Annotated in this window: 100 protein-coding genes, 2 tRNA genes, 1 other RNA gene and 1 pseudogene (2 of these 104 running past the window's edge); 48 read left to right on the top strand and 56 right to left on the bottom strand. The window is 70.2% G+C overall.

Annotated features, from left to right (window positions below; all coding sequences use genetic code 11):
• From F0Q34_RS07635 to F0Q34_RS07625, 3 genes are all read left to right on the top strand, one after another.
• A protein-coding gene (locus F0Q34_RS07635; RefSeq protein ID WP_149811567.1) for a Bug family tripartite tricarboxylate transporter substrate binding protein crosses the window boundary here: on the top strand, positions 1-260 show its 3' end. Its footprint begins 721 nt before the window's first position; only the last 260 of its 981 coding nucleotides appear in the window; the start codon falls outside the window, past its left edge; the stop codon is at positions 258-260.
• A 243-nt stretch (positions 261-503) separates the two neighbouring features.
• Positions 504-1,634 carry a peptide chain release factor 2 gene (prfB, locus tag F0Q34_RS07630; protein WP_149811566.1) on the top strand — a complete coding sequence of 377 codons (1,131 nt, stop codon included), beginning with the start codon at positions 504-506 and terminating at the stop codon, positions 1,632-1,634.
• A 116-nt stretch (positions 1,635-1,750) separates the two neighbouring features.
• Positions 1,751-2,326, top strand: coding sequence for a DUF1643 domain-containing protein (locus tag F0Q34_RS07625; RefSeq protein WP_149811565.1), 576 nt, complete (start codon positions 1,751-1,753; stop codon positions 2,324-2,326).
• 240 nt (positions 2,327-2,566) lie between these two features.
• Here the strand turns inward: F0Q34_RS07625 and F0Q34_RS07620 are convergent, their stop codons facing one another.
• The 19 genes from F0Q34_RS07620 to F0Q34_RS07530 form a co-directional block, all read right to left on the bottom strand.
• Positions 2,567-3,361 (bottom strand): amino acid ABC transporter ATP-binding protein, encoded by a 795-nt coding sequence (locus F0Q34_RS07620; protein ID WP_149811564.1) that lies wholly within the window; start codon positions 3,359-3,361, stop codon positions 2,567-2,569.
• Positions 3,362-3,401: 40 nt separating this feature from the next.
• Positions 3,402-4,556, bottom strand: a complete 1,155-nt coding sequence (locus F0Q34_RS07615; RefSeq protein WP_149811563.1) for an amino acid ABC transporter permease — start codon at positions 4,554-4,556, stop codon at positions 3,402-3,404.
• Positions 4,557-4,633: 77 nt separating this feature from the next.
• Positions 4,634-5,833 (bottom strand): amino acid ABC transporter permease, encoded by a 1,200-nt coding sequence (locus F0Q34_RS07610; RefSeq protein WP_149811562.1) that lies wholly within the window; start codon positions 5,831-5,833, stop codon positions 4,634-4,636.
• An 87-nt stretch (positions 5,834-5,920) separates the two neighbouring features.
• On the bottom strand, positions 5,921-6,961 hold the full coding sequence (locus F0Q34_RS07605; RefSeq protein WP_456316237.1) for an amino acid ABC transporter substrate-binding protein: 1,041 nt from the start codon (positions 6,959-6,961) through the stop codon (positions 5,921-5,923).
• Positions 6,962-7,367: 406 nt separating this feature from the next.
• A complete protein-coding gene (rpsO, locus tag F0Q34_RS07600; RefSeq protein ID WP_149811560.1) occupies positions 7,368-7,640 on the bottom strand; it encodes a 30S ribosomal protein S15 in 273 nt (90 codons plus the stop codon).
• Between the two features lie 14 nt (positions 7,641-7,654).
• Positions 7,655-8,644, bottom strand: coding sequence for a tRNA pseudouridine(55) synthase TruB (gene truB, locus F0Q34_RS07595; RefSeq protein ID WP_149811559.1), 990 nt, complete (start codon positions 8,642-8,644; stop codon positions 7,655-7,657).
• 444 nt (positions 8,645-9,088) lie between these two features.
• Positions 9,089-9,481: an acyl-CoA thioesterase gene (locus F0Q34_RS07590; protein ID WP_241665378.1), complete on the bottom strand. Its 393-nt coding sequence runs from the start codon at positions 9,479-9,481 to the stop codon at positions 9,089-9,091.
• Positions 9,478-9,918, bottom strand: coding sequence for a 30S ribosome-binding factor RbfA (rbfA, locus tag F0Q34_RS07585; RefSeq protein ID WP_149811558.1), 441 nt, complete (start codon positions 9,916-9,918; stop codon positions 9,478-9,480). The genes F0Q34_RS07590 and rbfA overlap by 4 nt, the downstream gene beginning before the upstream one ends.
• A gap of 172 nt (positions 9,919-10,090) precedes the next feature.
• Entirely contained in the window at positions 10,091-12,856 is a 2,766-nt protein-coding gene (gene infB, locus F0Q34_RS07580) for a translation initiation factor IF-2 (protein ID WP_149811557.1), read from the bottom strand.
• 60 nt (positions 12,857-12,916) lie between these two features.
• Positions 12,917-13,606 carry an RNA-binding protein gene (locus F0Q34_RS07575; protein WP_149811556.1) on the bottom strand — a complete coding sequence of 230 codons (690 nt, stop codon included), beginning with the start codon at positions 13,604-13,606 and terminating at the stop codon, positions 12,917-12,919.
• On the bottom strand, positions 13,551-15,119 hold the full coding sequence (nusA, locus tag F0Q34_RS07570) for a transcription termination factor NusA (protein WP_149811555.1): 1,569 nt from the start codon (positions 15,117-15,119) through the stop codon (positions 13,551-13,553). Before nusA ends, F0Q34_RS07575 begins: the two co-directional genes overlap by 56 nt.
• Before the next feature lie 5 nt (positions 15,120-15,124).
• Positions 15,125-15,781, bottom strand: coding sequence for a ribosome maturation factor RimP (gene rimP, locus F0Q34_RS07565; RefSeq protein ID WP_149811793.1), 657 nt, complete (start codon positions 15,779-15,781; stop codon positions 15,125-15,127).
• Positions 15,782-15,819: 38 nt separating this feature from the next.
• Entirely contained in the window at positions 15,820-16,299 is a 480-nt protein-coding gene (locus F0Q34_RS07560) for a hypothetical protein (protein WP_149811554.1), read from the bottom strand.
• A gap of 117 nt (positions 16,300-16,416) precedes the next feature.
• Complete coding sequence (gene trmB, locus F0Q34_RS07555; protein ID WP_149811553.1) at positions 16,417-17,109, bottom strand: tRNA (guanine(46)-N(7))-methyltransferase TrmB; 693 nt, start codon at positions 17,107-17,109, stop codon at positions 16,417-16,419.
• 157 nt (positions 17,110-17,266) lie between these two features.
• A complete protein-coding gene (gene metK, locus F0Q34_RS07550) occupies positions 17,267-18,454 on the bottom strand; it encodes a methionine adenosyltransferase (protein ID WP_149811552.1) in 1,188 nt (395 codons plus the stop codon).
• Positions 18,455-18,663: 209 nt separating this feature from the next.
• Positions 18,664-19,404, bottom strand: coding sequence for a 4-hydroxy-tetrahydrodipicolinate reductase (gene dapB / locus F0Q34_RS07545; protein WP_149811551.1), 741 nt, complete (start codon positions 19,402-19,404; stop codon positions 18,664-18,666).
• Positions 19,405-19,558: 154 nt separating this feature from the next.
• The gene (gene dnaJ / locus F0Q34_RS07540) at positions 19,559-20,716 is read right to left on the bottom strand and encodes a molecular chaperone DnaJ (RefSeq protein WP_149811550.1); all 1,158 of its coding nucleotides are present in this window, start codon (positions 20,714-20,716) and stop codon (positions 19,559-19,561) included.
• Positions 20,717-20,808: 92 nt separating this feature from the next.
• Positions 20,809-22,737 (bottom strand): molecular chaperone DnaK, encoded by a 1,929-nt coding sequence (dnaK, locus tag F0Q34_RS07535; RefSeq protein ID WP_149811549.1) that lies wholly within the window; start codon positions 22,735-22,737, stop codon positions 20,809-20,811.
• A gap of 196 nt (positions 22,738-22,933) precedes the next feature.
• Positions 22,934-23,536 (bottom strand): nucleotide exchange factor GrpE, encoded by a 603-nt coding sequence (locus F0Q34_RS07530; RefSeq protein WP_370751131.1) that lies wholly within the window; start codon positions 23,534-23,536, stop codon positions 22,934-22,936.
• Between the two features lie 157 nt (positions 23,537-23,693).
• On the opposite strand from F0Q34_RS07530, the gene hemH reads away from it, so the two are divergent.
• The 5 genes from hemH (at position 23,694) to F0Q34_RS07505 (ending at position 28,539) form a co-directional block, all read left to right on the top strand.
• Positions 23,694-24,803: a ferrochelatase gene (hemH, locus tag F0Q34_RS07525; RefSeq protein WP_149811547.1), complete on the top strand. Its 1,110-nt coding sequence runs from the start codon at positions 23,694-23,696 to the stop codon at positions 24,801-24,803.
• A complete protein-coding gene (locus tag F0Q34_RS07520) occupies positions 24,800-25,507 on the top strand; it encodes an HAD family hydrolase (protein ID WP_149811546.1) in 708 nt (235 codons plus the stop codon). The genes hemH and F0Q34_RS07520 overlap by 4 nt, the downstream gene beginning before the upstream one ends.
• Positions 25,504-25,956, top strand: coding sequence for a protoporphyrinogen oxidase HemJ (gene hemJ, locus F0Q34_RS07515; protein WP_149811545.1), 453 nt, complete (start codon positions 25,504-25,506; stop codon positions 25,954-25,956). Before F0Q34_RS07520 ends, hemJ begins: the two co-directional genes overlap by 4 nt.
• 378 nt (positions 25,957-26,334) lie before the next feature.
• Complete coding sequence (gene rho, locus F0Q34_RS07510; protein ID WP_149811544.1) at positions 26,335-27,609, top strand: transcription termination factor Rho; 1,275 nt, start codon at positions 26,335-26,337, stop codon at positions 27,607-27,609.
• Between the two features lie 168 nt (positions 27,610-27,777).
• Positions 27,778-28,539 carry a GNAT family N-acetyltransferase gene (locus F0Q34_RS07505; RefSeq protein WP_149811543.1) on the top strand — a complete coding sequence of 254 codons (762 nt, stop codon included), beginning with the start codon at positions 27,778-27,780 and terminating at the stop codon, positions 28,537-28,539.
• Positions 28,540-28,604: 65 nt separating this feature from the next.
• On the opposite strand, the gene F0Q34_RS07500 is transcribed toward F0Q34_RS07505, so the two are convergent.
• Both F0Q34_RS07500 and F0Q34_RS07495 read right to left on the bottom strand, forming a co-directional pair.
• Positions 28,605-29,582 (bottom strand): quinone oxidoreductase family protein, encoded by a 978-nt coding sequence (locus F0Q34_RS07500; RefSeq protein ID WP_149811542.1) that lies wholly within the window; start codon positions 29,580-29,582, stop codon positions 28,605-28,607.
• On the bottom strand, positions 29,579-30,049 hold the full coding sequence (locus F0Q34_RS07495; protein WP_149811541.1) for a methylated-DNA--[protein]-cysteine S-methyltransferase: 471 nt from the start codon (positions 30,047-30,049) through the stop codon (positions 29,579-29,581). The genes F0Q34_RS07500 and F0Q34_RS07495 overlap by 4 nt, the downstream gene beginning before the upstream one ends.
• Positions 30,050-30,179: 130 nt before the next feature.
• On the opposite strand from F0Q34_RS07495, the gene F0Q34_RS07490 reads away from it, so the two are divergent.
• The 6 genes from F0Q34_RS07490 to F0Q34_RS07465 are packed head-to-tail and all read left to right on the top strand — an operon-like array spanning position 30,180 to position 36,072.
• Entirely contained in the window at positions 30,180-30,575 is a 396-nt protein-coding gene (locus F0Q34_RS07490; RefSeq protein ID WP_456316236.1) for a (2Fe-2S) ferredoxin domain-containing protein, read from the top strand.
• A 5-nt stretch (positions 30,576-30,580) separates the two neighbouring features.
• A complete protein-coding gene (gene mnmE, locus F0Q34_RS07485) occupies positions 30,581-31,891 on the top strand; it encodes a tRNA uridine-5-carboxymethylaminomethyl(34) synthesis GTPase MnmE (RefSeq protein ID WP_149811540.1) in 1,311 nt (436 codons plus the stop codon).
• A 24-nt stretch (positions 31,892-31,915) separates the two neighbouring features.
• Complete coding sequence (gene mnmG / locus F0Q34_RS07480; protein WP_149811539.1) at positions 31,916-33,787, top strand: tRNA uridine-5-carboxymethylaminomethyl(34) synthesis enzyme MnmG; 1,872 nt, start codon at positions 31,916-31,918, stop codon at positions 33,785-33,787.
• On the top strand, positions 33,784-34,410 hold the full coding sequence (gene rsmG, locus F0Q34_RS07475) for a 16S rRNA (guanine(527)-N(7))-methyltransferase RsmG (RefSeq protein ID WP_149811538.1): 627 nt from the start codon (positions 33,784-33,786) through the stop codon (positions 34,408-34,410). The genes mnmG and rsmG overlap by 4 nt, the downstream gene beginning before the upstream one ends.
• Complete coding sequence (locus tag F0Q34_RS07470; protein ID WP_456316238.1) at positions 34,406-35,218, top strand: ParA family protein; 813 nt, start codon at positions 34,406-34,408, stop codon at positions 35,216-35,218. Before rsmG ends, F0Q34_RS07470 begins: the two co-directional genes overlap by 5 nt.
• The gene (locus tag F0Q34_RS07465; RefSeq protein ID WP_149811536.1) at positions 35,215-36,072 is read left to right on the top strand and encodes a ParB/RepB/Spo0J family partition protein; all 858 of its coding nucleotides are present in this window, start codon (positions 35,215-35,217) and stop codon (positions 36,070-36,072) included. The genes F0Q34_RS07470 and F0Q34_RS07465 overlap by 4 nt, the downstream gene beginning before the upstream one ends.
• Positions 36,073-36,088: 16 nt before the next feature.
• Here F0Q34_RS07465 and F0Q34_RS07460 read toward each other — a convergent pair whose 3' ends face one another.
• From F0Q34_RS07460 to F0Q34_RS07435, 6 genes are all read right to left on the bottom strand, one after another.
• Complete coding sequence (locus tag F0Q34_RS07460; RefSeq protein WP_241665376.1) at positions 36,089-37,363, bottom strand: alpha-hydroxy acid oxidase; 1,275 nt, start codon at positions 37,361-37,363, stop codon at positions 36,089-36,091.
• Positions 37,364-37,617: 254 nt separating this feature from the next.
• Entirely contained in the window at positions 37,618-38,655 is a 1,038-nt protein-coding gene (gene holA / locus F0Q34_RS07455; RefSeq protein WP_149811535.1) for a DNA polymerase III subunit delta, read from the bottom strand.
• A gap of 7 nt (positions 38,656-38,662) precedes the next feature.
• Positions 38,663-39,235 carry an LPS assembly lipoprotein LptE gene (gene lptE / locus F0Q34_RS07450; RefSeq protein WP_161600794.1) on the bottom strand — a complete coding sequence of 191 codons (573 nt, stop codon included), beginning with the start codon at positions 39,233-39,235 and terminating at the stop codon, positions 38,663-38,665.
• A complete protein-coding gene (gene leuS, locus F0Q34_RS07445; RefSeq protein ID WP_149811533.1) occupies positions 39,228-41,807 on the bottom strand; it encodes a leucine--tRNA ligase in 2,580 nt (859 codons plus the stop codon). Before leuS ends, lptE begins: the two co-directional genes overlap by 8 nt.
• 122 nt (positions 41,808-41,929) lie before the next feature.
• Positions 41,930-42,442, bottom strand: a complete 513-nt coding sequence (locus F0Q34_RS07440; RefSeq protein WP_149811532.1) for a DUF3576 domain-containing protein — start codon at positions 42,440-42,442, stop codon at positions 41,930-41,932.
• 100 nt (positions 42,443-42,542) lie between these two features.
• Positions 42,543-43,781, bottom strand: a complete 1,239-nt coding sequence (locus F0Q34_RS07435) for a porin (RefSeq protein WP_149811531.1) — start codon at positions 43,779-43,781, stop codon at positions 42,543-42,545.
• A gap of 246 nt (positions 43,782-44,027) precedes the next feature.
• Between F0Q34_RS07435 and F0Q34_RS07430 the strand changes: the two genes are divergently transcribed.
• Positions 44,028-44,699 carry a YggS family pyridoxal phosphate-dependent enzyme gene (locus F0Q34_RS07430; protein ID WP_149811530.1) on the top strand — a complete coding sequence of 224 codons (672 nt, stop codon included), beginning with the start codon at positions 44,028-44,030 and terminating at the stop codon, positions 44,697-44,699.
• A gap of 29 nt (positions 44,700-44,728) precedes the next feature.
• On the opposite strand, the gene F0Q34_RS07425 is transcribed toward F0Q34_RS07430, so the two are convergent.
• Together F0Q34_RS07425 and F0Q34_RS07420 are read right to left on the bottom strand one after the other, a co-directional pair.
• Positions 44,729-45,619, bottom strand: coding sequence for an alpha/beta hydrolase (locus tag F0Q34_RS07425; protein WP_149811529.1), 891 nt, complete (start codon positions 45,617-45,619; stop codon positions 44,729-44,731).
• 46 nt (positions 45,620-45,665) lie between these two features.
• Positions 45,666-47,288 (bottom strand): ABC transporter substrate-binding protein, encoded by a 1,623-nt coding sequence (locus F0Q34_RS07420; protein ID WP_174242003.1) that lies wholly within the window; start codon positions 47,286-47,288, stop codon positions 45,666-45,668.
• A 215-nt stretch (positions 47,289-47,503) separates the two neighbouring features.
• Here F0Q34_RS07420 and F0Q34_RS07415 point away from each other — a divergent pair, with 215 nt between their 5' ends.
• Together F0Q34_RS07415 and F0Q34_RS07410 are read left to right on the top strand one after the other, a co-directional pair.
• Entirely contained in the window at positions 47,504-48,484 is a 981-nt protein-coding gene (locus F0Q34_RS07415) for a Bug family tripartite tricarboxylate transporter substrate binding protein (protein WP_161600793.1), read from the top strand.
• 67 nt (positions 48,485-48,551) lie between these two features.
• Positions 48,552-49,373 (top strand): nitroreductase family protein, encoded by an 822-nt coding sequence (locus F0Q34_RS07410; protein ID WP_149811526.1) that lies wholly within the window; start codon positions 48,552-48,554, stop codon positions 49,371-49,373.
• A 43-nt stretch (positions 49,374-49,416) separates the two neighbouring features.
• Here the strand turns inward: F0Q34_RS07410 and F0Q34_RS07405 are convergent, their stop codons facing one another.
• Positions 49,417-50,139 (bottom strand): haloacid dehalogenase type II, encoded by a 723-nt coding sequence (locus F0Q34_RS07405; RefSeq protein ID WP_149811525.1) that lies wholly within the window; start codon positions 50,137-50,139, stop codon positions 49,417-49,419.
• Between the two features lie 151 nt (positions 50,140-50,290).
• Here F0Q34_RS07405 and pepN point away from each other — a divergent pair, with 151 nt between their 5' ends.
• The 5 genes from pepN to F0Q34_RS07380 all read left to right on the top strand — a co-directional run bounded on the left by pepN (position 50,291) and on the right by F0Q34_RS07380 (position 57,073).
• Complete coding sequence (gene pepN, locus F0Q34_RS07400; RefSeq protein ID WP_149811524.1) at positions 50,291-52,915, top strand: aminopeptidase N; 2,625 nt, start codon at positions 50,291-50,293, stop codon at positions 52,913-52,915.
• A 9-nt stretch (positions 52,916-52,924) separates the two neighbouring features.
• Positions 52,925-53,602: a winged helix-turn-helix domain-containing protein gene (locus F0Q34_RS07395; protein ID WP_149811523.1), complete on the top strand. Its 678-nt coding sequence runs from the start codon at positions 52,925-52,927 to the stop codon at positions 53,600-53,602.
• Positions 53,602-54,939 carry a sensor histidine kinase gene (locus F0Q34_RS07390; protein ID WP_149811522.1) on the top strand — a complete coding sequence of 446 codons (1,338 nt, stop codon included), beginning with the start codon at positions 53,602-53,604 and terminating at the stop codon, positions 54,937-54,939. The genes F0Q34_RS07395 and F0Q34_RS07390 overlap by 1 nt, the downstream gene beginning before the upstream one ends.
• A 44-nt stretch (positions 54,940-54,983) precedes the next feature.
• Positions 54,984-55,487 (top strand): AAA family ATPase, encoded by a 504-nt coding sequence (locus F0Q34_RS07385; protein WP_149811521.1) that lies wholly within the window; start codon positions 54,984-54,986, stop codon positions 55,485-55,487.
• Positions 55,488-55,588: 101 nt separating this feature from the next.
• Positions 55,589-57,073, top strand: coding sequence for a DegQ family serine endoprotease (locus tag F0Q34_RS07380; RefSeq protein ID WP_149811520.1), 1,485 nt, complete (start codon positions 55,589-55,591; stop codon positions 57,071-57,073).
• 59 nt (positions 57,074-57,132) lie between these two features.
• Here F0Q34_RS07380 and F0Q34_RS07375 read toward each other — a convergent pair whose 3' ends face one another.
• From F0Q34_RS07375 to F0Q34_RS07350, 6 genes are all read right to left on the bottom strand, one after another.
• Positions 57,133-58,422 (bottom strand): capsule biosynthesis protein, encoded by a 1,290-nt coding sequence (locus F0Q34_RS07375; RefSeq protein ID WP_149811519.1) that lies wholly within the window; start codon positions 58,420-58,422, stop codon positions 57,133-57,135.
• 37 nt (positions 58,423-58,459) lie between these two features.
• Positions 58,460-59,602, bottom strand: a complete 1,143-nt coding sequence (locus F0Q34_RS07370) for a GNAT family N-acetyltransferase (protein ID WP_149811518.1) — start codon at positions 59,600-59,602, stop codon at positions 58,460-58,462.
• Between the two features lie 37 nt (positions 59,603-59,639).
• On the bottom strand, positions 59,640-60,956 hold the full coding sequence (locus tag F0Q34_RS07365; protein ID WP_149811517.1) for an aminotransferase class I/II-fold pyridoxal phosphate-dependent enzyme: 1,317 nt from the start codon (positions 60,954-60,956) through the stop codon (positions 59,640-59,642).
• Positions 60,953-68,329: a type I polyketide synthase gene (locus F0Q34_RS07360; RefSeq protein ID WP_149811516.1), complete on the bottom strand. Its 7,377-nt coding sequence runs from the start codon at positions 68,327-68,329 to the stop codon at positions 60,953-60,955. Before F0Q34_RS07360 ends, F0Q34_RS07365 begins: the two co-directional genes overlap by 4 nt.
• Positions 68,330-68,431: 102 nt before the next feature.
• A complete protein-coding gene (locus F0Q34_RS07355) occupies positions 68,432-69,772 on the bottom strand; it encodes a glycosyltransferase family 4 protein (RefSeq protein ID WP_149811515.1) in 1,341 nt (446 codons plus the stop codon).
• A 244-nt stretch (positions 69,773-70,016) separates the two neighbouring features.
• Positions 70,017-71,039, bottom strand: coding sequence for a C-terminal binding protein (locus F0Q34_RS07350; protein ID WP_149811514.1), 1,023 nt, complete (start codon positions 71,037-71,039; stop codon positions 70,017-70,019).
• A gap of 112 nt (positions 71,040-71,151) precedes the next feature.
• On the opposite strand from F0Q34_RS07350, the gene F0Q34_RS07345 reads away from it, so the two are divergent.
• Positions 71,152-71,901, top strand: coding sequence for an SDR family NAD(P)-dependent oxidoreductase (locus F0Q34_RS07345; protein ID WP_149811513.1), 750 nt, complete (start codon positions 71,152-71,154; stop codon positions 71,899-71,901).
• Positions 71,902-71,917: 16 nt separating this feature from the next.
• Here the strand turns inward: F0Q34_RS07345 and F0Q34_RS07340 are convergent, their stop codons facing one another.
• Positions 71,918-72,223 carry a hypothetical protein gene (locus F0Q34_RS07340; RefSeq protein WP_149811512.1) on the bottom strand — a complete coding sequence of 102 codons (306 nt, stop codon included), beginning with the start codon at positions 72,221-72,223 and terminating at the stop codon, positions 71,918-71,920.
• A 151-nt stretch (positions 72,224-72,374) separates the two neighbouring features.
• Between F0Q34_RS07340 and fdhD the strand changes: the two genes are divergently transcribed.
• The 10 genes and pseudogenes from fdhD (at position 72,375) to F0Q34_RS07290 (ending at position 83,749) form a co-directional block, all read left to right on the top strand.
• Positions 72,375-73,232, top strand: a complete 858-nt coding sequence (gene fdhD, locus F0Q34_RS07335) for a formate dehydrogenase accessory sulfurtransferase FdhD (RefSeq protein ID WP_149811511.1) — start codon at positions 72,375-72,377, stop codon at positions 73,230-73,232.
• Positions 73,233-73,357: 125 nt separating this feature from the next.
• Positions 73,358-76,447: a formate dehydrogenase-N subunit alpha gene (fdnG, locus tag F0Q34_RS07330; RefSeq protein ID WP_149811510.1), complete on the top strand. Its 3,090-nt coding sequence runs from the start codon at positions 73,358-73,360 to the stop codon at positions 76,445-76,447.
• Positions 76,444-77,436 carry a formate dehydrogenase subunit beta gene (fdxH, locus tag F0Q34_RS07325; protein WP_149811509.1) on the top strand — a complete coding sequence of 331 codons (993 nt, stop codon included), beginning with the start codon at positions 76,444-76,446 and terminating at the stop codon, positions 77,434-77,436. The genes fdnG and fdxH overlap by 4 nt, the downstream gene beginning before the upstream one ends.
• Positions 77,436-78,116, top strand: coding sequence for a formate dehydrogenase subunit gamma (locus F0Q34_RS07320; RefSeq protein ID WP_149811508.1), 681 nt, complete (start codon positions 77,436-77,438; stop codon positions 78,114-78,116). The genes fdxH and F0Q34_RS07320 overlap by 1 nt, the downstream gene beginning before the upstream one ends.
• A 77-nt stretch (positions 78,117-78,193) precedes the next feature.
• The gene (gene fdhE / locus F0Q34_RS07315) at positions 78,194-79,135 is read left to right on the top strand and encodes a formate dehydrogenase accessory protein FdhE (RefSeq protein ID WP_149811507.1); all 942 of its coding nucleotides are present in this window, start codon (positions 78,194-78,196) and stop codon (positions 79,133-79,135) included.
• A gap of 4 nt (positions 79,136-79,139) precedes the next feature.
• Positions 79,140-80,537: an L-seryl-tRNA(Sec) selenium transferase gene (selA, locus tag F0Q34_RS07310; protein WP_206667967.1), complete on the top strand. Its 1,398-nt coding sequence runs from the start codon at positions 79,140-79,142 to the stop codon at positions 80,535-80,537.
• Entirely contained in the window at positions 80,524-81,309 is a 786-nt protein-coding gene (locus F0Q34_RS07305; protein WP_149811506.1) for a tetratricopeptide repeat protein, read from the top strand. Before selA ends, F0Q34_RS07305 begins: the two co-directional genes overlap by 14 nt.
• Positions 81,306-83,177, top strand: a pseudogene (gene selB, locus F0Q34_RS07300) (selenocysteine-specific translation elongation factor); the annotation flags it as partial. The gene F0Q34_RS07305 and the pseudogene selB, both read left to right, overlap by 4 nt.
• A 69-nt stretch (positions 83,178-83,246) precedes the next feature.
• Positions 83,247-83,342 (top strand) — tRNA-Sec (locus F0Q34_RS07295).
• Between the two features lie 26 nt (positions 83,343-83,368).
• The gene (locus F0Q34_RS07290) at positions 83,369-83,749 is read left to right on the top strand and encodes a hypothetical protein (RefSeq protein ID WP_149811505.1); all 381 of its coding nucleotides are present in this window, start codon (positions 83,369-83,371) and stop codon (positions 83,747-83,749) included.
• 43 nt (positions 83,750-83,792) lie between these two features.
• On the opposite strand, the gene F0Q34_RS22145 is transcribed toward F0Q34_RS07290, so the two are convergent.
• The 4 genes from F0Q34_RS22145 to F0Q34_RS07270 form a co-directional block, all read right to left on the bottom strand.
• Entirely contained in the window at positions 83,793-84,146 is a 354-nt protein-coding gene (locus F0Q34_RS22145; RefSeq protein ID WP_206667966.1) for a hypothetical protein, read from the bottom strand.
• Positions 84,147-84,192: 46 nt separating this feature from the next.
• On the bottom strand, positions 84,193-85,260 hold the full coding sequence (gene selD / locus F0Q34_RS07280) for a selenide, water dikinase SelD (protein WP_149811504.1): 1,068 nt from the start codon (positions 85,258-85,260) through the stop codon (positions 84,193-84,195).
• Between the two features lie 96 nt (positions 85,261-85,356).
• Entirely contained in the window at positions 85,357-87,240 is a 1,884-nt protein-coding gene (locus tag F0Q34_RS07275) for a DNA/RNA non-specific endonuclease (RefSeq protein ID WP_149811503.1), read from the bottom strand.
• A gap of 63 nt (positions 87,241-87,303) precedes the next feature.
• A complete protein-coding gene (locus F0Q34_RS07270; RefSeq protein ID WP_149811502.1) occupies positions 87,304-87,744 on the bottom strand; it encodes a MarR family winged helix-turn-helix transcriptional regulator in 441 nt (146 codons plus the stop codon).
• Between the two features lie 74 nt (positions 87,745-87,818).
• Here F0Q34_RS07270 and F0Q34_RS07265 point away from each other — a divergent pair, with 74 nt between their 5' ends.
• Positions 87,819-88,562: a DUF899 domain-containing protein gene (locus F0Q34_RS07265; protein WP_149811501.1), complete on the top strand. Its 744-nt coding sequence runs from the start codon at positions 87,819-87,821 to the stop codon at positions 88,560-88,562.
• Between the two features lie 19 nt (positions 88,563-88,581).
• Positions 88,582-89,052 carry a DUF1579 domain-containing protein gene (locus F0Q34_RS07260; protein ID WP_149811500.1) on the top strand — a complete coding sequence of 157 codons (471 nt, stop codon included), beginning with the start codon at positions 88,582-88,584 and terminating at the stop codon, positions 89,050-89,052.
• Between the two features lie 74 nt (positions 89,053-89,126).
• Here the strand turns inward: F0Q34_RS07260 and F0Q34_RS07255 are convergent, their stop codons facing one another.
• Positions 89,127-89,366 (bottom strand): PsiF family protein, encoded by a 240-nt coding sequence (locus F0Q34_RS07255; protein ID WP_206667965.1) that lies wholly within the window; start codon positions 89,364-89,366, stop codon positions 89,127-89,129.
• A gap of 215 nt (positions 89,367-89,581) precedes the next feature.
• Positions 89,582-89,657, bottom strand: a tRNA-Ala gene (locus F0Q34_RS07250).
• 150 nt (positions 89,658-89,807) lie between these two features.
• Between F0Q34_RS07250 and F0Q34_RS07245 the strand changes: the two genes are divergently transcribed.
• The 3 genes from F0Q34_RS07245 (at position 89,808) to F0Q34_RS07235 (ending at position 92,663) form a co-directional block, all read left to right on the top strand.
• A complete protein-coding gene (locus F0Q34_RS07245) occupies positions 89,808-90,569 on the top strand; it encodes a CoA transferase subunit A (protein ID WP_149811498.1) in 762 nt (253 codons plus the stop codon).
• 14 nt (positions 90,570-90,583) lie between these two features.
• Positions 90,584-91,234 (top strand): CoA transferase subunit B, encoded by a 651-nt coding sequence (locus F0Q34_RS07240; protein WP_149811497.1) that lies wholly within the window; start codon positions 90,584-90,586, stop codon positions 91,232-91,234.
• 217 nt (positions 91,235-91,451) lie between these two features.
• Positions 91,452-92,663 (top strand): MFS transporter, encoded by a 1,212-nt coding sequence (locus F0Q34_RS07235; protein WP_149811496.1) that lies wholly within the window; start codon positions 91,452-91,454, stop codon positions 92,661-92,663.
• Positions 92,664-92,685: 22 nt separating this feature from the next.
• Here the strand turns inward: F0Q34_RS07235 and F0Q34_RS07230 are convergent, their stop codons facing one another.
• Positions 92,686-93,405: a pyridoxamine 5'-phosphate oxidase family protein gene (locus F0Q34_RS07230; RefSeq protein WP_149811495.1), complete on the bottom strand. Its 720-nt coding sequence runs from the start codon at positions 93,403-93,405 to the stop codon at positions 92,686-92,688.
• A 74-nt stretch (positions 93,406-93,479) separates the two neighbouring features.
• On the opposite strand from F0Q34_RS07230, the gene pdxR reads away from it, so the two are divergent.
• Positions 93,480-94,952 (top strand): MocR-like pyridoxine biosynthesis transcription factor PdxR, encoded by a 1,473-nt coding sequence (gene pdxR, locus F0Q34_RS07225; protein WP_149811494.1) that lies wholly within the window; start codon positions 93,480-93,482, stop codon positions 94,950-94,952.
• 6 nt (positions 94,953-94,958) lie between these two features.
• Here pdxR and F0Q34_RS07220 read toward each other — a convergent pair whose 3' ends face one another.
• The 8 genes from F0Q34_RS07220 to sppA all read right to left on the bottom strand — a co-directional run bounded on the left by F0Q34_RS07220 (position 94,959) and on the right by sppA (position 100,664).
• Positions 94,959-95,420 (bottom strand): hypothetical protein, encoded by a 462-nt coding sequence (locus tag F0Q34_RS07220; protein WP_149811493.1) that lies wholly within the window; start codon positions 95,418-95,420, stop codon positions 94,959-94,961.
• 71 nt (positions 95,421-95,491) lie between these two features.
• The gene (locus tag F0Q34_RS07215) at positions 95,492-96,304 is read right to left on the bottom strand and encodes an undecaprenyl-diphosphate phosphatase (RefSeq protein WP_456316235.1); all 813 of its coding nucleotides are present in this window, start codon (positions 96,302-96,304) and stop codon (positions 95,492-95,494) included.
• A 130-nt stretch (positions 96,305-96,434) separates the two neighbouring features.
• Positions 96,435-97,526, bottom strand: a complete 1,092-nt coding sequence (locus tag F0Q34_RS07210; RefSeq protein ID WP_149811492.1) for a TRAP transporter substrate-binding protein — start codon at positions 97,524-97,526, stop codon at positions 96,435-96,437.
• A 113-nt stretch (positions 97,527-97,639) separates the two neighbouring features.
• Positions 97,640-98,293: a phosphoribosylanthranilate isomerase gene (locus F0Q34_RS07205; protein WP_149811491.1), complete on the bottom strand. Its 654-nt coding sequence runs from the start codon at positions 98,291-98,293 to the stop codon at positions 97,640-97,642.
• On the bottom strand, positions 98,290-99,030 hold the full coding sequence (gene pyrF, locus F0Q34_RS07200; protein ID WP_149811490.1) for an orotidine-5'-phosphate decarboxylase: 741 nt from the start codon (positions 99,028-99,030) through the stop codon (positions 98,290-98,292). Before pyrF ends, F0Q34_RS07205 begins: the two co-directional genes overlap by 4 nt.
• Positions 99,031-99,032: 2 nt before the next feature.
• A complete protein-coding gene (locus F0Q34_RS07195; protein WP_149811489.1) occupies positions 99,033-99,383 on the bottom strand; it encodes a lipopolysaccharide assembly protein LapA domain-containing protein in 351 nt (116 codons plus the stop codon).
• Positions 99,380-99,700, bottom strand: a complete 321-nt coding sequence (gene ihfB, locus F0Q34_RS07190; protein ID WP_149811488.1) for an integration host factor subunit beta — start codon at positions 99,698-99,700, stop codon at positions 99,380-99,382. The genes F0Q34_RS07195 and ihfB overlap by 4 nt, the downstream gene beginning before the upstream one ends.
• A gap of 37 nt (positions 99,701-99,737) precedes the next feature.
• Positions 99,738-100,664, bottom strand: a complete 927-nt coding sequence (gene sppA / locus F0Q34_RS07185) for a signal peptide peptidase SppA (RefSeq protein WP_149811487.1) — start codon at positions 100,662-100,664, stop codon at positions 99,738-99,740.
• 110 nt (positions 100,665-100,774) lie between these two features.
• Here sppA and hslV point away from each other — a divergent pair, with 110 nt between their 5' ends.
• The gene (gene hslV, locus F0Q34_RS07180; protein ID WP_149811486.1) at positions 100,775-101,329 is read left to right on the top strand and encodes an ATP-dependent protease subunit HslV; all 555 of its coding nucleotides are present in this window, start codon (positions 100,775-100,777) and stop codon (positions 101,327-101,329) included.
• A gap of 64 nt (positions 101,330-101,393) precedes the next feature.
• On the opposite strand, the gene F0Q34_RS07175 is transcribed toward hslV, so the two are convergent.
• Positions 101,394-102,986, bottom strand: coding sequence for an ABC transporter substrate-binding protein (locus F0Q34_RS07175; protein WP_149811485.1), 1,593 nt, complete (start codon positions 102,984-102,986; stop codon positions 101,394-101,396).
• Positions 102,987-103,142: 156 nt separating this feature from the next.
• On the opposite strand from F0Q34_RS07175, the gene hslU reads away from it, so the two are divergent.
• The 3 genes from hslU to F0Q34_RS22295 all read left to right on the top strand — a co-directional run bounded on the left by hslU (position 103,143) and on the right by F0Q34_RS22295 (position 107,219).
• Positions 103,143-104,465, top strand: a complete 1,323-nt coding sequence (gene hslU / locus F0Q34_RS07170) for an ATP-dependent protease ATPase subunit HslU (RefSeq protein ID WP_149811484.1) — start codon at positions 103,143-103,145, stop codon at positions 104,463-104,465.
• A 17-nt stretch (positions 104,466-104,482) separates the two neighbouring features.
• Positions 104,483-105,316, top strand: coding sequence for an EcsC family protein (locus F0Q34_RS07165; protein WP_149811483.1), 834 nt, complete (start codon positions 104,483-104,485; stop codon positions 105,314-105,316).
• Between the two features lie 127 nt (positions 105,317-105,443).
• The gene (locus F0Q34_RS22295; RefSeq protein ID WP_161600792.1) at positions 105,444-107,219 is read left to right on the top strand and encodes a glycerophosphodiester phosphodiesterase family protein; all 1,776 of its coding nucleotides are present in this window, start codon (positions 105,444-105,446) and stop codon (positions 107,217-107,219) included.
• Positions 107,220-107,374: 155 nt separating this feature from the next.
• Here the strand turns inward: F0Q34_RS22295 and F0Q34_RS07155 are convergent, their stop codons facing one another.
• Together F0Q34_RS07155 and nudC are read right to left on the bottom strand one after the other, a co-directional pair.
• Positions 107,375-107,677 carry a phosphoribosylamine--glycine ligase gene (locus tag F0Q34_RS07155; RefSeq protein ID WP_149811481.1) on the bottom strand — a complete coding sequence of 101 codons (303 nt, stop codon included), beginning with the start codon at positions 107,675-107,677 and terminating at the stop codon, positions 107,375-107,377.
• Positions 107,674-108,600 (bottom strand): NAD(+) diphosphatase, encoded by a 927-nt coding sequence (nudC, locus tag F0Q34_RS07150; protein WP_149811480.1) that lies wholly within the window; start codon positions 108,598-108,600, stop codon positions 107,674-107,676. The genes F0Q34_RS07155 and nudC overlap by 4 nt, the downstream gene beginning before the upstream one ends.
• A gap of 102 nt (positions 108,601-108,702) precedes the next feature.
• On the opposite strand from nudC, the gene ffs reads away from it, so the two are divergent.
• The 5 genes from ffs (at position 108,703) to F0Q34_RS07125 (ending at position 112,065) form a co-directional block, all read left to right on the top strand.
• Positions 108,703-108,800, top strand: an RNA gene (gene ffs / locus F0Q34_RS07145) — signal recognition particle sRNA small type.
• A 49-nt stretch (positions 108,801-108,849) separates the two neighbouring features.
• The gene (locus F0Q34_RS07140) at positions 108,850-110,733 is read left to right on the top strand and encodes a DNA polymerase III subunit gamma/tau (protein WP_149811479.1); all 1,884 of its coding nucleotides are present in this window, start codon (positions 108,850-108,852) and stop codon (positions 110,731-110,733) included.
• Positions 110,730-111,080 carry a YbaB/EbfC family nucleoid-associated protein gene (locus tag F0Q34_RS07135; RefSeq protein ID WP_149811478.1) on the top strand — a complete coding sequence of 117 codons (351 nt, stop codon included), beginning with the start codon at positions 110,730-110,732 and terminating at the stop codon, positions 111,078-111,080. The genes F0Q34_RS07140 and F0Q34_RS07135 overlap by 4 nt, the downstream gene beginning before the upstream one ends.
• A 13-nt stretch (positions 111,081-111,093) precedes the next feature.
• The gene (gene recR, locus F0Q34_RS07130; RefSeq protein WP_277755264.1) at positions 111,094-111,705 is read left to right on the top strand and encodes a recombination mediator RecR; all 612 of its coding nucleotides are present in this window, start codon (positions 111,094-111,096) and stop codon (positions 111,703-111,705) included.
• Between the two features lie 57 nt (positions 111,706-111,762).
• A complete protein-coding gene (locus tag F0Q34_RS07125; RefSeq protein ID WP_149811477.1) occupies positions 111,763-112,065 on the top strand; it encodes an alkylphosphonate utilization protein in 303 nt (100 codons plus the stop codon).
• Between the two features lie 33 nt (positions 112,066-112,098).
• Here F0Q34_RS07125 and F0Q34_RS07120 read toward each other — a convergent pair whose 3' ends face one another.
• Positions 112,099-112,309, bottom strand: the 3' portion of a protein-coding gene (locus F0Q34_RS07120) for a DUF2093 domain-containing protein (RefSeq protein WP_149811476.1). 11 nt of this gene lie beyond the right edge of the window; the window shows 211 of its 222 coding nt (coding positions 12-222); its start codon lies beyond the right edge, outside the window; it ends in the stop codon at positions 112,099-112,101.

The following is a 112,309-nucleotide window of genomic DNA, read 5'->3' as shown; positions in this document are numbered from 1 at the left end:
GGGAGCTCGGCATCGGCAATGCCGTGGCCTTTGGCTGGCAGGCGATGCACGCCCCCGCCGGCACGCCCCCCGCCATCATCGGGCGGCTGAACCAGGAGGTGCGCGCCGCCATCGCCTCGGATGCGATGCAGGACCGCATGCGGAGCCTCGGCATCGAAAGCGCCGCCTGGTCGCCGGAGGAACTCAACAGCTTCGTTGCCGCCGAGAACAGGTCGTGGCGGCCACTGATCCGCGAATTGGGCATCCGGCTGGACAGCTAGAAGCGGCTCCGGCGGGGCCGTGGTGACGGGCGGCGCCGCGGGATCGGCCGCCTGCCCTGCTGCCGGCCCTGGACTCGGTGGCCGGGAGACGGCTATCCCCCCGGAACCCTGCCCCTGCCGCCCTGGCGAGGCCCTGCGCTCAACCTCTTGCGGCGGTGGCGCGTTGGCCGCAGATCCGGTGGCTGCGGCGATGGGCCTCGTGGGGGCCCGCTGAGTGGCCCATGGTGATGGAAAGAGTGCGACATGCGAGCTGATGCCGAGGCCCTGCGCGGCCAGATCGAGGATTCCATCGCCCTGCTGCGCCGCCACCTCGACTGGGACGTGGCGGTGCGCCGCCTGGACGAGGTGAATGCCCGCTCCGAGGACCCGACGCTGTGGGAAAAGCCGGACGAGGCCCAGGCGGTGATGCGCGAGCGCACCCGCCTCGCCGACCAGATCGAGGGCGTGCGCGCGCTGGAGCGCAATGTCCGCGACGCGCTGGAACTGGTGGAGATGGGCGAGGGCGAGGGTGACGAGGCCACTGTCAACGCCGCCATGGCCGACCTGAAGGCCTTCGCCGCCGAGGCCAAGCGCCGCGAGATCGAGAGCCTGCTTTCGGGCGAGGCCGACATGCGCGACTGCTTCATCGAGGTGAATGCCGGCGCCGGCGGCACCGAGGCGCAGGACTGGGCGCAGATGCTGCTGCGCATGTACACGCGCTGGGCGGAGAAGCGCGGCTACAAGGTGCAACTCACCGAGGAATCCGAGGGCGAGCAGGCCGGCATCAAGTCGGCCACCATCCAGGTTTCCGGCCCCAACGCCTATGGCTGGCTGAAGACCGAGAGCGGCGTGCACCGGCTGGTGCGCATCTCCCCCTTCGACGCGGCGGCGCGGCGCCAGACCTCCTTCGCCAGCGTCTACGTGTTCCCGGTGATCGACGACAAGATCGAGATCGAGATCAACCCGGCCGATCTGCGCACCGACACCTTCCGGGCCTCGGGCGCGGGCGGCCAGCACGTCAACAAGACCGAATCGGGCGTGCGCTTCACCCATATCCCGACCGGCATCGTCGCCGCCTCCACCCAGGACCGCTCCCAGCACCGCAACCGCGTCATCGCCATGGATATGCTGAAGGCGCGCTTGTACGAGCTGGAACTGCGCAAGCGCGAGGAAGTCACCGCCGCCACCGAGGCCGGCAAGACCGATATCGGCTGGGGCCACCAAATCCGCTCCTATGTGCTAGCCCCCTACCAGCTGGTGAAGGACCTGCGCACCAATGTCGAGAAGGGCAACCCGGACGCGGTGCTGGATGGCGAGCTGGACGAGTTCATGGCCGCGGCGCTGGCCACCCGCGTCGGCGCGCACCGTTCCGAGGCCAGCGCCAGCGCCCGCTGACGCCTGATCGGCCCGGTGGCCCACCGGAGAGACGGGATGCTGTTCCTTGAATCCCGTGGACAGCAGGGGGAGGCGGGGGTGCTCGCCCCCTGCCCTGACCTTGCTGGAGCATTTCCATGGCCGACCTGTTTCCCGAAACGCTGCGCCCGCAGGACCGCCACGACCCGGGCGGCAAGGTGCGGCTGGCGGTGTCGGGCGAGGTGGTCAGCCGTGCCGTCTTTTCGGAGGATGGCCGCTACCGCACCTTTCTGGAACGGCGCTGGGACGGGAAGCCCTTCGGTTCGCCGGGTTTTGTGGCCTGGATCATGATGAACCCCTCCACCGCTGATGAGCGGGTGGACGATCCCACCGTGCGCCGCGCCCGCGACTTCACCCGGCGCTGGGGCTTCGGCGCCATGGTGGTGTTGAACAGCTTCGCCCTGCGCGCCACCCGCCCCGCCATGCTGCTGGAAGCGGAGGACCCGGTCGGTCCCGGCAATGACGAGGCGATCCGCGAATGGTCCCGCCAGGCGGAGCGGGTGATCGTTGCTTGGGGCCTGCCGCCCCGCCCCTTGCGCTGGCGCGGAGCGGCCCTGGCGGCCTTGTTGCGGGAAGCGGGGGTAAAGCCCCTGGCGCTGAAGGTGACCGCCTCCGGGGAGCCGGGCCACCCGCTCTATATCGCGGGCGATACTCTGCCGGTCCCCTGGGGCTGAGACATCGGCAGAAGGCTGGGGAAATGAATTCTCCCAGACCCCTTCTTTTTCTTTGTCAGTTTACGGGCGCGTCTGCGGCGGCGCCCTTTCTGCGGGTTCAGCCCGTGCTGCCCATTGGATTTTAGGCTTCGCCAAGTGGCAACCCTGTCACCTGTTCTGCCCCGAGCCCCAACGGACAGAAAGAAGATGAGGGTGGTCTGGAGGGAGAATTCTTTCTCCCTCCAGCGCTTTTCTGGCGGTTCAGTGGCCGCGCAGGATCTGGCTCAGGAAGGTCTTGAGCCGTTCGGTCTTGGGGTCGTTGAAGAGCTGTTCCGGCACGCCCGATTCGACGATCTCGCCCCGGTCCATGAACACCACGCGGTCGGCGACCTGGCGGGCGAAGCCCATCTCGTGGGTCACGCAGATCATGGTCATGCCGGTGTCGGCCAGCATCACCATGGTGTCCAGCACCTCCTTGATCATCTCGGGATCAAGGGCCGAGGTTGGCTCGTCGAACAGCATGATCTTGGGCTTCATGCACAGCGCCCGGGCGATGGCCACGCGCTGCTGCTGCCCGCCCGAAAGCTGGCCGGGATATTTGTTCGCCTGCTCCGGGATCTTGACCCGGGTCAGGTATTCCATGGCCAGCGCCTCCGCCTCCTTCTTCGGCATCCGGCGGACCCAGATGGGCGCCAGGGTGCAGTTCTCCAGGATGGTGAGGTGCGGGAACAGGTTGAAGCTCTGGAACACCATGCCGACCTCGCGGCGGATGGCGTCGAGCGAGCGCAGGTCGTCGGTCAGCTCGATGTTGTCGACGACGATGCGGCCTTCCTGGTGCTGCTCCAGCCGGTTGATGCAGCGGATCATGGTGGACTTGCCGGAGCCCGAGGGGCCGCAGACCACCACGCGCTCCCCCTGCGCGACGGACAGGTTGATGTCGCGCAGCACGTGCAGGGCGCCGTACCACTTGTTCACCTTGTCCATCAGGATGGCCGGCGGGCCGTCCGTCCGGGCGGCGGAGGAGAGGTGGGCGGCCGTGTCCATCGTGGCGCTCATGGGAAGGGTCCTTCGCGGCGGTTGGCGGGGTGGCGGGGCATCAGCGGACGCGGTGGCGGTTCAGTTCCGCCTCCAGCCCCTGGCTGTAGCGGGACATGGCGAAGCAGAAGATGAAGTAGATCAGCCCGATGGTGACGTAGATCTCGATGCCGAAGCCTTGCCAGGCCGGCTCGATGATGGCGGTCTTGCCGGCGGTCAGCAGGTCGAAGATGCCGATGATCAGTACCAGCGAGGTGTCCTTGAACATGCCGATGAAGGTGTTCACCAGCGGCGGGATCACCAGGCGCAGCGCCTGCGGCAGGATGATGAAGCCGGTCTTCTGCCAATAGGACAGGCCGAGCGCGTCGGCCGCCTCGTACTGGCCGCGCGGCAGGGCCTGCAGGCCGCCGCGCACCACCTCCGCCAGATAGGCGGCGGCGAACAGGATGATGGCCACCTGGGCGCGCAGCAGCTTGTCGATGTTGATGCCTTCCGGAAGGAAGAGCGGAAACATCACGCTGGCCATGAACAACAGCGAGATCAGCGGCACGCCGCGGATCAGCTCGACATACAGCACGCAAAGGGCCTTGATCGCCGGCAGCCTGGAGCGCCGGCCGAGCGCCACCAGGATCGACAGCGGAAAGGCCAGGGCGATGCCGAAGGTGGCCAGGATCAGGGTGATGACCAGCCCGCCCCAGCGCTCCTGCGGGACATAGGACAGGCCGAACACGCCGCCCCACATCAGCACGCCGATCAGGGTCAGCGTGCCGATCCAGATATAGGCCAGCTCCTTGCGCCAGAAGCGGCGCATGGCCGAGACGATGTACAGGCCGATGAACAGCAGCACGCACAGCGCCGGGCGCCAGTGCTCCTCATACGGATAGGTGCCGAACAGCATGAAGCGGTGCTTCTCGGTCACCACCGCCCAGCAGGCGCCTGCGCCGTTCAGGGCGCGGCAGGCCTGGGTTTGCGCCTGGCCATTGACCACGGGCACCGACCAGATGGCGTTGACGAAGGCCCAGTCGACGAAGCCCATCGCCCAGCGCACGATCAGGTAGATCAGCGCCAGCGTGACGGCGGTGGACAGCCAGGAGGAGAACAGGTTGGCGCGGGCCCAGGCGACCGGGCCGACCGCCAGCAAGGGGGGGCGGCGCGGCCCGATGGCGCTTTCCTGGGCCGGGCGCGGGACGGTGGCTTCGGCTGCGGTGTCAGACATGGCTGGACCCTCCCTGGGCGCGCGGCGCCTGGCGGGAAATCGGGATGCGTCGTTGAGGGCGATGGCGGCTCATGGTCCTACCGCTCCACCAGCGCGATGCGGGCATTGTACCAGTTCATGAACAGGCTGATCGACAGGCTGATGCACAGGTAGACCGCCATGATGATGGCGATGCCCTCGATCGCCTGGCCGGTCTGGTTCAGCGTGGTGTTGGAGATCGAGACGATGTCCTGGTAGCCGATGGCCACCGCGAGCGACGAGTTCTTGGTCAGGTTCAGGTACTGGCTGGTCATCGGCGGGATGATGACGCGCAGCGCCTGCGGCAACACGATCTGGCGCATGATGCGCCCGCGTTGCAGGCCGAGCGCCTCGGCCGCTTCCCACTGGCCCTGGGGCACGGACTGGATGCCGGCGCGCACGATCTCGGCGATGAAGCCGGCGGTGTAGGTCACGAGGCCGAGCAGCAGCGCGAAATATTCCGGGGTAACGGTCAGGCCGCCCTGGAAGTTGAAGCCGCGCAGCGCCGGGATGTCGCCCTGCCAGGGGGCGCCCAGGGCCGCCCAGATCAACAGCGGCAGGCCGAGGATCAGCCCCAGCCCCACCGGCCACACCTTGCGCGGCTGGCCGTCCGTCATCCGCTTGGCGCGGGCAGAACGGGCGTAAAGAAAGGTGGCCACGATGCCCGCCACCAGCCCGAGCAGGGCGAAGCTGTGCGCATCCTGCCACTGGACCCAGGGCAGCTTCAGGCCGCGATTCGACAGGAACACGCCGGTCATCGGGTTCAGCGACTGCCGCGGCGCCGGCAGGCCCTGCAGGATGACGTACCAGAACAACAGCTGCAGCAGCAGCGGCAGGTCGCGGATCACCTCGATATAGGTCGCGGCGAGGCGCGACAGCAGCCAGTTCTTCGACAGCCGGGCAATGCCGATCAGCGTCCCGAGGATCGTGGCCAGGATGATGCCCACCACCGCCACCTTCAGCGTGTTCAGCACGCCGACCAGCAGGGCACGGGAATAGGTGTTGGTGGGGTTGTAGTCGATGAGGCTCTCACCGATCGGCAACCCGGCCTCCCGGTTCAGGAATCCCCAGCCGGTGGCGATGCGGCGCACTTCCAGGTTGTGGGCGGTGTTGCTCACCAGCCACCAGATGATGCCGCCGACAAGGCCGACCACCAGCAGCTGCCACACGATGCCGCGCAGCCTTTCGTCGGTCCAGGACAGTCGAATCCCTTTTTTCGGTGGCGCGCGCAGCAGCCTGGGGTCGGCGGTGTCGGACATTGGTGGGGCCCCGTTTTCTTTGTTCGCGAGTGTCGGGCGGGGCCCCGGCAGGGGCCCCGCCCGGATCAGGAGGCGGGTCTTCCGGGCTTAACGGAAGGGCTGGGCGTATTGCTGGCCGCCCTGGCTCCATTGCGCGTTCGGGCCGCGCTGGATGCCAAGGGCCTTCAGGTTCCGGTCGAACACCTCGCCATAATTGCCGATCACCTTGATGACGCGAACGGCCCACTGGTTGTCAACGCCGAGCATGGCGCCAAGGCCGCCATTCTTGCCCAGCATGCGCTGCACCTCCGGGCGGGTGTCGGTGGCCGCGACTTCCTCCACATTGGCGGAATTGATGCCGAACTCCTCGGCGGCCACCAGCAGGTAGTGGGTCCAGCGAACCAGATCGGACCAGCGCTGGTCGCCATGGCGCACGGCCGGGCCGAGCGGCTCCTTGGAGATCACTTCCGGCAGGATGACGTGCTCGGCCGCCTGGGGCTGCACGGAGCGGGTGGCGGCCAGGCCCGAGATATCGGTGGTGTAGGCGTCGCAGCGGCCGGCGACATAGGCGGAAACCAGCTCCTCCAGCCGCTCGATCACCACCGGGGTGAACTTGATGTTGTTGGCGCGGGCCCAGTCGGTCAGGTTCTGCTCGGTGGTGGTGCCGGGCTGCACGCAGACGGTGGCGCCATCCAGCTCCTTGGCGGATTTCACGCCCAGGCTGCTCTTCACCATGAAGCCCTGGCCGTCATAGAAGTTGACCGCCGGGAAATCGAAGCCGAGCGAGGTGTCGCGGGACAGCGTGGCCGTGGTGTTGCGGGCCATGACGTCCACCTCGCCGGATTGCAGCGCGGTGAAGCGGTTCTGCGCCGTGGTCGGGACGTAGCGGATCTTGCTGTCGTCGTTGAACAGGGCAACGGCCAGGGCGCGGCAGTAATCCACGTCGAAGCCGGCCCAGCGGCCCTGGCTGTCGGGTTGGGCAAAGCCGGCGAGGCCGGTATTCACGCCACAGCTCAGTGTGCCGCGGGATTTCACGGCTTCCATCGTTGCCGCACCGGAAGCGGGTGCGGGTTGTTGCGCCATTGCCGGCACCGCCACGACGCTGGCCAGGACGGCCGCGCCGAGGGTGCGGAGAGTAGCAAGCCGCATAGGCCTCATCGAACTTTCTCCCAATCCTTGTTCAGGCCCCTGCCCCGCCCATTTTTGCGACGCCTGAGCTTTGGCGGCGCTGCATGCCTGTCATGGCATGGGCGCCTATCTGCCCGTTAGCTTTGCCTAGAGCCTGACGCAATCACCGTTACTGAGCGTCCGCCGAGTCGCAAAGCTGGGCCCGAACATTCCAGCAATCCTTGTGCCAGGTTTATTCAGGCAGGGACGGGCGCATGAACAGGGGAGACTTGCCCGATTTGAGGCCGGAACAATGTCCGAACGGTCGAAATGGCGCATAGCCTTGCCGTCAGAATAAGCAGGCAGGCTGTCCAGAAAACGTGATCAGGGCAAAAAAAAGCGCCGGCTCCCGCAAGGGAACCGGCGCGAATCCTGGGGTCCGGGCCGCTTAGCGGCGCAGGCCGAGGCGCTCGATCAGGCTCTGGTAGCGGGCCTGGTTCTTGCGCTTCACATAGTCCAGCAGGCCACGGCGCTGGCCGACCAGCACCAGCAGGCCACGGCGGCTGTGGAAGTCTTTCGGATGCGCCTTCAGGTGCTCGGTGAGGGAGGAGATCCGCTCGGACAGCAGGGCGACCTGCACTTCCGGGCTGCCCGTGTCACCTTCCTTGGTGGCGTATTCCTTGATGAGCTCCGCGCGGCGCTCAGCGGTAATCGTCGACATCGGCACTTTGCCTTTCAGTTCGCCACGTCATCCCCGATGGGATCAACGGGCAGGAGGGTCTTTTCGCCCGGGCCGAGCCACCGCTCCGGCTTGGCTAAGCCGGATTCCAGGCGCACGAGTCCCTTCAGGCGCTCCCCCGCCATGGCCCGCGCAAGGCCCCCTTCGGGGTTGGCGTCCACGGGAATCCGTCCCATCAGCTCAACCAGGGAAATGGTCTGGCCAAAGGAAAGGCGCGCGATCTCCGCTTCCGTGAGGGCCAGAGCCGGGATGTCGGCCAGCGCGGTCGTCACGGGGAGCAGAAGATCCGGGGAAGGAGGCGGTGTATCCTCCGAAGGCACCAGCTTGTCCAGCGGAATCGCCTCCCCTTCCAGGAAGGGGCCGACCCGCATCCGCCGCAGCACCGCGATGTGGCCGACGCTGCCGGCCGCCCTTGCGATGTCCCGCGCCAGGGAGCGCATATAGACGCCCTTGCCGGACTGCACGGTGAACACCGCCGTGTCGGCATCGGGGCGGGATTCCAGCTCGAACTTGTCCACCCGGGCCGGGCGCGCCGCCATTTCCGGGATCTGCCCGTCCCGCGCCAGGTCATAGGCGCGCACGCCGTTGATCTTCAGGGCGGAGAAGATCGGCGGCACCTGCATGATGTCGCCGATGAAGGCGGGCAGGGCGGCGCGGATCTGCTCGTCCGTGGGCCGGGCATCGCTGGTTTCGATCACCTGGCCCTCGGCATCGTCGGTGTCGCGCGCCTCGCCGAACTTCAGCGTGAAGCGGTAGGTCTTGGTGCCGTCCATGACATACGGCACCATCTTGGTGGCGGCGCCGAAAGCGATGGGCAGCACGCCGGTGGCCAGCGGGTCCAGCGTTCCGCCATGCCCGACCTTCTGCGCGTTGAAGGCCCGCTTGAGCTTGTTCACCACATCGGTCGAGCCGATGCCCGAGGGCTTGTCGACGATCAGCCAGCCATCCAGCGGACGGCCCTTCGGTTTGCGGTTCGGGCGGGGCATGGATCTCTCAGTTGCTGCGCTGTCCGCGGGAAGGGCTCACCTCCTCGCATCCTGTCGCCAGGAAGCAAGGCTTCCCAGGCTCTCCGTCAGCGGAGGGGCGCTCCATAGAGCCCAGAACAGGCGGGCGCAAACTGAAAAAAGAACATCGCGGGAGTGCGGGAGAAGGGAGCCGTGGTGAACCCTTCGGGAACTGGAGGGAGAAAGAATTCTCCCTCCACGCCACCCTCATCTTTTTTCTGCCAGCTGGGCTCGAAGCATAACAGGAGACGGGGCTGCTATCTTGGCGAAGCCAGGTTTCTAAAGGGCCACGAGGGCTGAGCCCGCAGTCGCCGGAGGGCCATGCTCTCCGGCGCACCCAAAGGGTGCCGCCGCAGACGCGCCCGGGAACTGACAAGGAAAAAGGAAAGGGGTCTGGGGGAATTCATTTCCCCAGCTTCTCGAAAATCAGACGGAGGGCAGGGGCCTTGGCCGCCCTGTCGCGTCGAGCGCCACGAAGGTGAAGACGGCTTCCGTCACGCGGTTGGTGTGTTCGCCCTCGCGTTCCCGCCGCCAGGCTTCCACGCGGATGCGGAGGGAGGTCCGGCCGGTGGAAAGGATCTCGGCATAAAGGCTGACTTCATCGCCGACGCGCACGGGGGAATGGAAGCTCATCGCCTCCACCGCGACGGTGGCGCAACGGCCCCGGGCGCGGCGCGCGGCCGCGTTGCCGGCAGCCATGTCCATCTGCGCCATCAGCCAGCCGCCAAAAACGTCTCCGGCAGGGTTGGTGTCCGCCGGCATGGCGATGGTGCGGATCACCGGCACCGTCGCGGGTGGCACCGGGTCTTGGGTGGTCACGGGTTTCCGTCCTCCTCCGGCGCAGCGTTCTCCGATGCGGCCGGGCGGGGCTGGAGATCCTGCTGGACCTCCGGCCGGCGCATCACCGTGTCGATCTTCATCGCGTAATCCAGCGCGGTGTCGGGCTGGAAATGCATCTCGGGGGCGAATTTCAGCCGCACGGCGCGGGCAACCTGGGTGCGCAGGTAAGGCTGCACCCGCCGCAGGCCCTTCAGCTCCTCCGTCGTCACGGCGCGGCCCAGCGCCGCCACGAAGCAGGTCATGTGCTTCAGGTCGGGGGAGGCGCGCACTTCGGTGACGGTGATGTGCCGGCCATCCAGGTCGGGATCATGCAGCTCGCCGCGCAGGAACACGGCGGACAGGGCGTGGCGCACCTCCTCGGCCACGCGGAGCATGCGCTGGCTGGGGGCGCCGGAGGAGGAGGTCTTCTTGGCCATGATGAAGCGTCACTCTGTCAGGGGCGGCCGAAGGCGGAAACGGCCGAGGCAGAAATGACTGGGGGAATGGCCCCTCCCAGGCCCCTGCCTTTCCGCCTCCGCCGATCCGACGAAAGGGAAAGAAGGGGACTGGGGGAGCCATCCCCCCAATCTTGCGGTAACCGGGGCGGGATCAGACCGCCGCGACGGTCTCGGTCTCGTAGCACTCGATCTGGTCGCCAACCTTGATGGCGTCGTAGTGGGCGAAGCTCATGCCGCACTCGTAGCCATTGGTGACTTCCTTGACGTCGTCCTTGAAGCGGCGGAGCGTCGCCAGCTCGCCCTGGTGGATGACCACGCCATCGCGGATGAGACGGACGCCACAGCCACGGCGGACCACACCCTCGGTGACGCGGCAGCCTGCGATGTTGCCCAGGCGCTTGACCTCGAAGACCTCGAGGATCTGCGCGTAGCCCAGGAACTTCTCGCGCTGGATCGGGGCCAGCTTGCCGCGCACCAGCTGCTCCACGTCATCCGCCACCTCGTAGATGATCGAGTAGTAGCGGATGTCCACGCCGTCCCGCTGCGCCAGCTCCCGCGCCTGCGCGGTCGCGCGGACGTTGAAGGCGACGACGATGGCGTTGGACGCCTTGGCGAGCTGGATGTCGCTTTCGGTGATCTGGCCGACCGCCGAATGCAGCACCCGCACCTTGACCTCGTCGCGCGACAGCTTGTTCAGCGTCACGCCGAGCGCCTCGGCGGAACCCTGCACGTCCGCCTTCACGACGACGGCCACTTCCTTCTGCTCGCCGGCGGCGACGCGGGCCATCATGTCGGCCAGCGTGCCACGGGCGGCCCCGGCGGCGGCGGCCTGCTTGTCCCGCAGCCTGCGCTGGCGGAACTCGCTGATCTCGCGCGCCCGGCCTTCGTTCTCCACCGCGACAAAGGTTTCGCCCGCGGAGGGAACGCCCGAAAGGCCCAGGATCTCCACCGGCAGGGAAGGATCGGCATCCTTCATCTGGCGGCCCTTGTCGTCGAGCATGGCGCGCACGCGGCCCCACTCGGCGCCGGCCACCACTAGGTCGCCCTGCTTCAGGGTGCCGCGCTGCACCAGCACCGTCGCCACCGGACCCCGGCCCTTGTCGAGCTTGGATTCGATGACCGTGCCCTCGGCGGCGCGGTTCGGGTTCGCCTTCAGGTCCAGCACCTCGGCCTGCAGCAGGATGGCTTCCAGCAGCTTGTCGAGGTTCATCGCCTTGGTGGCGGAAACCTGGATCTCCATGGTGTCGCCGCCCAGGCTTTCCACCACGATCTCGTGCTGCAGCAATTCCTGCCGCACGCGGTCGAGGTTGACGCCCGGCTTGTCGATCTTGTTGACCGCCACGATCAGCGGCACGTTCGCCGCCTTGGCGTGGTGGATCGCCTCGACCGTTTGCGGCATCACGCCGTCATCGGCGGCCACGACCAGGATCACCATGTCCGTCACGCTGGCGCCGCGGGCGCGCATGGCGGTGAAGGCGGCATGGCCCGGCGTGTCGATGAAGGTGACCTTGTGGCCACCCGCCACCTGCACCTGATAGGCGCCGATATGCTGGGTGATGCCACCGGCCTCGCGGCCGGCCATGTCGGTCTTGCGCAGCGCGTCCAGCAGGCTGGTCTTGCCGTGGTCGACATGGCCCATGATGGTCACCACCGGCGGACGCGGCAGCAGCTCCTCATCGGTGTCCACCGTGCCTTCCAGGCCCTGCTCGACATCCGATTCCGAGACGCGGCGCACGCGGTGGCCGAACTCGTTGACCACCAGCTCCGCCGTGTCGGCGTCGATGGTCTGGGTCAGCGTCGCCATCACGCCCATGCGGAACAGCGCCTTCACCACCTCGCCGCCACGGGCGGCCATGCGGTTGGCGAGTTCCTGCACCGTGATGGCTTCCGGCACCACCACGTCGCGCACCACCTTCACGCCATCGGAGCGCAGGCGCTGCAGTTCCTGTTGCCGGCGCTCGCGCTCGCGGGCGCGGCGGACGGACGCCATGGAACGGCTGCGGTCGTCATCCCCCTCGATCGCGGCGGCCACGTCGATGCGGCCGTCGCGGCGGCGGTCGCTGCCCGGCGGCGTCTTGCGGGCCGGGGCAGGGGCCGGCTTCTTGGCCGCCAGCGGGCCGGCGCCACCAGGGCGGCGCACCGGGCTGCGGCGCTCTTCCTCGCCACCCTCGTCGCGGCCACGCAGCGTCAGACGCGGGGCGGCGGCACCCGGCGCCGCGGCGGGCGCACCGGCACCCGGCGCGGCGGGACGCCGCACAGGCCCGGCGCCACCGGGACCGGCGGCAGGACGCGGGCCCATCGGGCGCTGCGGCGCCGCGGGGCGCGCATTGCTGGGGATCGGGCCCGGACGCGGCGCGGACAAGGGCGGCGGCGGCGGCGCGTTGCGGCGGGCCTCCTCCTCGACCTTGCGGCGGGCCTCGGCCTCGACCTTTTCGCGGGCTTCCTGTTCGGCGCGGAGGGCGGCCTCCTCGGCGGCGCGGCGCTCCTCTTCCGCCTTGCGGGCGGCTTCCTCGGCGGCGCTGCGCACCATCAGGGCCTGGCGCTCACGCTCCTCGCGCTGGCGCTGGGCTTCCTGGCGGCGATGCTCCTCCAGCACGCGCAGGCGCGTCGCCTGCTCCGCCTGATTGAGCGGGCGGCCCGGCGCCGCGGCACCGCCGCGCGAAGGGCCGGAGGCGCCGCGCTGCGGGCCACCGGCCTGGCGCGGGCCCGTGGCCGGGCCACCGGCGGGCTTCGCCCCCGGCGCGCCCGGTCCGGCCGCTCGCTTCTTCACCACCTCGACCTGCACGGTCTTGCCACGACCATGGCTGAAGGACTGGCGCACCGTGCCAGCGGCCTCCGTCTTACCCAGCTCCAACCTGCCGCCGGGGCGGAGGCTCAGCCGGCCCTTGGCCGCGTCCTGTTCATTCTGGTCGCTCATTCGTTCGTCTGAACCCGATCCGTTCTGTGCCATCAATCCTCATCGCGAGCCGTTGCGGGCTCACGACCCCGCTCCGCTCGTGATGCCGGAGACAGCGGCCAGACGGCCTGCCTCCTGCAGCAGCATCTCGGCGATCCGTCCGGGGGCTATCGCCACGTGCACTGCATGATCCCTTCCGAATACCGAACCCAAATCCCCGCCGCCGACCGCCAGGATCACCGGCACCTTGTGCCGGCCGATCACCCGCGCCCGTTCGCTGGGGCTCCCATCGTCCGCTTCCACCAGAACGGCTGCCCGCCCGGCCTGAAGCCATTCGCGCACCTGCTGGAAGCCGCACACCGCCTGACCGGCCCTGCGCGCCAGGCCCACCTGGTCGCGGATGCGACCCTTGAGGCCAGTCTCGATCTGTGCGCGAAGGTCTGGGGGCAACTGCACCTGTCCGCGTGCCGCCCTTGAAAAGGCGCCGCGGCTCAACGCGCGTTCTAGCACATCGGCCCGCGCGCTCAACCACATTCCCCGGCCGGGCAGGCGCCCGGCCAGATCCGGCACGACAACCCGCTCCGGCCCGAGGACGAAGCGGATCATCGCTTCCTTGGGCAGGGTTTCCCGCGTGGCGATGCAGCGCCGCAGCGGGCCTTTCAGCTCCGGCTCCGGCAGGCCGTCCTCGATCGCGGCGTCGGGCGCGATATCCGCGTTACTGGTCGTTGGTCTTCTCCTCGTCCGGCGTCGCCGCCGGGGCTTCGCCCGCATTCTCCTGGGCGAACCAGTGTTCGCGCGCCGCCATGATGATGGCGTTCGCGGTTTCCTCGTCCACGGCCTCGGCGCCGAGGATCTCGATCAGCTCGTCGGCCGCCAGATCCGCCAGGTCGTCCAGCGTCTTCACGCCCTTCTCGCCCAGCGTCACCAGCATGGCGGGGCTGAAGCCGCCGGCCTCGGCCACGGCATCCTCGACGCCGAGGGCGCGGCGCTTCTCGTCCAGTTCTTCCTCGCGGCGGTCCAGGAAAGCCTGGGCGCGGCGCTTCAGTTCCGTGGCGACATTCTCGTCGAAGCCCTCGATGGCGGCGAGGTCCTCGTCGGGGACCTCGACCACTTCCTCGATGGAGGAGAAATCCTCGCTGACCAGCAGGCCGGCGATGACGTCATCCACGTCGAGCGCCTCGACAAACAGGCCGGTCCGCTTGCGGAACTCTTCCTGGCGGCGCTCGCTGGCCTCGGCTTCCGTCAGGATGTCGATGTCCCAGCGCGTCAGCTGGGATGCCAGGCGGACGTTCTGGCCACGCCGCCCGATCGCCAGCGACAATTGGTCATCCGGAACCACCACTTCAACCCGGCGCGTGTCCTCGTCCAGCACCACCTTGGAGACCTCGGCCGGGGCCAGGGCGTTCACCACGAAGGTGGCGTTCTCGGCCGACCAGGGGATGATGTCGATCTTCTCCCCCTGCAGCTCGGCCACCACCGCCTGGACGCGGGAGCCGCGCATGCCGACGCAGGCGCCCACCGGGTCGATCGAGCTGTCGCGGGAGATCACCGCCATCTTGGCGCGGGAGCCCGGGTCGCGGGCCACCGCCTTGATCTCGATGATGCCGTCATAGATCTCCGGCACCTCCTGCGCGAACAGCTTGGCCAGGAAGCCCGGATGGGTGCGGCTGAGGAAGATCTGCGGGCCGCGCGGCTCCTCCCGCACGTCGTAGATATAGGCGCGCACGCGGTCGCCATTGCGGAAGGCCTCGCGCGGGATGGTCTCGTCGCGCCGCAGCAGCGCCTCGGCCCGGCCGAGATCGACCATCAGGTTGCCGTACTCGGTGCGCTTGACGACGCCGTTGATGATCTCGCCGACGCGGTCCTTGTATTCGTTGAACTGCTTGCCGCGCTCCACCTCGCGCACGCGCTGCACGATCACCTGCTTGGCGGTCTGCGCGGCGATGCGGCCGAAATCGATCGGGGGAAGCGGATCGACGATGAACTCGCCCACCGCGATGCCGGGCTTGATCTTCTGCGCGATGCGCAGCGGGATCTGCGTGGCCTCGTTCTCGACCGGCTCCTGCTCCACCACCTCAGTCCAGCGGCTCAGCTTCACCTCGCCCGAGCGGCGGTCGATGACGGCGCGAATGTCCTTCTCGTGCCCGTACTTGGCGCGGCCAGCCTTCTGGATGGCCTGCTCCATCGCCTCCAGCACCTCGTCCCGCTCGATCATCTTCTCGCGGGCGACGGCTTCGGCGACCTGCAGCAGCTCTGGGCGAGCGATGGCGACGTCTGCGGCCATGATCCTCAGTTCCTCTTGGCGGGGGGCGGTTCCTCGCCCCCATCGGAGTCGGGTGCGGCGCCGGGATTCTCGGCCCGGGCGCGGGCGGCATCGGCCGCGGTCGCGGCGATCAGTTCGTCAGTGAGCACCAGCTTGGCGCGGCGCATGTCGGGGCGGGGCAGGGCCACATCCGCGCCGTCATCCAGCCGCAGCCGCACCGTGGCCTCGTCGGCGCCCAGAATAATGCCACGGAAACGGCGGCGTCCCTCGAAGGGAATGCTCATCTCCGCCGTCGCGACATGGCCGGCGAAGCGCAGCCAGTCCTTGGTGCGGGTCAGCGGGCGGTCGATGCCGGGGGAGGAAACCTCAAGGTTCCACTCGCCGGTGAAGGGATCGTCCACGTCCAGCACGGCGCCGGCGGCATGGGAAATTCGTGTGCAATCGGCGACGCCGACCGGAATCCCATCCGTGCGATCGGCCATGATCTGCACCGTCGGCGTTTGCTTGCCCTGGATGAGCACGCGCACGATCTCATACCCCATGGCCGAGAGCGTCGGCTCGATGGCGGCGGCGATGCGGGCTTCGAGCCCTTCGTGCTGTGGCGAATCGTCTTCCAAAAACAAAAAAGGCGGCCCGCTAAGGCCACCCCCCTGACTGTGCAGCGAAGATGTTGTGCCAGTCATATAGTCTTCGCCCGCGGCGAAAACAAGAAAAGCCGGGATCAGCCCCCGAGTCGCGCCAGATGCGTCACCCGGCAAAGGCCGTGGGTCCGGGTGGACAGCACCGCGCCGGACAGGCGGTTGTCATGCACCTCGGCCAAGCCGAAGCCATGCAGGCGCAGCAACAGGAAGTGCCCGGTGACCCGGACCAGGTAGAAACCCGGCTCCATTGTGCCCTGGCGCACCAGCCGGAGCAGGGTGGGGCGACCTTCCACCGACAGGGGGGTGGCCGGCACGCCGGCATGGTCGAGCGCCGCCACCATGTCCCGCCAATAGGTGGTGTCGATCTCGGCATCCGGCGCGTAGCGCTCGGGCGCGACGGTGCGCAGCAGGGTGCAGGCGATGGCGTAGGAGCAATCGGCCGCCAGGGCGATGCAGGCGGGGCCGCACCAGGGAAGAACGCCGCCACGCTCCGCCGCCAGCGCTTCCGCGCCGCGCCGGCCGGCTTCCTGAGACGGGAGATCTGGAGTGGTTGCGTCCATGGCTGCACACATTGTCGTGATCAGCCTGAAGTGGTCAACGCCAAAATGAAGGGTGCATCATCAAAAATGAGATACGTGGCTATCGTGTCACGCGAAAGCTGCAGCCTTGCCGTGCGGTCAGGCCCTGCGCCGCCAGACCCAGTATTGCGGGTGCCGCCCCTCGCGCAGCGCCTTGGCCTCGTAACGCGTGCCGGGCCAGCCCTCGGGGCGTGCCTGGTCCAGCGACACCAGTTCGAAGACATCCTGCGCGCCCATCACCTCCCGCACCCAGTCCTGATAGGTCGGGTCGTCCGTCGCGACACGCCATTCTCCGCCCGGCCGCAGGGCCCGCCCCAGCACCGGCAGGATGGAAGGATGGACAAAGCGGCGCTTGGCGTGGCGGGCCTTGGGCCAGGGGTCGGGGAACATCAGGAACAGGCGCGACAGGCTGCCCTCGGGCAAGGCGCGCAGCAGGCGGCGCGCATCTTCCGTCCACAGGCGCAGATTGGGCGGCAGGGGCGCGGTTGCCTCCCCGCCTTCCGGCACGAGTCGCGTCAGGAGGGAGCAGATGCCGTTCTCGAACACCTCGGCCGCGATCAGCCCGGCCCGGGGATGGGCGGCGATCTGCGCCAGCGCATGCTCGCCGCCGCCGAAGCCGACTTCCAGCCACAGCTCCTCCGGCCGCTCCGGGAAGGAGGCGAAAGGATCAGCGGGATCAAGCGCCAGGCGCGGCAGCGTGACGTCCAGCAGGGTCTGCTGGCGCTGGCGCAGCGGATGGCCGCGGCGGCGTCCGTAAAGCCGGTCGGGAACGGGAGGAGGCGTGTCGGTCATCGGGCAAAACACTTTGGAACGGGGCCAGGGAAGCGCCGCCCCCTGGAACCCCCGCCGGGGTGACCGCGTCACCCCGGACCCCGCCACCAGCGGAAAGTCCAGAAATCCCAGATTCCTGGCGGGGAAGGCGCGGAAGGGGCGGCGCCCCTTCCATGGATCAGCGCCCGAAGGCGCGCTTCAGCTCCGGCACCAGGTCGGTCTTTTCCCAGGTGAAGGTGCCCAGGTCGTCATCCGGCGTGCGGCCGAAATGGCCATAGGCGGAGGTCGGCACATAGATCGGGCGGTTCAGGTGCAGGTGCTCCCGGATGCCGCGCGGGGAAAGGTTGACCATTTCGTTCACGACGCGCGCCAGCTTCGCCTCGTCGATGTCGCGGCCGGTGCCGTGCAGGTCGAAATAAACCGAGAGCGGCTTGGACACGCCGATCGCGTAGGAAACCTGGATTGTGCACTTCTCGGCCAGGCCAGCGGCCACCACGTTCTTGGCGAGGTAGCGGCAGGCATAGGCGGCCGAGCGATCCACCTTGGTCGGGTCCTTGCCGGAGAAGGCGCCACCGCCATGCGGGGCCGCGCCGCCATAGGTGTCCACGATGATCTTGCGCCCAGTCAGGCCGCAATCGCCATCGGGACCGCCGATCACGAAGGTGCCGGTCGGGTTCACGTAGAACTCGTCCTCCGGCACCACCCAGCCCTCGGGCAGGGAGGTGGCGACGATCGGGCGCACCAGCTCGCGCACCTGCTCCTGCGTCATGCCCTCCTCATGCTGGGTGGACACCACCACGGAGGTCACGCCGACGGGCTTGCCATCCACGTAGCGCAGCGTCACCTGGGACTTGGCGTCCGGCAGCAGGCCGGCGACCGTCTTGTCCTTGGAGCGGCGCAGTTCGGCGATGCGGCGCAGGATCAGGTGGGAATAATACAGCGGCGCCGGCATCAGGTCCGGCGTCTCGGTGCAGGCATAGCCGAACATGATGCCCTGGTCGCCAGCGCCTTCGTCCTTGTTGCCGGCCGCGTCCACGCCCTGCGCGATATGCGCGGACTGCGCGTGCAGGTGGACGGAAACCTCGGCATTGCGCCAGGAGAAGCCTTCCTGGTCGTAGCCGATGTCATGCACGGCCATGCGGGCCAGATGCGCCAGCAGCTCATGCGTCACGCTCGCCGGGCCGCGCGTTTCGCCGGCCAGGATGATGCGGTTGGTGGTGACCAGCGTCTCGCACGCCACGCGGGCATACGGATCGGCCTCCAGGAAAGCATCCAGCACCGTGTCGCTGATGCGGTCGGCAACCTTGTCGGGGTGGCCCTCGGAAACGGATTCCGAAGTGAACAGGTACTCGCCCTTGTCGCGCATGGCCTTATCGTCCTCTTGTCGCGGCGGCGACCGGTTCGCCCCGGCCTGGCTAATCCCCCGCAGAATGCGGCGGGGCTGTTTCGCAAGCGCGAGCCGGGGGGTCAAGCATTGGTGATGGGAGGCAGGTCGCGCCCCACCGCAGGGCAGCGGAGCGGGACCACGTATCCGCCTCCCGCCCCGCCGCTGTCGCCGGGCCGTTTGATCGGCCTTCAGGCCATCCCCAGCACGTGCTTCATGTCATACAGGCCGGGCGGCTGCACGATGACCCATTGCGCCGCCCGCACCGCGCCCGTGGCATAGACCCGGCGATCGAAGGAGCGGTGGGTGAGGGAGATATGCTCCGACCCGGCGGCGAAAAGCAGGGTATGCTCCCCCACCACCTGGCCGCCGCGCAGGGTGGCAAAGCCGATCGGGCCGGTGCCACGCGGCCCGGTATGGCCATCGCGCCCGCTTTCCATGCCCACCTCCTCCAGTGTCCGGCCGCGGCCGCGCGCCACGGCGCGGCCCAGCCCGATGGCGGTGCCGGAAGGCGCATCGACCTTCTGCCGGTGATGCATCTCGACGATCTCGGCGTCGTATTGCTCGGGCGGCAGGGCGGCGGCCATGCGCTCGGCCAGGGCGAAAAGCAGGTTCACACCGGGAGCGAAATTGGCGGCGTAAACAATGGGCACGCTCCGCGCCGCCGCGGCCACAGCCGCTTCCTGCGCCGGGGACAGGCCGGAGGAGCCCATCACCAGCGGCCTGCCGGTGCGGGCGGCCAGTTCGGCATGCCGCTCCGCCGTCAGGGCATTGGTGAAGTCGATCACCACCTCGCTGGCGGAGAACAATGCCTCGGCATCGCCGGACCGGCCAATGCCGCCCGCCACCACGGCACCCGCCGCCGCCACTTCCTCCGACAACAACTGGCCCATGCGGCCGGTGATGCCGGCGATGCCGATCTGAAGCGTCATGCGGTGCGGGTTCCTTGGTCGAAAGAAAGGCGGGGAAACATCATTTCCTAGCCTTCATCTTCTTCCACACGGCCAAAAAGAGAAGACCCCCAGGAATGATTCCCGGGGGCCAAATTCGGTGAAGGGAACAATTCCATCCCTTCCCGCCGCCATCCTACCGGCCGAGGCCGTCCCAGAACTCCTTCACCTTGGCGAAGAAGCCCTCGCTTTCGGGGGAGGAATTGCCGCCCTGGCCGACCTCGCCCTCGAACTGCTCCAGCAGCTCGCGCTGGCGGGGGGACAGGTTCTGCGGCGTCTCGACCGCCACCTGGACATACATGTCGCCCCGCGCCGCCGAGCGCAGCACGGAGAAGCCCTTGCCGCGCAGGCGGAACTGGTCGCCCGTCTGGGTGCCGGCCGGGATGGTGACGCGGGAACGCCCGCCATCGATGGTCGGCACCTCGACCCCGCCACCCAGCGCCGCCTGGGTCATGCGCAGCGGCACGCGGACATAGATGTTGGCGCCGTCGCGCTGGAACAGCGCATGCGGGCGGATCGAGATGTCCACATACAGGTCGCCCGCCGGCGCGCCGCGCAGGCCGGCCTCGCCCTCGCCGCTGAGGCGGATGCGGGTGCCGTCCTCCACCCCCGGGGGGATGGTGATGTTGAGGTTGCGCTCGCGGTGCACGCGGCCCGCGCCCTGGCACAGCTTGCAGGGGTTCTTGATGACGCGCCCGGTGCCGCCGCAGGTGGGGCAGGAGCGCTCGATCAGGAAGAAGCCCTGTTGCGCGCGCACCTTGCCGGCGCCGCCGCAGGTGGTGCAGGTCTGCGCCGCCTGGGACTTGCCTTCGGCGCCGGTGCCGTCGCAGGCATCGCATTGCACGCTGGTCTGCACCCGGATCGGCTTCTTGACCCCGGCGAAGGCTTCCTCCAGCGAGATGTCCACCTGGTGACGCAGATCGGCGCCGCGGCCGGCCGCCGCCGCTCCGCCGCCGCCGCGCCGGGCACCGAACTGGCCGAACATCTCGGCGAAGATGTCCTCGAAGCCGCCGGCGCCGAAGGGGCTGCCGCCGCCGAAACCACCGCCGCCGCCACCGCCCATGCCACCCTCGAAGGCGGCGTGGCCGTAGCGGTCATAGGCGGCGCGCTTTTCGGCATCCTTCAGCACGTCATAGGCTTCGTTCAATTCCTTGAACTTCGCCTCGGCGGCCTTGTCACCCGGATTGCGGTCCGGGTGGAATTTCATTGCCAGCTTCCGATAAGCCTTTTTCAGCTCATCCTCGCCGGCATCCCGGCCGACGCCGAGCGTGTCGTAGTAATCGCCCTTGGCCATGGTTCGGCCTGTCTCCCAAGCTCCGGAACGAAGATGCGCCCGGCCGGACAAGCCGAGCCGGGCGCCAGCGAATCAGCGCGTGGCTGGACGCCTTACTCGGGCTTCTTCTTGCCCGGATCCACGTCCTCGAACTCGGCGTCGACCACCTTCTCGCCCGCCGGGCCCTGGCTGGCCGCGCCCTGGGCGGTGCCGGCCGCATCGGCCGCGCCGTCCTGCGGGGCCGCCTTGTAGATGGCCTCGCCCACCTTCATGGCGGCGGCCGAAAGGCGCTCGGTCGCGGAGCGGATGGCATCGGCATCCGTGCCGTTCTGCACTTCCCGCGCCGCGGCGATCGCCGCCTCGGCCTCGCCCTTCTCCGCCTCGGGGATCTTCTCGGCGTTCTCCTTCAGCGACTTTTCCGTGGTGTGGATCAGCGCTTCCAGCTGGTTGCGGGCCTCGACCGCCTCGCGGCGCTTCTTGTCCTCCTCGGCATGCGCCTCGGCGTCCTTCACCATCCGCTCGATATCGGCGTCGGACAGGCCGGACTTGGCCTGGATCTTGATCTGCGTTTCCTTGCCGGTGGCCTTGTCCTTGGCCTGGACGGAAACGATGCCGTTGGCGTCGATGTCGAAGGTGACCTCGATCTGCGGCACGCCGCGCGGCGCGGGCGGAATGCCCTGCAGGTCGAAATTGCCCAGCAGCTTGTTGTCCGCCGCCATCTCGCGCTCGCCCTGGAACACCTTGATGGTGACCGCGGTCTGGTTGTCGTCGGCGGTGGAGAAGGTCTGGCTCTTCTTGGTGGGGATCGTCGTGTTGCGGTCGATCAGCCGGGTGAACACGCCGCCCAGCGTCTCGATGCCGAGCGACAGCGGCGTCACGTCGAGCAGCAGGACGTCCTTCACCTCGCCCTTCAGCACGCCGCCCTGGATGGCGGCGCCGATCGCGACCACCTCATCGGGGTTGACGTTGCGGGCCGGGTCCTTGCCGAAGAAGGTCTTCACCGCCTCGATGACCTTGGGCATGCGGGTCATGCCGCCAACCAGGATCACCTCGTCGATCTCGCCGGCGGACAGGCCGGCATCCTTCAGCGCCAGCTTGCACGGCTCCAGCGTCCGCTGCACCAGGTCGTCCACCAGAGACTCCAGCTTGGCGCGGGAGAGCTGCAGCACGAGGTGCTTCGGGCCGGACGCGTCGGCGGTGATGAAGGGCAGGTTGATCTCGGTCTGCTTGGCCGAGGACAGCTCGATCTTCGCCTTCTCGGCGGCTTCCTTCAGGCGCTGCAGGGCCAGCTTGTCCGACCGCAGGTCGATGCCGTTCTCTTTCTTGAACTCATCGGCCAGGTAGTCGATCACGCGCTGGTCGAAGTCCTCGCCACCCAGGAAGGTGTCGCCATTGGTGGACTTCACCTCGAACACGCCGTCGCCGATCTCCAGGATGGAGACGTCGAAGGTGCCGCCGCCGAGGTCGTAGACCGCGATGGTGCCAGTGGCCTTCTTGTCCATGCCATAGGCAAGGGCGGCCGCCGTCGGCTCGTTGATGATGCGCAGCACCTCAAGGCCGGCGATGGCGCCGGCTTCCTTGGTGGCCTGGCGCTGGCTGTCGTTGAAGTAGGCGGGGACGGTGATGACGGCCTGCGTCACCTTCTCGCCGAGATAGGCCTCGGCCGTCTCCTTCATCTTGTTCAGCACGTTGGCGCTGATCTGCTGCGGCGCCTGCTTCTGCCCGCCCGCCTCGACCCAGGCATCGCCATTGTCGGCGCGGATGATCTTGAAGGGGGCGAGGCCCGCTTCCTTCTTGACCATGGCGTCATCGAAACGGCGGCCGATCAGGCGCTTGACGGCATACAGCGTGTCGGTCGGGTTGGTGACAGCCTGGCGCTTCGCGGCCTGGCCAACCAGACGCTCGCCATTCTTGGCGAAGGCCACCATGGACGGCGTGGTGCGCGCGCCTTCGGCGTTCTCCAGCACCTTCACCTCGCCGCCTTCCATGATGGCGACGCAGGAATTGGTGGTGCCAAGGTCGATGCCGATGACTTTGCTCATCCGAGTTCTCCTTTTGGCGGGTGAAGGCGGCCCTCAGTTTCGGCGCCGCGCCCACCCCCTTGCTCATCAGGCTAGATAGAAAAGGGGTCGCCATCCGGGGGCGAATGGCTGCAACCGCGATGTATTGAGCCAAACGCCCCGGGACAAGAGCGACCTTCGCCGCTGCGCAAAAATTGTGCAGCGGCGGAAGCGCCGCTCAGGCGGTTTCCGAAACGCCCTCGCCGGCGACGACCACCATGGCGGGCTTCAGCAGCCTGCCATTCAGCGTCCAGGCCGGGGTCCAGGCCTGGATCACGGTGCCGGCCGCGACGCCCTCGGGCGGCGGCTGCTGCGCCATGGCTTGGTGCAGCTCCGGGTCGAAGGGCTGGCCGGCGGCATCGTGCCGCGCCACGCCATTGCGCTCCAGGATCGACAGGAAGGCGCGCTCCACGCCCTCGAAGCCCCCGCGCATCTTGCTCAGCAGCTCGGCCTCGCCTTCCTGCGCGGCGGGCAGGGCGTCGAGGCCGCGGCGCAGGTTGTCGGCCGCCTCCACCACGTCGCGGGCGAATTTCTGCACGGCGTAAAGGCGCGCCTCCTCGATCTCCCGCTTGGTGCGGGTGCGCAGGTTCTGCATTTCCGCTTCCGAACGCAGCCAGCGGTCGCGCAGCTGGGCCAGCTCGGCCTCCAGCTCGGCGATGCGGGCCATCGCATCGGCGGGCTGCTCGGGCAGGGGCTGCGTCGCCATATCCTCCGGCAGATCGGCCGGCGTCGGCAATTCAACGGCTGGTTTCTTGTCGGGCGGGTTCTGGTCGTTCATCACGGGGCCATTCTGTTCAATCATTCCGATCGCCCGCAAGGGCGCTGCCTTCCACCTAGGGCTGAGGGGCAGCGCAAACAAGGAAACGATTCGCCAGAAACCCCGCCAGGAGCCTGGCCATCCCTTGCACAGCGCGACGGGCGCGGGCATCTCCTGCTCCATGTCCGCATCCGCCCGGCCCGCCATCCGCAAGCTCGCCATTGTGCTGTTCAACCTCGGTGGCCCCGACCGGCCCGAGGCTGTGCGGCCGTTTCTCGAGAACCTGTTCACCGATCCGGCCATCCTGCGGGTGCCGGGCCTGATCCGCCCGCTCCTGGGCAAATTCATCGCCGCGCGCCGCACCAAGGCGGCCAGCGAGAACTACGCCATCCTGGGCGGCAAGTCGCCGTTGCTGGAACTGACGGTGGCGCAGGCCCAGGCGCTGGAAGCGGCGCTGGCGGGCGAAGCGGCGGGCGGGCAGACGAACATCCGCTGCTTCGTCGCCATGCGCTACTGGCATCCCTTTGCCGATGCGGCGGCGCGGCAGGTGCAGGAATGGGGCGCGGAGGAGGTGCTGCTGCTGCCCCTCTACCCGCAATATTCCACCACCACCACCGGCTCCTCGGTGGAGGATTGGGGGGCGGCCTGCGCCAGGATCAACCTCGACCTGCCCACCCGCACCCTGTGCTGCTGGCATTCCGACGAAGGCTTCGCACGCGCCACCGCGGCCATGCTGCGCCGTGCCTTTGACGAGGCCAGGGCCAGCCTGCCCGCGGAAACGCCGCTGCGCCTGCTGTTCTCCGCCCATGGCCTGCCGGAAAGCATCGTCAAGCGCGGCGACCCTTACCAGTGGCAGGTGGAGCAGAGCGTCGCCGCCATTATCCGCCATCTCGGCATCGAGGGGCTGGACAGCGCCATCTGCTATCAGTCCCGCGTGACGCCGCAGAAATGGATCGGCCCTTCCACCGAGGAGGCGCTGGAACAGGCCGCCAAGGATGGCGCCGCCGTGCTGATCCATCCTGTCGCCTTTGTGTCCGAGCATTCGGAAACGCTGGTTGAGCTGGATGTCGAATACAAGGAGCTGGCGCACAAGCTGGGCATTCCCGGCTATTTCCGCGCCCCCGCGCAGAACAGCGACCCGGCCTTCATCGCCGCCCTGGCCGATCTGGTGTGGCGGACGCAGGATAGCGGTCGGACCCTGTGCTCCTTCGCTGGCGCCCGGCAATGCCCCAAGGCGCATGGCGACTGCCCCCATGCCAGGCTGACCCGCCAGCAGAAGGCGGCGGCATGACGCCGCCCGACCCGCGCTTTCCAGGCCCGCGCTTCCCGGAACTCCGCCCGCTGGAGCCGCGCCCCGCCGCGGTGCTGTTCGACTGCGATGGCGTGCTCGCGGACAGCGAGGCCCTGGCCGCCGCCGTGGTGTCGGAGGACCTGTCCGCGCGCGGCTGGCCCATCACCCCCGCCGAGGCGCGCCACATCTTCCTGGGGCGCGCCGTGCCCGACATGATGCCGGTGATCGAGGCGCAATGGGGGCGCCTGCCCGACAGCTGGCCGGCCGAGATGTCCCGCCGGCTGGCCGAGCGCATGGCCACCGACGTGATCGCGGTGGAAGGCGCGCTGGAAGCGCTGGCCCGTGTGGCGGCGGCCTTTCCGGTGGCCTGCGCTTCCAACTCCTCCCGGATGGAGCTGGAGGCCAAGCTGAAGCGGCTCGGCATCGGGGAACGCTTCGGCGGGCGTGTTCTTTCCTTTGAGGATGTGGACCGGCCAAAGCCCTATCCGGACATCTACGAAGCCGCCGCCATGGCCTGCGGCGCCGCGCCCAGGGATTGCGTGGTGATCGAGGACAGCCTGCCCGGCATCCGCGCCGGCATCGCCGCCGGCTGCCGCGTGCTGGCCTATGCCGGGGAAATGCAGCCGGCGCTGCTGGCGGCCCAGGGCGCGCAGCCTTTCCGCAGCATGACCGATCTGCCCGCCCTGCTGGGGCTGGCCGCATGACGATCGACGCGCTGGCGGGTTTCTATCCCTGGACCAAGGCGCTGCACCTGATCTCGGTGATCGCCTGGATGGCAGGGATGTTCTACCTGCCGCGCCTGTACGTATACCACACCGCCGCCCCCGCCGGCTCTGGCCGCAGCGAGATGCTGAAGGTGATGGAGCGGCGGCTGCTGCGCGCCATCATCAACCCCGCCATGGCGGCGGCCTGGCTCTTCGGCATCACCCTGGTGCTGACCCCTGGCGTCATCGACTGGTCCGCCGGCTGGTGGCACGCCAAGATGACAGGCTTCCTGCTGATGTCCGCTTTCCATGGCCATCTGGCCACGGCCCGCAAGAGCTTCGAGCGTGATGAGCGGACGCGCACCGAGCGGTACTGGCGGATCGCCAATGAGGCGCCAACGGTGCTGATGGTGCTGATCGTCATCATGGTGATCGTCCGGCCGTTCTAGCCATGCCTTGCTACCTGCCGGACCCGAAGCCATCATCGGGCCCCGCGCAGAATGGCGCGCATGGATCAACCGGTGGTATCGCAGCCCGCCGCGGGCGCCGGGCCGGAAATTGTTGCGGGAAATTGTTGAAGCCGCTTGAAAATGATTGCGCCCGCGCCAATTGCTCACTTGACGAAAAGCCTTCCATGCCCCTAGCGTGACAGCGCTTCTCGTCAAGGTGGCGGAACAAGCTACGGCTTGGCCTGCTGCCGAGGCTCCCTCCTCATCTTTCGGGACAATCCCGCTGCGGCACAAGCGCGGCGATGATCTGCGGACCGTGTCCAGCCCATCCGCGGAAATGTCCCCTGCCTTCCCGCCGGAACGGAACGCGTCCGACCTATGCACCTGTCTGAACTCAAGGCCAAGAGCCCCTCTGACCTGCTCGCTTTCGCCGAGTCGCTGCAGATCGAGAACGCCTCCATCCTGCGCAAGCAGGACATGATGTTCGCGATCCTGAAGCAGCTGGCGGAGAACGACCAGGCGATCCACGGCGATGGTACGCTGGAGATCCTGTCCGACGGCTTCGGCTTCCTTCGCTCCCCCCAGTCCAACTACCTGCCGGGTCCCGACGACATCTATGTCTCCCCGGCCCAGGTGCGCCGCTTCGGCCTGCGCACCGGCGACACGGTGGAAGGGCAGATCCGGGCCCCCAAGGATGGCGAGCGCTATTTCGCCCTCCTCAAGGTCAACACCGTCAATTTCGAGCCGCCCGAGGCGCTGCGGCACCGGATCAACTTCGACAACCTGACGCCGCTCTATCCGACGCGCCGGCTGAAGATGGAGAACCCGGAATTCGAGAGCGTCGCCAAGGGCGCGCAGAAGGATTACACGCCGCGCGTCATCGACCTCGTGGCCCCGATCGGCATGGGCCAGCGCGCCCTGGTCGTGGCGCCGCCGCGTACCGGCAAGACCGTGATGCTGCAGAACATCGCCCGCAGCATCTCCGCCAACCACCCGGATGTCTTCCTGCTGGTGCTGCTGATCGACGAGCGCCCCGAGGAAGTCACCGACATGGCCCGCACCGTGCGCGGCGAGGTGGTGGCCTCGACTTTCGACGAGCCGGCCACCCGCCACGTGCAGGTGACCGAGATGGTGCTGGAAAAGGCCAAGCGTCTGGTCGAGCACAAGCGGGATGTGGTGATCCTGCTGGATTCCATCACCCGCCTCGGCCGCGCCTACAACTCGGTCGTGCCGTCCTCGGGCAAGGTGCTGACCGGCGGCGTGGACGCCAATGCCCTGCAGCGGCCGAAGCGCTTCTTCGGCGCGGCGCGCAACATCGAGGAAGGCGGCAGCCTCACCATCATTGCGACTGCCCTGATCGACACCGGCAGCCGCATGGACGAGGTGATCTTCGAGGAGTTCAAGGGCACGGGCAATTCCGAGCTGATCCTCGACCGCAAGCTGTCCGACAAGCGCGTCTTCCCGGCCATCGACATCGCCAAGTCCGGCACCCGCCGCGAGGAGGTGCTGATCGACCGCCCGACCCTGACCAAGATGTGGGTGCTGCGCCGCATCCTGAACCCGATGGGCACCCAGGATGCGATGGAGTTCCTTCTGGACAAGCTGAAATACAGCAAGACCAACCAGGATTTCTTCGACGCCATGAACACCTGAGCCCGGCAAGCGGGTGGGTGGACAAGCCAGGGGCCAGTGCCCCTGGCTTTTTTCATGCCTGCCCAGCCCTGCTTCTGCCGCCCCTAACCCTTGCGAGCTTCGCGGGGCTCACCGCCTGTTCTTCGCCGAAGCGGGCGGTAGGCTGCGGGACCAGGAACGGGGAACAGAATGAACGCATATTCCTGGCAGGGCGTCTCGGTGTCCGAATTGGAGCGCGCCTCGCACACGGCGGTTCCGGCCCTTCGCACGGCCTTTGACGGGCCGTTCCTGTTGCGGGCCTTCCTGGGCGGCACGGGGCGGGCCAATGCCGTCAGCGCCCTCGATCCGGCGCCGGATGCAAGCCTGCCGCTTCGCCTGGAGCGCATTGAGGCAGCCTATCGCCGGGCCGGACTGCCGCCACGCTTCCGTTCCACCCCGCTCGATCCGCCTGGCCTGGAGGAAGCCCTCTTGGAGCGGGGCTACCGCGCCACCGAGGATTCACGGGTCATGGCCGGCCCCTTGGCCGCGTTCGCGGCGCCGGATCAGGCGTTGGAGGTGAAGCCCGCGCCGGATGAGGAATGGCTGGGCATCCTGGCCACGGCCGATTACCAGACCACCGAGCGCCGCGCCGAGAAGCAGCAGGCCGCCCGGATGATGATGGTTCCCGCGGCCTGGCTGGTGCTGCGGGGGCGGGGCGGGCAGGCGATGGCCGTGGGGCAGTTGGCGGTGGATGGGCGGCTGGTCGGCTTCTTCGACATCGCCACGCATCCCGGCTTCAAGCGCCAGGGCCTGGCGCGGCGCCTGATCGCCGCCGGGGCGGCCTGGGCGGCGGAGCAGGGGGGCTCGACCGCCTGGCTGCAGGTTTCGGCCGCGAACGCCCCGGCCTGTGCCTTGTATGAGGCGCTCGGCCTGCGGGAAATCTACCGCTACCGCTATTACCTGCCCGGCTAGCCCAACAGGGCGGGACGCGTCTTCGCGGACGGGCCGGAGGTGACCACCATCCGGCAAGGCCGCCTTCAGGGCAGCAGGATGGTGGAGCCGGTGGTTTGGCGGCTTTCCAGCGCCCGGTGCGCCTCGGCGGCATCCTTCAGCGGGAAGCTCTGGTTGATCTGGATCTTCACCGCGCCGGACTGCACCACGGAAAACAGGTCGGTGGCGGTGGCGACAAGGTCGGAATGGCGGGCGGTGTAGGTCGCCAGGGTCGGGCGGGTCAGGAACAGGGAACCCTTGGCCGCGAGCAGGCCGATATTGACCGGAGGCACGGGGCCCGAGGCATTGCCGTAGGACACCATCATCCCGAGCGGTGCCAGGCAATCCAGCGACGTCATGAAGGTGTCCTTGCCGACGCTGTCATAGACCACGGGCAGCATGGCGCCGCCGGTGATGTCCTTCACCCGTGCCGGCAGGTCATCCTGGCCTGAGATCAGCACATGCGCCGCGCCATGGGCCTGCGCCAGGGCCGCCTTCTCGGGCGTGGAAACCGTGCCGATCACGGTGCAGCCCAGTGCCTTGGCCCATTGGCACATGATCAGCCCGACGCCGCCGGCCGCGGCATGCACCAGGATCGTGTCCCCGGCCTTCACCGGATAGGTGCGGCGCAGCAGGTATTGCGCCGTCATGCCCTGCAGCATCATCGCCGCGGCGGTGCGGCTGTCGATGTCGTCGGGGATCTTCACCACGCGGTCGGATTTGAGGGTGCGCGCTTCCGCATAGGCGCCAATCGGCGCCATGGCGTAGGCAACCCGGTCGCCCACGGCGAAATCGGCCACCTCGCTGCCCACAGCCTCCACCACGCCGGCGGCCTCCATGCCAAGCGTCGCCGGCAGGGAAGGAACCTTGTAGAGGCCGTTGCGGAAATAAACGTCGATATAGTTCAGGCCGATCGCCTCATGGCGCACCAGCACCTCGTCGGCCTTCGGAGCGGGGAGGGGCACTTCCTCCCACACCATCTTCTCCGGACCGCCATGCTCGTGGATGCGGATGGCATGGATCATGGCTGGGTTCCTTGCTGGCGCCGCGCGCGGCGCTCCAGTTCGAGAAGATAGGTCTTCGTGGCCGGGCCATCGCCACCGGAATAGCCGCCCAGGGCACCGCCACCCGCCACCACGCGGTGGCACGGGATGATGATGGGAATCGGGTTGGCGCCATTGGCCTGGCCAACGGCGCGGGCGACGGAGCCGATCGCGCGCGCCACTTCGCCATAGGAACGCGTTTCGCCGGGCGGGATTTCCCGCAGGGCCGCCCATACGCGCTGCTGGAAGACGGAGCCATGCGGTGCCAGCGGCAGGTCGAACTCCGCCCGCTGGCCGTCGAAATAATCCTGCAGCTGGTCGCGCGCGGCCAGCAGAAGGGGGGTTTCCGCCTGGTCGCGGCCACGCCCCCAATCCAGCGCAACAATCGCCCCGTCCTCCTCGGACAGGGTCAGTGCGCCAATGGGGGTGAGAAGGGAGAGTTGAGGCATCAGGGCGATTCGACACGCTCTGCCCGCAGCGTCAAGGCCTCCCGTGCCGGTCGGCGGCAGGGGTGACTGGCCGATGCCACGGCGCGTCGTTAGATGAGGAATGGTCCGCCCCATACGCTGCTGAAGGATGATGCCCGTGACCCAGGCCGCCGCCCCCGAAGCCACCGTTCCGGTGGTGGAGACGCAGGATCCACCCGCCTATTTCCAGGCGCATGTGTTTGTTTGCTGCAACCGCCGGGCGGAGGGGCACCGGCGTGGCTCCTGCGCCGCGAAGGGCAGCGAGAAGCTGAAGGACTACATGAAGTCGCGCGCCAAGGAACTCGGCATCCCCGCCATCCGGGTGAACCAGGCGGGATGCCTGGACCGTTGCGAGTTCGGCCCGGCCATCGTGATCTATCCCGAAGGCATCTGGTACCGCGCTGAAACGCGCGAGGATGTCGATGAAATCCTGCGGGCGCATCTGGTGGAAGGCGGCCGGGCGCGGCGGCTGATGCTGACGGAAAAGGACGTGGTGCCGAAAGGCTGAAGGGGATGTCCGGCTTCGACACCATCTTCGCCCTGGCATCCGGCGCCGGGCGGGCGGCCGTGTCGCTGCTGCGCCTGTCGGGGCCGCAAAGCGGCGCCATCCTGGCCAGGCTGGCGGGTGGCCTGCCGCGGCCCCGCATGGCCAGCCTGCGCCGCCTGCGGCACCCCCTGGAAGGGGAGGTGCTGGACGAGGCGCTGGTGCTCTGGTTTCCCGCGCCCCGCTCCTACACCGGCGAGGATGCGGCCGAGCTGCATCTGCATGGCGGGCGCGCGGTGCTGGACGGCGTGACGGAAGCATTGCTGGCCTGCGGCGCCCGTCCCGCCGAGCCGGGCGAGTTCACCCGCCGCGCCTTCCTGAATGGGCGGATGGACCTGACCGCCGCCGAAGGAATCGCCGACCTGATTGAGGCCGAGACGGCGGTGCAGCGGCGCCAAGCGCTCCGGCAGGCCGGTGGGGCGCTTGCCGATCTTTATGGCGGCTGGGCGGAACGCCTCACCCGCCTGCTGGCGCATCAGGAAGCCGCTATCGAATTCGCCGAGGACGGCATCCCCACCACGCTGGAAGACGAGGTCCGGGAAGCGGCCCTGGCGCTGGCCGCCGGGATCGAGGCGCATCTGGCCGATGGCGGGCGTGGCGAGCGGCTGCGGGAAGGCTTGTGGGTCGCCATTGTCGGGGCACCGAATGCCGGCAAGTCATCCCTGCTGAACGCCCTGGTGGGCCGGGAGGCGGCGATTGTTTCGGCGCGCGCGGGCACCACGCGGGATGTGGTGGAGGTGCGTCTGGATCTGGCGGGGGTGCCGGTCTGGCTGGCCGATACCGCCGGCCTGCGCGACACGCCGGACGAGATCGAGGCGGAAGGCGTCCGACGGGCCCGCCGCCGGGCCGAGGAAGCGGATCTGGTGATGGCGGTGTTCGCCGCCGACCGCGCCGCCGACCCGGCGACCCTGGCCTTGGTGACGCCGGAAACACTGGTTGTCGCCAGCAAAAGCGACCTCGCGCCACCTTCCGTGCAAGAAGCAGCGTTGGCCGTGTCGGCACGAACGGGAGACGGGATGAAAGCGCTGCGCCAGCGCTTGGAGGATCTGGCTGCCGACCGGGCTGGGCTGACAGCAGAGGCCAGCCTGACCCGGCCCCGCCATCGCGCCGCGCTGATGGAAGCGGCGTCCTGGCTGCGGGAGGCGCAGGCGGCACCCTTGCCGGAACTATCCGCCGAATCCCTTCGCGCGGCGCTGCGCGCCCTGGGGCGGCTGACCGGGCACGTGGGGGTTGAAGACGTGCTCGACGTGGTCTTTGGGGATTTCTGCATCGGAAAGTAGGCCACGTCCCGCTATATCAGGGACATGCGCGATACCGATTTCGATGTTGTTGTGGTGGGTGGCGGCCATGCCGGCACCGAGGCCGCCGCCGCTGCCGCCCGATGCGGCGCCCATACGCTGCTGTTGACGCACAAGCTGGAAACCCTGGGCGAGATGTCCTGCAACCCGGCCATTGGCGGGGTGGGGAAGGGGCATCTGGTGCGGGAGGTCGATGCGCTGGACGGCCTGATGGGTCGCGCCGCCGACGCAGCGGGGATTCACTTCAAGCTGTTGAACCGCAGCAAGGGGCCGGCTGTCCGTGGGCCTCGGGCCCAGGCCGACCGTGCGCTTTACCGTAAGGCCGTGCAGGAACTGCTGGCAGCGCAGCCCGGATTGACGATCCGCGCCCTGGCGGCGGAAGGGATCGAGCGGGATGCATCCGGCCGCGTGACGGCTGTCCTGACCGCGGATGGCGCGCGGATCGGATGCGGAGCGCTGGTGATCACGACGGGCACTTTCCTGCGGGGCGAGATCCATATCGGGGAAACCCGCATTCCCGCCGGGCGCGTTGGCGATGCCCCCGCCATTGGGCTGGCCCTGGCGATTGAGGCGCTTGGCCTGCCGATGCGGCGGCTGAAGACCGGCACGCCGCCACGGCTGGATGGCCGCAGCATCGACTGGGCAAGCCTGGAGATGCAGCCCGGCGATGCCGAGCCCGAGCCCTTGTCCTGGATGACGGACCGCATCACCAACCGGCAGGTGGAATGCGGCATCACCGCCACGACGCCGGAGGGCCATGCCCTGATCCGGGCCAATCTGCATCGCGCCCCGATCCATTCGGGGCAGATCCAGGGTGTCGGCCCGCGCTACTGCCCTTCCATCGAGGACAAGGTGGTGCGTTTCGCGGAGCGGGAGAAGCACCAGATCTTCCTGGAGCCGGAAGGCCTGGAAGATCCCACCGTCTACCCCAACGGCATTTCCACCAGCCTGCCGGAAGATGTGCAGCAGGCCTTCCTGTCCACCATCCCGGGATTGGAACGGGCGGTGATCCTGCGGCCCGGCTATGCCATCGAATACGACCATGTCGATCCCCGCGCCTTGCGTCCGACGCTGGAGGTGCGCGCTGTGCCGGGCCTGTTCCTGGCCGGACAGATCAATGGCACTACCGGCTATGAGGAGGCCGCGGCGCAGGGGCTCCTGGCCGGCATGAATGCCGCCGCCCTTGCGGGGGACGTCCGGGCCGACCGTGTGTTGGCGCGCACGGAGGCTTATCTGGGCGTGATGGTGGATGACCTGGTCCTTCAGGGCGTCAGCGAGCCTTACCGCATGCTGACCGCCCGGGCGGAGCACCGCTTGTCGCTGCGTGCCGACAATGCCGGCCTGCGGCTGACCGAGCAGGGGATTGCCTGGGGGGTCGTGGGGCCGGAGCGGGCAACCAGGTTCCAGGCCTTTGCCGCCGCCGTGGCGGATGCCAAGGTAAGGGCCAGGTCGGAAGGTGGATCGCCTGCGGCCTTGAAAGCGGCAGGGATCGCGATCAACCAGGATGGCCGCTGGCGCAGCCTTCTGGAGATCCTGGCCCTTCCCGATCTGTCGGTGGATGCGGTGGAGGCTGCCTTCCCCTGGCTGCGCGCCCTTCCGGCCGATGTGCGGGCACAGGTGGAGGCGGAAGCCTTGTATGCGCCTTATCTGGAGCGGCAAGCCGCTGAATTGCGGCTTCTGCAAAGGGAGGAGCGCGTGACCATTCCGCCCGGCCTGGATTTCAGCACCATTCCCGGCCTTTCGAATGAAATGAAGCAGCGATTGCAGGTTGCGCAGCCGGGAAGCCTGGGAGGAGCCGGGCGGGTGCCCGGCGTCACGCCGGCTGCCCTGGCCGCCCTGGCCGTGCATCTCCGTCGCCGGGAAGGACGTTTCACGTGAAACAGGAAGAAGTGCTGCAGCTGCCGGGCACGCTGGATGTTTCACGTGAAACGCAAGGCCGGCTCGATCGCTTCGCCGATCTGTTCATGCGCTGGAATGCGCGCATCAACCTGATGGCCGGACAAGACTTGAAGGTTCTGCGCCATCGCCACATGGCGGATTCCCTCCAATTGCTTCCCTTGATTTCACAAGGAGAGGGGCCCCTTGCCGATCTTGGTTCCGGCGGCGGCTTCCCGGGGCTGGTGCTTGCCATGGCGCTTGAGCGGCCTGTGCATCTGGTGGAGTCCGACCGGCGAAAGGCGGCCTTTCTGCAGGCTGCCGCAGCCGAACTGAAGCTGCGCCACGTTCACATCCATGCCGAGCGGATCGAGGCGGTGCGTCTGCCGCCCATCGCCGTGCTGACGGCACGCGCCCTGGCTCCGTTGGAGAGCCTGCTGGGCTGGGCTTCCCGCCTGATGGCGCCGGATGGGGTCGCGATCTTTCCGAAAGGCCGCTCCGCCTCCTCAGAACTGGAATCCGCACGGGCGGCGGGCTGGACAATGGACGTCGAGCGGTTCAAGAGCAGCACAGACCCTGAAGCCACACTCCTTCGCATCACTGGAATCCGCCGTGCCGGCGATTAAGCCCTCCCTGCGACGCATCGCTCTCGCCAACCAGAAGGGCGGCGTCGGCAAGACCACCACCGCGATCAACCTCGCCACGGCCCTGGCCACCAAGAAGCGCGTGCTGGTGATCGACCTCGATCCGCAGGGCAATGCTTCCACCGGGCTGGGCCTGCCGCGCAGCGAGCGTGGCGCCGGCTCCTATGCCCTTCTGGTCGGCCAGAAGCCCTTATCGGAGCTGATGCGGCCCACGCGGGTGCCGGACCTGTTCCTGCTGCCGGCCGACAATGATCTGGCGGGAGCCGAGATCGAGCTGGTTGGCCTGGAACACCGGGAACACCGGCTGCGCCTGGCCCTGGAGGCCGCCGCCGATACGTTGAAGGGCTTCGACTTCATCCTGATCGACTGCCCGCCTTCCCTCGGCCTGCTGACCCTGAACGCCCTTGTGGCCGTTGAATCGGTTCTGATTCCCCTCCAGGCGGAGTTCTTCGCCCTGGAAGGCGTTTCGCAGATCACCCGTACCATTGACCGTGTCCGGCGCGTCCTGAACCCTGGGCTGACGCTGGATGGCATCGTGCTGACCATGTTCGACCGCCGCAACAACCTGTCGGAGCTGGTGGCGGCCGACGTCCGGGCCTTCTTCCGAGACAAGGTGTTCGAGACCGTGATTCCCCGCAACATTCGCGTCAGCGAGGCGCCCTCCCACGGCCTGCCGGTGCTGCTCTACGATCCACGTTCAACCGGCGCACAATCCTATATCAAGCTGGCGGCCGAACTGCTGCGGCGGGAGCGGCTGCGGGGTGGCAAGGATGGGAGCAAGGCGGCATGAGCGCACGCAAGCCAGCCCGGCTGGGCATGGGTCTTTCCGCCTTGCTGGGTGACAGCAACACCGCAACCCCGGTGACCGCCAGCGCGCCGCGAAGCCTGCCGGTGGAGTCGCTGGAGCCGGGCCCCTTTCAGCCGCGTGGGCCCATCGACCAGTCGGGCCTGGCGGAACTGGCCGCTTCGATCCGCGAGCATGGGGTTCTGCAGCCCATTCTGGTGCGGCCCAAGCCCAATGCGCCCGGCACCTACCAGATCATCGGCGGAGAGCGGCGTTGGCGCGCGGCGCAGCTGGCGCAGCGCCACGAAGTGCCGGTCTTCGTACATGAGCTGGATGACCGTGCTGCGCTGGCCGCTGCCCTGGTGGAGAACCTGCAGCGCGAGGATCTGAACGCCCTGGAGGAAGCCCAGGGCTACAAACGCCTCACCGAGGAATTCGGCCTGACCCAGGATGCGCTGGGCCAGGCGGTCGGCAAGAGCCGCAGCCATGTCGCCAACATGCTCCGCCTGCTGGCCCTGCCGCCCAAGGTGCGCGACATGGTGGAGCGCGGCGCCTTGTCCGCTGGCCATGCGCGCGCCCTGCTGACAGCCTCCGACCCTTTGAAGCTGGCGGAGATGGTGGTGACGCGGGGCCTGAATGTGCGCCAGACCGAGGCCCTCGCGGCGGCGGCGGAGCGCATCAGGCCACGCCCTGACGCCATCAGCGAGGATGCCGACACCAAGGCGCTGGAACGGGATCTGGTGGCCAGGCTGGGGCTGAAGGTGGCCATCCAGCACGGCAAGAAAGGCGGCAGGATCACCATCGCCTATCGCGACCTGGATCAGCTGGACGGCCTGATCAGGCTGCTCACGCCCACCTAGAGCGGGAGGGCCGCCTTCAAAGAGCGGCCCCTGCTGAATTCCCGACCGGCCCGGCCCCGCTGATCCGCATCAGGTGCTGTGGCCCGAGTTCGCGTGGGGATAGGCATCCCAGCAAGGCGAGGTTCCGGTCCACCTCCTGCGCCAGGATATCGATTCCGTGCCGCACGCCGGCTTCCCCGGCCACCGCGGCGGCATACAGGAAGGGGCGCCCGGCGAAAACGAAATCGGCGCCCAGCGCCAGCGCCTTCAGAACATCCGCCCCCCGCCGGACGCCACCATCCATCATCACCGCCATGCCGCCGGCCACCGCCCGCACCTCCGCCAGGGCGCGCAGGGCCGAGATCGCTCCGTCGAGCTGGCGCCCGCCATGATTGGAGACGATGACGCCATCCACTCCTTCCGCGGCTGCCCGCCGCGCATCCTCGCCATGCAGGATGCCCTTCACCACCAGATGCCCTTTCCATTGCCGCCGGATCTGGGCGATGTGGGACCAGTTCAGGTGGTCCCGCGCGCCGAAATCGCGCTCCACATTGCGGGCGATGATGGGGGCCCCGCGCTCGGCGAAGCTGTTCTCGAAATGCGGCATGCCATGGTGCCGCAAGGTGCGGAACATGGTGTCCCACAGCCAGCGCGGGCGGATGGCCCCGTCCCAGGCCAGCCGCAGGGATGGCTTCAGCGGGGTGGAGAAGCCGGTGCGGATGTTGTTTTCCCGGTTGCCCATGGTGGTGGTGTCCACCGTCACCACCAGCGTGCCGAAGCCGGCCTGGAGCACGCGGTCCAGCAGGCGCGCGATGCGGCTTTCATCCACAGGAAGATAGGCCTGGAACCAGCTTTCCGGCGCTTCCCGCGCCACATCCTCCATCCGGATCAGCGAGGAGCCGCTCAGGACCATCGGGACCCCGGCCTCCCGCGCGGCCCGTGCCAGGGCGATGTCGCCGCGATAGGCCATCATGGCGCTGAGGCCCATGGGGGCGATGCCGAAGGGCGCTCGGTATTCCTCCCCCAGCAGGGTGGTGGCGATGCTGCGCCGCGAAACGTCAATCATGTAGCGGGGCCGGAAAGCCCATTCGTCGAACGCCGCCCGGTTGTCGCGATAGGCCGCATTGGTTTCCGCCGCGCCCGCGACATAGCCAAAGAGAGGCCGGGGAAGGACCCGTCTCGCCGCCGGCTCGAAATCATCAAGGGCCAGGATCCGCCGCAGGCGACGCGGCACGCCCTGGCCGACGGAGCGGTAAATGGCCCTGGGCGGCGGTGGCACGGAAACGGCGGCGCCCTTGTTCTCCATGCTCATGCCGCCACCCTTTTCCGAAACGTGTCAGGGAGAAGGGCAGGTATCCGGCGTCCCAGGGGGCGTCTCGTGCCGGACAGGTGGAAGGGCCTTGTCCAGGAAAAGGCCGGAACTGGCCGGGGCATGAATAGCGCTCCTTCTGCTTCTGCGGAGCGAGCGGAATGGCCGATCCGGTTCGTGGTTCATCGTGGCAAGGCGGATTTTGGCCTGTCAACCTGCCGCTAAAGCAAGGCCGCGCTGGCGGCCAAAGGCGGCAATCAGCCGCGCCGCTTCAGGGACAGGGCATGCCGCGCCAGCTGCAGGATCGCCGCGCGCGCCACCACGGCATCGGGGATCGGCCGGGCGATGGAGCCGGATTTGCCCTGCTTCTCTGCCTCCAGCAGGGCGCTGCCCGCCGCAGCCAGCGCCCCCGGCGGCCAAAGCCGCAGCGCGCGCTCGAAGCCGGGCTTCGCCCGGAAGAACACGGGTGGCCGCAGGGCCTCCAGCGCCACGGCAGGGGGCTGTCCCTGGGCCACACCCAGCGCCGCCAGGTGCAGGCGCTGCACATGCCGCAGCGCCGCGCGCAGCACCGCGATGGGACTGGCGCCCTCGGCGAAGGCGGCATCCAGCGCCCGGTCGGCCAGCGGCACGTCCCCGGCTGTTGCGGCGATCAGCGCCTCGTCCAGATCAAGGGTGGAGCCTTCCCCGGCACAGGCCACCACATCCTCCTCCGACAGCCGGCCGCCTGCGCCTGCGTAGAGGGCCAGCTTTTCCACCTCGCGCCGCAGCAGCATGCGGTCCTCGCCGAGGCGGTTCGCCAGCCATTCCAGGGCGGCCGGGTCGGCGCCGACATCCTGTTCCTGCAGCAGCCGCCCGATCGTCGCCGCGAGCTCGGCGCCCCGCTCCCGGTAACAGGGGATCACGGCGGCCGCCGGATGCGGCTCCAGCAGGTTTCGCAGCTTCGCCCTGGCCGGCAATTCCCCGGCCTCCAGGATCACCAATGCCTCGCCCGGACCGGCCAGGGCGTCCTTCACCGCGCCGGCCAGCGCGTCGGCCGCGTCGCGCACCCGCACCACGCGCCGTCCGCCGGTCATCGACAGCGCCGCCATCTCGCCCGCCAGCACGCCAGACTTCGCCGCGGCCTCGCGCGGCAATTCGGTGAGGCGGAACGGGTCGTCGCCGCCCAGCACCGCCTGCTGCAACGCTTCCGCCCGTTCGCGGATCAGCCCGGCATCCTCGCCATGCAACAGCGCCACGCGGCAGCCACCCGGCTCCTTCAGAAAGGCCGTGACGCGGCGGGGGTCGATCTTGGCCAATGGCCGCTCAGGCGGCGGAGGTGCCGCGCAGGCTGATGCTCAGGCGCAGCACGATGTCGTCGGCCAGTTGCCGGATCAGCCGCTGGAACATGGCATCGCGCGCCGCATCGCCGGCGAAGAACTGGTTGTCCGGCACGTCATAGGCATCGAAGGCGCGCTCGGAACCCTGCGCCAGCACCACCGCCGGCGTGCCCCGGTCCCGCAGCAGCCAGTTGCCGGTCACGGTGCTCCGCACGCGGGATGGCGTGCCGTCGCGGCGATAGCCTTCGAGTTCGTTGGCCACATACAGGCTGACCCGCAGCTCATGGCTCATCCCGCTCGCGCCCGACGCGCCCAGGCGTTCCTGCAGGGCGCGCCGCAGCAACTGGCCGGAGCGTTCGGGAATCAGCGCCACCTCGGTCGAGGACAGGATGGCGCGCACATCGGGGCTGGCATCCTCCACCGCCGCAGAGCCGCCTCCGGGCGCGTAGAGCGGCCGGAAGCCGCATCCGGCCAGCGCAGCCGCCGACACGCCCAGAAGGCCGCCCAGCCGCAGCAGACGCCGCCTGGAGGGCAAGCCGCCGGCCACAGGGTCAGGCAACGAAGTTGACGATGCGGCCGGGGACATGGATGCGCTTCCGGATGGGGCGCCCGGCAAGGGCGCGCTGCACGTTCTCCTCCGCCTCCGCCGTGGCGAAGATGGTGGCCTCGTCGGCGCCGACCGGCACCTCGATGGTGGCGCGCAGCTTGCCCAGCACCTGCACGGCCAGGGTGACGCTGTCCGCCTTGGCAATCTCGGCGTCCGATTCCAGCCAGGGCAGCGTGGCCACCAGCGGCGCGCCCGGCCGCAGCATCGACCACAATTCTTCGGCCAAATGCGGCATCATCGGGCTGATCAGGCGGGCGGCGGCTTCCAGCGCTTCCCGCCGGGCCGCGGCATCCGCGCCCTGATGCGCTTCCAGCACATTCGCGAATTCATGGATGCGCGCCACGGCGACGTTGAAGGCGAAGGTTTCCAGCGCCTCCGTGACGGCGGCGATGGTGCGGTGCGTCGCCCGGCGCAGGTCGCGCGCCGCGTCGGCGGCTGGCAGCACCTCCGGAGCCGGCAGGGTGGGCAGAGCATTGTGCACCAGGCGCCACAGGCGCTGGCTGAAGCGCGATGCTCCGGTCACGCCCGCCGTGGTCCATTCCATGTCCCGGTCCGGCGGGTTGTCGGACAGGATGAACCAGCGCGCGGTGTCGGCGCCGAACTGGTCGATGATCGCGCCGGGGTCGATGGTGTTGCGCTTCGACTTCGACATCTTGTCGTTGCGCGACACCGTCACGGGCAGGCCGGTCGCTTTGTCGGTGGCCGAGCCGTCGGCGGCCACGTCCACCTCGTCCGGTGCCAGCCAGCGGCCATCCTTCGCGCGGTAGGAGGCATGCTGCACCATGCCCTGGGTGAACAGCCCGGCGAAGGGCTCCGGCGCCTGCATCTTGCCCATGCCGGACAAGGCGCGGGTGAAGAAGCGGGAATACAGCAGGTGCAGGATCGCGTGCTCGATGCCGCCGATATACTGGTCCACCGGCAGCCAGCCATTGGCGGCCTCGGCCACCAGCGGGGTGCCGGCCTTGGGCGCGGTGAAGCGGGCGAAATACCAGGACGAATCGACAAAGGTGTCGAAGGTGTCGGTTTCGCGCCGCGCCGGCTTGCCGCAGGACGGGCAGCCCACATGCTTCCAGGTCGGATGGTGGTCCAGCGGGTTGCCGGATTTCGAGAAATCCACGTCCTCCGGCAGGGTCACCGGCAATTGCTCGTCCGGCACCGGGACGACGCCGCACGCCTCGCAATGGATCACCGGGATCGGGCAGCCCCAGTAGCGCTGGCGCGACACGCCCCAGTCGCGCAGCCGCCAGTTCACCACGCCGGTGCCGGCGCCCTGCTTTTCCAGCGCGTCGATCGCGGCGCGCTTGCCTTCGGCGGTGCCGAGCCCGTCGAGGAAGCCCGAATTGAACAGCGTCCCGTCTTCCGTATAGGCGGTGTCGCCGATCTGGAAGCTGGCCGGGTCCGCGCCTGGGGGCAGGATGACGGGCGGCACCGGCAATGCGTATTTGCGGGCGAATTCAAGGTCGCGCTGATCGCCGGAAGGGCAGCCGAAGATGGCGCCTGTGCCGTATTCCATGAGGACGAAATTGGCGATCCAGACCGGAAAGGTTTCGCCGGTGAAGGGGTGCCTCACCCGCAGACCGGTGTCGATGCCGCGCTTTTCCGCCTGCTCGATGGCCGCCTCGGAGGTGCCGAGGGAACGGACCTCGGTGATGAACCGGGCGATCTGCGGGTTGTTCGCGGCGGCGGCGGCGGCCAGCGGATGCTCGGCGGCGACGGCCAGGAAGCTCATGCCGAACAGCGTGTCGGGGCGGGTGGTGAACACCTCCACCTCGGGAATGCCCCCGGCCGGGGTTTCCAGCGCGAACCGCACACGGGCGCCCTCGGAGCGGCCGATCCAGTTGGCCTGCATCAGCTTCACGCGCTCGGGCCAGCGCTCCAGCCCATCCAGCGCGGAAAGCAATTCCGGCGCGAATTTGGTGATGGACAGAAACCACTGGGACAGCTTCTTCTTTTCGACCACCGCGCCGGAACGCCAGCCGCGGCCGTCGATCACCTGCTCATTGGCCAGCACGGTGTGGTCCACCGGGTCCCAGTTGACCCAGCTTTCCTTACGCTCGGCAAGGCCTGCCTTCAGGAAGTCCAGGAACAGCTTCTGCTGGTGCCCGTAATAGGACGGGTCGCAGGTGGCGAATTCACGGTCCCATTCCAGCGACAGGCCCATGCGCTGCAACTCGGCCCGCATGGCGGCGATGTTGGCGTAGGTCCATTGCGCCGGATGCACGCCGCGCTCCCGCGCCGCGTTCTCGGCCGGCAGGCCGAAGGCATCCCAGCCCATCGGGTGCAGCACCTGGTGCCCGCGCGCCCGCTTGTAGCGCGCCACCACATCGCCCAGCGTGTAGTTCCGCACATGCCCCATATGGATCTTGCCCGAGGGGTAGGGGAACATCTCCAGCACGTAGTATTTCGGGCGGTCGCCGGCTGGCACGTCCGGCACGCTGAAGCAGCGCTGCGCGGTCCAGGCTTCCTGCCAGCGCGGCTCGGCGGCGGCGAAGTCATAGCGGGCTGGGGTGGCGGCGTCATTCATGGGATGCGGCAATCAGCAAAAACGGGCGACCGCCAAGGGATAGGGGCTGGGCGGCGGCAAGGGAAGGGTCGGCGGCGCGCAGGGCAGGCGGGAGCCTGCCCCTGGGGCTGGGCGGCGCCGGGTCAGCGGCTGGCGGTCTGGCTGCGCAGCTCGCGCGCCCGGGCCAGCACCTGGTTCTCCAGATCGGTGTTGGTGCTTTGCGCCACCGGGGCGTCCACCCAGTTGCCGCCGCGCTGTTCCTGGCGGAACACCGTCACCCGCACGCCGTCCGAGCGCAGCTGCCGGCCCAGGATATAGGCCGTGGCGCGGAAGCGCTCACCCGGGGTGGAGGGGGGCGAATACCAGTCGGTGATGATGACGCCGCCGAACGGGTCGGCCGAGGTCAGCGGCAGGAAGGACAACGTGTCCAGCGTGGCCCGCCACAGATAGGCGTTGACGCCGAGCGCCCCGCCATCCTGCGCGGCCTGCGGCGAGGACCGGTCCGTGCCCAGCAACAGGATGCCGTCCGAGCCGGTGAGCCGGCCCTGCACGCGGGCGCGCCGGCTGTCGTCGTAATATTCGTCATTCTGGACCTGGCGGCCGTAGCCGCAGGCGGCGAGGGGGATGATCAGCCCGAGGGCGAGGAGCTTGCGCATGGCCGCCGCACGATAGGCGGCCCAGAGGGGGGATCAAGCGCAAAAACGAAAAGGGCGGCGGGTTTCCCCGCCGCCCCCAGCTTTCCGGTCCCGAAAGGGATCAGAAGGCCATGCGGATGCCCGCGATGAACACGTTGACTTCGGTCTTGTTGCCGATGCCCTGGCCGCGGTCCTGGCCGCCTTCCTTGGTCGTGCCCTGGGTGTACTCGGCCACCAGGGCCAGGCCCGGAGCCAGCGCGTAGTTGGCGCCGACCGACCAGATCTGGTCCTTGCGGGCCGCCGGGTTGTTCACGTTACCGGCCGAGGTCTGCCAGTTGGCGTTGGCGCCAACCGTCAGGGCCTGCATCGTGTAGGACGCGCCCACGAACAGGTTGTTCAGGTTGCGGTCGTCGATGCCCTGGTTCAGCACCGTCAGGCCGGCGTTGGAACGGCCAATGGCGTAGTTCGCGCCAACCGTGGCGCCGTAGGCGGTCGCCTGCAGGCCGAACACGCCAACCGCCAGGCCGTCAGCCGAGGCGCCGTCCGTGTTCTTGGTGGCGCCGCTGCCGATGTAGCCCGCGGTGGCGGCCAGGCCGACACCGGCGAAGGAACCGCGATAGCGCAGGGCGGCCTGCACTTCGTTCTTACGGCGCGCGCCGGCAACGCCGTAGGAATAGGAGTCGGCGCGGTCACAGTTGACGCCGAAGGTCTCGCAGCCGCTGTCCTCGCCCTCGGCGTCGTTGAAGCCGAAGGACGCGCCGAAGTCGAAGCCGAAGAACTGCGGCGAGGTGTAGATCACCTTGGTGCTGTCGTTCAGGTAGCCACCGGCGATGTAGGCCGGGCGATAGTTGCCGCCGACAACGTTGTCCCAGGCGTCACCGTCGACACCGCCGGTGCCGAAGTTGGTGATGAAGCCGTTCGCCATGGCGCCGAGCACCACGCCGTCCTCGTCACCGAAGCGCAGCTGGCCGGCGGTGGGGGAGGACACCCACACATACATCTCGTCCGTGTCCATGGACGTCTTGGTGGCGGTGCCCGCAGTGGCCTGGCGGTTCTGGTCCACCTGCACTTCGATCGTGGTGCCGTAGCTGATGCCGTTGGCAGCCTTGCCCTCGACGATCACGTGGATCTCGGCGTCGGAGGTGAAGTCGGACTTGCCCAGATTGGCGCCACGGCGGCCGGCGGCATCAAACGTCTGGCCCGAGGCGGCCGTCCGGCCCTGATCCTGGTCGGTGAAGGCGTAGTTGAAGCGGAAATAGCCGCCGACGCGAACCGTCGGAGCCTGCTGCGCCGAAGCGTCGGCAATGCCGAGCACGGCGGTGGCGACGACAGCAGTGGTCGCCAACAGAATCTTGCGCATCCCAAGTCCTCCTCACGCGCCGGAGCATCCGGCTTGTCCCGCGGCCCGCCTGCCCCCCTCGGCAGGGTCCTGCGCAAGAGATATTGCAGGGCTGAAACAGGCCTGGGGAGACTATGCTTCGCAGTTGAGTGGGCGGGCAATGCTCCGCTTGCGGCTCGCGCGACTTCCTTGAAACACTGTGGCGCGGGCGCCACAGCCAGGGCGGGCGTTCCTCTATGCGGCGGGCTGGGCTAGGCTGGCCCCGCCATGTCCAGCATCGCCGAGAACATGAAGCAGGTGCGCGCGCGCATCGCCGAGGCCGCCCTTCGCGCCGGGCGCGCGGCGGACGCCGTCACCCTGGTCGCCGTGTCCAAATTCCACCCCGCCGAAGCGGTGGCCGCCGCGCTGGCCGCGGGCCAGAACTGCTTCGGCGAGAACCGGGTGCAGGAGGCCGCCGGGAAGTTCCCCGCCCTGCGCCCGGATCATCCGGACCTGCGGCTGCACATCATCGGCGCCCTGCAAACCAACAAGGCAAGGGATGCCGTGCGGGTGGCCGACGTGATCGAAAGCCTGGACCGGCCCAGGCTGGCCGCGGTTCTCGCCGAGTCGATGGCCCGGGAAGGGCGCCGCCCGCAGGTTCTGGTGCAGGTGAACACCGGGCGGGAGCCGCAAAAGGCCGGCATCCTGCCCGAGGCGCTGGATGACTTCGTGGCCGAATGCCGGGAAAGCCATGGCCTGCCGGTTGCCGGCCTGATGTGCATCCCGCCTGCCGAGGAAGACCCGAACCCGCATTTCGCCGCCCTGGCGGAGGCGGCCGGGCGGTTGCGACTCGGCACGCTGTCCATGGGCATGAGCGGCGATTTCGAGGCCGCCATCGCCCATGGCGCCACCCATGTCCGGATCGGCACCGCCATTTTCGGGAACCGGCCGGCCTTGTAGCCGGCAAGCCGGCACCCGCCGCAGCCTTCCTACAGGGAGGACCGCCCGCCCCATCCGGCCAGCACCGCGTCTTCCGGCATGGTGTTCTCGAACCACAGGCTGGCGGCAACGCGGGACATGGCGGCGCCGTCATGGCCGATATGCGGCACGCTTTGCAGGCGCCAGCGGCAGGCCATGCCGAGTCGCTCCGCCGCCGCCCGGCCGGCCGCCAGGTAGTTCCGCGCCCGGGCATAGCGGTGCGGCCCCTGCGCCACGGCGGCGGCGTTGGCCGGCAGGCTGGGGCCGCTGGTCTCGATGTCCTGCTCGCCCGCCAGGATCAGCAGCGGGAAGTCCAGCAGGCGGCGCAGGTCGTCCTCCCGCAGCCCGATGCCGCCCAGTCCCTCAGGGAAGGGCTTGTCCAGCACCGGCAGGCTGTACCAACCCGGATTGCCGACGGCGATCGCCTCGAAGGGGGTGAGGTCCTGGGTCGCTGCCATGCGGTGGCCGAACTGCCCGCCGGCCGAATGGCCAAAGAAATGCACCTTTTCCCGTTGCGTGACGCCGGCCTGGCGCAACAGGGCGAAAACCCGCGCCGGCACCTCGTAGCCCCATTGGTGGCGCGGGCGCAGGCTGCCATCGGCGGCCAGGACGTGGCCGTTGTTGTAGGTGTCGGGGTCCGGGTACTCGGCATGGCCGAAGGTAGGGGCGACGATCAGCAGCTTGTGGGCGTCTGCCGCGGGGATCCAGAAATCACGGTATTCGTCGCCATTGCGGTTCATGCCGTGCTGCACGATCACCACCGGGCTGTCGGCGGTGAAGCCATCCGGGCGGTAGGTGTGCAGCACCAGCGGGCGGGAAGGGTCGCCCGCCTGGTCAACAAAGGGGATCGCCTGGCGGCCAAGCGGCGCCAGCGCCGCGGCCAGGGTATCGGCAAAGCTCATCAGAACATCCTGCTTGAAGGGCGCGGCGGGGTTCATTCCGCTCGATTCATTCCGCCGGGCGGATCTCGGCGGCGCTGGTGGTCTGGTCCATGCGCCCGCCATAGGCGAGGCCCTTGCGCATCGCCCAGACGGCATTCTCGAAATGCACCGGAACCACCGGCATCTCGTCCACCGCGACCCGGCTGGCCTGTTGCAGCAGCCCGCCCCGGGCGGCGGGGTCCATGGTTTCCATGGCGCGGCCCGTCAGCCCGTCAAAGGCCGGGTTCGACCAGCCGCCGTAATTGCTGGTGCCGAGGCCCTGCGCCCGGTCGGAGGTCAGCAGCCAGGAGCGGAAGAACATCAGCGTCTCGTCCGCGTCGGCCGCCCAGCCGCCCATGGAAACCGAGAACTCCTTCTTGCCCCGCCGCCCGAAGAACACGGAGGAAGGCATGGCATCGAGCTCCACCTTCACGCCGATGCGGTTCCAGAACTGCGCCAGCGCCTGCGCCAGCCGGGCATCGTTGATGTAGCGGTTGTTGGTGGCGTGGAAGGTCAGGGCGAAGCCGTCCTTGTAGCCGGCCTCGGCCAGGAGCTGCTTCGCGCGCGCCGGGTCGTAGGGCAGCACCGGCAGGCCGGGGAGGGTGCCCGTCATGCCCTCCGGCAGGTATTGCGCGGCCGGGGTGGCGACGCCGTCCATCACCCGCTCCTGCACCGCCTTGCGGTCGATGGCGAGCGACAGCGCCTGCCGCACCCGCACGTCCTGCAACGGGTTCCGGCCCTGCCCGCCATTGACGAAGGGGCTGGGGCTGCGGCCGGTGTCGAGCTGGATGAAGATCAGCCGAGTGGTCGGCTTGTTGGCCAGCACGAAGCCGGGGTTCTTCCGCAGATTCGCGAGGTCACCCGTGCCGGGGCTTTCGATCACGTCCTGGTCGCCCGCCAGCAGCCCGGCCATGCGCGGCCCGGCGGCGGTGACCGGCGTCAGCCTGACCTGCGCCCAATGCGGCTTGTCGCCCCAGTAATCGTCGTTCCGGTCCAGCTCGATGGCGCCGCCCGGGGTGTAGCTCCTCAGCTTGAAGGGGCCGGTGCCGATGGCGGCGGAGGTGTCGTTGAACTGCTGCGCGGTGGGCCAGGGGCCGGCGAAGCCGCAATCCTCGCCCTTGCCGAAGTCCAGCGTGGCGCTGCCGGCCAGTGTCCGCGGCAGGATGGCCAGCCGTTCCAGGTCGTTCAGCAGCAGCGGCTCCGGCACCTTGGTGGTGAGGCGCAGGGTGCGCTCATCCACCGCTTCCAGCCCGGCGATGCGGCGGGTGACGCGGGAAAAGGACTGCACCACCTCCCCGGGATTGTTCAGGGTGCGGCAATAGCTGAACACCACATCCGGCGCGCCGAAGGCCTGGCCGTTGTGGAAGCGCACACCGTCGCGCAGGTGGAACACCCAGGTCAGGTCGTCCAGGCGCTCCCAGCGCGTGGCCAGCCCCGGCCGCACCTTGAGGTCGGCATCCACCTCGGTCAGCGCCTCGAAGATGTGCTGCTGCAGGGTGGTGTTGGGCGTCAGGGAATAATTGTGCGGGTCGGCCGAGGTGGTTTCGCCCGACATGGCGATGCGCAGGGTCTGCGCGGCGGCGGAATGGCCGGCAAGGGTGGCGCCAAGCCCGGCCAGCAGGGCCAGGACGGTGCGGAAGGGGGCTGGCATGAACATGTCTCCAGGTAGCGCTCCCGGAGAACACCCGCGGACGGCGGAATGCAACCATGCAGGCCAGGAAGGCGGCGCGGCCCGAGGCCTTGTCTGCCGGAATATGGCGCTCTTCCCCTTGGCGCCGGGGCGGCTGGCGGGCAGTTTGTTCACCATTCAATCCAAGAATGGGCGGAGCGCCAAGCCCCGCCACCCTGCCAAGGAGGATCTCCACCATGCCGACACGCCGCCAAGTGCTGGGCGCGCTGGCCGCCGCGCCCGCCTTGTCCCTGCCGAGCCTCGCCCGGGCGCAGGCCGACTACCCCACCCGGGCGATCCAGATGCTGGTGGGCTTCGCCCCCGGCGGCGGCACCGACATCGTGGCCCGGATGCTGGCGCCGGCGCTGCAGGCGCGGCTGGGGCAGCCGGTGGCGGTGGAGAACCGGCCCGGCGCCAGCGGCACCATCGCTTCCGCCGCGGCCGCGCGTGCCCGCCCCGATGGCTACACGCTGGTGATGGGCACGGTCAGCACGCAATCGGTGGTGGCGCCGCTGATGGCCAACCCGCCCTATGACCAGATGCGCGACTTCACCCCGCTGACCCTGGCCGGCACGGTGCCGATGGTGGTGATGGTGCCGGGCAACGCGCCCTACCGCGACCTGGCCGGGCTGCTCGACTATGCGCGGAAGAATCCGGGCAAGCTGAACTACGCCTCCTCCGGCGTGGCGACGCAGCAGCACCTGTCGGCGGAGATGCTGAGCCAGGCCGCAGGGGTGTCGATGACCCATGTGCCTTATCGCGGCACCGGGCAGGTGGTGAACGACCTGCTGGCCGGCACGCTGGACCTCGTCATCGACACCCTGCCCACGCATCTGCCGCATATCCGCGGCGGCGCCACCAGGGCGCTGGCCGTGACCACGCCCGACCGCGTGCCGGTGCTGCCCGACCTGCCTACGGTGGCGGAAAGCGGCTTCCCCGGCTTTTCCATCACCACCTGGTACATGCTGCTCGGTCCCGCCGGCCTGCCGCGCCCGGTGGTGGACCGCTGGAGCGAGGCGATGAACGCCGCCCTGTCGGAGCCCGCGCTGCGGAAGAGGCTGGAGGAAACCGGCTACCTCGTCGGCGGCGGCAGCCCGGAGGACGCGGCGGCGCTGGTGCGGCAGGAGGCCGAGCGCTACGGGGCGCTGGTGCAGCGCGCCGGCATCCGCATCGACTGAGGGGGGCGGCAAGGAGGGCGCGGCGCGCCCTCTGGCCTGCGGCGGCGGGCTGCCGCAGGATGCCGAAATGAACAGCGAACAACAGGCCGCCCTGGCCGCCCGCTATGGCAAGGATGCCATCCCCCCCGCCGGACCCTGGAACGCGGTGATCGCCGAGCTTCTGGCGCACCGCTCCATCCGCGCCTACCGCCCCGACCCGCTGCCGGCCAACACGCTGGAAACCCTGGTGGCGGCCGCCCAGTCCGCCGCCACCTCCTCGAACATGCAGACCTGGTCGGTGGTGGCGGTGACCGACCCGGCCACCAAGGCGGTGATGGCCGAGGTGGCGAACGGCCAGAAGCATATCGAGCAATGTCCGCTTTTCCTGGTGTTCCTGGCCGACCTGTCGCGCAATGAGCGGCTGGCGGCCGAGGAAGGCACCACGCTGGAAGGGCTGCCTTACCTGGAAACCTTCCTGGTCGCCGCGCTGGATGCGGCGCTGGCGGCGCAGAACGCCGTGGTCGCCGCCGAGTCGCTGGGCCTGTCCACCGTCTATATCGGGGCGTTGCGCAACGACGTGGTGCGGGTGGCGCGAGCACTCGACCTGCCGCCGGGGGTGATGGGCGTGTTCGGCCTTTGCATCGGCTATGAAGACCCCGCGCGACGGGCCGAGGTGAAGCCGCGCCTGCCGCAGCCCGCCGTGCTTCACCATGAGCGCTATGACGCTTCGGGCGAGCCGGCCCACCGCGCCACCTATGACGCGGCCTTGTCTGATTTCAGCATCCGCAACGAGATGAGCGCCACCCGCTGGACCGACCGCGTGCTGGCGCGCTGGGGCAAGATCAGGTCGCTGCATGGCCGGGACGAGCTGAAGGCGGCGCTGCGGCAGCTGGGCTTCCCGCTCCGCTGACGCCGCCGCAGCCCCGGCCGCTGGCCGGGGCGCCATTCCGGCTTCAGGCCATGGCTTCCTGCCGATGCGCCCGCGCCATGGCGATCAGCGACGGGAAGCGGAACTCGTAGCCGGTGCCGGAAGGCGGCGGCACCGTGGCGCCCCAGCCTTCCTGTCCTTCCCGCCGGTCGATCCAGGCCGAGGCCAAGCCCGCCTTCTTGGCCGGCGCGTGGTCGTGGAACAGGCTTTGCGCGGTGTGCAGGATGTCGGCGCGGCCATGCCCCTGCTCGGCCAGGCGCGCCAGCATGAAGTCGAAATTGCGCCGATCCGGCTTGTAGCTGCCAATCTCCTCGGCGGTGTAGACGGCGTGAAAGGCGATGCCGAGCCGCTTCTGGCTGGCGGCGAAGCTCCGGCGGTCCACGTTGGACAGCACCACCAGCGTGTAATGCTGCCCGAGATAAGCCAGCGCCTCGGCCGAATCGGGAAAGGCGGGCCAGTCGGGCACGGAAGCGCCGAAGCGCGCATCCAGCCGCGCATCCGGCTCCACCCCCCATTCATCGGCCAGCCGCGCATGGACCCGCGCCAGCAGCTCGGCATAGGGCATGCCCGGTGTTTCTGCCTGCTGGGCCGATTCATGCTGGGCGAAGGCTTCCAGCACGGCGTCCTGCGGCAGGTCCAGGCCGCCGCGCATCAGCAGCGGCTGCAGGGCCTCGTGGATGCCGCTTTCCCAGTCGATCAGCGTGCCGTAGCAGTCGAAGCTCAACACGCGGAAGTCATGCAGGCGCATCGTGTTCCTCCGGCGGGCCGAAGCCGGCAGCGTGCCATGCGCGGGCGGCTGGCGGAAAGCGGCAATGCGGGGGGATGTCCCGCCCGCCCTGCCGGCCCATAGTGGACGGCAGGAGCCCCGCATCACCCCGTTCCCGACCATAGGGCGAGCCATGACCACGACTGCCAGGACCAACCCCCCGCCCACCATCCGTCGCGAGGATTATCGCCCCCCCGCCTTTCTGGTGGATGAGGTGGACCTGCACCTGGCGCTGCATCCCGCGGCGACGCGGGTGAAGGCGCGGCTGGACCTGCGCCGCAACCCCGCGGCCGAGCCGGCCACGGCGCTGGAACTGGATGGCGAGGCGCTGAAGCTGGTCAGCCTGCGCCTGGATGGCGCGGCCCTGCCGCCGGAGCGGGTGCGGCCGCGCGCCGATGGCGGGCTGTCCATCGATGGCGTGCCCGACCGCTTCGTGCTGGAAAGCGAGGTGGAAATCTCCCCCGAGGCAAACAGCGAGTTGTCCGGGCTGTATCTGTCGGGCGGCAACTACTTCACCCAGTGCGAGGCCGAGGGCTTCCGCCGCATCACCTTCTTTCCCGACCGGCCCGACGTGATGGCGCGCTACACCACGACGATCGAGGCCGACCGCGCCGCCTGCCCGGTGCTGCTGTCCAACGGCAACCCGGATGGCGCGGGCGACCTGCCGGATGGCCGCCATTGGGCGCGCTGGGTCGATCCGCACCCGAAGCCCTCCTACCTGTTCGCCGTGGTGGCGGGCGACCTGGTGGCGGTGCGGGACAGCTTCACCACGCGATCCGGCCGCGAGGTCGCGCTCGCCATCTGGGTGCGCCAGGGCGACGAGGATGCCTGCGGCCACGCCATGGACTCGCTGAAGCGCTCAATGGCGTGGGACGAGGAAACCTACGGCCTCGAATACGATCTCGACGTGTTCAACATCGCCGCCGTGTCCGACTTCAACATGGGCGCGATGGAGAACAAGGGCCTCAACGTCTTCAACACCAAATACATCCTGGCGCGGCCCGAAACGGCGACGGATGCGGATTACGAAGGCATCGAGACCGTTGTCTCGCACGAATACTTCCACAACTGGACCGGCAACCGCGTCACCTGCCGCGACTGGTTCCAATTGTCGCTGAAGGAAGGGCTGACGGTGTTCCGCGACCAGCACTTCACCGCCGACCAGGGCTCGGCCGCGGTGAAGCGGCTGGCCGATGTGCGCCGCCTGCGCGCCGCCCAGTTCCCCGAGGATGCGGGGCCGATGGCGCATCCGGTGCGCCCCGATTCCTACGTGGAGATCAACAATTTCTACACCGCCACCGTGTACCAGAAGGGCGCCGAGGTGGTGCGCATGATGCGCGCCCTGGTCGGCGAGGCCGGCTTCCGCAAGGGCATGGACCTCTACATCGCGCGGCACGACAACCAGGCCGTGACGATCGAGGATTTCGCCCAGGCGATGCAGGATGCCTCCGGCGTCGATCTCACCCGCTTCCGCCGCTGGTACGCCCAGGCCGGCACGCCGGAGCTGCGCGTGCGCGACAGCTTCGATGCCGCCACCGGCCGCTACACCCTGACCCTGTCGCAATCCACTCCCCCGACGCCGGGCCAGCCCGAGAAGCTGCCGGTGCCGATCCCGGTGCGGATGGGCCTGATCGGCGCCGATGGCGCGGAACGGCCCGGCGCCGGCGTGCTGCTGCTGGAGGAGGCGGAGCAGGACTTCACCTTCGAGGGGCTGGAGGCGAAGCCGGTGCCCTCCCTGCTGCGCGGATTTTCCGCACCGGTGAAGCTGTCCGGCCTGTCGCTGGAGCAGCTCGGCTTCCTGGCCAGGCATGACACGGACCCCTTCGTGCGCTGGGATTCCGGCCAGCAATACGCCGTGGCGGAAATGCTGCGCCTGGTGGAGGATTTCCGCGCGCAACGGCCGCTGGACCTGCCGGAAGGCCTGGCCGCCAGCATCGCCGCGCTGCTCGACCGCGCCATGGACGACCCCGCCTTCACCGCGGAGGCGCTGACGCTGCCTTCGGAGGATTTCGTGTCCGACCAGATGCCGGTCGCCGATCCGGAGGCGGTGCATGCCGTGCGCCAGTTCCTGCGCGCCGCCATCGGCACACGCTTCGCCGGGCGCTTCGCGGTGCTGCACGCCGAACTCGCCGATCATGGCCCTTATCGCATCGATGGCGCCGCCATGGGCCGGCGCGCTCTGCGCAATGCCTGCCTGTCCTATCTCGGCCAGGCCGAGGGCGGGGAGGGCCTGCGGCGCGCGGAAGCCCAGTTCAACACCGGCGGCAACATGACCGACGTGCTGGCGGCGTTGCGGGTGCTGGCGGATTCCGACAGCCCGGCGCGGGAAGCCGCGCTGGCGGGCTTCCATGGAAGGTGGAAGCAGCACGACCTGGTGCTGGACAAGTGGTTCGCCATCCAGGCCATGTCCGCCCGCGCCGACACGCTGCAACAGGTCAAGGCGCTGGTCGGGCACCTGGATTTCGACCTGCGCAACCCGAACCGCGTGCGCGCCCTGATCGGCGCCTTCGCCGCCGGCAACCCGTCGCAGTTCCACCATGCCTCGGGCGAGGGCTACCGCTTCCTGGCTGACAGCGTGATCGCGCTGGACGCGGTGAACACCCAGGTCGCGGCGCGCATGGTCGGCCCGCTGGGGCAGTGGAAGCGGCAGGACGCGCGGCGCGGCGCCCTGATGCGGGCCGAACTCGCCCGCATCCTCGAGCGGCCCGGCCTGTCCAAGGGCACCTTCGAGAAGGTGTCGAAGAGCCTCGCGGCCTGAGGCGCGGCGATGCGCATCCTGGTGATCGAGGATGATGCGGCGACCGCCGACTACATCGCCAAGGGGCTGGGGGAGGAAGGCCATGTGGTCGACCTCGCCCGCACCGGCAAGGACGGGCTGTTCCTGGCGTTGAACGAAAGCTTCGACGTCATCGTCACCGACCGCATGCTGCCGGGGCCGGACGGCCTCGCCATCCTGCGCGCGCTGCGGGCTTCCGGCATCGCGACCCCGGTGCTGGTGCTGACCGCGCTGGGCGAGGTGGACCGGAGGGTGGAAGGGCTCGAGGCGGGCGCCGACGACTACCTCGCCAAGCCTTTCGCCTTCGCGGAGCTGCGCGCGCGGGTGCGCGCCCTGGCGCGGCGGCCCGCCGGGCCGGCCGAGGCCACGGAGCTCGTTGTTGGCGACCTGCGCCTGGACCTGTTGCGCCGCGCCGTGACCCGTGCCGGCCGCGCCGTGGAATTGCTGCCCACCGAGTTCCGGCTTCTGGAATACATGATGCGCCATCCGGGGCAGGTGCTGACGCGCACCATGCTGCTCGAGAAGGTGTGGGATTTCTCCTTCGACCCCACCACCAACGTCATCGACGTCCATGTGTCCCGCCTGCGCCGGAAGCTGGAAGCGGCGGGCGAGGCGCCGATGATCCGCACGGTCCGCGGCGCCGGCTACATCCTGGCGCCGCCGGGCTGATGCGCTGGCTGCGCTCCTTCGCGCCGCGCGTCGCGCTGCTGGTCGGCGGGGTGGTGCTGGTGGCCTCGGTGGGCGGCGCCGGCTGGGGCTGGCTGCGGGCGCAGGACGCGTTGCGGCGGCAGCTCGACCTGGTGCTGGCCACCGATGCCGAAGGGTTGCTGCGGGATTACGAGACCTATGGCCTGCGTGGCCTGGCCGAGGCCGCAACGATCTATGCCCGCAGGCAGGGCCCGTTGCGCGTGCTGCTGCTGGCGCCGGATGGCCGCCCCATCGCCGGGCGCCTGCCGGGCGCGCCGGCCCGGCTGCGCGGCTTCGTCACGCTGGAAGGGGAGGAGGGCCGGCAGCGCCTGCTCGGCGCCCTGCTGCCGGATGGCACGAACCTGCTGGTGGGCGCCAGCCTGGTGCCGGTGGACCGCGCCGCCGCCGCCCTGGCCTGGACCCCGCCCGTGGCCGCCGCCATCGCCGCCACCCTGGCGCTGGTGCTGGGCTTCCTGGCGGCGCGGCGGCTGGAAGCGCGGCTGGCGGGCATCAGCGGCGCGGCGCAGGCGGTGATGGCGGGCGACCTGACGCAGCGCCTGCCCCAGAGCGGCGCCGGCGACGAGTTCGATCGCCTGGCCGTCACCATCAATGCCATGCTGGCGCGCATCGAGACGCTGGTGGCCGAGCTGCGCCAGGTCACGGACGACATCGCCCATGACCTCCGCTCCCCGCTGTCGCGGCTGCGGCAAAGGCTGGAAGCGGCGCTGGCCGCGCCGCGCGACGCGGCGGCCGACAGCGCGACGCTGGAAGCCGCCATCGCCGAGCTGGACGAAACGCTGGCCACCTTCGCCGCCCTGATGCGCATCGCCCGCGCCGAGGCCGGCGCCGGGCGGGAAAGCTTCGCCGCCCTGGACCTTTCCGCCCTGGTCGCCGACACCTGCGAGATCTATGCCGGCGTCGCCGAGGAAGCCGGCCGGGTGCTGGAAACCCGCATCGCGCCGGGGTTGTTCCTCGTCGGCAGCCCGGCCCTGCTGCGGCAGGCCCTGGCCAACCTGCTGGACAACGCGCTGAACCACGCGGAAGGGCGCATCACCGTGGCGCTGGAAGCAGGCCCGGTGCTGTCCGTCAGCGATGAGGGGCCGGGCATCCCGGAAGCGGAGCGCGACAAGGTGCTGCGCCGCTTCTACCGGCTGGACCGCAGCCGCAACGCCCCGGGCACCGGGCTGGGCCTGGCCATGGTCGCGGCAATCGCGCGGCTGCATGGCGGGCGGATCGGGTTGGAAGGGGCAGGAGGCGGGACGCGCTTTATCATCCGGTTCGCCGCCGCTGGCGTGAACACGCCGGAGAAAGTTCGGTAGCATGCACATGCCGGGAAAAGCCCGGCGCGGAAAAGGAGCAGGGCATGCTCGTGGTGTTCGGAGGCTTGCCGGGCGTCGGGAAAACCAGCATCGCCAGCCGCGTGGCCCGGCAGGAAAAGGCGGTGTTCCTGCGCATCGACGCGGTGGAGCAGGCAATCCGCGACGCCGGCGTCCCGGACAAGGCGATCGGCCCGTCCGGCTATTATGTCGCCTATGAGCTGGCGGCGACGCAGCTGCGCTTCGGCCATGCGGTGGTGGTGGATTGCGTCAATCCCGTGCCCGTCACCCGCGCCGCCTGGCGGCAGGTGGCCGCCCGCGCCGGGGCGGCCGTGCTGGAGGTGGAGGTGGTTTGCGGCGATCCGGCGGAGCATCGCCGCCGCGTGGAGCGCCGCTCCGCCGATATCGCCCATCTGGCGCTGCCCGACTGGGCCGCCGTGCAGGCGCGGGAATACCTCCCCTGGCCGAAGCCGGATCTGGTGCTGGACAGCGCGCGGCTGTCGGTCGAGCAGTCGGTGGAGATGGTCCGGCAGGCGCTACGCGGACTCTGAAAATCCTTTCATGATCCTGTCGGGATGCTTCCACGGCCGGTTGCGCAGAGTGCGGGGTATCGCGGTGGCTTTTCCACCGCCCAGCCACGGGATCACGGATCATGAGCACCTCGCAGAAACGCCGCCGCAACGCAGCCTTCGCCGCCGTGCTGATGGCGGGCACCGCGCTTGGCGGTGGCGGCGCCTGGCTCGTCGCCCCGCCCCGCGCCGAGGCGCAGGCGGTCAATCCTCCCGCCATTTCCACCCCGCAGGCGCCCTTGCCCGGCTTCGGCGACCTGGTGGCGCGGGTGAAGCCCGCCGTTGTCACCATCACGGCGACCGAGCGGGCGCAGGCCGCGCAGATGGCCTCCCCCTTCCCCGAGGGCTCGCCGCAGGACCAGATGTTCCGCCGCTATTTCGGCGGCCCCTCGCAGGGCGGGGCGCGCACCGCCAAGGCGCTGGGCTCCGGCTTCCTGATCGATGGCGGGGGCCACATCGTCACCAACAACCATGTGGTCGAGGGTGCCACCGCCGTCACCGTCACGCTGGATGACGGGCGCGAGCTGGAAGCGGCGATTGTTGGCCGCGACCCGCGCACCGACCTTGCCCTGCTGAAGGTGGATGCCGGCAAGCCCCTGCCCTTCCTGGATCTCGGCGATTCCGACGCGGCGCGGCCGGGCGACTGGGTGGTGGCGGTGGGCAACCCCTTCGGCCTCGGTGGCTCGGTGACGGCGGGCATCGTTTCGGCGCGGGGCCGCGACATCCAGAGCGGTCCTTATGACGACTTCCTGCAGATCGATGCGTCAATCAACCGCGGCAATTCGGGCGGGCCGCTTTTCGCGCTGGACGGCTCCGTCATCGGCGTGAACACGGCGATCTTCTCGCCCACCGGTGGCTCGGTCGGGATCGGCTTCGCCATTCCCTCGAACATGGTTCGCAGCGTCGTGGCGCAGTTGCAGGCGAAGGGCCATGTGGAGCGCGGCTTCCTGGGCGCCAGCACCCAGCCGGTCGATCCCACCATGGCGGAAGCGCTGAACCTGCCGAAGCCCGAAGGGGCGCTGGTGGCGCAGGTGCAGCCCGGCAGCCCCGCGGCCAAGGCCGGGCTGAAGCCGGGGGACGTGGTGACGGCGGTGGGCGACACCGCCATCGGAACGCCGCGTGAGCTGGCGCGCGCCATCGCCGACCTGCCCCCCGGCACGCAAACGGCGTTGAAGGCCCTGCGCGCGGGCGAGGAAACCCGGCTGAACGTCACCCTCGCCGCGCTGCAGGACGGGCAGGGCAAGGCGGGGGAAGCCGCGCCGGGCGAGGCCGGCCAGCCCCGCATCGGCCTCGCCCTGGCCACGGTGGAGCAGGCGCGCCGCGCCGGCGCCGATATCCCCGCCAGCACAAGGGGCGCCGTGGTGGCCGAGGTGCAGCCGGGCAGCCCGGCGGCCGAAGCGGGGCTGCGCCCCGGCGATGTCATCCAGGGTGTCGGCAACAGACCGGTGCACGATCCCGGCCAGGCGGCCGGCGCCATCCGGGACAGCAAGGGCGAGGCGGTGGCCTTGCAGATCCTGCGCGATGGCCAGCACGCCTATGTGGCGGTGCGGACGCCGCAGAAAGGTTGAGGAACGGGCGGGGGCCTTCCTGGCCCCCATCCTTCCGCATCCTGCGCCGGGGCTCCGGGTCAGGCGCGCGGGGCGGCAGTGCCCGGATGGGCGGGATCGGTCGGGTGCAGCAATTCCGGATCGGGTTGGTTCAGCAGGTCCAGGTGCAGGCGGCGCACGGCGGCGCGCACCGCGACATCCAGGCCCGGCCGGTTGTAGTACACGCCACGGATATGCAGCGCATGCGCGATGCAGCGGAGAAAGCCCTCGCGCAGCGGGATCTCGGGCGGCGTCGCCTCGGTCCAGAAGCGGTCCAGCGGGCCGGAGAACACCAGGCCCGGAATGCGGTACAGCGCCTCGCCCAGCGCGAAGGTGGGCGTGTGGTCGATGATGGAGCGCAGCCCGACCGTGCTGTTTACCGTCACCGTGCCCTGCACCTGTTCCACGATGGCGCCGAGATTGCCGCCGCCGAGATAATGCATCCGGCCTTCCAGCCCGAACTCGCGGGCGATGGCGCTGGAGCGCCGCTTCCAGTTCTTCAGCCCCGGGTCCAGCGGATGCACCTTCACCAGAAGATGCGCATTGGCCGGGGCATGGCCCGCGAAGCTTTGCGCGACCTCGCGCAGGGCGGTGTCGAGGTCGCGGTACTTGGAATAAGCGCGGATGGAGAAATCCGTCTCCATCTGCATCGCCATCAGGAAAAGCGGACCGCTGCCGGATAATCGCTTCAGGATCGCATCCGCCCGCCGGTTGGCGGCGCCGCGCCGCAGCAGCCGCCACAGCACGCCCAGGTAAACCGGAACCGGGTTGTAGAGCTGGTGGCTTTCGTAATGCGGGAACGGCCAGGGCAGCAGCGTGCTGAGGTGGTACAAAACGTCCCACGAGGCCTGCAGCCGGAAATTGTCCAGGTGATGCACCTGTAGGTCCGGCGGCGGCAGCTGCGCGCCGATGCGCACGATTTCCTCCGGGTCGCGGGAAAAGCGGGAAGCGGCGTTCATGCCGTCGCGCTCCAGCACGATCCAGTCGGGGCGGATATAGCCGAAATCCGTCACCGCCACGCGGATGCCGCGCTCGGCGGCGGCGGCGATGGCCACCTTGTTGTAGGGCCGCTGTTCGCCCAGCAGCACCAGGTCGGTGATGGCGTGGCGGTCGAGGAAGGCGGCGATGAAGTTCGGCCATTCCGCCGCGCGGCCACGGAAATCCACCGCGCCCGGGCCGCGCCAGAACAGCCGGTCGCCCAGGTTCAGGTTGATGCGATGCACCACATGGCCCAGGGCCCGCAAGCCGGCGCCCACCTCGTCGAAGAAGGGTGAGATCGGGCCTTGCAGGAACAGGAACCGTTTGGGCGCTATGATGACCGCTCCCGGCATTGTGCGCCTGGGTTGAAGCCGGGCCAAGGCGCCGCTGTCAATCGCCCGATTGCCCGAATGGCGCCGGCAGCGATGCGCCCCACAGCCGCCAGCGGCCCGTGACCGGCGCCGGCAGCCGCGCCATAGCCTGAAGCATCGGCGCGTTGTGCTGCAGGATCCAGGAAATCTCGACCTGCGCCCAATGGCGCTTCTCCGCCCAGTCGATGGCGGCGGACAGCAGCGCCCCCATGGCATGGGCCGACACCGCCGTGCCGCGCCAGGCGCGCCGGATGCCCAGCATCGGCAGCCGCGCGCTCCGGGCGCCGCCGAACAGGGCGCGCAGCATCCGCGCCCAGCCGAGGGGCAGCAGCCGGCCGTTCAGCGCCGCCGCCGCCGGCTCGACATTGGGGATCAGCGAGGCGAGGCCGATCGGCCGCCCCTTCCATTCGGCGAAGAACACCGTGCCGGTCAGCAGCATCGGGCGCAGCAGCTTCGCCATGGTGCGGGCCTCGGCCTCCGAAACCGGCACGGCGCCCCAGTTCCCCGCCCAGGCATCGTTGAAGATGTCCCGCACCAGCGCGACCTCCTCCGCCAGCCGGGACGGGTCCAGGCGGCGGATGACCAGGTCGCGCCGGCCTTCCCAGCGGGCCGAAAGCCGCGCGAAGCGGGCGCGGTGCATTTCCTGCGCCACCTCCAGCGTGCAGGCCAGCACGTCCATCTCCCGCGCGAGGCCGGCGGCGTCGAGCATCGGCGGCAGCCAGGCGGGATTGCGCGGCATGCGCGGCATGGGCAGGGCGCCGCCTTCCACCAGCAGGCCGATCTCGTGGTTGATGGTGAAGGACACCGGGCCGCGCAGCCGCGTGGCGCCGCGCGCGGCGAGCCAGGACGCGGCGACGTCCAGCAGGGCGCGCAGCACCGCCGGATCGCGCTCCAGCGCCAGGAAGCCGAAGCCGCCGACCGTGCCGCCATCACACGGCAGGGCGGCGGCGATGCGCCCTACCGGCCGGCCATCGCGCAGGGCCAGGAAGCGCGGCACTTGCCATTCCGCCAGGGCGGCGTTGAAGCCGGGATCGAAGATCCGCCGCGTGTCGGCGAAGAGCGGCACGGACCAGGCCTCGCCCTCCGCGCCTAGCCGGGCGGGCAGGCGGATAAAGGCTTCCGCCGCGGCGCGGCCGGACACCGGCTGGACGGTCAGGCTCATGGGGCGGGGCGTGGGGCCCGGCTGTTCGGGCGGGCCATCAGAAGGCCGGGCTTTCCGTCCGCCCCACCGCCGCGACCGATTCCGCGAGCCGTTCCGCGACGCGGTCCAGGTCGTCCTCGTCATGCTCGGAGGAAACAAAGAAGCGCAGCCGCGCCGATTGCTCCGGCACCGCCGGAAAGATCACCACCTGCGCCGCGACGCCGCGTTCCAGCAGGGCGCCGGCCACCTTCACCGTGCGGATCGAGGAGCCCAGGATCACCGGCACGATGGCCGAGCCCTGGCTGCCGCCGGTGTCGAAGCCGCGCGCCCGGAGCCGGTCCCGCAGCCCGCGCCCGTTGCGCTGCAGCCGCGCGACGCGCTCCGGCTCAGCCCGCAGGATGTCGAGCGAGGCCAGCGCGGCGGCGGCCAGCGGCGGCGCCAGCGCCACGGAATACACCGAGCCCGGTGCGGTGTGGCGCAGCCAGTCGATCACCTCGGCCCGCGCCGCGATATAGCCGCCGCAGGCCGAAAGGGTCTTGGACAGCGTTCCCATCCACAGATCGACGCCCGTGGGATCGACGCCCTGCGCCTCGGCCACGCCGCGCCCGGTGGGGCCGAGCACGCCCAGCGAATGCGCCTCGTCCACCATCAGCCAGGCATCGTGACGATGCGCCAACTCGACGCAGCGGGCGAGATCGGGGCTGTCGCCATCCATGCTGTAATGGCCTTCCACCAGCAGCAGGGCGCGCTGGGCGCCACGGCGGGCGGAGGCCATTTCCCGCTCGGCGGCGGCCATGTCGTTATGGGCGAAGGGCAGGCGGCGGGCACCGGACAGGCGGGCGCCCTCGGTGCAGGAATTGTGGATGGCGGCATCGTGCAGGATGAGGTCGCGCGGCCCCATCAGGTGGCCGATCACCGTGACGTTGGTGGCGTGGCCGGACACAAAGGTCAGTGCCGCCTCGGCGCCGTGCCACTCGGCCAGTGCTGTTTCCAGCCGCCCGTGCAGGTCCCGCTCGCCCGAGGTGATGCGGGATGCGGAAGGGGACACGCCATAGCGGTCCACCGCCGCCTTGGCGGCCTCCTGCACGCGCCGGTCGCCATTGAGGCCGAGATAGTTGTAGGAAGCGAAGTTGATCACCGGGCGGCCGCCGATCCGGCTGTGCGCGGCGGCCAGGCCGTCATGCTTCTGGAACAGCGGGCTTTGCATCTCCAGCTGGTCCAGCGCCGCCTGCAGCAGCGAAAAGTCGCGCATGCCGGGCAGGGTGGAGAAGTCGCGCGCGCTGCCCGCCTCGGGCCTGGGCGCGTCGCCGCCGCGCCGCTTCGAAAGCCGCGCCAGCAGCGCCATGCGCGCGGCGGCGGACAGGCCGCCGCTCATTCCGCCGCCTCCGCGCGGGGCGGATGGCCGGGCGGCCGCGCGCCAGGGAGGGAGGATGGCTCGAACTGCTCCACCAGCTCGGCCACGCTTTCCTCTTCCGCGCGGCCGCTGGCCAGGGCGTCGCCGAGCTTGCGCGCCAGCAGGTCGATGGTCAGGTCCTCCGTCACCGAGGCCAGGGGCACCGGCATGCCCAGCCGCTGCTCCAGCGCGCCGCGCAGTTCGAGCCCGCCCAGGCTGTCGAGGCCGAGCCCGGCCACCGGGGCATCGGTTGGCACCGCCTCGGGCGGCAGACGGAGGATGCGGGCGGCCTCCTCCTGCACGGTTTGCCGCAGCAGGGCACGGGCGGCCTCCGGCGCCAGGGCCAGCAGGTGGTCGCGCAGCGCGCCCTCGGGGCTGGCCTCGGCCCGGCCCCGCACCGCGTCGAACAGTGGCTCGGCCAGGATCGGCAGGATGCGCCCGGCCTCACGCCAGCCGATGCGGGCCATGCCGATGACGGGGGCGCCGCTGCGCAGCATGGCCGGCAGGGCGGACAAGGCCTCGGCTGCCGCCATCGCCTCGACCCCCAGGCGCCGGGCCAGCGTTTCGGCGGTGTCGGCCTGCTGGGCCAGGATGCCGGCATCGGCGATCGGGCCCCAGCCCACAGCGAGCGCCGGCAGCCCTTCGGCGTGGCGGCGCCGCGCCAGCGCCTCCAGCGCCATGTTGGCGGCGACGTAATTGCCTTGCCCCGGATTGCCCATCGCCGTTGTGGCGGAGGAGAACAACAGGAACAGCGCGATGGGATCGTGCCGGGTCAACCGGTCCAGGTGCCGCGCCGCCGCCAGCTTGGGCGCCAGCACACGGCGGAAGCGGGCGGCATCTAGGGCGCTGGCGGCGCCGTCATCGAACACGGCCGCGGCCTGCACCACGCCCACCAGGGGCGGGCCTTCGGCGCGGATCTCGGCCAGGGCGGCTTCCAGCGCCGCGGCGTCGGTGGCGTCGGCGGCATGCACCGTGGCCCGGGCGCCGAGCGCGGCCAGGGCGGTGACTGCCGCTTCTGCCCCTGGCGCGGTACCGCCGCGGCGGGACAACAGGGCGATCTGCGTCGCCCCCTGCGCTGCCAGCCACTTGGCGCATTCGAAGCCGAAGCCGCCCGTGCCGCCGACCACCAGGATGGTGCCGGCGGGCGGCGTCCAGCCGGCTTCCGGCCTTTCATCCGCCGGCAGGGCGGGGGGCGTCAGCACCAGCTTGCCGATATGCCGGCTGGCCTGCAGGGTGCGGAAGGCGGTTTCCACCTCCTCCGCCGGGCAGGCCGCATGGGGGATCGGGCGCAGCGCGCCGGTGGCGAAGCGGTCAGCGATGTTCCGCAACAGCGCCCGCGCCAGATCCGGGCGCGCCTTGGGCAGCTGGTCCACATCCACGCCGAAATAGGTCAGGTTGTTGCGGTAGGGGCGCAGCCCGACGCGGCGGTTCTCGAAGAAGTCGCGCTTGCCCAGCTCCACGAAGCGGCCGAACGGCTTCACCAGCCCGAGGGAGCGCTCCATCGCTTCCCCGGCCAGCGAGTTCAGCACCACATCCACCCCTTCGGGCCAGGCGGCGCGAAGCTGGTCGGCGAAGCCGGGGTCTCGGCTGTCCAGCACCAGCTCGGCGCCGCAGGCGCGAAGAAAGGCGCGCTTGGCGGGGCTGCCGGCGGTGGCGGCGACGCGGGCGCCGGCGGCCAGCGCCACCTGCAGCGCCGCCAGCCCCACCGCGCCCGCGCCGCCATGGATCAGCACCGTTTCGCCGGGCCCGATGCGGGCGCAATGCTCCAGCGAATACACGGCGGTGAGGAAGGCGACGGGCACCGCGGCGGCGGCGGCGAAGCCAAGCCCTTCCGGCAGGGTGGCCAGCGCCCCGGCGCGGGTGCGGACGCGGCTGGCCAGCGCCGCCGGGGCAAAGCCGAACACCGCGTCGCCCGGCCGGAAGGGGCTGTCCGGGCCGGCCTGCTCGACGATCCCGGCCATCTCCATCCCCAGGGTGGGGCCGGCGAAGCCGGCGAGCAGGGCCTCCTCGGGCAGCAGGCCCTGGGCCCACATCAGGTCGCGGAAATTGAGGCCGGCCGCCTCCACCCGCACCACCACTTCCTCGGGTCCAGGGGCGGGCAGCTCCAGCGCTTCCCATTCCAGCGTGCCGAGCTGGCCGGGCTGGCGCACCACCAGTCGCGCCGGGCCGCGCGGCGCGCCGGCCGGGGCGGCGCCCGGGCGCAGCCGGGGCACCAGCCGGGCTTCCGGGGTCAGCACGATCTCGGGCTCCGGCTCCGCCATGCCGCCCAGCAATTCCGGCAGCAGGCGTGCCGCGGCGTCGGCGGGCTTCAGCGCGGCGGAAAGGCCGATGCGCAGCGGGGCCAGTTCCGGCATCTCGTTGGCGAGCACGCGGCCCAGGCCGAACAAGGCCGCCGCCTCGGGCAGGGTGCCGGCATCCCCTGTCACCAGAACCAGCCCGGCGGCGCTGCCGCGCGCCGCTTCCGCCAGGGCGGTGAGCTGTGCCAGGGTCTCGGGCAGCGCGGCTTCGTCGGGCGCCGCCAGCGCCACGATCCGGGTGCCGGACAGGCCGCGCGGCGCCTGCTTCGCTGCATCGTCCAGCGCATGCCGGGAGATGCGCAGGCCGGCCGCCCGGAAAAGCTCCTCCAGGGCCGCGGCAAGGGGGGCGCTGGCTCCATCGGCATGCAGCTGAAGCGGTGGCGCGGCCGCCGGACCGGCGGCGGGAGCGGGCTGTTCCGCGCGGGCCCCGATATGCGACGGGGCGCGGGCGGCCAGCAGCAGGGCCGGCCAGGGCGCGGAAATCAGGGGGGCGGCGTCCAGGCTGGCCCAGCCCCGCGCGGCGCCTTCCCATTCGGCGGCGGCCGGCAAGGGCGAGGCATCGCCGCGCCACCATTCGGGCCCCTGGCCGCAGCTGAAGTCCCAGGCGCGGCCGGGGGCGGGCTCGGCCAGCAGAAGGGTGCCGGCGGGCGCCAGCGCTTCCCGCAGAACCGGCAACAGCGCGGTGCCGCGCCGGCTGTTCGCCGCGGCGGCGATGCCGACCACCAGATCGGCCTGCCCGGGCGGCAGGCCCGCCGCCTCCGGTGTCCAGGCCTCGGTCCGGACGCTGATCGTCTCGGCATGGGGCGGAATGGCGGCGGCGCGGGCGTCCCCCGCCGCCCCGGCGATGACATAGCGAACCTGCCGCCCGGAAGCGCCCAGCACGGCCAGCAGCGCGCGCGTCAGCGGGCCACCCTGCGCGCCGACCTCCAGCACGCGGAGCGGCCGGCCAGCCGGCCAGCTGGCGGCGAAATGGCGCACGGCTTCCGCCAGCACGGCGGCCAGATGCCCGAAGCCGGCGGCATCGGGCGGCGGCGGCAGGGCCTCGGCCCGGCCGGGCGCGGCCAGGGCCGCCGGCATGCGCTCGGCCGCCAGGGCCAGCCAGGCCAGCTCATGCGCGAGGCCGGGCGACTCCGCCAGCACTGCCTGCCAGATGGCGTCCGGCGCGGGCAGCTCCTCGGCCGGGGCCAGGCGCCAATGGTGCGGCCCGTCGGGCTCGGCCAGGCCATCCTCGGCCAGGGCGCGGAGGAGGGCCGCGGCATAGGGCGAAAGATGGCGCCCCGGCAGGCGGCGCCCGGCATCGCACAGGCTGCTCAGGGCGGCATGGGCGCTGGCCACCAGATGCCCTTCCAGCAGCAGCGCGGTTTCGCCGAGATCGCGCCGCGCATCGCAGGCCTGGGCGGCCCGCAGGGTGGCTTGCAGCGCCGGCGGCTCCTCCGGCGCCACAGCAGGCGCCAGGGAAGGCTGCGGTGCGATGCGGAACAGGCAATCCTCGGCGGAAGCGCGGGGCGCCAGGCGGATGCGCTGCATCCATGCCTCGTCAAGCCATCCCACCACCTGGCCGCTGCCGTCGCGCAGCGCCAGCTGGAACAGGCCGGAGCGCTCCCCGCTGTGCAGCAGCCGCAACTCGCCGCTGACCGGCACCGGGGCGCCGCGGCGCAGCACCAGCCGGCCGAGCCGCACCGGCACCACCGCGCGGCCATCCGCCGGGGCGCCATCCGCCAGCAGGCCGATCAGCCCCTGCAACAGCCCGTCGAGCCGCACCGGATGCAGCAGCCATCCGGCGTCGTCCGATGGCGCGGCGGGGGGAAGGGCCAGCGTCGCCACGGCGCTGCGCCGGTCGGCGCTCAGCCGGTTTTCCCGCAGCACCTGGAAGGCGGGGCCATAATCCAGGTGGAAGCGGCGCGCGATTTCCAGCGATTCCGCCAGCGGCAGAACGGTGCCGCCAGCGAGGTCGGGCGCCATGGGAGCGGGCAGGGCGGCCAGGGTGGCGGCCGCGGCCTCGCAGCGCGCATGCAATGTCCAGCCCTCGCCGGACAGGCGGGGGCGGCTTTCCAGCAGCACGGTGTTGGTTTCGGGCTCCAGCGTGCAGCGCAGCTCGCGCGCGCTTTCGGCCGAAAGCGGCAGCGGGCGCAGGATCTGCATGTCCCGCAGCTCCAGCGCCGGGGCATCGGGGAAGCGCAGTGCGGCGATGGCCAGCGCCATGTCCAGCATGGCGGCGGCGGGCAGCACCGGCTCGCCCCCCAGCTTGTGGTCGGCCAGCCAGGGCTCCAGCGCGGTGTCCAGCAGGCGGGACCAGCGCAGCGCGTCCTGTCCCTGGCGGAAGCCGAGCAGCGGGTGGTCCAGCAGGGGATCGGTCAGCCGGGCGGATTCGGCGGTGGGGGTGAACCAGGCGCGCTGCCGGTCGAAGGGGGTGTGCGGCAGGCCGCGCCATTCGGCCGGCCCGCGCAGCGCCGCGGCGTCCCGCAGGGCTGCGCCCTGGGCCAGAGCGCGGTCGGCGATGGCCGGGAAGGGATCGCCCGCGCCATCGCGGCGGGACAGGGTGGGCAGCACCGGCGCCTCGGCTTCCGCCGCGCGCAGGCTGTCGCGCAGATAGGACTGGAGCACCGGGTGCGGGCCGATCTCAACAAAGAAGCGCGCCCCGGCATCCACCGCCGCCTGCACCGCCTCCTGGAAGCGCACCGGCTCGCGCAGGTTGTGCCACCAATAGCCGGCATCCAGCGCCGGCCCCGGCAGCTTGGTGCCGGTGACGGCGGACAGGAAGCCGAGCCGCCCCTCGGCCGGCCTCAGCCCGGCGAGGTCGGCCGCCAGCGCGTCCCGCACCGGGTCCATCGCCGCCGAATGAAAGGCGTAGTCGAGGTCGAGCTTCACCGCCGCCCAGCGCCGGGCCTTGGCCTCGGCCACCAGCCGGTCGAGCGCGGCTTCCGGGCCGGCCACCGTGACGGAGCCCGGCGCGTTGCGGGCGGCGATCTCCGGCCGCCATCCGGTCTCGTCCGGCGCCAGCGCCTCGATCAGCGGCAGCACCGCCTCGGCGCCGGCCCCGATCGCCGCCATGCGGCCGATGCCGCGCCGGCTGTGCTGCGCGCGGGAGCGGGCGACCACCAGCCGCACCGCCTGTTCCAGGCCGAGGATGCCGGCCGCCCAGGCGGCGGCCACCTCGCCCACCGAATGGCCGAGGCAAAGATCGGCGCGCAGCCCGTGCTCGGCCAGGGCCGCCACGATGCCCACCTGCACCAGGAACAACAGCGGCTGGGCATGGTCGGTGCCGGACAGGGCCTCGGCGGAAACGCCCGCCGCCAGCAGCGCCGCGCCGGACCAGCCGGCGAGGGGGGCGAGGATCGCATCGGCCTGTTCCACGGCGCGGCGGAAGGCGGCGTTGTGCGCCATGGCTTCCCGCGCCATGCCGGCGAATTGCGCGCCATTGCCCGAGAACACAAAGGCGACCGGCCCGGCGGCGCCGGAACGGGCGATGCCATGGGTGGCACCTGCCGGGCGGCCGCCTGCCAGCCAGCCATCGAGCTGCGCGGCCAGGTCGCCGCGCAGCACCAGGCGGTGCGGGTGCAGGTCGCGGTGGCGCAGCGCGCCGCGCCGCAGGGCGGGGGAGGCGGGCGCTTCATCCAGGCGGGTGCGCCAATCCTGCGCCAGCGCCTTCAGGGCGGCGGCGGAGCGCGCGGTCAGCACCAGGGGCGGCTCTGCCACGCCGGCGGGCGCCGGGCCGCCAGCCGGCATGGCGGCCGGCCGGGGCGCCCGGCCCAGCAGTACCGACGCATTGGTGCCGCCGAAGCCGAAGCTGTTCACCCCGGTCAGCGCGCTGGCGTCGGGGTCGAGCCGCTCCAGCGCGGTCGGCACGCGGATGTTCAGGCCGGTGAAGTCGATCTGCGGATTGGGGCTGTTGAAATGCAGGTTGGGCGGCACCAGGCCGCGTTCCAGCACCAGCATTGCCTTGAGCAGCCCGGCCATGCCGGAAGCCGGCTCCAGATGGCCGATATTGGTTTTCACCGAGCCAACCGGCAGCGGCGCCGCGCGGTGCCGCGCCAGGGTGGTGCCGATCGCCCAGCTTTCCGCCGGATCGCCCACCTGCGTGCCCGTGCCATGCGCCTCGAAATAGGCGAGGCGGGCCGGATCGGCGTCGGCCTCGGCCAGCACCCGTTGCAGCAGGGCCGCCTGCGCTTCCCGGTTCGGCAGGGAAAGGCCGATGGTGCGGCCGGCCGCGTTGGTGCCGGTGGCCAGGATCACGCCGCGCACCGCGTCGCCAGCGGCCAGCGCGGCGGCCAGCGGCTTCAGCACCACCACGCCCGCGCCCTCGCCGCGCACATAACCATCCGCCGCGGCATCGAAGGCCTGGCAGCGACCGCGCGACGACAGCATCCCGGCGCGCGAGAAGCCGGCAAAGGCGAAGGGCGAGAGCAGCAATTGCACGCCGCCCACCAGCGCCGCTTCCACCTGCCCGGCGCGGATCGCCGCCACCGCCGCGTGCAGCGCCACCAGGGAGGAGGAGCAGGCGGTGTCCACCGTCTGCCCCGGCCCGCGCAGGTCGAACACGTTGGTCAGCCGGTTGGACAGGATCGACAGGGTGTTGCCGGTCATGAAGTAGCGGTCGGTGCCGGCGGGGTCCGACAGGCGCAGCTCCGCATGGTCGGTGGAGGAGCCGCCGATCCAGACCCCGACCGGCCGCCCGGCGAGCTGGCCGGCCGGCCAGCCGGCATCCTCCAGCGCCTCGGAGGCAACCTCCAGCAGCAGGCGCTGCTGCGGGTCCATTTCCGCCGCCTCGCGCGGGGACAGGCCGAAGGCGGGCGCGTCGAACCCGGTGATGTCGCCCAGATGCCCGGCGGCGAAGGAATAGGAGCGCCCCGGCTCCCCCTTGCGGGGATGCAGAAAGGCGGCCTGGGCGAAGCGGTCGGGGGGCAGGGTGCCGACGGCATCGGTGCCCGCGGCCAGCATGCGCCAGAAGCCTTCCAGGCTGGCCGCGCCGGGAAAGCGGCAGGCGGCGCCCACAATGGCGATCGGCCCCCCGCCGTGGGAGGCATGCGTGGCGCCGGGAAGGCTTTTTCCTTCGGTCATCTCACCTGCTTGGCGGCCCGAACTGGCCACCTTGTGCGAAAGGCACGCGGCGCCGGCCGTTGCAGCCGGGCCGGGACATTCAACCGCCTGTGCCAGACCGGTTCATGACACGGCGCCATCCCGCGCCGCAACAACAGCCGTGGGTTCGGCCCAGGCCGGGCCGCGCAGGCGGCGCCATCCCAGGACGCGCCGGGCTTGCGCCGGGCGCTGCTGGGTCACCTGGAGCAGAAGGTTGCCGACATCGCCGAAATGCTCATTCCAACTCGGCGCCACCCAGCCGGCCATGCGGGACAGCTGCGCCGCGCGTCCGGCGCTGCCTGGCGCCGCGTAATCCAGCACGGCGTCCCGCCAGGCGCTGCCGTCCAGCGGGTCGAGGTAATCCGGCACGGCGCCGCCCACCTCCCGCAGCGCCGGCAGATCTGAGCAGATGGCCGGCACGCCCAGGGCCAGGGCCTCGGCCAGGGGCAGGCCGTAGCCTTCCGCGAAGGAAGGGAACAACAGGGCGCGGGCGCCGCGCATCAGTTCCGTCACCCGCCGGTCGGACACCTGCCCGACCTCCCGCACCACCCCTTCCAGCGCGGCGCAGCGTTCCAGGATGTCGAGGACGTTCTCGTTTTCCCAGCCGCGCTTGCCGATGATCAGCAGGCGCGGCGCGGCGTCGCCCAGCTGCGCCTTCAGCGTGCGCCAGAGATGCAGCAGGAGGAGGTGGTTCTTGCGCGGCTCAATGGTGCCCAGCGCCACGAAATAGGGCTGCCCATCCGCGGCCGGCGAGGGTGCCGAGACGGCATCGATGCCCAGCGGCGCCACCAGCACCGGCGGCCGCGCGTGGCGGGTGGCGAGATAGGGCTCCAGCGCCTCGGCCGTTGCCGCCGAATTGGCGATGATGCCATCGGCCAGGGCGGCGGTGGTGCGGATGCGGCGCAGATGCTTCTCCGCCTGGCCGGGCCGCGCATATTCCGGATGCGTCAGCGGGATCAGGTCATGGATCATCGGCACAAAGGCGCAGCCGGCACGGCGCATCGCCTCGATCGGGCCGCTGCGGTCCAGGGCGCGGTGCGACACCAGCAGAAAGGCGAAGCGGAGGCGGCGCGCCAGCAGGCGGGACAGTTCCGTCCGGCCGAAGCCCAGCAGCAGGCGGCCCCGGGCCAGCGTTCCCAGCCGGGTGGCGCGGCGGAATGCCTGGCCATTGGCCTGATCCTCGCCCCAGGCCTCGCTCAGCGCTGCCACCAGCTCGCCCACCAGGCGGCGCGGCAGCAGCGCGAAGCCGCCCTGCAGTTCCTGGCCCACAAAGCTGCCCTGTTCCTCTGGCTGGGCAAGAAGATGTCGTGCATAAGCCAGCTCGACCCGGTCGATGCCGGAAGGGGTCCGCTTGCGCCCACAGCCCAGCAGCCTTGAGACATCAAGGATTACATGGGTGCCATCTTGGCGCGGAACTGCAGGCATTGTGAGTCCTCGGCATCATTCCCGCATTGCGTGTAAGGCAGGCGGAGGCACGCGCAACGATTGGAAGCCCTTGATGATGTTGCGCGTGCGAAGGGATGAGGACAATGTTCTGAAGAATCACTCTCGCGTCAATCGTAATCACTCGCCAGAGACACTTCTTATAGGTTGTATCACCTTCCTGCCACGAAAGCCGCCCTGCGGGCGGCTTCATTGATAAACCGGTAATCTTTTCGGGGAATCCTGCTTAATCCGCGTCCGGCGGAATCACGTTGCTCGACAGGCCTTCCAGCAACACGTCGCGCATGGTTTCGGCGCTCTTGATCCGGATGTCCTGCCAGGCATGCGGCGTGTGGAAGGCGCTGTGGGGGGTGACAGCCAGCCGCCCGGTCAGCCAGGCCTCCCGCGCGCGGTAGGCCGCCATCAGCGGATGCGGCGGCTCGGCCGGGGGCTCCACCGGCAGAACGTCGAGGCCGGCTCCGGACAGGTGTCCGTCCCGCAGGCAGCGCTCCAGCCCGTCGAGGTCCAGGATGGGGCCGCGCGCCGTGTTCACCACCACGGCGCCGCGCGGCAATTGCCGCAGCGCCACCTCGTCAACCAGCCCACGGGTGGTGCGGGTCAGCGGCGCGTGGATGGACAGGGTGTTAGTTTGCGCCAGGAATTCCGGCAGGGAGCGGATGCGGGTGATGCCCAGCGCGCGGTCCACGCCGTTCGGCAGGTAGGGGTCGTGGAAGATGACGCGGTAGCCGAAGGCCTTGGCCCGCAGCGCCACCGCCGTGCCGATCCGGCCCAGGCCCAGGATGCCGAAGGTCTGCGCCTCGGGCCGCTGGATCAGCGGGCTGTCGAGATAGCGCCATTCGGCCGGCGCGACGCCCTGGGAAGGCTCGCCGCGCTGCAGGTCGTGATGCAGCAGCAGGCCGCGGCGCAGCGCCATCACCAGGGCGATGGCATGGTCGGCCACCTCCGCCGTGCCGTAGTCGGGAACGTTGCAGACGGTGATGCCGCGCGCCGCCAGCGCCGGGCGGTCCAGCCGGTCATAGCCGACCCCCATCCGCACCACGACCTTCAGCTTGGGAAAGCGTTGCAGCTCGCTGCCGGGCAGCCAGTGGCGGAAGATGAACAGCCCCTCCGCCTCGGCGCATTGCTCATCCGGCAGCTCGGAAACGCTGTTGGGGCCGCCGCCGCGCAGCAGGCGCACGGTGGGGCCGAGGATCTCGGCCTCCAGCGCGGTGTCGGGGTACAGGCCTTCCGGCTCCAGCACGAGTCGCACCCTGGGTTTCCTCCATTGGGTCTGGTTCTTCGGCGGCAGGATGCGGGCGTGGCCTTGGGCGCGCAAGAGAGCCGATCTATCCTGCCGGTCCGGACAGAAGGGGCGGATTCTCATGGCATCTCGGCGCATTCTGGTGACCGGCGCGTCCAGCGGCATTGGCGCCGCCACGGTGCGCGCCCTGGCCGCGCCCGGCGTGGCGCTCGCCGTGCATGCCCGCAACAACCGCGATGGCGCCGAGCGCAGCGCCGCCGCCGCGCGGGAGCAGGGCGCCGAGGCGGAGGTGCTGATGGCCGACCTGGCCCGGCCGGAAGCGCCGGAACGGCTGGTGCAGGAGGCCGCCGCCGCCCTGGGCGGGCTGGACGTGCTGGTGTCCAATGCCGGCTTCGCCGACCGCACCCCGGTGGCCGGGCTGACGGATGCCGCCTTCGCCCACAGCCAGGACACCATCCTGGGCGCCCTGTTCCGCCTGGCGCGCGCCGCCGGGCCGATCCTGGCGGAAGGCGAGGCGCCGCGGCTGGTCGCCGTGTCCTCCTTCGTGGCGCATAATTTCCGCACCGATAGCACCGTGTTCCCGGCTTCCGCCGCGGCCAAGGCGGGGGTGGAGGCGCTGGTCAAGGCGCTGGCCCTGGAATGGGCGCCCCTGGTGACGGTGAACGCGGTGGCGCCGGGCTACACGGAAAAGGATTCCGGCGCGCATGCGGCGCTGGATGGCCCGGCCTGGGAGGCGGTGAAGGCGCGCATCCCCTTGCGCCGGCTGGGCAAGCCCGCGGATGTGGCGGCGGCGATCGCTTTTCTGGCTTCTCCCGCCGCCGGCTACATCACCGGCCAGTGCCTGCATGTGGATGGCGGCGTGGTGATCTGAGGCGGGCAGCCCGCCCTCAGGCCGCTTCCGCCAGCCCGGCGCGGTCATTGGCGGCGCCGGGCGCCTCCACCGCGGCGATGATCCCTCCCGGGCAGGCTTTCCCCGGCTGGCAGCCTGCGGCGAGGGCGTTCAGCGCGGCGATGACGTGGGATCTCGCCCTGCTGTTAGGTGATTGCGGGCGGCCAGCAGGCGGTCCAGCGCGTTTGGCCAGAATGGCGTGCATCCTGTCCGCCAGGGAAACGGTGGCCGGGCCCGCCAGGGAAGGAGCGGCCGGCGCCAGGAGCCTCCAGAACAGCAGCAGCATTCCGCCGGCGGGGCGCATCGTGATCTTCCGGCCATTCGCGACGGCCTTCGGCAATCACGGAAACGTCAATGACTTCTTTCAGGCCGGCCTGTGCGGCCTTGCCCCGCGGCCTCGGCAAGGCTTGGTCCGCTCGCCATCTGTTGTGGCGCGCGCTAGTCGGGAGGCAATGATGCGTCACAGCGATCCTGCCGAAGCGGTTCCTGACCTGCCGGAGGCCGCGCCCATCCCTTCCCCCCATGCCGCCAGCGAGGCGCGCCGCTGGAGGGCGGGTGTGGAGGCGGATGCGGCATCCTGCCTGTTGCCGGAGGAAGTGCCGGTTTCCTTCACCTATGGCCGCGCCAGCCAGGCGGTGATGATGGCCACCCCCTGCGACCTGGAGGATTTCGCTTATGGTTTCAGCCTGACCGAAGGGGTGATCGAGCGGCCGGAGCAGGTGACCGAGCTGGAGGTGGTGCCCCGCCCGGCCGGCATCGAGCTGCGCATGTCGCTGGCCGGGGACCGGCAGGACGCGCTGGCCCGGCGCCGCCGCCACATGGCCGGCCCTGTCGGCTGCGGCCTGTGCGGGCTGGAAAGCCTGGAAGCCGTGCTGCGCCCGCTGCCCCCCGTGCCGGCCGGAGGACGCATCGCGGCGTCCGAGGTGGCGGCGGCGCTTGGCGCCCTGGCTGAAGGCCAGTTCCTGCACCAGGCCACCCGGGCGGTGCATGCGGCCGGCTTCTGGCGGCCGGAACAGGGCCTGATCCTGGTGCGGGAAGATGTTGGCCGCCACAACGCGCTGGACAAGCTGGTGGGCGCGCTGTTGCGGGGCGGGATCGCGGCGCGCGACGGCGTGGTGGTGCTGACCAGCCGCGTTTCGGTGGAGATGGTGCAGAAGGCGGCGATGATCGGCGCGCCGATCCTGGTGGCGGTGTCGGCGCCCACCGCCCTGGCGACCCGCAGCGCCCAGGGTTGCGGCCTGACCCTGATCGCCCGCGCGCGCGGGCAGGGCTTCGAGGTGCACAGCCACCCCGCCAGGGTCGTGCCGGGCTAGGGCGCCGCCCCAGGGTGCCCTCCCGGGCTGGGGCGGAGGGGCCGATCAAGCTTGACATGAGCCGGGTGCCCATCCCAAGTCCTTGACCGGGACGTAGTGTTTTTATGGGATTAGGGAGGGCTGTCATGAACATGGAGCTCTCGCGGCGTGGCTTCTTGAAAGCCACCGGCGCGGGCGTTGCGGCAACATCCCTCGGAGCCATGGGCTTCGGGGCGGCGGAAGCGGCGGTGGCCGCCCATGTGCGCCCCATGAAGCTGGCCAACACCACCGAGACGCGCAACACCTGCCCTTACTGCTCGGTCGCCTGCGGCATCATCATCTATTCCAAGGGTGATGTGCGGAAGGGCGAGCAGGCCGATGTCGTCCATATCGAGGGCGATGCCGACCACCCGACCAATCTCGGCACGCTTTGCCCCAAGGGCGCGGCGCTGAAGGATTTCGTGCAGGCGCCGACGCGGCTGAAGCACCCGATGATCCGCAAGCCCGGCTCGGACAAGTTCGAGCAGGTGTCCTGGGACGTGGCGCTGGACCGCATCGCGCGCCTGATGAAGGACGACCGGGACGCCAATTTCCTGGCGGCCAACGCGGACGGGCTGGCGGTGAACCGCTGGACCACGACCGGCATGCTGGCGGCCTCCGCCACCACCAACGAGACGGCCTGGACCACCTTCAAGGTCGCCAAGGCGCTCGGCATTGTAGGATTCGACAACCAGGCTCGCGTCTGACACGGCCCCACGGTGTCCAGTTTGGGCCCGACATTTGGCCGTGGCGCGATGACGAACGCCTGGACCGATATCAAGAACACCGACCTCGTTGTCGTCATGGGCGGCAATGCGGCGGAAGCGCACCCTTGCGGCTTCAAATGGGTCACGGAGGCGAAAGCCCACCGCGGCGCCAAGCTCATTGTCGTGGACCCGCGCTACACCCGCACGGCCTCCGTGTCGGATTTCTACGCGCCGATCCGCCAGGGCACCGACATCGCCTTCCTGAACGGCGTGATCAATTACTGCATCCAGAACAACAAGGTGCAGTGGGAATACACCAAGGCCTACACCAACGCTTCCTTCATCGTGCAGGACGGCTTCGCCTACAGCGATGGCCTGTTCAGCGGCTATGACGAGGACAAGCGCGACTATGACCGGTCGAGCTGGGACTACGTCATGGACGAGGACGGCTTCGCCCGGACGGACCCGACGCTGCAGCACCCGCGCTGCGTCTGGAACCTGCTGAAGGAGCACGTCTCGGCCTACACGCCGGAAATGGTGGAGCGCATCTGCGGCACGCCCCGGGACAAGTTCCTGAAGGTGGCCGAGATGATCTCGGAATGCTCGTCGCCCACCAAGACGATGACGTCGATGTATGCCCTGGGCTGGACGCAGCATTCGCACGGCGCGCAGAACATCCGCGCCATGGCCATGCTGCAGCTGATCCTGGGCAATATCGGCGTGCGCGGCGGCGGCATGAACGCGCTGCGCGGCCATTCGAACATCCAGGGCCTGACCGATCTGGGCCTGATGTCGCACCTGCTCACCGGCTATCTGAACATGCCGACGGAGAAGGAGCCGGATTTCGAGACCTACATGTCCTCCCGGCAGTTCCGGCCGCTGCGGCCGGGCCAGACCTCCTACTGGCAGAACTACCGGAAGTTCATGGTCTCCTTCATGAAGGCCATGTATGGCGACGCCGCGACCGCGGAGAATGGCTGGGCCTACCACTACCTGTCCAAGCTCGACGTGCCCGCCTATGACGTTCTGCGCGTGTTCGAGATGATGAATGCGGGCCACGTCAACGGCTATATCTGCCAGGGCTTCAACCCGCTGCTGGCCTTCCCCAACCGGGGCAAGGTGGTGGCCGGCCTGTCGAAGCTGAAATTCCTCATCACCATGGACCCGCTGGACACGGAAACCGCCCGTTTCTGGGAAAACCATGGCGAGTTCAACGATGTGGACACAGCCTCGATCCAGACGGAGGTGATCCAGCTTCCCACCCGCTGCTTCGCGGAGGATCAGGGCTCGCTCACCAACTCAGGGCGTTGGCTGCAATGGTTCTGGCCGGCCGCCACGGCGCCGGGGGAGGCGCGGGCCGACACCTGGATCATGGCGCAGATCTTCCTGCGCATGCGGGAGCTGTACCGCAAGGAAGGCGGCGCCTTCCCCGATCCGCTGCTGAACCTGTCCTGGGAATACCATGACCCGGGCGACCCGGAGCCCGAGGAACTGGCCAAGGAGATCAATGGCCGCGCCCTGCGCGACCTGACCGATCCCAACGACCCGTCCAAGGTGCTGGTGCCGGCCGGCAAGCAGGTGCTGAACTTCTCGCAGCTGCGGGACGACGGCTCCACCATGTGCGGTTGCTGGATCTATTCCGGCAACTTCAACGAGAACGGCAACAACATGGCGCGCCGGGACAATCATGACCCGGACAACACCGGCGCCTATCTCGGCTGGACCTTTGCCTGGCCGCTGAACCGCCGGACCCTGTACAACCGTGCCTCGGCCGACCTGAACGGCAAGCCCTGGGACCCGTCCCGCAAGCTGATGGAATGGGATGGCACGAAATGGACCGGCTATGACGTTCCCGACATCGCGCCCAACGCGAAGCCGCAGGACGTCATGCCCTTCATCATGAACCAGGAAGGCGTTTCCCGGCTCTTTACCCGCGGCCTGCTGCGGGACGGCCCCTTCCCGGCGCATATGGAGCCGTTCGAAAGTCCGGTGCAGAATGTCTTCAACCGCAAGATGCGCGGCAATCCGGTGGGCCGGATCTTCGAGAGCGACATCTCGCAATTCGGCAATTCGGACGAGTTCCCTTATGCGGCGACTTCCTACCGCCTCACCGAGCATTTCCATTACTGGACCAAGCACAACCGGGTGAATGCGTCGCTGCAGCCCGAGTTCTTTGTTGAGTTGTCGGAGGAGCTGGCGGCGGAGAAGGGGATCAAGGCCGGCGGCTGGGTGCGCGTCTGGTCGAAGCGCGGCTCGGTCAAGGCCAAGGCGGTGGTGACCAAGCGCATCCGTCCGCTGATCTGCGACGGCAAGACGGTGCATGTGATCGGCATCCCGTTGCACTGGGGCTTCACCGGCACGGCCAAGAAGGGCTTCGGCCCCAATTCGCTCACGCCTTTCGTGGGTGAGGCCAATATCGAGACGCCGGGCTACAAGGCGTTCCTGGTCAATATCGAGCCGAGCACAGCGCCCGGGGGAGCGGTGGCATGAGCGACAGCCCACGCACGGCGGTCAGCAACCCGCCGACCCAGCCCATGCAAAGCAACCTTGGGCAGGGTGACCTGATCCGGCGCTCGGCGACGGCGGACCTGCCGCCGCCGACGCGCCAGCTCACCGCGGTCGCCAAGCTGATCGATGTGTCGAAATGCATCGGCTGCAAGGCGTGCCAGTCGGCCTGCGTCGAATGGAACGACACCTATCCGGAGGTGGGGGAGAATGCGGGGGTCTACGAGAACCCGCATGATCTGACCGAGAACATGTTCACCCTGATGCGCTTCACGGAATGGGTGAACCCGGAAACCGACAGCCTGGAATGGCTGATCCGCAAGGATGGCTGTATGCATTGCGCCGATCCGGGTTGCCTCAAGGCCTGCCCGGCGCCCGGCGCCATTGTGCAGTATTCCAACGGCATCGTGGACTTCATCCACGAGAACTGCATCGGCTGCGGCTATTGCGTGAAGGGCTGCCCCTTCAACATCCCGCGCATCTCCAAGGCGGATCACCGCTCCTACAAATGCACCCTGTGCTCCGACCGCGTCGCGGTCGGGCAGGGGCCGGCCTGCGCCAAGGCCTGCCCGACGGGGGCGATCGTGTTCGGCACCAAGGCGGACATGATCAAGCACGCGGAAGGGCGCATCGCGGACCTGAAGTCGCGCGGCTACGCCAATGCCGGGCTGTATGATCCGCCCGGCGTCGGCGGCACGCATGTGATGTATGTGCTGCACCACAACGACAAGCCGCACATCTACGCCAACCTGCCGGACGACCCGAAGATATCGCCCCTGGTGCAGGGCTGGAAGGGCGTCACCAAATATGTCGGCATCGCCGCCATGAGCATGATGGCGGTGGGCAGCGTCATCCATGGCGTCTTCGCCCGGCCCAACCGCGTCGCCCCCGAGGATGAGGAGAACGCCGAGAAGCTGGTGGAAGGCAAGCCGGTTCCGCCGCCCAACGACGCCACCACCTCGGGAGGGCGCTGATGGTGGAGAAGATCCAGCCGGGGGATGCCATCCACCCCGGCAAGCCGGTCACGGTGGACCGCTACGGGCCGGGCGCGCGGGTGAACCACTGGATCACGGCGGCCAGCCTGATCCTGCTGGCGATCTCGGGCCTCGCGCTGTTCACGCCCTCGCTCTACTTCCTGACCAGCCTGTTCGGCGGCGGGCAGAACACGCGCGCCCTGCATCCCTGGATCGGAGTGGTGCTGTTCCTGTCCTTCTTCGTGTTCTTCTTCCAGCTCTGGCGGGCCAACCTGCCGGAGCGGGTGGACATCATCTGGCTGTCGAAGATCCGCGACCTGCTCAGCGGCCATGAGGAGAACCTGCCCGAGCTGGGCAAATACAATGCCGGGCAGAAGTTCATCTTCTGGGCCATGACCCTGCTGATCCTGGTGCTGATCGGCACGGGGGTGATGATCTGGGAACAATACTTCGCCGAATACTTTACCATTCCGGCGCGGCGCGTGGCGGTGCTGGCGCATTCGGTCGCGGCGGTGCTGATCATCTGCATCTTCATCCTGCATGTCTACGCGGCCATCTGGACGCGCGGCACGCTGCGGGCGATGACGCGGGGCTCGGTGACCGGCGGATGGGCTTGGCGCCACCACCGGAAATGGCTGCGGGAACTGGCGGGGCAGCGCAAGACCGGCCCGGCCAAGTAGGTTTTTTCTTCTTTATCCGCGCCGTGGCCGCGATGGCGGCCCGGCGCCTGTGGCCGGTCCGGCCCGACGAGGTGTGAATGTCCAGTTCCTCCGGCCTCCAACCCGATCCTTCCATGATCGGGCGCCTCGTGAAGCCCGCCTTCGCCCTGCTGCCCGATCCGCCTTCCTTGTTCCGGCAGCGGGCGGAGCGCTTCGCCATGCTGGCCGAGGGCCATGACCTCGCGCCCTATCTTAGCTTCCTGGGCGCGCTGGCCGCGGTGCAGGCCGATCTGGCCGCGCGGCCGCCGGCTCCCACGCCGCTTCCGGCGGAACAGGTGGAACGCGCCCGCGCCAACGCCATGCCGCCGCTGGACCGCGCGGCGCTCGGCGCCTCGGCCGGGCTGCGCGGCACCATCGCGCAATTCCTGGAGGCGCTGGAACCGGTGGACATGCCGGCCCAGGCGGCGGAAGCGCTGCGCTCGCTGCGCCAGGCGCCCCCTTCCGTGCTGGACGAGATGATCGGCAACGTCATGGGCGATGCCATTCCGTTCGAGACGCTGGCGCAGCACCTGTTCCTGTCCGCCGCGGCGCAGGTCCAGGCGGCGCGGCTGGCCGCCACGCTGGAGGCGGACAGGCTGGTGCCGCTGGACACCGGCCTGTGCCCGGTTTGCGGCGGCCCGCCGGCTTCCTCCATCGTGGTGGGGCATCAGGGGGCGGAGGGCGCCCGCTATGCCGCCTGCGCCTTCTGCGGCACGCGCTGGAACGAGGTGCGCATCAAATGCCTGGCCTGCGGCTCCACCAAGGGCGTCGGCTACAAATCCGCCGAGGCGGCCGATGACCAGGGCGGAACCGCCGTGGAAGCCACGGTCAAGGCGGAATGCTGCGATTCCTGCCGTTCCTGGGTGAAGATCCTCTATGCCGACCGGAACCCGTCGCTGGAGCCGGTGGCGGATGACGTCGCCAGCCTCGGCCTCGACCTGCTGATGCAGGACACCGAGTACCGCCGCGCCGGCTTCGATCCTTTCCTGATCGGATACTAGGCCGATGATGGACAAGGCCGCGCTGCGCGCCCTGCCATCGGTGGACCGCGTCCTGGGGGCACCAAGCTGCGCGCCGGTCCTGCGACGCTTCGGCCGGTCCGAGGCCACCGCCGCCATCCGGGCCGAACTGGCCGCCATCCGCGCCACTCCCGCCGCCACGTCCCTGCCGGATGCGGATGCCATCGCCGCCCGCGCGTCGGCGGCGCTGGAGGCGCGGCACCGCTCCGGCCTGCGCCCCCTGTTCAACCTGACCGGCACGGTGCTGCACACCAATCTGGGCCGCGCCATCCTGGCGGAAGCGGCGGTGGAGGCCGCCACCGCCGCCATGCGCGACGCCGTGGCGCTGGAATTCGACCTCGCCACCGGCAAGCGGGGCGAGCGGGACGACCATCTGCGCGCCCTGCTGTGCGAGCTGACCGGGGCGGAAGACGCCACGGTGGTCAACAACAACGCCGCCGCCGTGCTGATCGCGCTGAACACCCTGGGCGAGGGGCGGCAGGCGGTGGTGTCGCGCGGCGAGCTGATCGAGATCGGCGGCGCCTTCCGGATGCCCGACATCATGGCGCGCGCCGGGGTGAGGCTGGTCGAGATCGGCACCACCAACCGCACCCACCCGCGCGACTACCGCGCCGCGCTCGGTCCCGAGGTGGGGCTGCTGCTGAAGGTGCACACCTCCAACTACCGCATCGAGGGCTTCACCGCCGAGGTCGGCGGCGCCGCGCTCGCCGCCATCGCGCGGGAAGCGGGGGTGCCGCTGCTGAACGACCTCGGTTCCGGCACGCTCACCGACCTGTCGCACCACGGCCTGCAACGGGAGCCGACGGTGCGGGAAGCGGTGGAGGAGGGGGCGGACCTCGTCACCTTTTCCGGGGACAAGCTGCTGGGCGGCCCGCAGGCCGGCTTCATCGTCGGCCGGCGCGAGCTGATCGGGGCGATCAACCGCAACCCGATGAAGCGCGCCCTGCGGGTGGACAAGATCCGCCTGGCCGCGTTGGAAGCCACGCTGAAGCTGTACCGCGACCCCGACCGCCTGGCCGAGCGGCTGCCGACGCTGGGCCTGCTGGCCCGCCGCGCGCCGGAGATCGAGGCCCAGGCGCGCCGGCTGCTGGATGCTGTGGAACAGGCGCTGCCCGCCGACATCGCGGTGGAGGCCGTGCCCTGCCGCAGCCAGATCGGCTCCGGCGCCCTGCCGCTCGACACCCTGCCGAGCTTCGCGCTGCGCTTCACCGCGCCGCGCGGGCGCGACCTGGAGGCGTTCGTGGCCGCGCTGCGCGCCCTGCCGCGCCCGGTGATCGGCCGGCTGCGGGATGGCGCCCTGCTGCTCGACCTGCGCTGCCTGACCGACGAGGCGGCGTTCCTCGACAACCTCGCCGCCCTGGCATCCGGCCATGGGATTGTTTGACCGCTTCCGGCGCGCCGCCGCGCCGCCGCCCGACCCGATGCAGCAGGCCATGGCCGCCTTCGCCCAGGGCGACCACGCCGCCGCGCTGAATCTGTGGGAGCCGCTCGCCCGCGCCGGCGATCCGCAGGCGCAATGCAACATCGCCGCCTGCTTCCTGGACGGCCTCGGGGTCGCGCCCGATCCGAAGCTGGCGCTGCGCTGGCTGGAGCCGGCGGCGGCCGCCGGCTATCCCACCGGCCAGCGCCTGCTGGCCGGGCTGCTGCTGCGCGGCGACGAAGGCATCGACCCGGATGAAGGCCGCGCCATCGCGCTGTATCGCGCGGCCGCGGAGCAGGGCGACGCCCCGGCGCAGGACATGCTGAGCTGGCTGCTGCTGGAAGGCGAGATGCTGCCGCCCGACCCGGCCGAGGCCCGCCGCTGGGCGCTGCTGGCGGCGGAGGCCGGCATCGCCTCCTCCATGACCCGCATGGGCATGCTGTACCACCACGCGCTCGGCGTGGAGCGCGACGTGGCGGAGGCCGCCCGCTGGTGGCGGCGCGGGGCCGAGCGCGGCGACGCCGATGGCCAGGCCATGCTGGGCGCCGCGCTGCACATGGGGGCCGGCGTGGCGCCGGACCCGGTGGCGGCGCTGGCCTGGCTGCTGCGCGCCCGGGCCGGCGGCAGCGCCCTGGCGCGGCCCTTCCTCGACCCGGTGCGCGCCGCCCTCGATCCCGCCGGCATCGCCGAGGCCGAAGCGCGCGCCGCCGCGCCATTGCCGGAGCCCTCCGCATGATCATCGGCACGGCGGGCCATATTGACCATGGCAAGACGGCGCTGGTGCAGGCCCTGACCGGCACCGACGCGGACCGGCTGAAGGAGGAGAAGGCGCGCGGCATCACCATCGAGCTGGGCTTCGCCTATCTGGCCGAGGGTGGCCGCGTCACCGGCTTCGTCGACGTGCCGGGGCATGAGCGCTTTGTCCACACCATGCTGGCCGGGGCGGGCGGCATCGACTTCGCCCTGCTGGTGGTGGCCGCCGATGACGGGGTGATGCCGCAGACGCGGGAGCATCTGGCGATCCTCGACCTGCTGGGCATCCGGCGCGGCATGGTGGCGCTGAGCAAGGCCGACCTGGCCGACGCGGCGCGCATCGCCGATGTCACCGCGGAGATCCGCGCCCTGCTGGCCGGCACCGCCCTGGCCAGGGCCCCGGTCCTGCCGGTGTCCGCCCGCACGGGGCAAGGCATCGCGGCGCTGAAGGCCGCGCTGCTGGAAGCGGAGGCGGAAACGGCGGCGCCGGAGGAGGCGGGCGCCTTCCGCCTGTCGGTGGATCGCTGCTTCACCCTGGCCGGCGCCGGCACGGTGGTGACCGGCACGGTGCTGTCCGGGGCGGTGTCGGTGGGCGATGCGGTGGTGGTCAGCCCGCGCGGCATCCCGGCCCGCATCCGCTCCATCCACGCGCAGAACCGCCCCGCCCAGCGCGGCGCCGCGGGCCAGCGCTGCGCCCTCAACCTGGCGGGGGAGAGCATCTCCAAGGATGCGGTGGCGCGGGGCGACATGGTGCTGGCCGCCCCTCTGCACGCCCCCACCGACCGCGTCGACGCGCGGCTGCGCGTGCTGCCGGGGGAGCCGAAGCCGATCGGCACCTGGTTCCCCGCCCGCCTGCACCATGCCAGCGCCGAGGTGGGCGCCCGCATCGTGCCGCTGGGCGATCCGCTGGTGCCGGGGGAGGCCGGGCCGGTGCAACTGGTGCTGGACCAGCCCATCGCTGCCGCCGTGGGCGACCGATTCATCCTGCGCGACGTTTCGGCGCAGCGCACCCTGGGCGGCGGCCGCTTCCTCGACCTGCGGGCGCCGGCCCGCAGGCGCCGCACGCCCGAGCGCCTGGCGCAGCTGGAGGCGCTGTCGGAGCATGATCCAGGCACGGCCCTGCGCCGGCTGCTGGCCCTGTCCCCGTATCAGGTGGAGCTGACAGGCTTCGCCCGCGACCATGCCCTGACCGAGGCCGAAGGCCGCGCCCTGGCCGGGGCGCTCGGCGCCGTGGTGATCGAGGCCGCCGGCCTGCGCCACGCGCTGCTGCCGGAACACTGGGACGCCTTTCGCCGCAGCCTCCTCGACGAGGCCGGCCGCTTCCACGAGGAGAACCCTGACATCCAAGGCATCGGGCGGGAGCGGCTGCGCCTGCTCGTGCAGCCGCGCCTGCCCGCCCCCGCCTTCCGTGCGGCGCTGGAGCGGGAGGCGGCGGCCGGCGCCATCGTGCTGGAAGGGGCGTTTGTGCGCCTGCCGCAACATGAGGTGCGGCTGGACCCCGCGGATGAGGCGCTGTTCGCCCGCGCCGCGCCGCTGCTGGGGGGCGAGGCCCGCTTCCGCCCGCCGCGCGTGCGCGACCTCGCCACCTTGTTCGAGGTGCCGGAGCCGGAGATGCGGCGCGTGCTGAAGGCCTGCGCGCGGCTCGGGCGGCTCGACCAAGTGGCGCAGGACCATTTCTTCCTGCGCGCCACCACGGCCGAGATGGCGGCGATCGCCTGCGATGTCGCCGCGCGGACGCCCGATGGCTGGTTCGCCGCCGCCGCCTTCCGCGACCGCATGGACAATGGCCGCAAGGTCGCCATCCAGATCCTGGATTTCTTCGACCGCCACGGCCTGACCTTGCGCCGCGGCGATCTGCGGCGCATCAATCCCCACCGGACCGACCTGTTCGGCCCCGTGGCGCCGGCTTCGGCCAAGGATGGAAGAGAGTCGCTCCCGGTGGGGCGTCCGGACTTCAAATCCGGGTGGGGCAGCGAGACTGTCCCGGGTGGGTTCGACTCCCATTCTCTTCCGCCAAACCCTTCCGCCCCGGACGATGCCGCATGACCGCGCCGATCAACACCGATTTCGATGAATGGCTGGTGCGGACCTATGCCGAGGTGGGCGATTTTACCGTGCTGTTCGTGCTGCTGCGGATCACAGACACCACGGTGGAGCCGCTGCGCTCCGCCTGGCTGCATGTGGTGGGAGACGAGACGCGCTGGCCGGACATGGCGCGGCTGTTCATCGGCGCCGGCGTGGAATGGTCCGCCGCCGTGTTCTTCCGCGCCGGCCGCGAAGGGCTGGTGCCGGATGGGGAAGCGCGGGCAAGGCTCGGCGCCCTGACCCGCAAGCTGCACGAGGACCGCTCCCTGATCCGCGAGGGCGAATTCTTCAACGCCGATGGGCTTCGCCTGCGGCTGGACGAACAGCCGGCGCATTGAAGGAAAGGCGCGCGCCTTTCCTTCCGGGGATCAGCCCGAGAAATTAACAGGAGGCCCGCTTCGGCGCGCCGATCGGGTCCAGGCCGCGCGCCGTTGGCGGCTGCCAGGTGCGGGAACCGTTCACCGCCCCGCTGGTGTTGGTGCCGATATGCGAGCCGCCCGTGCCGCCGCTCCACCCCGTGGAGCCGGCATTGCCGGGGGCGGTGCCGTCCCCGGTGTTGCGTGCCGGGGGCGTCGCGGCCTCGGCCCGGCTGCCCGTTTCGCAGCCATTGGCCTGCTGGCTGGCCGGGCCCTGCTGCCGGGCCGATGGGGTCTGCGCCGCCGTGGCGCCGTCCGGCGCCGGGGAAAGCAGCATGGGAATGGCCAGCATGGCCAGCATCGTGAGGCGCGGAATCATGAGCATGTCCTCCAAGGCGGGGCGCCGCCAGGGCGGCCATTGCGATCTAACGCCCGGCGAGGCTTCCGGTCACCACCACCCGGGCTTCGCCGGCCACCGCTTCGCCGATGCGGGCCGCCATGGGGTAGCCGGCGGCGCGGATCCGCTCCACCAGCGCATCGGCCCGCGTCCCGTCGCAGGCGATCAGCAGCCCGCCCGAGGTTTGCGGATCGCAGAGCAGGTGGCGCTGCCAGTCGGGGCAGCCTTCCGGCAGGGCGATGGCGTCGCCATAGCTGTCCCAGTTGCGGTGGGAGGCACCGGTGACGAAGCCTTCCCACGCCAGCGCCGCCGCATGGGCCAGCCGCGGCACGGCCGCCGCGTCGAGGCGCAGCGTGACGCCGGAGCCGCGCGCCATTTCCAGCGCATGGCCGAGCAGGCCGAAGCCGGTGACGTCGGTGATGCCATGCACCGCCGCGTCCCCCGACAATTCGCCGCCGATGCGGTTCAGCAGGGTGGTGGAGGCCAGCATCTCGGCATAGGCGCCATCCGGCAACGCGCCGCGCTTGATCGCCGCGGAATAATGGCCGACGCCCAGGCCCTTGGTCAGGATCAGCGCGTCGCCCGGCCGGGCGCCCGTGTTGCGGCGCAGCTGGTCAGGCCGGCCGAGGCCGATCACGGCCAGGCCGTAGATCGGCTCGGGCGAGTCGATGGAATGGCCGCCGGCCACGGGGATGCCGGCCTCGGCGCAGACCGAGGCGCCGCCGGCCAGGATCTCGCGGATCACCTCCGGCGCCAGCTTGTTGATCGGCATGCCGAGGATGGCCAGCGCCATGATCGGGCGGCCGCCCATGGCGTAGATGTCGGAAATGGCGTTGGTGGCGGCGATGCGGCCGAAATCGCGCGGATCATCCACCATCGGCATGAAGAAATCCGTGGTGGCGAGCACGGTCAGGTTCTCGTCCACCTTCCACACCGCCGCGTCGTCGGCCGTTTCGGCGCCGACCAGCAATTGCGGGAAGGGGCCGGCGCCCGGCTGGTTGGCCAGCAGCGCTTGCAGGACGGAGGGCGCCAGCTTGCAGCCGCAGCCGCCGCCATGCGCCAGTTCCGTCAGCCGCGCGGGGGACATGTTGTTCATCGCCGGGCCATCCCTTTTCCTGCCAGCCCTAGACATGGCGGCTCGGGGCGCGGGTTGAAAGCCGTCGCGCTCCCGGTGGAGCATCCCTGTGGCGCATCAGGCGAGCAGATCGGCGCGGCTCAGCACCTCGGTGATGGCCGGCCGCTCCCGCTGCCGCAGCCCTTCCGGGCGCGCTTCCATCTGTTTCAGCGCGCCGAAGCGCAGTCCGGTGCGCCGCTCCAGCTCCGCGAGCGGCACGCGAAACAGGCGGAACGGATCGAGCGCCAGCGTTTCGATGCGGTCCAGCAGGTCTTCCTGCGTCAGCACAAAGGCGCGAACGGTCAGGCGGTTGTCCGCGTCGGCGTCGCGGAAGGCCAACAGCTTCCAGAAGGCCTGGGGGATGCGGGTGCCGCGGTAAACCGGGTCGTCCTCCGCGAAGATGGGGCCCGCCATGACCGACAGGCGCAGCCGGTCGATGGAGGCTTCCTCCATGATGGCATCCTCCAGCTCCCCCCACAGCCCGCCGGCGCGGCTCTGGTTGAAGCCCTGGTGCTGCGGCGCGATGTTGGTGAAGTAGAAGGAATCCCGATTGGCGCGCTGCGCTTCCTCATCCGGTCCCCAGACCAGGTCGGCGCGCCGCGCCAGATGGCCGCGGTCCAGGCGGTTGGCGGCATAAACCTCCTCGCCAAGCTGGTTCGCCGCGCCGACCTTGGGATCGAGGCGGAAATCGAGCCCCTTGCGGCCGAAGCCCTTCAGCGCCCTTCCGTCGATGTTCCAGGCCACCCACAGCGCCAGCTTGCGCCCCCGGCTCATCGCCAGGGAGAAATGCGTGTGATGGACGACCTTGCCATCCCTGGTGTCCAGCACATCCGCCGCCAGCTTCGGGCCGGGCTGCGGAAAGGGGACGGGATCGTTGAGGAAGCCGGGATCGAAGCCCTCGCCGCGGGCCTGCCGCACCGCATCGGATGATGGGGGGACCAGGGCGACCTGCAGCTTCTCCAGCGCGGCATGGGCATAGCCGGCGATGGCATGTTCCCCCGGCTCGGCATCACCTTCGCCGGCGAAATGCAGGCCGAGCATCACTTCGGTGGCGCGGCCGCGCGGATCGCTGGCCATCCAGGCGGAACCGGAATCGCCGCCCATGCTGATCTCACCACCCGGGGCTGGGCGCTTCGGGTCGGGGCCGATCTCGAAGCCGCCAATGTCGCGCCCGCCCGCCGCGCCGCCATAGTCGAGCCGCACCATCACCTCGATGCGGGTGACGCGGCCATGCGTGACGCCGGTGGTGCGGCCGGATTTCACCACCCTGTCGCCCAGCTCGGCGCGCGCGACCTGTGCCGGCGCCACCTCCAGCCCGATGATCTCCGGCGCCACGCCGCGGCCCTCCAGCCGCACCACCGCGCAATCCCCGGCGGCACCCAGATGCGAGCGCAGCAGGGAGCCGACGCCATTCGCCTCGATGGCGTTGTCGTCGAACGGGCCGGGCTGCACCACCCTGTCGCCGATCCGGCCCCTGGGCCCATGCAGCACATGCCAGTTGGACAGGCCGCAGGCGGCGCCGTCCCGCAGGTCATAGACGATGGCACCCAGGGTGCCGGCGGTTTCCTGCGGATGCGCGATGCTGCAGCCGGGGCGCACCGGGTCCAGCCGCTGCTTGCGGATGTCCTTGGCCATGCGCTCGGGCCCCACCAGCTCCCAGGCGGGGCGGAAGCGGCGCTGCAGCACGTCCGTCGGCACCTCCATCCCGTCAATGGTGAAGGAGGCAGGAAGGAGCGGGATGCGCTCGGCTTCCAGGGTTTCGGGCGCCAGCTTGCGGTCCACGGTGAACTGGATCGCCAGCTCGCCGGTTTCCCGGCCATCGCGGACCTTGTAGCCGATGCCGACCGAGGTGACGTGGGGCTGCCGCAACAACTCCGGCCCGCGGCTGCGGATGAATTGCCGCAGCGCCTCGGGGCTGGGGCGCTTCGCCGTTCTGGCGGCGGGTCGGGGGGTGCGAGCCATGGGGCGGCCTCCTGCCGGGAAAACCCGGCTTCCGGCATACCGGAAGCCGACGCCCCGCCGGCATCACGCCAGCGTGGCCAGGGCCTGGCGCAATGCCGCCGCCTCGCCCCGCAGCCTTTGCTCCGCCTCGGCATGGGTAGCCTGCCAGATGGGCAAGGCGCGCGCCAGAAGCGCGCCGCCTTCCTCCGTCAGTGACAGCAGCCTGGCGCGGCGGTCGCGCGGATCGGGCGACACCCGCACCAGCCCGCGCCGTTCCAGGGGTTTCAGGGCCGCCGTCAGCGTGGTGCGGTCCAGCGCCAGCAGGGCCGCGACCGGCCCCATCGACGCCGGCTGCGGACGGTTCAGCGCCATCATCAGGGAAAACTGGCCGCTGGTGAGGCCCAGCGGGCGGAAGGCCTCGTCGAAGCGGCGCGCCAGGGCGCGGGCGGCGCGCTGGGCATGCAGGCACAGGCAGGTGTCGCGGACCAGCAATGTGGTGGCGAAGGAAAGATCGGGGGATGGCACATCAGAAGAAATGTTGATATCAACCTTTCATGTCAAGGGCGAGACAACGCCCTGGCGCAATGGAGGAACCGAGGATGCCCAACCATCCGGTCGTTTCGAGGGAAGCCTGGCTGGATGCCCGCCGGGCCCTGCTGGCGCGGGAGAAGGAGTACAGCCGCCTGCGCGACGCCCTGGCCGCCGAACGCCGCGCCCTGCCCTGGGTGCGCATCGAGAAGCCTTACCGCTTCGAAACGCCGAAGGCGCCGGGATGGGATGGCGCAACCGACCTCGCCGGGCTGTTCCGCGGCCATGGTCAGTTGATCGTTTACCATTTCATGCTGGCGCCAGGCTGGGAGGCGGGCTGCACCGGCTGTTCCTTTGGCGCCGACCATTTCGACGGCATGCTGCCGCATCTCGAAAACCACGATGTGTCCTTTGTCGCCGTGTCCCGCGCGCCCTTGCCGGAGATCGAGCGCTATCGCCGGCGCATGGGCTGGCGCTTTCCCTGGGTGTCGTCGCATGGCAGCGACTTCAACGCCGACTTCCATGTCACCTTCACCCCCGAGCAATTGGCCAGCGGCACGGTGTTCTACAATTTCCGCCAAACGCCAAGCCAGCAGGCGCATGACGAGCTGCATGGCCTCAGCGTGTTCTGCCGCGACGCGGAGGGGACGGTGTTCCACACCTACTCGGCCTATGCGCGCGGCACCGAGGACATGCTGACCACCTTCCTGATGATGGATCTGACGCCCAAGGGGCGGGACGAGAACGGCACCATGAACTGGGTGCGCCGGCATGACGAATACGCCGCGTTGCCGCCCGCGTCCTGCTGCGGCTGAAGCAAGAGAGGCAAGCGTGATGAAGACCGACATCCGTGACGAGCATCGCTGGCTGCACCGCCTGATCGGCGCCTGGCGCTTCGAGGGCGGCTGCGAAACGGAAGGCGAGCCTTCCGGCCGCTTCGAGGGGCGCGAAACCGTGCGCGGCCTCGGCGAGGCCTGGATCATCGGCGAGGGGGAAGGCCATTCACCGGAAGGCCAGCCGCACCGCTCATTGATGACGCTGGGCTATGACCCGGCGCGCGGGCGGTTCGTGGGAAATTTCGTGTCCTCGATGATGACGCATCAATGGGTCTATGAAGGCGGGCTTTCCGGCGAAACCCTGGTGCTGGACACGATGGGGCCCTCCTTCACCGGGGAGGACGGGCTGGTTGCCTATCAGGACATCATCACCTTCGAGGCGGATGGGGTGCGCCGCCTCACCTCGCGCATGCGGCAGAATAGCGGCTGGAAGCAGGTGGTCGAGGCGGTGTACCGGCGCGAGGGCTGAGGCCAAGCGCCGGGGGAGCGACATGCCGGCCGCCATTGTCCGGCGGTGCCGTTCAGGGACGTTGCGGGCTGGCCTCAGCGCTTGGCGAGGCAGGTCTTCATGAAGGCCTTGCGCGGATCGCCGGCCAGTTGCTGCCCGCGGGCGGTGGCGGCGCAGTCGCGCATCCGTTCCCGCGCGGCCAGCTGCGCCGGGCTGGGCGGGCGCGCCGGCCTGGCGCCGGCCACCGCGACGCTTTCGGCGCCCTGGACGCCGTAGGGAAAGGCCGACAACAGCAGGGCGGCAAGCGGAAAGGCCAGCAGCGTCTTCACCATCATCTCCCGATCAACCATTTGGTTATAGGCGGCCAAATGTTTCGATTGGAAGAAGAATATCCGCTGCCGCTCATTTCGCTGCGAAGCGGCCGGACCAATCGCGGTCATCCAGTGGCTGCCCATGGCCGGAACGTGCCACGCGGCACCGCAGAATCAAAAAAACCGCCTGAGCAGGAAGGCCACTCCGTGGCTTGGTTCCTGCTCAGGCGGTTTTTGATTGGTGGAGCCAATCGGAATCGAACCGACGACCTCTTGAATGCCATTCAAGCGCTCTCCCAACTGAGCTATGGCCCCCCAGTGGAGTGGGCGCGGTATAACGGGACGGCCGGTTCCGCGCAAGCGGCAGAATGGCGCTTTTTTGTGGACGCCTTCGGCCCCTTTCCCGAAGCAGGAGGGGGGTCTAGCCTTGCGCCCCGAACGTCTGAATGGGGAGCCTCACTCGACATGCGTAAGATCTATCCGGATGCCGCGGCCGCGCTGGACGGCCTGCTGAAGGACGGCATGCTGATCCATTCTGGCGGCTTCGGCCTGTGCGGTATCCCGGGGGCCCTGATCGCCGCCATCCGCGATGCCGGCGTGAAGGACCTCACCGTTGTTTCCAACAATGCCGGCATTGACGGCGCTGGCCTTGGCCTGCTGCTGGAAACCCGGCAGATCCGGAAGATGATCTCGTCCTATGTCGGCGAGAACAAGACCTTCGCCCAGCAATTCCTGGCCGGGGAGCTGGAGATCGAGTTCAACCCGCAGGGCACGCTGGCCGAGCGCATCCGCGCCGGCGGCGCCGGCATCCCCGCCTTTTTCACCAAGACCGGCTACGGCACCCAGGTCGCGGAAGGCAAGGAAACCCGCGAGTTCGACGGCGAGCATTACGTGATGGAGCGCGGCCTTTTCGCCGATCTCGCCGTGATCCATGCCTGGAAGGCGGACACCGAGGGCAACCTCGTGTTCCGCAAGACGGCGCGCAACTTCAACCCGATGATGGCGACGGCGGCCAAGGTCACCGTGGTGCAGGTGGAGCACCTGGTGGAAGCGGGGGAGATCGACCCCGACCACATCCACACCCCCGGCATCTATGTGCAGCGCATCGTCAAGCTGCCCGCCGATTACGAGAAGCGCATCGAGCAGCGCACCACCCGCAAGCGCGTCACCGACGCCATTCCGCCCAATGCCAACGCGGCCGCCGCCGGCGCCGAGAACCTGGCCTGAAGGAGACGAACATCATGGCCTGGACCCGCGACGAAATGGCCGCCCGCGCCGCGCAGGAGCTGGAGGACGGCTTCTACGTCAATCTCGGCATCGGCATCCCGACCCTGGTGGCGAACCATATCCCCGATGGCGTCTCGGTGCAGCTGCAATCCGAGAACGGCATGCTGGGCATGGGCCCCTTCCCCTATGAGGGGGACGAGGACCCCGACCTGATCAATGCCGGCAAGCAGACCGTGACGGAGCTGCCGACCACCTCCTTCTTCTCCTCCGCCGACAGCTTCGCCATGATCCGCGGTGGGCATGTCGATATTTCCATCCTCGGCGCGCTGCAGGTGGCCGGGAATGGCGACCTCGCCAACTGGATGATCCCCGGCAAGATGGTGAAGGGGATGGGTGGCGCGATGGACCTCGTAGCCGGCGTGAAGAAGGTGGTGGTGCTGATGGAGCACACCGCCGGCGGCAAGCCCAAGCTGCTCCGCGAATGCACCCTGCCGCTGACCGGCAAGGGCGTGGTGGACATGGTGGTGACGGAGCTCGGCGTGTTCTCCATCGACCGCGCGCAGGGCCGCATGGCGCTGGTGGAACTGGCCCCGGGCGTGACGCTGGCGGAAGTGCGGGACAAAACGGAAGCCGACTTCACCGTGCCGGAAGGCATCGCCGCCTGAAAGGGCGCGGCGGCCAGGCATGGCCGCCGCGCAGTCTGCCGCCGCCTGGCCCCGATCGCCGGGCCGCCCGCATGGCTTCCCATCCCGGCCTTCATGCCCAGGATGGCGCCTGCCGCCCTTGCTGCCCTTGCCGCCCTTGCCGCCCGGCAGGCGGCGCAGGAAGCTGGCATGACATGCCCTTGCCCCGATTCCGCGCCCGCTCCGCGCCGCTCCCTCCATGACCGTCGCGCCGCGACCGGGCTGGCGTTCCGCCCTGGGGGTCACCCTGGCGATGCAGACGGCCGCCGCCGCGCTTGGCCAGACCCTGCCGGTGGTGGCGCCGGTGATGACGGAGGCCATCGGCCTTTCCGCCGAAAGCATCGGCTACCTCGCCGGGCTGACCTCCCTTGGCACGGTGTTGTTCCTGTTGTGCGGCGGCCCGGTGCTGGAACGGCTGGGGCCGGTGCGGACCTTGCAGGGCGGGGTGGCGCTGTCCGGCCTCGCCCTTGGCCTGGCCGGACTTGGCTGGGCGCCGGCGCTGTTCGCGGCCGCCCTGCTGCTGGGCATCGGCTATGGCCCGACGCCGCCGGCGGGCAGCCGCATCCTGGCCGCCACCGCGCCGCCCGAGCACCGGACGCTGATCTTCTCGGTGAAGCAGGCGGGGGCGCCGCTAGGCGCCGTGGTCGCGGGGCTGGCCGGCCCGCCGGTCGCCCTGGCGCTGGGGTGGGAAGCGGTGTGCCTGCTTGGCCTGCTGCTCGGCTGCTGCGCCGGGCTCGCCGTCCAGCCCTGGCGCGGCGCGCTGGATGCCGGGCGGAATGCCGGGCGCCCGGTGGGGCCTGGCACGCTGTTCAGCCGCCGCAACCTGGCGGCGCCCTTGTCGGCGCTGCGCCTGCATCCGATGCTTTGGCCGCTGGCGCTGCTGAGCGGCGCCTTTGCCTGCCTGCAAGGCTCGCTGTTCGCCTTTGTGGTGACCTGGCTGGTCGGCAAGCACGGCTTGTCGCTGCCGCAGGCCGGGGTGATCTTTGCGGTGATGCAGGGGGCGGGCGTGACGGCCCGCATGGCGCTCGGCTGGGTCGCCGATCGCAGCGGCAGGCCGGCCCTCATCCTGGCCTCGCAGGCCTTCATCGGCTCGCTGCTCGCGGTGCTGCTGGCGCTGGCGCCGGCCGGCACGCCGGGCTGGACGCTGGGGGCGCTGGCCGGGGCCTGCGGCTTCGTCGCGGCCAGCTGGAACGGCATCGCCCTGGCCGAGGTGGCGCGGGTCGCGCCCCCGGCCCGCATCAGCGACGCCACCTCCGGCGTCACGGTTGTCACCTTCCTGTGCTACTTCGCCGCGCCCTTCGCCTTCGCCGCCGGGGTGGCGGCGCTGGGCTGGACGCTGCCCCTGCTGGGCATGGCGGCGCTGCCGGCGGCCATGGGGCTGCTGGTGGCGCCCCGCCTGCTGCGTGGCTGAGGATCGCAGCTAACCAGAGGCTTCAGCCGCCATAGGCAGCGGCATGCGCCTCGGCCAGCGCGTCTTCCAGGAGCCGGCCGTCGCGGTATCCGCCCAGCTTCTCCGGCCGCTGCACCCCCGGCATCAGGCGGGGGCAGGGCTCCGGCGCGCCGATCACGGTGCGCACCGGCAGGCGCTCCGCATAGATCGGCAGCTCGTAATCCTCGTCGTCATCCACCACGCCCCGGGCGCGGATCTTGGCCGAGGCGCGCTCGATCTCCATCGCCACCACGGAGGTGGCCTTGATCTCCTGGTCGGTGCTGGCGCGCAGGCCAGCGGTGCGGTCGGGAAAGAAGCGGTCCACCATCATCACCAGGGCGCGGCGCTTTTCCGCCGCGTCGGTGATCAGCCGCGCCTCCCCGAAGGCCATGACGGAGCGGTAATCCGCCGAATGGTTGAAGCCGCAGCGGGCGAGCACCAGGCTGTCGAAATGCGTGACGGTGAGGCAGGCGGGCTGCCCGTCCGACAGGTTGCGCAGCATGCGGCTGGCGCTGCTGCCATGCCAATAGAGCGTCGTGCCTTCCCGCCAGAACAGGGTCGGCGTGCAATAGGGCAGGCCATCCACGACATAGGCGACGTGGCAAAGCACGGCGGCATCCAGCAGGCGGTGCACGGTGTCATGGTCGTAGAAGCCGCGGTCATGGCGGCGCTTCACCCGGTTGCGGGCATCGACGGGATAGCTGGGGGCTTCGGTGCTGGACATCGGGGCGGCTTTCCTTGACCCCGCCATCCTGCCCCCGGAAAGTGGTCGGCGCGAGGTCCAATCCGGAGCGCCTGATGCCAACCACTTCGCGCCGCCCGCCAGCCGCGGTCCTGGACATCCCACTGCTGCTGGAGGATCTTCCGGGCAGCCATGCGCAACGTGTGCATGCGGGGCTGCGCGCCGCCATCCTGGGCGGGCGCCTGGCGGCGGGGCTGCGGCTTCCTTCCAGCCGGGCCCTGGCGGCGCAGCTCGGCGTCCGGCGCAACGCCGTGGTCGCCGCCTATGAACAGTTGCTCAGCGACGGGCTGGCCGAGGCCCGCACCGGCGCCGGCACCTTTGTCGCCGCGCATGTGCCGCATGGGGCGCTTCGCGGGTCATCCCGCGGTCCGGCGCCCGCCCCGGCCGTCACCGGTGCTGCCCGCCCGGCCCATGCGCCCTTCGCCCTTGGCTGCACCCATCCGGATGCGCGTCTGCTGCAGCATTTCGGCCGCAGCCTGCGCCGGCAGCTGGCGGAGCCGGACCCCGGCCATTTCAGCTATGGCGATCCGCGCGGCGATGCTGCGCTGCGCCAGGCCATCGCCCTGCACCTGGCCGCCACGCGCGGCCTGGCCTGCGATCCCGCCTGCATCCTGGTCACCAGCGGCACGCTGCACGCGCTGCGCCTGTGCGCCGAGATCCTGCTGCGGCCCGGTGACGCGGTCTGGATGGAGGACCCGGGCTATCCCGCAGCCCGCCGCACCTTCGAGGCCGCCGGCGCCCGCATCGTGCCGGTGCCGGTGGATGCCGCCGGGCTGGATGCCGCGCGGGGCCGCGACCGCGCGCCCATGGCGCGGCTGGCCTATGTCACCCCCTCCCACCAGTTCCCGACCGGCGTGACCATGAGCATGGCGCGCCGGATGGCGCTGCTGGAATGGGCGCGGGATGCCGGCGCCTGGGTGATGGAGGATGATTACGACAGCGAGTTCCGCTATGCCGGCCCGCCGCTGACGGCACTGGCCGGCATCGATGGGCAGGCGCGGGTCATCTACACCGGCACCTTCTCCAAGACGCTGTTCGCCGGGCTGCGCACCGCCTATGCCGTGCTGCCGGCCGAATTGCTGCCCCGCGCCATGGCGGCCCGCGCCGCGTCGGACCGCTTTCCCCCAAGCCTCGCCGGCGCGGCCATTGCCGGGCTGATGAGCGGCGGCGGCTTCGCGGCCCATCTGCGCCGCATGCGCGGCCGTTACCGCGCCGCCCGCGACCTTGTGGCGGAAACGCTGTTGCGTGCCTCCGCCGGGCTGCTGCGGGTGCCGGTGCCGGATCAGGGGCTGCATCTCCTGGCGCTGCTGCCGCCGGGCGCGCCGCCGGGAACCGACAGGGCGATCCGCGCCGCGGCCGGGATCGAGGGCTGGCTGCTGTCGGAAACCCGGATCGAGCCCGGAGGGCCGGAAGGCTTTGTGCTGGGCTATTCCGGCCACAGCCAGACGGCGCTGAAACGCGCGGCGGAACGCCTGGGGGAGGCCACCCGCGCCGAACTGGCCTTCATGGCCCCTGTTGCGCAGGGCTGAGCGCGGTCAGGGCCGCGGCGCGTCCGGCCGGGCCGGCGCCTGTGCCCCGAACAGGCGGCGATCCTCTTCCAGCCGGCGGCGCAGCGCCTCCAGCTCGCGCTCCCGCTCGGCCAGGCTGCGTTCCCAGTCGTTGCGGGTGCTGGCGGTGGGCGTGGCCGCCGCGGGGGAAGCGGGGGCGGGTGCCGCGGCCGGGGCGCGGCGGGGCGTGGCCACGCGGCGCGGCGCGGGCGCCGGCGGCTGCGCCACGGGCGGTGCCCAGTCCAGCATGGGAACAACCGGCCGGTCCGGGGCCGCGAAGCCGCCAGGTCGCGGCCCCGGCGCCGCTTGGCGCAGCCGGTCGAACTGCCGGCCCGAGGAAGTCAGCAGGTCTCCCGCAGGGCCGGTTTCATTGGGCCAGCTCTGGGCCAGGGCAGGGGCGACAAACCCCGGCAGCAAGGCGGCGGCGATCAGGCAGGCCAGGAACCGCATGAGCGATCATCCATTGGAAGAATCGCGTCAAGATGGCCAAATCCGTCCGCCGCTTCAAGCATGGCGTGCGTTCAGCGCAGCGCCAGCCAGACCAGGATCAGGCTGCCCAGGGCGATGCGGTACCAGGCGAAGGGCGTGAAGCCGATGCGGCTGATCACCGACATCAGCCAGCGCACCACCAGCAGCGCCACAAGGAAGGCGAACACGAAGCCGACGGCGATCTGCCCCGCCGCCGACCATTCCAGCACCTCGCGATTCTTGTAGAGGCTGAACGTCGTCGCCGCGAGCATGGTGGGAACGGCCAGCAGGAAGGAGAACTCGGCCGCCACCTTGCGGTCCACCCCCACCAGCAGCGCGGCGATGATGGTGGCGCCCGACCGGCTGGTGCCGGGGATCATTGCCAGCGCCTGGCCCAGCCCGACCAGCAGCGCCGCAAGCGGCCCCATCTCCGGCACCGAATGGATGGAGGGGGCGGGGCGCAGCTTCTCGATGGCGATAATGGCGACGCCGCCCAGGATCAGCGCCACCGCCACCACGAAGGGCGTGTAGAGCAGCTCCGTGATGGTGCTGTAGAGCGTGGCGCCGAACACCATCGCCGGCAGGAAGGCCAGCAGGAGGTTGAGGGCGTAATAGAAGTCCCGGCTGCCGATCTTCCACATGCCGGTGAGCATCTGGATCAGCGTCTGGCGGAACAGCCACATCACCGCCAGCACGGCGCCGAGCTGGATGGAAATCTCGAAGGCCTTGCCGGGCGGGCCCTGGAAGCCGATGGCCTCGCCCAGCAGGATCAGGTGGCCGGTGGAGGAAATGGGGAGGAATTCGGTCAGTCCCTCCACGATGCCCATCAGGGCGGCGGAGAGAAAAGCGGCAAGATCCATCGTCATATCCCGGGCTGCTGGCGCCCCGGATAACGCGCATGGCACGGCCTGTCACCGCCGCGCTGTGCCGGCGCGGCGGCGGAGGCCATGAATTCACGGTCATCGTGCCGCGGGCGGAACCTCGCCCGCGGCGGCCTCAGCGCACCGTCTGGGAGGCGGTGAAGGCGAAATTGTCGAAGGAATTCTCGGCGACGCGGAACCAGGCATATTCGTCGTCGCGGAAGCGGCGATAGGAATCCCAGATCGTCTTGAACCGCTCGTTCTTGGCGCCGGTTTCCTCGTACAGCTCGTGCGTCGCCTTCCAGGCGGCGGCCAGGATCTCGCGCGGCCAGGGGCGCAGCTGCGCGCCGGCCGCGATCAGCCGCCGCAGCGCCTGCGGGTTGCCGGCATCGTAGCGCGCCGTCATGTCGGTGTCGGCGTCGGCGCAGGCGGTTTCCAGCGCGGCCCGGTAGGCGGGGGGCAGCGCGTCCCAGGCCGCCTTGTTGGCCATGAAGTGCAGCCGCGCGCCGGGCTCGAAGAAGCCGGGAAAGTAGTAGTTCGGCGCGACGCGCGCGAAGCCCAGCTTCTCGTCGTCATAGGGGCCGACGAATTCCACCGCGTCCAGCGTGCCCCGCTCCAGCGAGGGATAGATGTCGGAGGCCGCGACCTGCGTCGGCACCGCGCCCAGCCTGGCGAAAACCTGCCCGGCGAAGCCGGCGACACGGAACTTCAGCCCCTGCAGCTCGGCAAGGGTCTTCACTTCCTTGCGGAACCAGCCGCCCATCTGGGCGCCGGTGTCGCCGGCCGGCATCACCACTGTGTTGTAGCCGGCGAACAGCTCCGCCGCGAGGGCCGCGCCGCCGCCATGCCGGTACCAGGCATTGAACATGCGGGTGTTCAGCCCGAAGGGCATGGCCGTGAAGAAGGCGAAGGAAGGGTCCTTGCCGACATAGTAGTAGGGGGCGGAATGGGCGCATTCCACGGTGCCGGCCTGCACCGCGTCCAGCGCCTGCAGGCTGCCGACGATCTCGCCGGCGGGAAAGACACGGATCTGGAACTTGTTGTCGGTGAGGGCCGCGACGCGGCGCGCGATCAGCTCCGGCGCGCCGAACAGAATGTCGAGGTTGCGCGGAAAGGAGCTGGTCAGCCGCCAGCGGATCTCCGGCGCCGATTGCGCCAGGGCCGGGGCGGCAAGCAGGGTGGCCGGCGCGGCGGTGGCGGCGGCGCCGAGCAGGGCGCGGCGGTTCATGTCGTGTATCCCCCTATGGGCATTCGATCATGACGCTTAAGCGATCATGCGGGACATGAAAAGACGCGAAGCACCGGCCGGCATCGCCTGGTCCGTCGCGGGGCCGGCGCCCGTCAGGCGGCGTGCGCCGCGGCGATGAAGGCGGTGATCAGCACCGGGTCCTTGACGCCGCGCGCCCGCTCGATACCCGAGGAAACATCCACCGCTTCCGCCCCGGTGGCACGGATGGCGGAGGCCACGTTCGCCGGGTTCAGCCCGCCGGCCAGCATCCAGGGCCGGGGAATGGCGCGGCCCGACAGCAGGGACCAGTCGAAGGCGGTGGCGTTGCCGCCCGGCAGGCTGGCGCCGCGGGGTGGCTTGGCATCCAGCAGGAAGCGGTCCACGCAGGGCGCATAGGCCTCCATCAGCGCCAGATCGGCCTCGGTGGCGATGCCCAGCGCCTTCATCACCGGCAGGCCGAAGCGCTCGCGGATGGCGGCGCAGCGCTCGGGGCTTTCCTGGCCATGCAGTTGCAGCAGGCTGAGTGGCGCCGACCGCAGGATTTCGGCGATCTCCTGATCCGTGGCATCCACCAGCAGGCCGACATTCGGCGGCCGCCGGCCGGTGCCGGCCCGCGCCGCCAGCATCGCCGCCTGTTCCGGCGTCACCGCGCGCGGCGAGGGCGGATAAAAAACAAAGCCCACATAATCGGTGCCGGCCTGGCAGGCGGCGTCATAGGTCGCGCCATCATTGATGCCGCAGATCTTGACCTGGACCCGCCCGGTCATGGGTGGGATGGGGAAGGCTGGAGCCGGCGCGATTGAAGGCCGGAGGCGATGGCGGCGGCGGCGGCGCCCGGATCGGCGGCGGCGGTGATCGGGCGGCCGATCACCAGCCAGTCGGCGCCGGCGGCCACCGTGTCCTCCGGCGTCGCGGTGCGCGCCTGGTCGCCGGTGGCGCTGCCGGCGGGGCGCACCCCGGGCACCACCAGCAGCGGCGCCTCGCCAAAGGCGTCCCGCAGCCGGGAAACTTCCTGCGGCGAGCAGACCAGCCCGTCCGCGCCGGCTTCCAGCGCCAGCCTCGCCAGCCGCAGCACCTGCTGCGCCGGGCCGCCGGACACCCCGGTGGCGGCCAGCGCCTCGGCGGTGAAGCTGGTCAGCACGGTCACGGCCAGGATGGCGGGGCGGTTCTCGCCCAGGCTGTCCTCGGCGGCGCGGCGCGCGGCCTCGATCATCGCGGAACCGCCGCCGCCATGCAGGGTCAGCATGGCCGGATGCGTGGCGCAGACGGAGCGGACGGCGCCGGCCACGGTGTTGGGGATGTCGTGGAACTTCAGGTCCAGGAAAACCGGGCGGTGGGCCGCCACTTGGCGCACCACCTGCGGCCCGGCGGCGCAGAACAGCTCCAGCCCGACCTTCAGCAGGCCGACATGCGGCGCCACCGCCCGGGCCCAGGCTTCGGCCCGGCCCGAGTCTGGCGTGTCCAGGGCCGCGATGATGCCGGCGCTGTCGGGCTTCCGGCGCATCGTCAGCGGGCGGGCGTCAGGCTGGTGGTCACGGCCAGGGGCGGCGTGCCGGCGGCGGCGGCCTTGGCGGCTTCCTGCCGGGCGCGCAGCTCGGCCAGCTCGGCTTCCAGCAGCTGCGCGGCGCGCTGCATCTTGCGCGCGCGCAGCCGGTAGCGCAGCGCGCCGCCCCAGGCCAGCAGGGCCCCCAGCGCGAAAGCGATCGCCGCCGCCCCCAGCACGGCGGCGGCCAGCGGCACCTGCCAGGTGAGGTCGAACGGCCAGAATTGCAGCATCACCGGCTGGGTGTTGGAAATCGCGAACAACACCAGCAGCAACAGCAGCAGGGCAGTGAGCAGCAGCCCGATCAGCCTCATCGGCCGGACACCGGCAGGCGATCGGACGCTTGCAGCGGGCCGCCATTGACGCGTTCCCGCAATTCCTTGCCTGGCTTGAAATAGGGCACGGCCTTGCCTTCCACTTCCACAGCTTCCCCGGTGCGCGGGTTGCGGCCGGTGCGGGGATCGCGCTGCTTGGCCGAGAAGGCGCCGAAGCCGCGCAATTCCACCCGGTCGCCGCGCGCCAGGGCATTGGTGATTTCTTCAAAGATGGTGCCGACGATCAGTTCCACATCGGGCTGGCGCAGATGCGGGTTGGCGGCCGCCAGCTGCGCGATCAGTTCGGATTTCGTCATGGCCCGCCTTTCCGTTGCGCCGTCATGCCGTGCGCCCTCACCGGGGAAGCTGCCAAACGGCCCGGACGCCGTCAATCACAAGCCATTCTGAAACCACGCTTTTCACCAGCGCGCGCACCGAGATCCCGAGCACCCGCTCGGCGGTTCCGCGCGGGTCGAGGTCGCGCACGGGGGCTGTTTCCGCAATGCCGTGCTCGGCCGCCAGCCAGGCGCGCGCTTCCGGCTCGCCGCCAATGGCGTCGATCAGCTTCAGGTCGAGCGCCTGCCGGCCCGTGTAGATGCGGCCATCGGCCAGCGGCGCCACCTGCTCGGGCGTCATGCCGCGGCCCGTGGCCACCAGGCCGACGAACTGGTCATGCATGTTCCGCAGCACCCCTTCCAGCGCTTCCCGCCCGGCCGGCGAGAGCGGCCGGAAGAAGTTGGGCTCGCCCTTGAGGATGCCGGAGGTCAGCATGTCCGCCCGCACCCCCAGGCTGCGCATCAGCTCGCTGACCTCGAAGCTTTGCAGGATCACGCCGATGGAGCCGGTGAGGGTCGATTCGCGGGCGAAAACGCGTTGCGCCGGCATGGCGATCATGTAGCCGGCCGAGGCGGCGGTGCCGCGCATCACGGCGACCAGCGGCTTGGCCTCGCGAAAGCGCCCCAGCGCCGCGTGCAGCCCTTCCCCGCCGGCCACCGTGCCGCCGGGGCTGTCGATCGACAGGATCATGCCGCGCACCGAGGGGTCGCGCGCGGCGGCGGCGATGGCCTCCGTCAATCTGCGGTCGTCGCTGATGACGCCCTCGACCGAGAGACGCACCAGATGCCCGCCCAGCCCGGCCGTGCCGGGGCGCCAGCCGCCCAGCGCAAACAGCCCGCCCAGCGCGAGCAGCACCGCCAGCGCCCGCCAGGCGGAAAGGCGGCGCTTCATCCGGCGGCGCTCGGCCAGCAGGTCGTGCGCTAGGTCAGGCAGGGGGGCGGTCATGCTGCCGGCATCAATGGCGGGGCCAGGGGGCGCGGGTCAAGCATCCGCCCTCCGCATGACGGCCCTGCCCACGGCTTGTTGCGGAGCATCGCCGGTGCCATCTCCGCCCCATGAACACGACGCCTCACGATCCCCTCGGCTGGCATGGCACCACCATCCTTTGCGTGCGCAAGGACGGGCAGGTGGCCATGGCGGGGGATGGCCAGGTCTCCATGGGTCAGACCGTGGTCAAGAACAACGCCCGCAAGGTCCGCCGCATCGCCGGCGGCAAGGTGATCACCGGCTTCGCCGGCGCCACCGCCGACGCCTTCACCCTGCTGGAGCGGCTGGAAGCCAAGCTGGAACGCTTCCCCGACCAGCTGGAGCGGGCGGCGGTGGAACTGGCCAAGGATTGGCGCACCGACCGCTATCTCCGCCGCCTCGAGGCCCTGCTGGCGGTGGCGGACAAGGACCGCTCCCTGCTCATCACCGGCAATGGCGACGTGCTGGAGCCGGAGGACCAGATCATCGGCATCGGCTCCGGCGGCAATTACGCCCTGGCGGCCGCGCGCGCCCTGATCGACGTGGACGGCATGACGGCCGAGGCCATCGCCAAGAAGGCGATGGGCATCGCCGCCGAGATCTGCGTCTACACCAATGGCCGCTACGTGCTGGAAACGCTGTAGCAAGGCTACCCCGGGGGAAGCGTTCCCCCGGTTCGCGCCTGTTGATCGCCCTTGGCCGTGGCGCTCACGCGGTGCGGCGGAGGTTCCAGAACAGCGGGTTGGCGCTTTTCAGGAAGCCCGTCAGGTCGGACCGCCAGGCGGTGGGCTGCGACCATTGGCCCACCGGGATATAGGGCACCGCCTCGAACGCCGCCTGCTGCATGTCGGCGGCGATGCGCTTCTGTTCCGCGGGGTCGCCGGCCTGGAACCAGGCTTCGCGGCATTCGTCGAGGCGCGGCGCGGTGGGCCAGCCGAACCAGGCCTTGTCGCCATTGCCCTTCAGCTGGACGCTGGCCGGGTCCGCCGCGTTGAGCCCGGCCTGCCTTGTGTTGAAGACGCTCCAGCCGCCCTGCGCGGGTGGCGCCTTGACCGCCCGGCGCGACAGCAGCGAGCCCCAGTCCATCGCCACCACATCCACCGTCAGCCCGATGCGCCGGAAGATGCTGGCGGTGAGTTCCGCCATGGCATGCATCTGCGGCTGGTCGGCCGGATCCATCAGCAGCACCGGCTCCCCGGCATAGCCGGATTCGCGCACCAGCCGGGCGGCGAGGTCGAGGTCGCGCGGGCCGGCCAGCGCCGCCATGCCGGCCTCGCTGGCCATGGGCGAGCCGACCGTGAAGTAGCCCACCGGCAGGGAAGCGTATTTCGCCTGCTCGCCCAGCACGGCGGCGATGTACTGCTTCTGGTCGATCGCCGGCAGCAGGGCCCGCCGCAGCTTCGGGTTGTTGAAGGGCGGCTGCAGGTGGTTCAGCCCGATGATGCCGATCAGCCCGAAAGGGTCGAGCTGCTCGACGGTGACGCCGCGGCTCGCCTGCAGCATCGGCACCAGGTCGAACAGCGGCTGGTCCACCCAGTCCACCTCGCCCGATTGCAGCGCCGAGGCGGCGGTGCCGGGATCGGGCTGGATGCTCCATTCCACCTCATCGAAATGCACCGCCTTGCCGCCCGAAAGGTAGTCGGGTGCTTCCTGGCGCGGCTGGTAGCGGTCGAAGCGGGCATAAACGGCACGCGCTCCGGACACGTATTGATCGGGCACGAAGCGGAACGGGCCGCTGCCGACGAACTCCTTCACCGGCTCGCTGGCCGGCACCCGCGCCATACGTTCCGGCATGATGAAGCAGCCCTGGCTGCCGAGCGCGTAGAGCATCTGCGGAAAGGGCCGCTTCAGCCGGATGCGGAAGCGGCGGTCATCCGGCGCCGTCATCTCGGCCGTGGCGGCGGCCAGGAGCTGGCCGAAGCTGTTGCGCTGCGACCAGCGGCCGATCGAGGCCACCACGTCGCGCCCGCGCACAGGCTCCCCGTCATGGAACAACAGCCCGTCGCGCAGGGTGAAGGTCCAGGACAGGCCGTCCCCGGACAGCTCATGGCCGGCGCACATCTGCGGATGGGGCCGCAGGCCGATATCGACGCCGTACAGCGTGTCCCACACCATCAGCGCGTGGGTCTGCACCACGATCGCCGTGGTCCAGATCGGGTCGGGGGAGGAATAGGCCGCCATGGGCACGAAGCGCAGCCGGCGCAGCGTTTGCGCCCGCGGCAGGGCCGGCCGGCCGAGGCCGGCGGCGAGTGCCGCGCCCCCGCCCGCCGCGGTTCCGAGCAAGCCTCTACGTGACAGCATCGCAGCCTCCATCCGCTGGAAAAGAACCGTCAGGCAAGGAAGCAGCAATCATGCCAGTTCGGCCGCGAAAGGCGCCAGGGATTGACGCGGGGCCCGCCGGTCCCGACCTGTGGCCTATCCGCGGCGCCCCCTCCGGGCCCGCATCAGGACAAGAGAATGGACACCGTTAACCTTTCCCCGCGCGAGATCGTCTCCGAACTGGATCGCTTCATCATTGGCCAGAACGAGGCCAAGCGTGCCGTCGCCATTGCGCTGCGCAACCGCTGGCGGCGCCAGCAACTCCCCGAAGCCATGCGCGAGGAGGTGGTGCCGAAGAACATCCTGATGATCGGCCCGACCGGCTGCGGCAAGACCGAGATCGCCCGCCGCCTGGCCAGGCTGGCCGATGCCCCCTTCATCAAGGTCGAGGCCACCAAGTTCACCGAGGTCGGCTATGTCGGCCGCGACGTGGAAAGCATTGTCCGCGACCTGGTGGAGGTGTCCATCACCCGCACCCGCGAAGCGTCCCGCAAGGAGGTGCAGGCCAAGGCGGAGCTTTCGGCCGAGGAGCGGCTGATCACCGCCCTGGTGGGCGAGGGCGCCTCGGGCGAGACGCGCATGAAGTTCCGCCGCATGCTGCGCGAGGGTTCGCTGGAGTCGCGGGAGGTCGAGGTGCAGGTGTCCGACCAGGGCGGCTCCACCCCGATCGGCATGATGGACGTCCCCGGCATGCCGCCGCAGCAGATGGCCGGCATCCAGGAGATGATGGGCAAGATGTTCGGCCGTCAGCCGAAGTCGCGCAAGCTGACCGTGGCCGAGGCCCGCACCGCCCTGATCCAGGACGAGGCCGACCGCCTGCTGGACCAGGAGAAGCTGACCCGCGACGCCGTGCACAACGCCGAGAACAACGGCATCGTCTTCATCGACGAGATCGACAAGGTGTGCGCCCGCACCTCCGAGGGCGGCGGCCGTGGCGGCGACGTTTCGCGCGAGGGCGTGCAGCGCGACCTGCTGCCGCTGATCGAGGGCACCACGGTCGCCACCAAGCACGGCCCGGTGAAGACCGACCACATCCTGTTCATCGCCTCCGGCGCCTTCCACATCGCCAAGCCCTCCGACCTGCTGCCCGAGCTGCAGGGCCGGCTGCCGATCCGGGTGGAGCTGGGCGCGCTGACGCGGGATGATTTCCGCCGCATCCTGACCGAGCCGGAGCATTCCCTGGCCAAGCAGTATGTCGCGCTGCTGTCCACGGAAGGGGTGACGCTGGCGCTGACGGAGGACGCCATCGAGGCGATCGCCGACCTCGCCGCCGACATCAATGCGCGGGTGGAGAACATCGGCGCCCGGCGGCTGGCCACCGTGCTGGAGAAGCTGCTGGAGGAGGTTTCCTTCACCGCCAGCGACCGTTCCGGCGAAACCGTGAGCGTGGACGCGGCCTATGTCCGTGAAAAGGTCGCGCCGCTGGCCGCCAGCGCCGATCTCAGCCGCTTCATCCTGTAAGGAAGGCCCGCCGCGCCATGAGCGAAATCAGCGAACCGGTCCAGGACGCCGCCTCCGTCCCCCTGCCTGCCACCCTGCCGCTGCCGGCCGGGGCGGAGGCGGAACTGGCCGAGGCGCGGCGGGTGCTGGACGAAACCTCGCTCGCGGTGCGGCTGGCCGGCATGGCGGGCACGCCGATCGAGGCGCTGCGCAAGCGGCTGCCCTCGGCGGCGCAGGGCATGGTGGATCTCGCGGTGAAGAAGGCGCTGGCCAAGGCGCTGGAAGCCGCGATGAACAGCAATCCGGGCGCGAAGCCGCCAATCGGCATCAGCGCCGACTGGATGCATCGCGGCCTGGCCGCGGCCAGCGGCGCGGCGGGCGGCGCCTTCGGCCTGGCGGGGACGCTAGTGGAGCTGCCGGTGTCCACCACCCTGCTGCTGCGCCAGATCGCCTCGGAGGCCGCCGCCGCCGGGGAAGATCCGAAGCTGCCGGAAACCGGCGCCGAATGCCTCAAGGTGTTCGCGCTGGGTGGCCCCGGCGCCTCGGATGACGCGACCGAGACCGGCTATTTCGCCACGCGGCTCGCCTTGTCGCGGCTGCTGCCCAACATGAGCGTGGCGCTAATGCCCAATTTCATCGCCGCCATCGCCGCGCGCTTCATGGGGCCGCTGATGCTGAAATTCGGCGCCCAGGCGGCGCCGGTGCTGGGCGCCGCGGCGGGCGCGGCGGTGAACCTCGCCTTTCTGGAGCATTTCCGGTCCGTCGGCCGCGCCCATTTCACCGTGCGCCGCCTGGAGCGGGAATACGGGGCCGAGGCCGTGCGCGCCGCCTATGACGTGTTGGCGGCGCGGGCGCGTCATCGCGGAAGTTGATGAACTTCCATCCGACAACTTAACCGTGCGGTCACTGTTCCATCATCCTGCAGCCATCTGCGCCGTCTAAGCGCGGCGTCCCGGGTGCCGCCGAGGCGCCCAGCCAGAATGGATGGAGTCCGGAACCATGGTCAGCTTCAACACGCTGGACGGGCAGCCGCCCCTCATCATCGCGCATCGCGGCGCCAGTGGCTATCGCCCCGAGCATACGATCGAGGCCTATGAGCTGGCCATCGCCATGGGCGTCAGCGTCATCGAGCCGGACCTCGTCGCCACCAGGGACGGCGTGCTGGTGGCGCGGCACGAGCACACCCTGTCCGACACCACCGACGTGGCCCACCGCGCGGAATTCGCCGACCGCCTGACCACCAAGGTGATCAATGGCCGTTCCTACACTGACTACTTCACCGAGGACTTCACCCTCGCCGAGCTGAAGACGCTGCGCACGGTGGAGCGCCTGGGCGAGCAGCGCCCGGAAAGCGCCGCCTATGACGGCCAGTTCCCCATCGCCACGCTGGAGGAGATCATCGCCCTGGTGAAGCGGGTGGAGGCCGAGACCGGCAAGGCCGTCGCCATCGCCCCGGAAACCAAGAGCCCGGCTTTCTTCGAGTCGATCGGGCTGAACACCAGCCAGATGCTGATCGACGAGCTGGTGCGGCTGGAGTTCACCGATCCTTCCCGCGTCTTCATCCAGTCCTTCGAATCGGCCAATCTCGAGGCCCTGCATGACAGCATCATGCCGGCCGCCGGGGTGGACCTGCCGCTGGTGCAGCTTGGCAACACCTCGGATCTCGACGGGCTGGCGGCCATCGCCCGCTATGCCGATTATGTCGGCCCGAGCAAGGACGCGATCCGCTTGCGCGAAAGGCTGGAAACGCCGGTGGACGCCGATGGCGACGGCGTGGCCGAGATCAATTTCCGCCTGACCGGCGAGGTGAGCCCGCTGGTCGGGAACGCCCACAAGCTGGGCCTCGGCGTCATTCCCTACACCGTGCGGGCCGAGGAAGGTTTCCGGGCGCTGAACCCGGACGGCATGCCGCAAACGGCGGAACAGGAGATCCAGGCCCTGATCGCGCTGGGCGTGGAAGGGCTGTTCACCGATCAGCCGGATCTCGGCCAGAAGGCCCTGCGCGGCTACCTCACCAGCGATGCGACGCCCGGCGATGACCGCGTCACCGGCACGGACGGCATCGACTTCATCTATGGCGGCGGGGGCGACGACGTCCTGTTCGGCGGGGATGGGGATGACGTGCTGCGCGGCGGCGACGGCAAGGACCGGCTGCTGGGCGGGGATGGGGCGGACCGCTTGTTCGGGGATGCCGGCGATGACCGCCTGTTCGGCGAGGCGGGCCATGACGCCCTGTATGGTGGGGAGGGTGCCGACCGGCTCGATGGCGGCGACGGCGATGACCGGCTGAATGGCGGCGCCGGCGATGACCGCCTGCTTGGCGGCGCGGGCAATGACGCGCTTTATGGCGGCGACGGCCGGGACCGCCTTTATGGCGACGATGGCAATGACCGGCTGGAGGGCGGCGGCGGCGGCGACCGGCTGGAAGGCGGCGACGGCAATGACCGCCTGCTGGGCGGTGACGGCACCGACTTCCTATATGGCGGCGATGGCAATGACCGGCTCGAAGGCGGGGCCGGCAATGACCGCCTGGAAGGCGGCGAAGGCCGCGACCGCTTTGTTTTCGGCCCCGGCTCCGGCGCCGACCGCATCGCCGACTTCACGGCGGGCGAGGATCGCATCGACCTGAGCGCCTATGATCTCGGCGGCTTCGGGGCGCTGGAACTGGCGCGGGCCGGCCGGCACACCCGCATCAACCTGGGCGACGGCGATTCGATCCTGCTGGCGGAACTGCCGCCCGCCAGCCTTTCGGCCAGCGACTTCATCTTCGCCTGAAGCCGTGGCGCCGGCCGGGGAGGGACGATGGTCCCGCCCCGGCTGGCGGGAAAACCCTGCCCGGTGGGCGGATGGCGGGCCGCTGGAAAACCATTGGCTTCCGCCTTTCCAAAGGCCCGGCTCCGGAAAAACCGGAGCCAGGTCCCTTCAGGAATTCAGGGCGCGCGGGGCGCTTCCACCCCGCCGGTGCCGCCCAGGCCGTTGCGGCGCAGGCAGGCGCGGTAGGCACTGGTTTCCGCAACGCGCATCTCATGCGCGACGCGGCGCCGGTTTTCCAGGTTCATGGCGTTCAACTCGCGCGCGGCCTGGTTCACGTCCGGCGCGCTTCGCGCCTCCTCGCGGCAGGCGGCATGCGCCGGGCTGAGCGGCGGGTCCGGCAGCGGGTCGGGGGTGTTGCGGGCGCAGGCGGCCAGCAGCAGCGCCGGCAACAGCAGGGTCGGCAGGATATGCGGGGTCATTCGGCCTCCAGCCAGTCCTCGATCAGCCTCCGGGCGATGGAGTCCAGGCGTGGCAGGGCGAAGCCGTGCTGCTCGGGGTGGCGGATCTGGTCGCGGGTGAACCAGCGCGCATCGGCCAGTTCCTGCGGATCGATGGTGATGTCTTCCGACAGCGCCTCGGCATGGAAGCCCAGCATGATGGAGGCGGGGAAGGGCCAGGGCTGCGAGGAATGGTAATGCACGGCGCCGACGCGGATGCCGGTTTCCTCCAGCACCTCCCGCCGCACCGCTTCCTCCAGGCTTTCGCCCGGTTCCACGAAGCCCGCCAGGGTCGAATACATGGTGCTGTTGGGGAAGCGGGTGGAATGGCCGAGCAGGGCGCGGGCGCCATCCGTCACCAGCATGATCACCGCGGGGTCGGTGCGCGGGAAATGCTGCGCGGCGCAGGCGGTGCAGGCCATGGCGTTGCCGGCGGAGCGCGGCTCGCAGGCGCTTCCGCAGACGCCGCAGAAGCGGTGGCGGATGCGCCAGTGCATCAGGCCGCGGGCATGGGCCAGCACGCTGGCTTCCCCCGCCGGCAGCAGCCCGGCCACCGCGCGCAGGTCGTGAAAGCTGCCCATGCCTTCCGGCAGCAGCGGCAGCGGGTCCTCGGCGCCGGAGCAATCCACCGCGAAGGTCGGCCTGCCTTCCCACAAACCGAGAAAGGCCCAGGGGCCATCCGCCATGCGCACCGCCCGCGCCGCCTCGCTGGACAGCAGCACCGCTTCGGGCTTGCCATCCTCCACGCCACGCATCAGCGATTTGGAGCGCCAGACCGGAATGAACATCGCCTCGGGCGAGATCAGGGCGGTGGCGATGAAGGCCGCGTCCTCCCGCTGCCCGGAGGCGCGGTCGAGAGGGCTGCCGGTATAGGCGTTGGAGCGGGAAGCCGGAATGGACAGCATGCGGGGCGACCCTGCCACGCGGCGGCGGCGGCGGCAACTCGTGGCAAGATCCGCGCCGGGCCCCCTTGCTCCCGGGCCGCCGAGCGCCGATATTGTCAGCCGGAAGGTCGGCGGCGGACAGGCGCCTCGCCAACCCGGTCAGGTCCGGAAGGAAGCAGCCGCAACGAGTTTCCGTCTGGGTCGTTCCGTCGGTCTTCCACCTTTCCGCAGCCTGAACGGCCCGCCGCGGCCAGGACCACAGCCGCGCGCATGACCAGCGACCATCCTTCCGAAGAACTCGACCAGCCGCCGGTTCCCGAGGGTCCCGGCCTGTTCGGCGACGCGCCGGAGCCCGCCTCCGCCGCCACGCCTTCAATGGCCGATGTGCCGCCCCACACGCAGCCTGAGCCGGCCGCCACCCCTTATCGCGTGCTGGCCCGCAAATATCGCCCGCAGAATTTTGACGACCTGATCGGGCAGGACGCGCTGGTCCGCACCCTGCGCAACGCCTTTGCGCGGAACCGCGTGGCGCATGCCTTCATGCTCACCGGGGTGCGCGGCGTCGGCAAGACCACCACGGCCCGCATCATCGCCCGCGCCATGAACTGCGTCGGGCCGGACGGGCAGGGAGGGCCGACCGCCGATCCCTGCGGCGTTTGCCCCGAATGCACCGCCATCCTGGCCGACCGCCACCCGGACGTGCTGGAGCTGGACGCCGCCTCCAACAATGGCGTGGACAACATCCGCGAGCTGCGGGAAGCGGTGCGCTACCGCCCCGCCCGCGCCCGCTTCAAGGTCTACATCCTGGACGAGGTCCACATGCTGTCCACGGCGGCGTTCAACGCGCTGCTGAAGACGCTGGAGGAGCCGCCGCCCCAGGTGAAGTTCATCTTCGCCACCACCGAGATCCGCAAGGTCCCGGCCACCATCCTGTCCCGCTGCCAGCGCTTCGACCTGAAGCGGGTGCCGCAGGACCTGCTGCGCGCCCATTTCGCCCGCATCGCCGAAGCGGAAGGGGTCACGGCCTCGGAAGCCGCGCTGGCGATGATCGCCCGCGCGGCGGATGGCTCGGTGCGGGACGGCCTGTCGCTGCTGGACCAGGCGATCGCCCAGGCCGCCGGCAGCGCCGGGGGCGTCGAGGGCGAGCTGGTGCGCGACATGCTGGGCCTTGCCGACCGCTCCCTGTTGTTCGACCTGCTGGAAGCCACCTTCCGCGGCGACCTGCCGGCGGTGCTGGCGGCGATGGATCGCGGGCATGAGCGCGGCGCCGACCCCGGCGTCATCCTGGCCGATTTGCTGGAACTGACCCACACCCTGACGCGCCTGCGCGCCGTGCCCGCGCTGCGCGCCGATCCGTCCCTGCCGGAGGCGGAGCGGGTGCGTGGCGTCGCCATGGCCTCGGCGCTGACGGTGCCGGTGCTGGGCCGCGCCTGGCAGGTGCTGCTGAAGGGCATTTCCGAGGTGGCCGAGGCGCCCGACCGCCGCATGGCGGCGGAAATGGTGCTGATCCGCCTGGCGCATCTGGCCGAGATGCCGACGCCGGGCGAGCTGGTGCGCCGCCTGACCGAATCCGGCGGCGCCGCGCCGCAGGCGCCGCTTCCGGGCGGCGCGCCCGATGGCGGCGGCCGCGCCACCGCCAATGGCCGCGCGATGGCCCTGCCGGCGGCCGAGCCGGCCCCTGTTGCCCTGGCCCAGCCGCGCGCCTTCCGCGAGGTGGTGGCGCTGGCATCCGGCCGGGCGCCGATGCTGCACGCCCACCTGCTGCACAGCGTCCACCTAGTGTCCTTCGCGCCCGGACGCATCGAGATCCGCCAGACCGAGGCGGCGCCGCGCGACCTGGCGGCGCAGCTTTCCGCCCTGCTGCTGGAACAGACCGGCGCCCGCTGGACCATTGCCCTGTCCAACCAGCCGGGCGAGCCGACCCTGGCCGAGCAGCGCAGCCGGCTGGCCGGCCAGCAGCTGGAGGTCGCCAAGACCCACCCGCTGGTGCAGGCCGTTCTCCTTGCCTTTCCGGGCACCGAGATCGAGGCGCTGCGCGACGAGAGCCTGGACGAATACGGCCTGCCGCCGCTGCCGGAGCCCGATGGCCCCGATTTCGCGCCGCCGGATGCCGAACCCGCCGACATCGACGACCTACCCCTGGAGGACTCATGAAGAACCTCGGCGCCATGATGAAGCAGGCCCAGCAGATGCAGGCCAAGATGCAGGAAATGCAGGCCAAGCTGGATGCCATGACCGTGGATGGCGCCTCCGGCGGCGGCATGGTCAAGGTGACGCTCACCGGCAAGGGCGACATGAAGAAGCTGTCCATCGACCCCTCCCTGGTGGACCCGGAGGAGCGCGAGGTGCTGGAGGACTTGATCGTCGCCGCCCATGCCGACGCCAAGCAGAAGGTCGAGGCGATGATGGCGGAGGAGATGCAGAAGGCCACAGCCGGGCTGAACATCCCGGGCCTGGGTGGTGGCTTGGGCGGCCTCGGCGGCTTCAAGCTGCCTTTCTGAGGCGGCGCCCTTCGTGTCGGGGGTTCGCGGGCCGGATCAGGTCGAGCGGCTGGTGGCCATGCTGGCCCGGCTGCCCGGCATGGGCCGCCGCAGCGCCCGCCGCGCCGCGCTGAAGCTGTTGCAGGACCCGGGCGGGCTGATGCTGCCGCTCGCCCAGTCGCTGAAGGACACGGCGGAGGCGATCCGCCCCTGCAGCATCTGCGCCGATATCGATACCCAGGACCCCTGCCGCATCTGCACCGATCCCTCGCGGGAGCAGGATGTGGTGTGCGTGGTGGAAGGCGTGTCCGACCTTTGGGCGCTGGAACGCGCCCATGTGCATCGCGGCCTGTACCATGTGCTGGGGGGCGTGCTGTCGGCCCTGGCCGGGGTGGCGCCGGAAGACCTGCGCATCCGGGAACTGACCGAACGGATCGGCGCGGGGGAGATCCGCGAGGTGATCCTGGCGCTGCCCGCCACGGTGGATGGCGCCACCACCGCGCATTACCTGACCGACCGGCTGCACGTGCTGGCGCCTTCCGTCACGGTGACGCGGCTGGCGCAGGGCGTGCCGATGGGCGGCGCGCTGGACGTGATGGATGACGGCACGCTGGCGGCGGCGCTGAAGGCGCGGCGGCCGGTCTAGGAGGAAGCCCGCCCCGCTGATAGGGGAGGGAACCCGGAGCGGCCGCAGGAGGAACCCATGGCAGGCGACGACGATGCCTATGTGTATGACGAGGCCACCGGCGAATGGCGCCCGGCACGGGATGTCGCCGCCGCCGAGGCCGCGCCGCCCGAGGTGCGCGACGCCGCCGGCAACCTCCTGGCGGATGGCGACTCGGTCACCCTGATCAAGGACCTGAAGGTGAAGGGGGCGAACCAGACCCTGAAGCAGGGCACCGTCATCCGGTCGATCCGCCTGACCGACAACGAGCAGGAGATCGATTGCCGCTACGAGGGGATCAAGGGCCTGGTGCTTCGCACGGAATTCGTGCGCAAGCGCTGATCCCCGGGAGCCGCCCCAGAGTCCGGGGCGGTGTCACCGCCCCCTCGGCCGCCGTCGTGCCGCGGCCTCGGCGGCTTCGGCCGCCCCGGCATAGGCTTCCTGCGCGTCCGCGCTCCAGTACAGCAGCCGCTCCAGCGGGATGCGCCGGAAGCTGACGGCGCAGATCACATGGTCCCCCGGTTCCAGCACCGTGAAATCCGGCGTGCCGTAGCGCAGCACCGCCAGCTTGCCTGGCGCCGCATCC

Source organism: Teichococcus oryzae (assembly GCF_008386565.1).
GTDB classification, from domain to species: Bacteria; Pseudomonadota; Alphaproteobacteria; order Acetobacterales; family Acetobacteraceae; genus Pseudoroseomonas; species Pseudoroseomonas oryzae.
Note: the sequence above shows the minus strand (reverse complement) of the source record. Positions and strands in the feature narration are given on the sequence as shown.

Bases quoted from the DNA above. Each gene is read 5' to 3' on its own strand.
- F0Q34_RS07410 (WP_149811526.1), top strand. From the start codon at position 48,552: ATGAACAGCGAACAACAGGCCGCCCTGGCCGCCCGCTATGGCAAGGAT.
- dnaK (WP_149811549.1), bottom strand. From the start codon at position 22,737: ATGAGCAAAGTCATCGGCATCGACCTTGGCACCACCAATTCCTGCGTC.
- infB (WP_149811557.1), bottom strand. From the start codon at position 12,856: ATGAGCGACCAGAATGAACAGGACGCGGCCAAGGGCCGGCTGAGCCTC.
- nudC (WP_149811480.1), bottom strand. From the start codon at position 108,600: ATGCTGTCCATTCCGGCTTCCCGCTCCAACGCCTATACCGGCAGCCCT.
- F0Q34_RS07465 (WP_149811536.1), top strand. From the start codon at position 35,215: ATGAGCGCACGCAAGCCAGCCCGGCTGGGCATGGGTCTTTCCGCCTTG.
- F0Q34_RS07430 (WP_149811530.1), top strand. From the start codon at position 44,028: ATGTCCAGCATCGCCGAGAACATGAAGCAGGTGCGCGCGCGCATCGCC.
- F0Q34_RS07275 (WP_149811503.1), bottom strand. From the start codon at position 87,240: ATGGCTCGCACCCCCCGACCCGCCGCCAGAACGGCGAAGCGCCCCAGC.
- F0Q34_RS07340 (WP_149811512.1), bottom strand. From the start codon at position 72,223: ATGCGCCCCGCCGGCGGAATGCTGCTGCTGTTCTGGAGGCTCCTGGCG.
- sppA (WP_149811487.1), bottom strand. From the start codon at position 100,664: ATGACCGCCCCCCTGCCTGACCTAGCGCACGACCTGCTGGCCGAGCGC.
- F0Q34_RS07240 (WP_149811497.1), top strand. From the start codon at position 90,584: ATGGCCTGGACCCGCGACGAAATGGCCGCCCGCGCCGCGCAGGAGCTG.
- selD (WP_149811504.1), bottom strand. From the start codon at position 85,260: ATGAACAACATGTCCCCCGCGCGGCTGACGGAACTGGCGCATGGCGGC.
- F0Q34_RS07195 (WP_149811489.1), bottom strand. From the start codon at position 99,383: ATGAGGCTGATCGGGCTGCTGCTCACTGCCCTGCTGCTGTTGCTGCTG.
- metK (WP_149811552.1), bottom strand. From the start codon at position 18,454: ATGCGCGACAAGGGCGAGTACCTGTTCACTTCGGAATCCGTTTCCGAG.
- rpsO (WP_149811560.1), bottom strand. From the start codon at position 7,640: ATGTCGACGATTACCGCTGAGCGCCGCGCGGAGCTCATCAAGGAATAC.
- F0Q34_RS07265 (WP_149811501.1), top strand. From the start codon at position 87,819: ATGCCCAACCATCCGGTCGTTTCGAGGGAAGCCTGGCTGGATGCCCGC.
- fdhE (WP_149811507.1), top strand. From the start codon at position 78,194: ATGTCCAGTTCCTCCGGCCTCCAACCCGATCCTTCCATGATCGGGCGC.
- F0Q34_RS07425 (WP_149811529.1), bottom strand. From the start codon at position 45,619: ATGAGCTTTGCCGATACCCTGGCCGCGGCGCTGGCGCCGCTTGGCCGC.
- F0Q34_RS07260 (WP_149811500.1), top strand. From the start codon at position 88,582: ATGAAGACCGACATCCGTGACGAGCATCGCTGGCTGCACCGCCTGATC.
- F0Q34_RS07395 (WP_149811523.1), top strand. From the start codon at position 52,925: ATGCGCATCCTGGTGATCGAGGATGATGCGGCGACCGCCGACTACATC.
- F0Q34_RS07140 (WP_149811479.1), top strand. From the start codon at position 108,850: ATGACCAGCGACCATCCTTCCGAAGAACTCGACCAGCCGCCGGTTCCC.
- nusA (WP_149811555.1), bottom strand. From the start codon at position 15,119: ATGGCCGCAGACGTCGCCATCGCTCGCCCAGAGCTGCTGCAGGTCGCC.
- F0Q34_RS07345 (WP_149811513.1), top strand. From the start codon at position 71,152: ATGGCATCTCGGCGCATTCTGGTGACCGGCGCGTCCAGCGGCATTGGC.
- F0Q34_RS07320 (WP_149811508.1), top strand. From the start codon at position 77,436: ATGGTGGAGAAGATCCAGCCGGGGGATGCCATCCACCCCGGCAAGCCG.
- F0Q34_RS07375 (WP_149811519.1), bottom strand. From the start codon at position 58,422: ATGCCGGGAGCGGTCATCATAGCGCCCAAACGGTTCCTGTTCCTGCAA.
- selA (WP_206667967.1), top strand. From the start codon at position 79,140: ATGATGGACAAGGCCGCGCTGCGCGCCCTGCCATCGGTGGACCGCGTC.
- F0Q34_RS07495 (WP_149811541.1), bottom strand. From the start codon at position 30,049: ATGCCTCAACTCTCCCTTCTCACCCCCATTGGCGCACTGACCCTGTCC.
- F0Q34_RS07125 (WP_149811477.1), top strand. From the start codon at position 111,763: ATGGCAGGCGACGACGATGCCTATGTGTATGACGAGGCCACCGGCGAA.
- F0Q34_RS07165 (WP_149811483.1), top strand. From the start codon at position 104,483: ATGAGCGAAATCAGCGAACCGGTCCAGGACGCCGCCTCCGTCCCCCTG.
- pepN (WP_149811524.1), top strand. From the start codon at position 50,291: ATGACCACGACTGCCAGGACCAACCCCCCGCCCACCATCCGTCGCGAG.
- F0Q34_RS07290 (WP_149811505.1), top strand. From the start codon at position 83,369: ATGACCGCGCCGATCAACACCGATTTCGATGAATGGCTGGTGCGGACC.
- truB (WP_149811559.1), bottom strand. From the start codon at position 8,644: ATGCCCCGCCCGAACCGCAAACCGAAGGGCCGTCCGCTGGATGGCTGG.
- F0Q34_RS07490 (WP_456316236.1), top strand. From the start codon at position 30,180: ATGCCCGTGACCCAGGCCGCCGCCCCCGAAGCCACCGTTCCGGTGGTG.
- dnaJ (WP_149811550.1), bottom strand. From the start codon at position 20,716: ATGGCCAAGGGCGATTACTACGACACGCTCGGCGTCGGCCGGGATGCC.
- hemJ (WP_149811545.1), top strand. From the start codon at position 25,504: ATGACGATCGACGCGCTGGCGGGTTTCTATCCCTGGACCAAGGCGCTG.
- F0Q34_RS07560 (WP_149811554.1), bottom strand. From the start codon at position 16,299: ATGGACGCAACCACTCCAGATCTCCCGTCTCAGGAAGCCGGCCGGCGC.
- F0Q34_RS07440 (WP_149811532.1), bottom strand. From the start codon at position 42,442: ATGCGCAAGCTCCTCGCCCTCGGGCTGATCATCCCCCTCGCCGCCTGC.
- F0Q34_RS07390 (WP_149811522.1), top strand. From the start codon at position 53,602: ATGCGCTGGCTGCGCTCCTTCGCGCCGCGCGTCGCGCTGCTGGTCGGC.
- trmB (WP_149811553.1), bottom strand. From the start codon at position 17,109: ATGACCGACACGCCTCCTCCCGTTCCCGACCGGCTTTACGGACGCCGC.
- F0Q34_RS22295 (WP_161600792.1), top strand. From the start codon at position 105,444: ATGGTCAGCTTCAACACGCTGGACGGGCAGCCGCCCCTCATCATCGCG.
- F0Q34_RS07460 (WP_241665376.1), bottom strand. From the start codon at position 37,363: ATGAGCATGGAGAACAAGGGCGCCGCCGTTTCCGTGCCACCGCCGCCC.
- F0Q34_RS07520 (WP_149811546.1), top strand. From the start codon at position 24,800: ATGACGCCGCCCGACCCGCGCTTTCCAGGCCCGCGCTTCCCGGAACTC.
- F0Q34_RS07420 (WP_174242003.1), bottom strand. From the start codon at position 47,288: ATGCCAGCCCCCTTCCGCACCGTCCTGGCCCTGCTGGCCGGGCTTGGC.
- rho (WP_149811544.1), top strand. From the start codon at position 26,335: ATGCACCTGTCTGAACTCAAGGCCAAGAGCCCCTCTGACCTGCTCGCT.
- fdhD (WP_149811511.1), top strand. From the start codon at position 72,375: ATGCGTCACAGCGATCCTGCCGAAGCGGTTCCTGACCTGCCGGAGGCC.
- F0Q34_RS07435 (WP_149811531.1), bottom strand. From the start codon at position 43,781: ATGCGCAAGATTCTGTTGGCGACCACTGCTGTCGTCGCCACCGCCGTG.
- F0Q34_RS07230 (WP_149811495.1), bottom strand. From the start codon at position 93,405: ATGTCCAGCACCGAAGCCCCCAGCTATCCCGTCGATGCCCGCAACCGG.
- F0Q34_RS07215 (WP_456316235.1), bottom strand. From the start codon at position 96,304: ATGACGATGGATCTTGCCGCTTTTCTCTCCGCCGCCCTGATGGGCATC.
- F0Q34_RS07370 (WP_149811518.1), bottom strand. From the start codon at position 59,602: ATGAGCCTGACCGTCCAGCCGGTGTCCGGCCGCGCCGCGGCGGAAGCC.
- rbfA (WP_149811558.1), bottom strand. From the start codon at position 9,918: ATGGCCAAGAAGACCTCCTCCTCCGGCGCCCCCAGCCAGCGCATGCTC.
- F0Q34_RS07405 (WP_149811525.1), bottom strand. From the start codon at position 50,139: ATGCGCCTGCATGACTTCCGCGTGTTGAGCTTCGACTGCTACGGCACG.
- F0Q34_RS07620 (WP_149811564.1), bottom strand. From the start codon at position 3,361: ATGAGCGCCACGATGGACACGGCCGCCCACCTCTCCTCCGCCGCCCGG.
- F0Q34_RS07610 (WP_149811562.1), bottom strand. From the start codon at position 5,833: ATGTCCGACACCGCCGACCCCAGGCTGCTGCGCGCGCCACCGAAAAAA.
- F0Q34_RS07380 (WP_149811520.1), top strand. From the start codon at position 55,589: ATGAGCACCTCGCAGAAACGCCGCCGCAACGCAGCCTTCGCCGCCGTG.
- rimP (WP_149811793.1), bottom strand. From the start codon at position 15,781: ATGACTGGCACAACATCTTCGCTGCACAGTCAGGGGGGTGGCCTTAGC.
- F0Q34_RS07500 (WP_149811542.1), bottom strand. From the start codon at position 29,582: ATGATCCATGCCATCCGCATCCACGAGCATGGCGGTCCGGAGAAGATG.
- dapB (WP_149811551.1), bottom strand. From the start codon at position 19,404: ATGACGCTTCAGATCGGCATCGCCGGCATCACCGGCCGCATGGGCCAG.
- F0Q34_RS07210 (WP_149811492.1), bottom strand. From the start codon at position 97,526: ATGAACCGCCGCGCCCTGCTCGGCGCCGCCGCCACCGCCGCGCCGGCC.
- F0Q34_RS07255 (WP_206667965.1), bottom strand. From the start codon at position 89,366: ATGATGGTGAAGACGCTGCTGGCCTTTCCGCTTGCCGCCCTGCTGTTG.
- F0Q34_RS07615 (WP_149811563.1), bottom strand. From the start codon at position 4,556: ATGTCTGACACCGCAGCCGAAGCCACCGTCCCGCGCCCGGCCCAGGAA.
- F0Q34_RS07385 (WP_149811521.1), top strand. From the start codon at position 54,984: ATGCTCGTGGTGTTCGGAGGCTTGCCGGGCGTCGGGAAAACCAGCATC.
- hslV (WP_149811486.1), top strand. From the start codon at position 100,775: ATGAACACGACGCCTCACGATCCCCTCGGCTGGCATGGCACCACCATC.
- fdxH (WP_149811509.1), top strand. From the start codon at position 76,444: ATGAGCGACAGCCCACGCACGGCGGTCAGCAACCCGCCGACCCAGCCC.
- F0Q34_RS07245 (WP_149811498.1), top strand. From the start codon at position 89,808: ATGCGTAAGATCTATCCGGATGCCGCGGCCGCGCTGGACGGCCTGCTG.
- F0Q34_RS07415 (WP_161600793.1), top strand. From the start codon at position 47,504: ATGCCGACACGCCGCCAAGTGCTGGGCGCGCTGGCCGCCGCGCCCGCC.
- F0Q34_RS07355 (WP_149811515.1), bottom strand. From the start codon at position 69,772: ATGCCTGCAGTTCCGCGCCAAGATGGCACCCATGTAATCCTTGATGTC.
- F0Q34_RS07235 (WP_149811496.1), top strand. From the start codon at position 91,452: ATGACCGTCGCGCCGCGACCGGGCTGGCGTTCCGCCCTGGGGGTCACC.
- pyrF (WP_149811490.1), bottom strand. From the start codon at position 99,030: ATGCGCCGGAAGCCCGACAGCGCCGGCATCATCGCGGCCCTGGACACG.
- F0Q34_RS07575 (WP_149811556.1), bottom strand. From the start codon at position 13,606: ATGCGGGCGAAGCCCCGGCGGCGACGCCGGACGAGGAGAAGACCAACG.
- F0Q34_RS22145 (WP_206667966.1), bottom strand. From the start codon at position 84,146: ATGATTCCGCGCCTCACGATGCTGGCCATGCTGGCCATTCCCATGCTG.
- pdxR (WP_149811494.1), top strand. From the start codon at position 93,480: ATGCCAACCACTTCGCGCCGCCCGCCAGCCGCGGTCCTGGACATCCCA.
- mnmE (WP_149811540.1), top strand. From the start codon at position 30,581: ATGTCCGGCTTCGACACCATCTTCGCCCTGGCATCCGGCGCCGGGCGG.
- F0Q34_RS07175 (WP_149811485.1), bottom strand. From the start codon at position 102,986: ATGCTGTCACGTAGAGGCTTGCTCGGAACCGCGGCGGGCGGGGGCGCG.
- F0Q34_RS07360 (WP_149811516.1), bottom strand. From the start codon at position 68,329: ATGACCGAAGGAAAAAGCCTTCCCGGCGCCACGCATGCCTCCCACGGC.
- F0Q34_RS07625 (WP_149811565.1), top strand. From the start codon at position 1,751: ATGGCCGACCTGTTTCCCGAAACGCTGCGCCCGCAGGACCGCCACGAC.
- F0Q34_RS07365 (WP_149811517.1), bottom strand. From the start codon at position 60,956: ATGAGCGGCGGCCTGTCCGCCGCCGCGCGCATGGCGCTGCTGGCGCGG.
- leuS (WP_149811533.1), bottom strand. From the start codon at position 41,807: ATGAATGACGCCGCCACCCCAGCCCGCTATGACTTCGCCGCCGCCGAG.
- F0Q34_RS07605 (WP_456316237.1), bottom strand. From the start codon at position 6,961: ATGCGGCTTGCTACTCTCCGCACCCTCGGCGCGGCCGTCCTGGCCAGC.
- F0Q34_RS07205 (WP_149811491.1), bottom strand. From the start codon at position 98,293: ATGACCGGGCGGGTCCAGGTCAAGATCTGCGGCATCAATGATGGCGCG.
- prfB (WP_149811566.1), top strand. From the start codon at position 504: ATGCGAGCTGATGCCGAGGCCCTGCGCGGCCAGATCGAGGATTCCATC.
- hemH (WP_149811547.1), top strand. From the start codon at position 23,694: ATGTCCGCATCCGCCCGGCCCGCCATCCGCAAGCTCGCCATTGTGCTG.
- F0Q34_RS07135 (WP_149811478.1), top strand. From the start codon at position 110,730: ATGAAGAACCTCGGCGCCATGATGAAGCAGGCCCAGCAGATGCAGGCC.
- F0Q34_RS07305 (WP_149811506.1), top strand. From the start codon at position 80,524: ATGGGATTGTTTGACCGCTTCCGGCGCGCCGCCGCGCCGCCGCCCGAC.
- F0Q34_RS07155 (WP_149811481.1), bottom strand. From the start codon at position 107,677: ATGACCCCGCATATCCTGCCGACCCTGCTGTTGCCGGCGCTGCTGCTG.
- ihfB (WP_149811488.1), bottom strand. From the start codon at position 99,700: ATGACGAAATCCGAACTGATCGCGCAGCTGGCGGCCGCCAACCCGCAT.
- F0Q34_RS07220 (WP_149811493.1), bottom strand. From the start codon at position 95,420: ATGCGGTTCCTGGCCTGCCTGATCGCCGCCGCCTTGCTGCCGGGGTTT.
- mnmG (WP_149811539.1), top strand. From the start codon at position 31,916: ATGCGCGATACCGATTTCGATGTTGTTGTGGTGGGTGGCGGCCATGCC.
- hslU (WP_149811484.1), top strand. From the start codon at position 103,143: ATGGACACCGTTAACCTTTCCCCGCGCGAGATCGTCTCCGAACTGGAT.
- F0Q34_RS07505 (WP_149811543.1), top strand. From the start codon at position 27,778: ATGAACGCATATTCCTGGCAGGGCGTCTCGGTGTCCGAATTGGAGCGC.